General features: G+C 52.0%; 102 protein-coding genes, 1 riboswitch and 1 other annotated feature (2 of these 104 running past the window's edge). Of the genes, 42 read left to right on the forward strand and 60 right to left on the reverse strand.

Annotated elements, in window-relative coordinates:
- The 7 genes from ulaA to EI42_RS34295 all read right to left on the reverse strand — a co-directional run.
- Window positions 1-198: the beginning of a PTS ascorbate transporter subunit IIC gene (ulaA, locus tag EI42_RS10130; RefSeq protein WP_111321471.1), read on the reverse strand. Its footprint begins 1,212 nt before the window's first position; only the first 198 of its 1,410 coding nucleotides appear in the window; its start codon is at window positions 196-198; its stop codon lies beyond the left edge, outside the window.
- A gap of 50 nt (window positions 199-248) precedes the next feature.
- A complete protein-coding gene (locus EI42_RS10135) occupies window positions 249-533 on the reverse strand; it encodes a PTS sugar transporter subunit IIB (protein WP_111321473.1) in 285 nt (94 codons plus the stop codon).
- A gap of 43 nt (window positions 534-576) precedes the next feature.
- Window positions 577-1,035 (reverse strand): PTS sugar transporter subunit IIA, encoded by a 459-nt coding sequence (locus tag EI42_RS10140; RefSeq protein ID WP_111321475.1) that lies wholly within the window; start codon window positions 1,033-1,035, stop codon window positions 577-579.
- A 387-nt stretch (window positions 1,036-1,422) separates the two neighbouring features.
- On the reverse strand, window positions 1,423-2,280 hold the full coding sequence (locus EI42_RS10145; protein WP_111321477.1) for a carbohydrate ABC transporter permease: 858 nt from the start codon (window positions 2,278-2,280) through the stop codon (window positions 1,423-1,425).
- A gap of 2 nt (window positions 2,281-2,282) precedes the next feature.
- On the reverse strand, window positions 2,283-3,224 hold the full coding sequence (locus tag EI42_RS10150) for a carbohydrate ABC transporter permease (RefSeq protein WP_111321479.1): 942 nt from the start codon (window positions 3,222-3,224) through the stop codon (window positions 2,283-2,285).
- 113 nt (window positions 3,225-3,337) lie between these two features.
- Window positions 3,338-4,639, reverse strand: coding sequence for an extracellular solute-binding protein (locus EI42_RS10155; protein ID WP_111321481.1), 1,302 nt, complete (start codon window positions 4,637-4,639; stop codon window positions 3,338-3,340).
- A 709-nt stretch (window positions 4,640-5,348) separates the two neighbouring features.
- Window positions 5,349-5,978 carry a LysM peptidoglycan-binding domain-containing protein gene (locus EI42_RS34295; RefSeq protein WP_281278983.1) on the reverse strand — a complete coding sequence of 210 codons (630 nt, stop codon included), beginning with the start codon at window positions 5,976-5,978 and terminating at the stop codon, window positions 5,349-5,351.
- Between the two features lie 1,024 nt (window positions 5,979-7,002).
- Between EI42_RS34295 and EI42_RS10175 the strand changes: the two genes are divergently transcribed.
- On the forward strand, window positions 7,003-7,347 hold the full coding sequence (locus tag EI42_RS10175; RefSeq protein ID WP_111321485.1) for an HU family DNA-binding protein: 345 nt from the start codon (window positions 7,003-7,005) through the stop codon (window positions 7,345-7,347).
- An 82-nt stretch (window positions 7,348-7,429) separates the two neighbouring features.
- Here EI42_RS10175 and EI42_RS10180 read toward each other — a convergent pair whose 3' ends face one another.
- The 4 genes from EI42_RS10180 to EI42_RS10195 form a co-directional block, all read right to left on the reverse strand.
- On the reverse strand, window positions 7,430-8,155 hold the full coding sequence (locus EI42_RS10180) for a hypothetical protein (RefSeq protein ID WP_111321487.1): 726 nt from the start codon (window positions 8,153-8,155) through the stop codon (window positions 7,430-7,432).
- Window positions 8,156-8,414: 259 nt separating this feature from the next.
- Entirely contained in the window at window positions 8,415-9,362 is a 948-nt protein-coding gene (locus EI42_RS10185) for an RluA family pseudouridine synthase (RefSeq protein WP_111321688.1), read from the reverse strand.
- Between the two features lie 34 nt (window positions 9,363-9,396).
- Window positions 9,397-9,966, reverse strand: a complete 570-nt coding sequence (gene lspA, locus EI42_RS10190; RefSeq protein WP_170142520.1) for a signal peptidase II — start codon at window positions 9,964-9,966, stop codon at window positions 9,397-9,399.
- 179 nt (window positions 9,967-10,145) lie between these two features.
- Entirely contained in the window at window positions 10,146-10,550 is a 405-nt protein-coding gene (locus EI42_RS10195; RefSeq protein WP_111321491.1) for a TraR/DksA family transcriptional regulator, read from the reverse strand.
- Between the two features lie 277 nt (window positions 10,551-10,827).
- Here EI42_RS10195 and glgB point away from each other — a divergent pair, with 277 nt between their 5' ends.
- On the forward strand, window positions 10,828-12,852 hold the full coding sequence (gene glgB, locus EI42_RS10200) for a 1,4-alpha-glucan branching protein GlgB (protein WP_111321493.1): 2,025 nt from the start codon (window positions 10,828-10,830) through the stop codon (window positions 12,850-12,852).
- A 63-nt stretch (window positions 12,853-12,915) separates the two neighbouring features.
- Here glgB and EI42_RS10205 read toward each other — a convergent pair whose 3' ends face one another.
- The 6 genes from EI42_RS10205 to EI42_RS10230 all read right to left on the reverse strand — a co-directional run bounded on the left by EI42_RS10205 (window position 12,916) and on the right by EI42_RS10230 (window position 18,102).
- Complete coding sequence (locus EI42_RS10205) at window positions 12,916-13,854, reverse strand: LOG family protein (RefSeq protein WP_211326110.1); 939 nt, start codon at window positions 13,852-13,854, stop codon at window positions 12,916-12,918.
- A gap of 263 nt (window positions 13,855-14,117) precedes the next feature.
- Entirely contained in the window at window positions 14,118-15,050 is a 933-nt protein-coding gene (locus EI42_RS10210) for an EamA family transporter (protein WP_111321495.1), read from the reverse strand.
- A complete protein-coding gene (locus EI42_RS10215) occupies window positions 15,047-16,069 on the reverse strand; it encodes a M48 family metallopeptidase (RefSeq protein WP_111321497.1) in 1,023 nt (340 codons plus the stop codon). The genes EI42_RS10210 and EI42_RS10215 overlap by 4 nt, the downstream gene beginning before the upstream one ends.
- Before the next feature lie 78 nt (window positions 16,070-16,147).
- Window positions 16,148-16,486, reverse strand: coding sequence for a hypothetical protein (locus EI42_RS10220; protein ID WP_111321499.1), 339 nt, complete (start codon window positions 16,484-16,486; stop codon window positions 16,148-16,150).
- 122 nt (window positions 16,487-16,608) lie between these two features.
- On the reverse strand, window positions 16,609-17,748 hold the full coding sequence (locus EI42_RS10225) for a class II histone deacetylase (RefSeq protein WP_111321501.1): 1,140 nt from the start codon (window positions 17,746-17,748) through the stop codon (window positions 16,609-16,611).
- 129 nt (window positions 17,749-17,877) lie between these two features.
- Window positions 17,878-18,102, reverse strand: coding sequence for a hypothetical protein (locus EI42_RS10230; protein ID WP_111321503.1), 225 nt, complete (start codon window positions 18,100-18,102; stop codon window positions 17,878-17,880).
- A gap of 715 nt (window positions 18,103-18,817) precedes the next feature.
- Here EI42_RS10230 and EI42_RS10245 point away from each other — a divergent pair.
- Window positions 18,818-20,383 carry a protein kinase domain-containing protein gene (locus tag EI42_RS10245; RefSeq protein WP_111321509.1) on the forward strand — a complete coding sequence of 522 codons (1,566 nt, stop codon included), beginning with the start codon at window positions 18,818-18,820 and terminating at the stop codon, window positions 20,381-20,383.
- A gap of 84 nt (window positions 20,384-20,467) precedes the next feature.
- Here the strand turns inward: EI42_RS10245 and EI42_RS10250 are convergent, their stop codons facing one another.
- From EI42_RS10250 to EI42_RS10275, 6 genes are all read right to left on the reverse strand, one after another.
- Complete coding sequence (locus tag EI42_RS10250) at window positions 20,468-21,556, reverse strand: phosphotransferase enzyme family protein (protein ID WP_111321511.1); 1,089 nt, start codon at window positions 21,554-21,556, stop codon at window positions 20,468-20,470.
- A gap of 16 nt (window positions 21,557-21,572) precedes the next feature.
- A complete protein-coding gene (locus EI42_RS10255) occupies window positions 21,573-22,469 on the reverse strand; it encodes a sulfurtransferase (protein ID WP_111321513.1) in 897 nt (298 codons plus the stop codon).
- A gap of 11 nt (window positions 22,470-22,480) precedes the next feature.
- The gene (locus EI42_RS10260) at window positions 22,481-23,011 is read right to left on the reverse strand and encodes a DUF6391 domain-containing protein (protein ID WP_137686241.1); all 531 of its coding nucleotides are present in this window, start codon (window positions 23,009-23,011) and stop codon (window positions 22,481-22,483) included.
- Between the two features lie 56 nt (window positions 23,012-23,067).
- A complete protein-coding gene (locus EI42_RS10265) occupies window positions 23,068-24,489 on the reverse strand; it encodes a protein kinase domain-containing protein (RefSeq protein WP_170142521.1) in 1,422 nt (473 codons plus the stop codon).
- 223 nt (window positions 24,490-24,712) lie between these two features.
- The gene (gene odhB, locus EI42_RS10270) at window positions 24,713-25,951 is read right to left on the reverse strand and encodes a 2-oxoglutarate dehydrogenase complex dihydrolipoyllysine-residue succinyltransferase (RefSeq protein WP_111321519.1); all 1,239 of its coding nucleotides are present in this window, start codon (window positions 25,949-25,951) and stop codon (window positions 24,713-24,715) included.
- On the reverse strand, window positions 25,941-28,781 hold the full coding sequence (locus EI42_RS10275) for a 2-oxoglutarate dehydrogenase E1 component (RefSeq protein ID WP_111321521.1): 2,841 nt from the start codon (window positions 28,779-28,781) through the stop codon (window positions 25,941-25,943). The genes odhB and EI42_RS10275 overlap by 11 nt, the downstream gene beginning before the upstream one ends.
- A gap of 243 nt (window positions 28,782-29,024) precedes the next feature.
- Window positions 29,025-29,283: a binding site (T-box leader), on the forward strand.
- Between the two features lie 52 nt (window positions 29,284-29,335).
- Here EI42_RS10275 and EI42_RS10280 point away from each other — a divergent pair.
- Together EI42_RS10280 and ileS are read left to right on the forward strand one after the other, a co-directional pair.
- Window positions 29,336-30,061: an alanyl-tRNA editing protein gene (locus EI42_RS10280; RefSeq protein WP_111321523.1), complete on the forward strand. Its 726-nt coding sequence runs from the start codon at window positions 29,336-29,338 to the stop codon at window positions 30,059-30,061.
- Between the two features lie 84 nt (window positions 30,062-30,145).
- On the forward strand, window positions 30,146-33,442 hold the full coding sequence (gene ileS / locus EI42_RS10285) for an isoleucine--tRNA ligase (protein WP_111321525.1): 3,297 nt from the start codon (window positions 30,146-30,148) through the stop codon (window positions 33,440-33,442).
- Between the two features lie 55 nt (window positions 33,443-33,497).
- On the opposite strand, the gene EI42_RS10290 is transcribed toward ileS, so the two are convergent.
- The 4 genes from EI42_RS10290 to EI42_RS10305 all read right to left on the reverse strand — a co-directional run bounded on the left by EI42_RS10290 (window position 33,498) and on the right by EI42_RS10305 (window position 38,198).
- Window positions 33,498-34,247, reverse strand: coding sequence for an HAD family hydrolase (locus tag EI42_RS10290; protein ID WP_211326111.1), 750 nt, complete (start codon window positions 34,245-34,247; stop codon window positions 33,498-33,500).
- A gap of 161 nt (window positions 34,248-34,408) precedes the next feature.
- Complete coding sequence (gene hisI / locus EI42_RS10295) at window positions 34,409-35,335, reverse strand: phosphoribosyl-AMP cyclohydrolase (protein ID WP_111321529.1); 927 nt, start codon at window positions 35,333-35,335, stop codon at window positions 34,409-34,411.
- A gap of 200 nt (window positions 35,336-35,535) precedes the next feature.
- Window positions 35,536-36,300: a superoxide dismutase gene (locus tag EI42_RS10300; protein WP_111321531.1), complete on the reverse strand. Its 765-nt coding sequence runs from the start codon at window positions 36,298-36,300 to the stop codon at window positions 35,536-35,538.
- Between the two features lie 191 nt (window positions 36,301-36,491).
- Window positions 36,492-38,198, reverse strand: coding sequence for a recombinase family protein (locus tag EI42_RS10305; protein ID WP_111321533.1), 1,707 nt, complete (start codon window positions 38,196-38,198; stop codon window positions 36,492-36,494).
- Window positions 38,199-38,446: 248 nt separating this feature from the next.
- On the opposite strand from EI42_RS10305, the gene EI42_RS10310 reads away from it, so the two are divergent.
- The gene (locus EI42_RS10310) at window positions 38,447-38,668 is read left to right on the forward strand and encodes a helix-turn-helix domain-containing protein (protein ID WP_111321535.1); all 222 of its coding nucleotides are present in this window, start codon (window positions 38,447-38,449) and stop codon (window positions 38,666-38,668) included.
- Between the two features lie 205 nt (window positions 38,669-38,873).
- Here the strand turns inward: EI42_RS10310 and hisF are convergent, their stop codons facing one another.
- The 8 genes from hisF to argC form a co-directional block, all read right to left on the reverse strand.
- A complete protein-coding gene (gene hisF, locus EI42_RS10315) occupies window positions 38,874-39,638 on the reverse strand; it encodes an imidazole glycerol phosphate synthase subunit HisF (RefSeq protein ID WP_111321537.1) in 765 nt (254 codons plus the stop codon).
- Window positions 39,628-40,365, reverse strand: coding sequence for a 1-(5-phosphoribosyl)-5-[(5-phosphoribosylamino)methylideneamino]imidazole-4-carboxamide isomerase (gene hisA, locus EI42_RS10320; RefSeq protein WP_111321691.1), 738 nt, complete (start codon window positions 40,363-40,365; stop codon window positions 39,628-39,630). The genes hisF and hisA overlap by 11 nt, the downstream gene beginning before the upstream one ends.
- Window positions 40,362-40,970, reverse strand: a complete 609-nt coding sequence (hisH, locus tag EI42_RS10325; protein WP_111321539.1) for an imidazole glycerol phosphate synthase subunit HisH — start codon at window positions 40,968-40,970, stop codon at window positions 40,362-40,364. Before hisH ends, hisA begins: the two co-directional genes overlap by 4 nt.
- A 3-nt stretch (window positions 40,971-40,973) precedes the next feature.
- Window positions 40,974-43,304 carry an HAD family hydrolase gene (locus EI42_RS10330; protein WP_111321541.1) on the reverse strand — a complete coding sequence of 777 codons (2,331 nt, stop codon included), beginning with the start codon at window positions 43,302-43,304 and terminating at the stop codon, window positions 40,974-40,976.
- 2 nt (window positions 43,305-43,306) lie between these two features.
- Window positions 43,307-44,374 (reverse strand): ATP phosphoribosyltransferase, encoded by a 1,068-nt coding sequence (gene hisG, locus EI42_RS10335; protein ID WP_111321543.1) that lies wholly within the window; start codon window positions 44,372-44,374, stop codon window positions 43,307-43,309.
- Window positions 44,371-45,864, reverse strand: coding sequence for a histidine--tRNA ligase (locus EI42_RS10340; protein WP_111321545.1), 1,494 nt, complete (start codon window positions 45,862-45,864; stop codon window positions 44,371-44,373). The genes hisG and EI42_RS10340 overlap by 4 nt, the downstream gene beginning before the upstream one ends.
- 73 nt (window positions 45,865-45,937) lie before the next feature.
- Entirely contained in the window at window positions 45,938-46,807 is an 870-nt protein-coding gene (argB, locus tag EI42_RS10345) for an acetylglutamate kinase (RefSeq protein ID WP_111321547.1), read from the reverse strand.
- Between the two features lie 69 nt (window positions 46,808-46,876).
- Entirely contained in the window at window positions 46,877-47,950 is a 1,074-nt protein-coding gene (gene argC / locus EI42_RS10350) for an N-acetyl-gamma-glutamyl-phosphate reductase (protein ID WP_111321549.1), read from the reverse strand.
- Window positions 47,951-48,881: 931 nt separating this feature from the next.
- On the opposite strand from argC, the gene EI42_RS10355 reads away from it, so the two are divergent.
- From EI42_RS10355 to EI42_RS10365, 3 genes are all read left to right on the forward strand, one after another.
- Window positions 48,882-50,324 carry a cation diffusion facilitator family transporter gene (locus EI42_RS10355; RefSeq protein WP_111321551.1) on the forward strand — a complete coding sequence of 481 codons (1,443 nt, stop codon included), beginning with the start codon at window positions 48,882-48,884 and terminating at the stop codon, window positions 50,322-50,324.
- A gap of 117 nt (window positions 50,325-50,441) precedes the next feature.
- Window positions 50,442-52,340, forward strand: a complete 1,899-nt coding sequence (locus EI42_RS10360; RefSeq protein ID WP_111321553.1) for a serine/threonine protein kinase — start codon at window positions 50,442-50,444, stop codon at window positions 52,338-52,340.
- A 354-nt stretch (window positions 52,341-52,694) separates the two neighbouring features.
- On the forward strand, window positions 52,695-54,818 hold the full coding sequence (locus EI42_RS10365) for a serine/threonine-protein kinase (RefSeq protein ID WP_137686240.1): 2,124 nt from the start codon (window positions 52,695-52,697) through the stop codon (window positions 54,816-54,818).
- A 132-nt stretch (window positions 54,819-54,950) separates the two neighbouring features.
- Here EI42_RS10365 and EI42_RS10370 read toward each other — a convergent pair whose 3' ends face one another.
- The 6 genes from EI42_RS10370 to EI42_RS10395 all read right to left on the reverse strand — a co-directional run bounded on the left by EI42_RS10370 (window position 54,951) and on the right by EI42_RS10395 (window position 61,206).
- On the reverse strand, window positions 54,951-55,319 hold the full coding sequence (locus EI42_RS10370) for a hypothetical protein (protein WP_111321557.1): 369 nt from the start codon (window positions 55,317-55,319) through the stop codon (window positions 54,951-54,953).
- Between the two features lie 263 nt (window positions 55,320-55,582).
- Window positions 55,583-56,602 carry an ABC transporter substrate-binding protein gene (locus EI42_RS10375; RefSeq protein ID WP_111321558.1) on the reverse strand — a complete coding sequence of 340 codons (1,020 nt, stop codon included), beginning with the start codon at window positions 56,600-56,602 and terminating at the stop codon, window positions 55,583-55,585.
- Between the two features lie 55 nt (window positions 56,603-56,657).
- On the reverse strand, window positions 56,658-57,521 hold the full coding sequence (locus EI42_RS10380; protein ID WP_111321560.1) for an ABC transporter permease: 864 nt from the start codon (window positions 57,519-57,521) through the stop codon (window positions 56,658-56,660).
- Window positions 57,522-57,757: 236 nt separating this feature from the next.
- Window positions 57,758-57,892, reverse strand: a riboswitch (FMN riboswitch).
- 73 nt (window positions 57,893-57,965) lie between these two features.
- A complete protein-coding gene (locus tag EI42_RS10385; protein ID WP_371860004.1) occupies window positions 57,966-58,670 on the reverse strand; it encodes a PIG-L deacetylase family protein in 705 nt (234 codons plus the stop codon).
- 344 nt (window positions 58,671-59,014) lie between these two features.
- Window positions 59,015-60,283 carry an adenylosuccinate synthase gene (locus EI42_RS10390; protein WP_111321564.1) on the reverse strand — a complete coding sequence of 423 codons (1,269 nt, stop codon included), beginning with the start codon at window positions 60,281-60,283 and terminating at the stop codon, window positions 59,015-59,017.
- A 56-nt stretch (window positions 60,284-60,339) separates the two neighbouring features.
- On the reverse strand, window positions 60,340-61,206 hold the full coding sequence (locus EI42_RS10395; protein ID WP_170142523.1) for a TrmB family transcriptional regulator: 867 nt from the start codon (window positions 61,204-61,206) through the stop codon (window positions 60,340-60,342).
- 252 nt (window positions 61,207-61,458) lie between these two features.
- On the opposite strand from EI42_RS10395, the gene EI42_RS10400 reads away from it, so the two are divergent.
- On the forward strand, window positions 61,459-62,274 hold the full coding sequence (locus EI42_RS10400; protein ID WP_170142524.1) for a PIG-L family deacetylase: 816 nt from the start codon (window positions 61,459-61,461) through the stop codon (window positions 62,272-62,274).
- Window positions 62,275-62,354: 80 nt separating this feature from the next.
- Here the strand turns inward: EI42_RS10400 and EI42_RS10405 are convergent, their stop codons facing one another.
- A complete protein-coding gene (locus EI42_RS10405) occupies window positions 62,355-62,732 on the reverse strand; it encodes a DoxX family protein (RefSeq protein WP_111321570.1) in 378 nt (125 codons plus the stop codon).
- Between the two features lie 83 nt (window positions 62,733-62,815).
- Window positions 62,816-64,450: a peptide ABC transporter substrate-binding protein gene (locus EI42_RS10410; protein WP_111321693.1), complete on the reverse strand. Its 1,635-nt coding sequence runs from the start codon at window positions 64,448-64,450 to the stop codon at window positions 62,816-62,818.
- Window positions 64,451-64,716: 266 nt separating this feature from the next.
- On the opposite strand from EI42_RS10410, the gene cofE reads away from it, so the two are divergent.
- Genes cofE through EI42_RS10440 form a run of 6 tightly spaced genes read left to right on the forward strand, consistent with a single transcriptional unit; the run spans window position 64,717 to window position 68,604 of the window.
- Window positions 64,717-65,484: a coenzyme F420-0:L-glutamate ligase gene (gene cofE / locus EI42_RS10415; RefSeq protein WP_111321572.1), complete on the forward strand. Its 768-nt coding sequence runs from the start codon at window positions 64,717-64,719 to the stop codon at window positions 65,482-65,484.
- A 27-nt stretch (window positions 65,485-65,511) separates the two neighbouring features.
- Entirely contained in the window at window positions 65,512-66,159 is a 648-nt protein-coding gene (locus tag EI42_RS10420) for a nitroreductase family protein (protein ID WP_211326112.1), read from the forward strand.
- Between the two features lie 13 nt (window positions 66,160-66,172).
- The gene (gene cofD / locus EI42_RS10425) at window positions 66,173-67,102 is read left to right on the forward strand and encodes a 2-phospho-L-lactate transferase (protein WP_111321574.1); all 930 of its coding nucleotides are present in this window, start codon (window positions 66,173-66,175) and stop codon (window positions 67,100-67,102) included.
- A gap of 38 nt (window positions 67,103-67,140) precedes the next feature.
- Window positions 67,141-67,767: a 2-phospho-L-lactate guanylyltransferase gene (gene cofC / locus EI42_RS10430; protein WP_111321576.1), complete on the forward strand. Its 627-nt coding sequence runs from the start codon at window positions 67,141-67,143 to the stop codon at window positions 67,765-67,767.
- Window positions 67,768-67,789: 22 nt separating this feature from the next.
- The gene (locus tag EI42_RS10435) at window positions 67,790-68,191 is read left to right on the forward strand and encodes a PPOX class F420-dependent oxidoreductase (protein ID WP_111321578.1); all 402 of its coding nucleotides are present in this window, start codon (window positions 67,790-67,792) and stop codon (window positions 68,189-68,191) included.
- Window positions 68,192-68,211: 20 nt separating this feature from the next.
- On the forward strand, window positions 68,212-68,604 hold the full coding sequence (locus EI42_RS10440) for a PPOX class F420-dependent oxidoreductase (RefSeq protein WP_111321580.1): 393 nt from the start codon (window positions 68,212-68,214) through the stop codon (window positions 68,602-68,604).
- A gap of 53 nt (window positions 68,605-68,657) precedes the next feature.
- Here the strand turns inward: EI42_RS10440 and EI42_RS10445 are convergent, their stop codons facing one another.
- Window positions 68,658-69,317: a hypothetical protein gene (locus EI42_RS10445; RefSeq protein ID WP_111321582.1), complete on the reverse strand. Its 660-nt coding sequence runs from the start codon at window positions 69,315-69,317 to the stop codon at window positions 68,658-68,660.
- A gap of 511 nt (window positions 69,318-69,828) precedes the next feature.
- On the opposite strand from EI42_RS10445, the gene glnA reads away from it, so the two are divergent.
- From glnA to EI42_RS10460, 3 genes are all read left to right on the forward strand, one after another.
- Window positions 69,829-71,262, forward strand: coding sequence for a type I glutamate--ammonia ligase (gene glnA, locus EI42_RS10450; protein ID WP_111321584.1), 1,434 nt, complete (start codon window positions 69,829-69,831; stop codon window positions 71,260-71,262).
- Between the two features lie 270 nt (window positions 71,263-71,532).
- The gene (gene moaA / locus EI42_RS10455; protein ID WP_111321586.1) at window positions 71,533-72,525 is read left to right on the forward strand and encodes a GTP 3',8-cyclase MoaA; all 993 of its coding nucleotides are present in this window, start codon (window positions 71,533-71,535) and stop codon (window positions 72,523-72,525) included.
- Between the two features lie 232 nt (window positions 72,526-72,757).
- Complete coding sequence (locus EI42_RS10460) at window positions 72,758-72,964, forward strand: helix-turn-helix domain-containing protein (RefSeq protein ID WP_111321588.1); 207 nt, start codon at window positions 72,758-72,760, stop codon at window positions 72,962-72,964.
- 144 nt (window positions 72,965-73,108) lie between these two features.
- Here EI42_RS10460 and EI42_RS10465 read toward each other — a convergent pair whose 3' ends face one another.
- On the reverse strand, window positions 73,109-73,639 hold the full coding sequence (locus tag EI42_RS10465; RefSeq protein ID WP_111321590.1) for a GNAT family N-acetyltransferase: 531 nt from the start codon (window positions 73,637-73,639) through the stop codon (window positions 73,109-73,111).
- Between the two features lie 219 nt (window positions 73,640-73,858).
- Between EI42_RS10465 and EI42_RS10470 the strand changes: the two genes are divergently transcribed.
- The 5 genes from EI42_RS10470 to EI42_RS10490 all read left to right on the forward strand — a co-directional run bounded on the left by EI42_RS10470 (window position 73,859) and on the right by EI42_RS10490 (window position 80,444).
- Complete coding sequence (locus tag EI42_RS10470) at window positions 73,859-75,013, forward strand: aminotransferase class V-fold PLP-dependent enzyme (protein ID WP_111321592.1); 1,155 nt, start codon at window positions 73,859-73,861, stop codon at window positions 75,011-75,013.
- Window positions 75,014-75,439: 426 nt separating this feature from the next.
- Window positions 75,440-76,453 carry an ABC transporter permease gene (locus tag EI42_RS10475; protein ID WP_111321594.1) on the forward strand — a complete coding sequence of 338 codons (1,014 nt, stop codon included), beginning with the start codon at window positions 75,440-75,442 and terminating at the stop codon, window positions 76,451-76,453.
- Window positions 76,453-77,325 carry a carbohydrate ABC transporter permease gene (locus EI42_RS10480; protein ID WP_111321596.1) on the forward strand — a complete coding sequence of 291 codons (873 nt, stop codon included), beginning with the start codon at window positions 76,453-76,455 and terminating at the stop codon, window positions 77,323-77,325. Before EI42_RS10475 ends, EI42_RS10480 begins: the two co-directional genes overlap by 1 nt.
- Window positions 77,326-77,337: 12 nt before the next feature.
- Window positions 77,338-78,339 (forward strand): hydroxyacid dehydrogenase, encoded by a 1,002-nt coding sequence (locus tag EI42_RS10485; RefSeq protein WP_111321598.1) that lies wholly within the window; start codon window positions 77,338-77,340, stop codon window positions 78,337-78,339.
- 416 nt (window positions 78,340-78,755) lie between these two features.
- On the forward strand, window positions 78,756-80,444 hold the full coding sequence (locus tag EI42_RS10490; RefSeq protein ID WP_111321600.1) for a type 2 periplasmic-binding domain-containing protein: 1,689 nt from the start codon (window positions 78,756-78,758) through the stop codon (window positions 80,442-80,444).
- Window positions 80,445-80,524: 80 nt separating this feature from the next.
- On the opposite strand, the gene smc is transcribed toward EI42_RS10490, so the two are convergent.
- Both smc and EI42_RS10500 read right to left on the reverse strand, forming a co-directional pair.
- Window positions 80,525-84,226: a chromosome segregation protein SMC gene (smc, locus tag EI42_RS10495; RefSeq protein ID WP_170142525.1), complete on the reverse strand. Its 3,702-nt coding sequence runs from the start codon at window positions 84,224-84,226 to the stop codon at window positions 80,525-80,527.
- A 279-nt stretch (window positions 84,227-84,505) separates the two neighbouring features.
- A complete protein-coding gene (locus tag EI42_RS10500) occupies window positions 84,506-85,453 on the reverse strand; it encodes a methionyl-tRNA formyltransferase (RefSeq protein ID WP_211326113.1) in 948 nt (315 codons plus the stop codon).
- Window positions 85,454-85,571: 118 nt separating this feature from the next.
- On the opposite strand from EI42_RS10500, the gene EI42_RS34865 reads away from it, so the two are divergent.
- The 8 genes from EI42_RS34865 (at window position 85,572) to EI42_RS10540 (ending at window position 93,331) form a co-directional block, all read left to right on the forward strand.
- Entirely contained in the window at window positions 85,572-86,153 is a 582-nt protein-coding gene (locus tag EI42_RS34865; protein WP_211326114.1) for an oxidative damage protection protein, read from the forward strand.
- Window positions 86,150-87,541, forward strand: a complete 1,392-nt coding sequence (locus EI42_RS10510) for a CUAEP/CCAEP-tail radical SAM (seleno)protein (RefSeq protein WP_111321606.1) — start codon at window positions 86,150-86,152, stop codon at window positions 87,539-87,541. Before EI42_RS34865 ends, EI42_RS10510 begins: the two co-directional genes overlap by 4 nt.
- 198 nt (window positions 87,542-87,739) lie before the next feature.
- Window positions 87,740-88,213: a YbaK/EbsC family protein gene (locus EI42_RS10515; protein WP_111321608.1), complete on the forward strand. Its 474-nt coding sequence runs from the start codon at window positions 87,740-87,742 to the stop codon at window positions 88,211-88,213.
- A gap of 364 nt (window positions 88,214-88,577) precedes the next feature.
- The gene (locus tag EI42_RS10520; RefSeq protein ID WP_111321610.1) at window positions 88,578-90,425 is read left to right on the forward strand and encodes a chloride channel protein; all 1,848 of its coding nucleotides are present in this window, start codon (window positions 88,578-88,580) and stop codon (window positions 90,423-90,425) included.
- 154 nt (window positions 90,426-90,579) lie between these two features.
- Window positions 90,580-90,993: a response regulator gene (locus EI42_RS10525; RefSeq protein WP_170142526.1), complete on the forward strand. Its 414-nt coding sequence runs from the start codon at window positions 90,580-90,582 to the stop codon at window positions 90,991-90,993.
- Window positions 90,994-91,211: 218 nt separating this feature from the next.
- Window positions 91,212-91,688 carry a flavin reductase family protein gene (locus EI42_RS10530; protein WP_111321614.1) on the forward strand — a complete coding sequence of 159 codons (477 nt, stop codon included), beginning with the start codon at window positions 91,212-91,214 and terminating at the stop codon, window positions 91,686-91,688.
- Between the two features lie 10 nt (window positions 91,689-91,698).
- Window positions 91,699-92,352, forward strand: a complete 654-nt coding sequence (locus tag EI42_RS10535) for an HIT family protein (RefSeq protein WP_111321616.1) — start codon at window positions 91,699-91,701, stop codon at window positions 92,350-92,352.
- Window positions 92,353-92,458: 106 nt separating this feature from the next.
- Window positions 92,459-93,331, forward strand: coding sequence for a 3-hydroxyacyl-CoA dehydrogenase family protein (locus EI42_RS10540; protein ID WP_111321618.1), 873 nt, complete (start codon window positions 92,459-92,461; stop codon window positions 93,329-93,331).
- A gap of 69 nt (window positions 93,332-93,400) precedes the next feature.
- Here the strand turns inward: EI42_RS10540 and EI42_RS10545 are convergent, their stop codons facing one another.
- Complete coding sequence (locus EI42_RS10545) at window positions 93,401-94,183, reverse strand: hypothetical protein (RefSeq protein ID WP_111321620.1); 783 nt, start codon at window positions 94,181-94,183, stop codon at window positions 93,401-93,403.
- A 379-nt stretch (window positions 94,184-94,562) separates the two neighbouring features.
- On the opposite strand from EI42_RS10545, the gene EI42_RS10550 reads away from it, so the two are divergent.
- Window positions 94,563-95,627, forward strand: a complete 1,065-nt coding sequence (locus EI42_RS10550; RefSeq protein ID WP_111321622.1) for an ABC transporter permease — start codon at window positions 94,563-94,565, stop codon at window positions 95,625-95,627.
- Between the two features lie 45 nt (window positions 95,628-95,672).
- On the opposite strand, the gene EI42_RS10555 is transcribed toward EI42_RS10550, so the two are convergent.
- From EI42_RS10555 to EI42_RS10570, 4 genes are all read right to left on the reverse strand, one after another.
- A complete protein-coding gene (locus tag EI42_RS10555) occupies window positions 95,673-96,716 on the reverse strand; it encodes an ABC transporter ATP-binding protein (protein ID WP_111321624.1) in 1,044 nt (347 codons plus the stop codon).
- Window positions 96,717-96,739: 23 nt separating this feature from the next.
- Window positions 96,740-97,558: an ABC transporter permease gene (locus tag EI42_RS10560; protein ID WP_111321626.1), complete on the reverse strand. Its 819-nt coding sequence runs from the start codon at window positions 97,556-97,558 to the stop codon at window positions 96,740-96,742.
- Between the two features lie 9 nt (window positions 97,559-97,567).
- On the reverse strand, window positions 97,568-98,362 hold the full coding sequence (locus EI42_RS10565; protein WP_111321628.1) for an ABC transporter permease: 795 nt from the start codon (window positions 98,360-98,362) through the stop codon (window positions 97,568-97,570).
- A 220-nt stretch (window positions 98,363-98,582) separates the two neighbouring features.
- Entirely contained in the window at window positions 98,583-99,467 is an 885-nt protein-coding gene (locus EI42_RS10570) for a hypothetical protein (RefSeq protein WP_111321630.1), read from the reverse strand.
- Between the two features lie 125 nt (window positions 99,468-99,592).
- Between EI42_RS10570 and EI42_RS10575 the strand changes: the two genes are divergently transcribed.
- From EI42_RS10575 to EI42_RS10595, 5 genes are all read left to right on the forward strand, one after another.
- A complete protein-coding gene (locus tag EI42_RS10575) occupies window positions 99,593-100,486 on the forward strand; it encodes an amidohydrolase family protein (RefSeq protein WP_111321632.1) in 894 nt (297 codons plus the stop codon).
- Between the two features lie 272 nt (window positions 100,487-100,758).
- The gene (locus EI42_RS10580) at window positions 100,759-101,661 is read left to right on the forward strand and encodes a polysaccharide deacetylase family protein (RefSeq protein WP_111321634.1); all 903 of its coding nucleotides are present in this window, start codon (window positions 100,759-100,761) and stop codon (window positions 101,659-101,661) included.
- A gap of 128 nt (window positions 101,662-101,789) precedes the next feature.
- Window positions 101,790-102,662, forward strand: a complete 873-nt coding sequence (locus tag EI42_RS10585) for an SMP-30/gluconolactonase/LRE family protein (protein ID WP_111321636.1) — start codon at window positions 101,790-101,792, stop codon at window positions 102,660-102,662.
- A 155-nt stretch (window positions 102,663-102,817) separates the two neighbouring features.
- Window positions 102,818-103,873 carry a DUF4349 domain-containing protein gene (locus tag EI42_RS10590; RefSeq protein ID WP_111321638.1) on the forward strand — a complete coding sequence of 352 codons (1,056 nt, stop codon included), beginning with the start codon at window positions 102,818-102,820 and terminating at the stop codon, window positions 103,871-103,873.
- Window positions 103,874-103,955: 82 nt separating this feature from the next.
- Complete coding sequence (locus tag EI42_RS10595; protein WP_111321640.1) at window positions 103,956-104,519, forward strand: NUDIX hydrolase; 564 nt, start codon at window positions 103,956-103,958, stop codon at window positions 104,517-104,519.
- Window positions 104,520-104,522: 3 nt separating this feature from the next.
- Here EI42_RS10595 and EI42_RS10600 read toward each other — a convergent pair whose 3' ends face one another.
- Both EI42_RS10600 and EI42_RS10605 read right to left on the reverse strand, forming a co-directional pair.
- Window positions 104,523-105,059: a hypothetical protein gene (locus tag EI42_RS10600; RefSeq protein ID WP_111321642.1), complete on the reverse strand. Its 537-nt coding sequence runs from the start codon at window positions 105,057-105,059 to the stop codon at window positions 104,523-104,525.
- A gap of 21 nt (window positions 105,060-105,080) precedes the next feature.
- A complete protein-coding gene (locus EI42_RS10605) occupies window positions 105,081-105,995 on the reverse strand; it encodes an RluA family pseudouridine synthase (RefSeq protein WP_111321644.1) in 915 nt (304 codons plus the stop codon).
- A gap of 222 nt (window positions 105,996-106,217) precedes the next feature.
- Between EI42_RS10605 and EI42_RS10610 the strand changes: the two genes are divergently transcribed.
- Window positions 106,218-107,171 (forward strand): PAC2 family protein, encoded by a 954-nt coding sequence (locus EI42_RS10610; protein WP_111321646.1) that lies wholly within the window; start codon window positions 106,218-106,220, stop codon window positions 107,169-107,171.
- Window positions 107,168-108,604 (forward strand): acetate--CoA ligase family protein, encoded by a 1,437-nt coding sequence (locus EI42_RS10615; protein ID WP_111321648.1) that lies wholly within the window; start codon window positions 107,168-107,170, stop codon window positions 108,602-108,604. Before EI42_RS10610 ends, EI42_RS10615 begins: the two co-directional genes overlap by 4 nt.
- Before the next feature lie 61 nt (window positions 108,605-108,665).
- Here the strand turns inward: EI42_RS10615 and EI42_RS10620 are convergent, their stop codons facing one another.
- The 3 genes from EI42_RS10620 to EI42_RS10630 all read right to left on the reverse strand — a co-directional run bounded on the left by EI42_RS10620 (window position 108,666) and on the right by EI42_RS10630 (window position 111,201).
- A complete protein-coding gene (locus EI42_RS10620) occupies window positions 108,666-109,673 on the reverse strand; it encodes an NAD(P)H-dependent flavin oxidoreductase (protein WP_111321650.1) in 1,008 nt (335 codons plus the stop codon).
- A 99-nt stretch (window positions 109,674-109,772) separates the two neighbouring features.
- Window positions 109,773-110,174 carry a hypothetical protein gene (locus EI42_RS10625; protein WP_111321652.1) on the reverse strand — a complete coding sequence of 134 codons (402 nt, stop codon included), beginning with the start codon at window positions 110,172-110,174 and terminating at the stop codon, window positions 109,773-109,775.
- 64 nt (window positions 110,175-110,238) lie between these two features.
- A complete protein-coding gene (locus EI42_RS10630; protein WP_170142528.1) occupies window positions 110,239-111,201 on the reverse strand; it encodes a S1C family serine protease in 963 nt (320 codons plus the stop codon).
- 242 nt (window positions 111,202-111,443) lie between these two features.
- On the opposite strand from EI42_RS10630, the gene EI42_RS10635 reads away from it, so the two are divergent.
- Entirely contained in the window at window positions 111,444-112,505 is a 1,062-nt protein-coding gene (locus EI42_RS10635) for a helix-turn-helix domain-containing protein (protein ID WP_111321656.1), read from the forward strand.
- An 8-nt stretch (window positions 112,506-112,513) separates the two neighbouring features.
- Here the strand turns inward: EI42_RS10635 and EI42_RS10640 are convergent, their stop codons facing one another.
- A complete protein-coding gene (locus tag EI42_RS10640) occupies window positions 112,514-112,936 on the reverse strand; it encodes a response regulator (RefSeq protein ID WP_111321658.1) in 423 nt (140 codons plus the stop codon).
- A 178-nt stretch (window positions 112,937-113,114) separates the two neighbouring features.
- On the opposite strand from EI42_RS10640, the gene EI42_RS10645 reads away from it, so the two are divergent.
- Window positions 113,115-113,567, forward strand: coding sequence for a hypothetical protein (locus EI42_RS10645; RefSeq protein ID WP_111321660.1), 453 nt, complete (start codon window positions 113,115-113,117; stop codon window positions 113,565-113,567).
- 50 nt (window positions 113,568-113,617) lie between these two features.
- Here the strand turns inward: EI42_RS10645 and EI42_RS10650 are convergent, their stop codons facing one another.
- A complete protein-coding gene (locus tag EI42_RS10650) occupies window positions 113,618-114,835 on the reverse strand; it encodes a WD40/YVTN/BNR-like repeat-containing protein (protein ID WP_170142529.1) in 1,218 nt (405 codons plus the stop codon).
- Between the two features lie 15 nt (window positions 114,836-114,850).
- A protein-coding gene (locus EI42_RS10655) for an ornithine cyclodeaminase family protein (RefSeq protein ID WP_111321664.1) crosses the window boundary here: on the reverse strand, window positions 114,851-115,343 show its 3' portion. Its footprint extends 470 nt past the window's final position; 493 of the gene's 963 nt are visible here — the last part of the coding sequence; the start codon falls outside the window, past its right edge; its stop codon occupies window positions 114,851-114,853.

Here is a 115,343-nt window from a genome sequence, read left to right on the forward strand (position 1 = left end):
CAACGTTCCTGAAAGCAGGTCCGCACCCGCAGACATAATCAAAAAGCCAAGAATGGTCTTGAGGGTTCCTGATACCACATCGCCGGCGGAGCGCCGCATAAACAGCAGGCCGACCAGCGCAATGATACCCACCAGCAGCGCCGGTTTACTCAAGATCTCATTGACGATAAACTGAAGAACTGCTACAAGAATATCCATCTCGAATACCTCTTCCGCATGAAAGATTTGGGCTTGTGGCTACTCCGGATTCAGGAGCCCTTTTTCTCACCCTGTACGATTGGAAGAAGCTTCTCGCCGATCTCTTTCTTATCAACATAGTTCTTCACAACGACGACAGGAATGTTCTTGTTTTGCAGGAGCTTGGAGAACTCCGACGACGTAACAATTACATCAGCAGTTTCAGATTTAGCAATACCAATATCTGCCGTACGAACATCCGCTTTAATCCCGGCGCTCTTCAGCACAGACTCGATACTCATTTTCAGTACCATACTGCTGCCAAATCCCATACCGCATACTGCGAGAATCTTCATGATTTCCTCCTTCATAAAAGAAACAACAATACAAAAAGGGCTTCTACTCACCAGCCTGAGCAGCCGCAATGATCTGTAATACTTCGTCAACCGAAGTACTGTGACGAATTGTCTCCATAGCCTGCTCATCTTCGAGCAATCCGGCGAGAACAGCAATCGCCTCTACATGCTTGCTGTTGTCCTCGGCTCCCAGAGCGAAAGCGACACTGACTGGATCATTATCCGGATTGCCAAACTCAATCGGAGGATCAAGGGTAACCAGGCTCATACAGAGCTGCCTTACCCCATCCTCAGGCCGAGCATGTAAAAGCGCGACTCCCGGAACAATCACCATATAGGGGCCATGCGTCTTTAATGAGTGTTTCATGGCTTCTATATAGCGCGCATCTGCATTTCCACTTGCAACCAACAACTCGCCCGCTTTCTGCACAACATCCATTCGTCCTGTTGCACGTACCTGCAAGCGAATTGTCTCTTTCGTTAACAAATGATCCAATTGCATAGCCACAATCCATCCTTTGCGCAGTGAAAAATGGTGTATTTTGTATTACCTTATCGACAATTCCACGCGATTCTATATACCAGTTATCGGAGAACATACCCGCTTGCCCCCTGCTCTCCCATCATCATCGCCTGGTTGCGTATAAACAGTGTAGCACACAAAGCTCCTCTTTTTAAAGATCAGTTTATATGTCAGAGCATGCTCAACCGGATACCTTCAGCGATAAAAAGAAGAAAACGAATGGACAAAAAAGAGGCGAGCCCCGTGCTTGATTGATCTCCAGAACCGGCCTCTTTTTTCCTATGAACTCTACCTATTACAAAGAACACGCGAACAGGGGAAAAGCTTCCCCGGGAAGGGATGGAGCTATGCCAGCAGCGCACATCCCTAGCCCTTGAGTGCTCCCATGCGCACACCTTCCAGGAAGTAGCGCTGAAAGATCAGGAAGAAGACAATCATTGGGAGTGCAGCCAGCGCCGCACCGGCAAAGATGATACCATAATCGGTTGAAAACTCGCTCTGCAAGCTATTCACGCCAACCGGCAGGGTAAAGCTTGCCGTATCGCTCAACACAATCAACGGCCATAGGAAGTCATTCCAGTGTCGCACAAAGGTAAAGATTGCCAATGCACCAATCGCGGGCTTACAGAGAGGAAGAATCACATGCCAGAACACCTGAAGCTCGTTACAGCCATCAATGCGTGCGGCATCCAGCAACTCGGACGGAAGCGTCTGAATATACTGCCGCATCAGGAAGATGCCAAAAACATTAGCAAAACCAGGCAAAATGACGGCCCAGAGCGAGTTCAAGAGATCCAGTTCACGAGTCACAATGTACATCGGAACCAGGGTGACATAGGCAGGCACCATCAGCGTTGCAACAATAATCCAGAACAGGATATTGCGGCCCGGGAATTGCCGTTTCGCAAAGGCATATCCAGCCATCGTATCAAAAAGCAGGTGAAAGAGCGTAATGGCGATCGAGATCAGAAAGCTATTGAAGCCCCATGACCAGTAATCTGGTGCGCGGGTCAGCAGGCGTTCAAAATTGGAAAGGCTGGCATGCAACGGCACCACATCGGGCGGCGTCTTCAACGTATAGGTTGTTGGCGTCAGCGCGGTCACAAACAGCCAGTACATCGGCCAGAGCGAGATACAGCTTGTTACGATCAAGACAAGCCAGGCCAGTGCGGTACTGGGTTTGAACGGCGCTTTGCGGACGGTTGGCGTTGCCCGAAGTTCCATCGTTAATACTCCACATCCGTTTTAAACACACGAAACTGTACAACAGCCACAGCGGCAATCATCAGAAACAGGACAAAAGCCTGTGCGGAAGCCAGCCCATAGCGGAACTGCTGGAAACCATTCTCATAAATCTGTGTCACGATTACCTGAGCGCTATCGCCCACGCCCGCCGGGATCATCACAAAGACCTTCTCAAACACCTCAAAGCTGGCAATAGTATAGAGCACGACCAGATAGAGCGTCGTTGGCTTAATCAAAGGAAGCGTGATATGCCACCAGCGCCGAAATGGACCCGCACCATCGATACGCGCCGCCTCATAGAACTCGGTGGGGATACTGCCCATCGCAGCATTAAAAAGCACAACCCCGGTTGCTGGAACTGTTAAAACGGTCGACAGAGTAATGCTTCCCAGAACAAGATTCGGGTCGGAAAGCCAGCGCACCGCAGGAAGATGGACCAGACCAAGCAGATAATTCAACAGGCCATATTCACTGTTATAAATCCAGCGCCAGGTAATCGCGATAATCACCACACTGGTTACAGCCGGAAGATAATATGCTGCCAGAAAGAACGTTTTCCAGTGTTTGCTTCGTCCCTGAATCAAACTGGCAAGCGCCAGTGCAATCAGCACATTTGCGGTGACCGTGATGATGGTATAGAACAGCGTATGCTCGATTGCCCGTAAGAACACGCCATTCTCAGTTGTAAAGGCCCGTACATAATTGGAAAAGCCTGCCCATGTCCCATCCCAGGCGAAATCATAGTTCTGGAACGAAATCACCAGCGCCCAGAGCACCGGGATCAGAATGAAGACGGTGAACACCGTAAAGCTTGGGAGAACAAAGAAATAGCTCCATCCATAGGCTTTGAAGAAGCGAGCGATTTTTCCACGAACACCGGAAGGTCGCTTCAGATTTTCTTTTTCTAAAGCAATGTTCGACATTACCTACTCCTCACACGGGAAAGCAAGTGGCTTTAACGCTTTGCTGTCCATCTCTCCCAAAGAGCCTGTGAGCCAAAAACGTTAAAGCCACCAGGAACAGCCATTGCCTTTGATTAGCTACCGGACAAAATAGAATTGATCTCGCTGGCAGGCCCGTCTAGAGCCTCCTTGACCGATATCTTGCCCAGAACAGCTTTCTGAATGGAGTCATGCAGAATTTTCCGAATCTGAGGCCACTGCTTAATCATCGGGGTAATATAGGTGTACTCAACAAACGGCGTAAACATGTTGATAGGATCTTGCACAACAACGGATTTACGTGCTCCGGGTGCCAGATAGTAGCCGTCGACATCTTTCGCGACCTGAGAGCCAGTCAGATAGCGTGCCATTTCCATCGCCAGCTTGAGCTTGTTTTCGTCGCGCAGATTTGCGACTGAGATCAAACCAATACCGCCAGCGGTAATGTGTTTCCCGCTTGCACCAATAGGCATCGGCTTAACCACAAAATTCATATTCTTGTTCCGGTAGGTCTTTGAAGAACCACTTGGCTCACTGTACATGGCATAATTGCGCTTTTCGCTAAAGCCGGTAATCAGATCAGCGGGTGCCTGGGTGCCAAAATCGGGAGGAGTAACCTTGTATTTCAAGGCCAGATCAACCAGCTTTTGCAGACCGGAGTAGCCTTCAGGCGTATTAAAGGTGTATTTCTTGTTATCCTTGCTCAGCGGATAAGCGCCGTCGCCCATAATAATAGGCCAGGTGTTTACCACACCTGCGTCAATCACGCCTGAATACCCGTAGACTTTCTGCCCGTTGCTGCGGGTAAAGGTCAGACGTTTTGCTATGTCAACAAACTGCTCGTATGTCCAATCGTCAGGAGGAACTTCTACACCGCGTTCTTTAAAAATATCAAGGTTGAGGAACATACCAACCGGCGGAACCCATAACGGCCAGGAATAGTGCTTCCCGTCATCTCCCCGTACAGAGTCCAGGAGTTGCGGATAAATATCTTTCTTGTCATCCTCGGTCAGAAAATCGTCGATAGGCGCGACCGATTTTTGTGCTACCAACTGCTGTAACACATCAGAGGGAAGACGAAATACATCGACGGTACTGCCACTCTGGACAGCCTGCACCAGCTTGGTAAAACCGGCCTGATCACCGGTATATCCGGTCACATCGACAGTCAGACCAGCATGGCTTTTCTTAAAGGCAGCAACCGCTGCATCGGTCAGTTTCCCGGTATCATTTCCTCCTTTTGGTGAATATCCTAAGACCCAATACCGTAACTTGTTGTCCTGGGCAGATCCTCCAGAGCCACCACAAGCAGCAAGCGCAGCCCCGAGCATCGTTGAACCAACAATGATCTTACTCCCGTTGACAAAGAAGTGGCGACGCGTCATTGAACTAACCATACCATTTACTCCTTACCAAATTGGCAACATTGCCAGGTTGAGCCAGACCCCCTTGAGGTCATTGTTCGAGAACCAATTGAACGACCCGGCTTCAATGCCGAATCAAAAAAAAGAAAGCCAGCGGGAACTGTCATACTGACAGAACAAATGATGCCTTAATCACTCACCAGTATCTTCAATAGGTAGATGGCGCCAAAATGAAGAAGCTTTTTACCCATACCCCTTTCTTTCCATATGGGCCTTGTAACACCGTTGAAGATAATCCATTCTAGCGGTTCATTATCGGGCGTCAATAGCAATAGAAACCTCTACTGAATGCATAAATTATACATAACCTATCTCACATTTTGCAAGACATTTAAAATCTCTCATATAGAACTATCCATTGACTCACATTGACCGGTAGAAACATATATCACATGTGAACTTTTCCTCCATTACTTCCATTTCTAAAGATACTATAAAAAAGAGAATAAAAGAAATGATCACATCCCCTTCGTGGCATACCTTTCTCCTCCCACTCCTTCACGGCATTCGTGCCATTCTCGCTCTTCACCAGTCATGCCAAAAAAATCAGTAGCGGTACCTTCGCGCAAGGTACCGCTACTGATTTTCAAGAAGGATGTGAGGTTGTCAGTGACTGCTTCTTCTACTATCTATTAAATTATGGTGTGTTTTCTCGTCGCTTGCTCAAAACAATCCGGGTGTATTACGGCTGGCAGACCCATTCAACCCAGCTATTGCCGTCACGCTGGAAGATCTCATGAGCAGCATTGATGTTTGCCCAGGGATCGGTGAGCGAATTACCAGCCTGCGATGTACCAGCCCATGTGGCAGGCATGATCTGGAACAGTCCAGTTGCACCAGAAGGATTGTATGCGTTCGGATTCAGGCTCGACTCACAGGTTGCAACACGGACAGCCTGATCGCCATACGGCCCAAAGACCTGATGAATCATGTCAACGATCGAACCGCCAGCAGCGCTGGTTGTAGGCTGCGAAGGGAGTGCTTTCGACTCGGACGGAACATTCGTCGTCTGGGTAGCGCCACCGGTCGGAATTGTCAATGACTGACCAGCATAGATCACGTTGACGTCAGCGATTCCGTTGGCAGCCGCAATCGAGGAGACGTCAGTACCAAAGCGGGCAGCAATACTGCTAAGAGTATCTCCGCTAACAACCGTGTAGGCCTGCCCACCGGCTGCATGTGCGCCTGTTACGCCAGCCAGTGCCATGACACCGGCTAATGCGGCGACCATAAATCCAGGTGCAAACTTGCGGAAAATGCTGAGCTTCTTGCCATTCTGTCCTTTTGTCCACTTGTCACGTCGTACTTGCAAAGTACCCCTCTTTCTTCTCTGTAAAGACTAACTTTGACAACCTCTAACTCTAGCTTCGGCTTACCTGATCATTTTCTTTAATCTTTTTTTAAGATTCTATTTTTTATCGATCAGGCTAACCACTATACTTTGTGTTCGGCTTCCTGGTTCAGATCTTTAATCTTTTTTTAAGATTCTATTTTTTATCTAACCAGTCAACCACTACACTTTGTCTTCGGCTCTCCGGTTCAGATCTTTAATCTTTTTAAGTTTTGATCTTTCAGCGAGCCGTCGACTGTTCCATTTTGTCTTTGGCTCTCCGGCTCAGATCTTCAACCTTTTTCTCAGATTTGATCTTTTACCGAACCGTCAACCGTTACATTTTGTCTTCGGCCCTCTGGTTCAGATCTTTAATCTTTTTCTTAGATTCAATCTTTCAACGAACCAGCTAACCGACCACCCAAGCCCTGGCAACCCGCTTCTTCATCTTTCAGCTTTTTCTTAATCTGGAACCGGGCAACCTGTTCAACTCAGGATGTCAACATAATACATTGAAACGTTTTGATACGCAAAGACACAGGTCAACCATAGCCCATTGGTCCTAATAGAGACATGCCTGTCCTGCCTGAATGATATATACAGGTATTTCGGGCGCTCTTTTATGTCAATCCTTCCCCTCTCTTCTAGCTTTTTTCTCAGTAGAACTGTATCGCACAGGAAAACAAAGCCCATTTTTTCACAATGAGCGGAATAGCGACGAATAGATACATGCATAAATACAAAACCCTCACCATACACATCATCCCCTCTCTTTTTTTTTGCAAATGACCCCTCTCAAGACAGAGCCATAGGTATTCTGCAAAATCATTCTAGTATTTGGTGGGTATCTGTATAGTGGAAGTGGAAGGTAACACCATTCCAATACGCAAAGTTGATACACCGTTCGTCCTACGTAGAACAACGAAACCATACAAGCGGACTTTACTTGTTGTCCGTAAAGCAGAGCCATCTCGCTCTGCATTCACATGAAAAGGAGTAGCATCCCATGAAACAAAAGCAAGTTGTTGGTAAAGACGAGTTGATTCACCAGATCGCAGCCAGAGCCGGTCTCAACCTGAAAGAGACCAACAAGGCAATCGACGCATTTACCGAGGTCGTACGCGAGAATATCGAGCGCGGCAATGAGGTGCGCCTGATGGGCTTTGGTACCTGGGAATTACGCGATGTAGCTCCCCGTAAGGTGAAGTCGATTCGGGGTGGGCAGCAGATTACCATTCCTGCACGCAAACGCGTTGGCTTCTCAGTGGGAGCCGTGCTTGCACAGGCCGCGCAAGGCTCTGCAAAAAAAGCAACCGCCGAAAGCAAAACAGCCAAAGGTACCAAGAAATAAACAACACAAAACTCATCCCTCCATTGTGCAGCAACGAAGCTTGATTGGCTATTTGCACAATGGAGGGATCTTTTTTGTATGTTCAGATCTGTTCTAGCTCACGCTCATACTTCTGCTGTTCCGAAGGCTGTAGCAGACGGAATCCTCCGTTCTCATTGAGGTATACAAAGCGCGATTCACGAAAGAGGACAATCATATCCGGCTTCCGATCGTGGTTAACATCGACAAAACGCAGCGTCACCGGTATCAGTTCATCGTTCTCTCCATATAATTGTGGGCCCATATAGACCTTCGGTTTTGAGGAATCGCCACCGGGGAATTCAATAATCTGGATACGCCTGTTGTGGTTGATAGCAATAAAATGACTGGGGATACCATTCTGCTCGCTATGCCCGACCAGGGCATCAATCTGAAAGGTGCGCGGCCGCCCGTATTGGATATCATCAAGGGTCACGTTGATCCAGCTCACGATAGGGGCAAGCAACAGCGAGAGCGCCAGCATGACCAACATTCCCAATCCAAGATAGAGTAGCGAATGGCCCGATCCCTTTTCGCTTTTGCGGGCTATAGCACGGCGCCTCAAGTCGAATCGACGGAGAAACCGGCCTGCGATGCCTGGCGCTTCAGTGCTCTGTGCCTGTGTCCACTCTGTAACATCATCTGTAGTATCGACAGCAGGAGGACGAGACGCGCGCTGCACAGAAGGGGTCGTATCAGTCGTTGTCGGTCCACGCTTCCCAAAAATCGGGCGATGACGCACCAGGCTCCTCGGTGCAATCTCTCCGCCATCTTTCGCTAAGATCGGCATAAGCAGGCAACTCCTCTCCTCGCAAACTAAAAGGATGCCAGTCTGAAGAAGAAATAATACTTACGCCCGGAGGCTGGCTGCGTCATTCGCTTGTGTCGCATCGCAAAAGGAGATCTCGGTTGTGCGGTTTTGCATGCCGTTCCTTCAGCGGCAACATACCAACATTGTACTGCAATATGCCAGTATTCCAGACAGAATACCTTTTCTCGTGCATTGTCAGCAGATATTATAGCATAGGAACAGCAGCATTTACCAGTGCCTATAATGCCTTTTCGTTTTCCAGGATGTTCTGTAAATCGGCAGGGAGAGGTGCTTCCAGGAGCAGTTGTTCTCCAGTGCGAGGATGCTCAAATTGAAGCTGAGAGGCATGTAGGAACTGACGCCCAAGTTGTATATGATGCGAGATACGGCGCCCCGAACCATACGTAGGATCGCCCGCAATCGGGTGTCCGATCGCCTTAAAATGGACACGAATCTGATGGGTGCGTCCCGTTTCCAGTTGAGCCAGTACCAGCGTATGGCGGGCAAAGCGTTTTAAGACCCGAAAGTGGGTCACCGCGTCTCGGCTCCCCGTGGCCGTGATTGCCATCAATTGTCGATTGCGAGGGTCGCGTCCGATGGGAGCATCGATACTCCCCTTATCAAGCGCAATATTCCCTTCAACCAGAGCCAGATAGCGCTTGATGATTGCGCGCTGCTTCATCATCTCCACAAGCAATGCTTGCGTCGGTCTATTTTTCGCCACGATCAAGAGGCCAGAAGTGTCTTTATCCAGCCTGTGAACAATTCCCGGGCGCATATCCCCCTCTGCGTCTTGCAGTTGCGGATAGCGCGCAACCAATGCATTGACAAGCGTATCCTCATAATGGCCGGGAGCTGGATGCACCACCATGCCCGCAGGCTTATTAAGCACCAGCAAGTCATCATCCTCATAGAGGATATCGAGTGCCACCGGCAGCGGCAAGACCTCCTGCGGAGGTGTGGGAACTGTCGCTTGCAAGACTTCGACAGTATCATTTGCGCGTAAGGCATAGCCCGGCTTTCTGGCTCGTCCATTGACCAGAATCGCGCCCTCGTCAATCAACTGTTGTACGCCGCTGCGTGAGATCTCCGTTAATCTGGCAACAAGATAGCGATCCAACCGCTGACCGACAGCTTCCGGTTCCACCGCAAAGATCTGCTGCGCATTCGCCTTATTTCCATCCATATTGTGCATAACCTGTCCTATTCCACCTCAATTGCTACTCGTTTGAAGAAGAAGAAGGGGTCGAGCTCTGAAGCTTCTTCTCTGCGCCCTCCTCCTGTTCTGAGTGGTGAAACCCGTTCCAGAGAACCAGAATAAAGAGCAAAACGACCCCCACCGAGATACAGGCATCAGCAATATTAAAAATGGCGAAGGAAAAATTCAGCTCTGGAATACGAAACGAGAGAAAATCAACCACATATCCACCGTAGCGGGCCCTGTCGATCAGGTTCCCGACCGCACCACCGATAATCATCCCGAAGATAATTTTAGAGAAGAGTGAGCCGGTGTTCAGATTCCGAAAATAGAGGTAGCTGATGACGACTATCGCCACCATAATCAATACCGTAAGCAGCAGTGGATTTGAATCCAGCATACTAAAGGCAGCACCATTATTTTGAATATAGTAGATACTCAAATATTTCCCGATAATCGAGATCGGGGGCTTACTCTCCGGGGGACTTAAATGCGTTACGACCAGGAACTTAGTCCACTGGTCAAGCGCCAGAATCAGAAGCACTGTGAACAGCGCAATTGCGTCATAGATACGAGCACGTTTAACCGCCACGCTGGATATTTCTTCCTTTCCTCAAAAATACAGAGGGTACAACAGAGATTATGCCTGTGCTTGAATTATAGACAGGGAACTGAAGAGCGTCAAGGAAGCCCCCCCTTTCAAAAAGCGCCCGTATCTTTCTTGTTGGAAGAGCCAGAGGAGTGCGGCATGCACTCCCCGCACCCATAGCACTAGTAGAAACGCTTTTCCGTATTATCAGGTCTGGCACGACTTAAATTTTGCTGTTCCAGCCGTTCGGCATCCTTGACACAGCGAGATGCCCAGGGCATCGCTTCAAGGCGTTTTTCCGGGATCGGCTGGCCGCAGTCCACACAGCGCCCATATGTTCCCTCATCGATGCGCTTTAACGCATCCTGGACCTCGGCCAGCAAAGCCTGTTGATTGACCAGCGTTGATTGCTCTTGCTGTGTTTCCAGAAAGTCAACGGCTGTCTCTTCAGAATCCTGGGGACCCTCGCTAATCTGGATCGGATCGACCGGCGTTGGATACGCTTCTGTTAAACCGTCGATGCTGCTTTTCAGATTTTTCTCTTTCTCCTGTAAACGTTGCTTCAGCTTTTGTATATCAAGCGTCATGGCGACTGACCTTCCTTTCTCCCAAAGCGTCTCTTATCCAAAACACGTAATAGAAATGAAAGCAGTCTCATAGCCCTGTCTTTCCAGACAGAGATACGCACGCCTTCTATCAAGACCCGCGTCATACTTTCGAGGGAGGACAAAAAGGACCACATATACAGTGTGGGTTATAATCAATGTAGAAGATTGCCTTCAAGCAAGAGCATACCGTGTTTTTGCGTGATAGAAAGCGATATCTTCGGCTGTTGGCGGTTAAGAGCTACTAAGGATGTGAGCAATGACATTATCGCAACCACAATCAGGAAATACTCTCTCTTCTGAAGCAGAGCAGCGAGCAATACCATCTCTTTTCAGCGAGTTTGACTTTTATCTTTTTGGACAGGGAAAACACTATCATATCTATGAAAAAATGGGGGCACATCAGCGCACCGTGAACGGAGTCTCCGGTATCAATTTCGCGGTCTGGGCCCCAAATGCCCGCATGGTTTCCGTCATTGGCGACTTCAATCACTGGGATCGAAGCGCGAATCCTATGATTTTACGTCACGCTGAACTGGGCATCTGGGAATGTTTTGTGCCGAACCTGAAACCCGGCACGCTCTATAAATATGCCATTTACTCACGCTTCAATAACTATCATGCGGACAAAATAGACCCCTATGGCTTCGCCTTTGAACTGCGCCCCAGCACCGCCACGATTGTCGCGGATATCAGTCAGTATCAGTGGCATGACGAGCAGTGGATGCGACAGCGCGGGCTGCAACAGGACTTTCACGCACCAATCTCGATCTATGAAGTCCATCTGGGCTCCTGGCGACACGTACCAGAACGGCATCAGGAAGGTGCCGTTGAAGAGGATCGCTTTATGACTTATCGGGAGCTGGCTCATGCGCTGGCCGCCTACGTCAAGAAAATGGGCTTCACCCATATCGAACTACTTCCGGTCACGGAATATCCCTACGACGGTTCATGGGGCTATCAAACCACCGGCTACTACGCACCAACCAGCCGCTTTGGCTCCCCCGCTGACTTTCAATACTTTGTCGACTATATGCATCAGCAGGGCATCGGCGTGATTCTGGACTGGGTGCCGTCTCACTTCCCCAAAGATGGGCACGCCCTGAGCTACTATGATGGCACGCACCTCTATGAATATGCAGACCCCCGCAAAGGTGAACATAAGGGATGGGGAACCTATGTGTTCGACTACGGACGCAGCGAGGTCTGTAACTTCCTGATTGGTAGCGCCCTCTTCTGGTTGCGGGAATATCATATTGATGGGCTCAGGGTCGACGCAGTGGCTTCCATGCTCTATCTCGACTATATGCGTCCCGCGGGTGAATGGGTCGCGAACCAGTACGGCGGTCGTGAGCACCTTGAAGCAGTGAATTTCTTGCGCCAGTTCAATGAAGCCGTGTATGCAGAAATCCCGGGCGCGATCACAATCGCGGAAGAATCCACAGCGTGGCCGCTGGTCACTCGGCCTACCTACGTCGGCGGTCTGGGCTTTACCTATAAATGGAATATGGGCTGGATGCACGACATGCTTGAGTATATGCACCTTGACCCGATTCATCGCCGTTATCATCACAACAATATCACCTTCTCGCTGATGTATGCCTACTCCGAAAACTTCGTGCTCCCCTTCTCACACGATGAAGTCGTTCATCTGAAGGGCTCGCTGCTGACCAAAATGCCGGGTGATCTCTGGCAGCGATTCGCCAATCTGCGAGCGCTCTATGGGTACATGTGGGGGCATCCCGGGAAAAAGCTGCTGTTTATGGGGGGGGAGTTCGGGCAATGGCATGAGTGGAATTATAAAGAGAGCCTGGATTGGCATTTGCTCGAACCGCCCAGTGATCCTCACCATGCCCAGTTGCAAACCTATGTGCAGGAGCTCAACCGCTTCTATCAGACAGAGCCTGCTTTCAGCGAACTGGACACAAACCCGGAGGGCTTTAGCTGGATTGATTGCTACGACACCGAGAACAGCGTGATCTCCTTTATGCGCAAAGGCAAACACCCTGAAGATACCGTAGTCGTAATCTGTAACTTTACGCCAGTTCCGCGTTCGGGTTATCGAGTCGGGGTGCCGTATGCTGGCGAGTATTATGAGGTATTGAATAGCGATGATACCCGGTTTGGCGGTAGCGGCATACGCAACGAACAACATATGCCAAGCGGGCCGCTCTACTGGCAGTCCTGCCCACATTCTATTCTGCTCACGCTGCCTCCACTCAGCACCATCTTTCTCAAGTGGCACCCCCCTGGCAAGCAGGAAGAAGACAAAGCGGAGGCGTGAACCGGGCCAACAAAAAAGGAGGCGGAGTTCTTTGATAGCTCCTCCTCCTGCTTTTCTTTTCGGCTACCGGATTGACTTCTCACGGTTTCTGTCCTCTTTTTCGAGTTCATGGTTGCGCTGATACGCGTCACACACAAGCTGACAGATCTCCTCGGGATCATCCGATACCTGAATCAAGTCCAGATCCTCAGGTGACACCTTGCCTGAATCCAGCATGGTGGTCCGAATCCAGTTGACCAATCCCCCCCAGTATTTCGAGTCATAGAGGATTACCGGGAAATTGCTGACCTTCTTTGTCTGGATCAGTGTCAAAGCCTCAAACAACTCATCCATCGTGCCGAAACCGCCAGGGAAGATAATAAACGCGTTTGAGTACTTGACAAACATTGTTTTACGCACAAAGAAGTAGCGGAACTCAAGGTCAATATCCAGATATTGATTCGAGGACTGTTCAAACGGCAGCTCAATATTGCAACCAATCGAGAGATTCTCGCCTTCCTGCGCCCCTCGGTTGGCCGCCTCCATAATCCCCGGCCCTCCACCGGTAATCACGCCGAACCCGGCCTTTGCAAGCAGCCGTGCAGTCTCTATAGCGGCCTTGTAGGCTGGATCACTCGGTTTTGTTCGCGCCGAACCAAAGATCGCCACCGACGGGGGAATATGAGCCAGTTCATCAAACCCATTGATAAACTCGCTCATAATACGGAAGACTCGCCAGGGGTCCGTAATAGTAAAATCGAAGTTCAGCGCACGCTCAAAGGCATGCTCATCAGCATGTATTTTCTCCAGCGGTGTAGGTTCACTGGGGCTGACCAGAGGCTGAGTCGGGCGACGAAGCAATCTCTCGTCCTCAGTAACCGCTCGTCCTTCCCCTCGCCAATTGCGTATGTTCTCCCCACGCCGACGGCGCTTATACGGCTTATAGTGACCATGTGCGTTCGCATCTTCATTCACATGTGAATGGCCGTTCTGTGTACTGCGATGAGAATCGTCATTTTTCATAGCTTTTCGCCCCACAACACACTTTCTTTTGTGATATTCTATTTCTCTCCTGCATGGTAGAAATAGCCTGTGCGACCCAATTGAAGAGTCAATGACACCCCGCGCTCTCTCTTTCTGAATACTGGGGAGTTCCCGCAGAGCCGCGAATAGAGGAGGTTTCAGCCTTCTCACATAGAGACGAGGTATCCATTAGACATTACGTATAAAGCCGTTCTCCAGTTGCAAGTTGTACAGCTTTTCTGCTGCGATAGAGTTTCCCGTCCTCATCGGGTGAGCCCTTCCAGGGGGCTTTCTCGCTCATACTGTAAAATGATTAAACCGGCCAGCACAAGCACACAACCCACGCTCTGCCAGAGATCCAGCGTCTCTCCCAACCAGAGAAACGCGATCAGACCGCCCGCCACCATTTCCAGATTCGCCACAATACCAACGCGTGTCGGATTGACCCGTTGCAAGGCTCCGAGATGCAGAGCGAACGGAAGCGCCATCCCGAGAATGCCAACAGCCAGAATCAACAGCCCATTCATCCCGCTCCAGGTTGTCGCGGGAATTGTCCAGGGCGGCTGTACGCAGAACCAGATCAGCGCGGCAATCAACGAACCATAGGCTGTAGCCGCCAACGGAGACATATCGCGACTCACGCGCTCGCCAAGCAACAGATACGCGATAAAAAAGAGCAGCGATAGCAACGCAAAAAACAGGCCCCAGGGATCTAACGAGCGAAAATCGGCGCGCCAGATGCCCGTGAGAAGCAGCAACCCCCCAAAGGCACAGACCAGCGCCAGCAAAACATGAACGGTGGGGAGCTTGCGTCGCCAGATCGCTTCACCAACCGTCATCCAGGCGGCAGCACTGAACTGAATGGTCAGGGCAATCGCGATCGGCAAGCGACTGATCGCCATAAAATAGGTAAATGTGACCAGCGCCAGCGTCACACCAAAGGCAAGGAGCCATCCCAGGGATCGAACAGGCACCCGCAAGGAGCTCCGAAGCCCGGGAAGCAGAACGATCAGCAGGCACAGGCCCCCGATCAGCGTCCGAAACGCTGTCAGCGTAATCGCCGAGACGCCTCCCGCGAAAAGAGGCTTTGAAATATTGCCATTCAAGCCAAAAAGAAGAGAGGCGGTCACCACCATCAGGTAACCAACCAGACGGGCAGACGGTTTCCGTCTCTCTCTTCCTCTGCGCAGCATCATGAGATCTGCCCACCACACAGACTACAGTAGCGTCTATTCGTTTGCTCCCGGCCACAATGCGGGCAGCGCACCAATTCAGTTTCTTCACCAAGCGGGGAGGTTGTGCGTCGGCTCCCGCTGGTATCAGGGGGAGGCGTGACAGGACCGGTTGTATAGCCAGGGCGCCACATGCGTGGATAGCGTCCTTCAAGGATATCCCCGTATTCACGGCTGCCTGCCCAGTCAACAATCTCACGCGCCCGCACAATAATCAGCGGATGGCTCACCGGTGCGATCAGTAACAGCTTGTAGAAGCGGTCCAGCATATTTGCATCGACATCGTTATAGAGGTCGGCCTGTTTCAAGAACTCGCGAGCATTCATCTGATCACGCTGGAATAATGTGCCTCCGGCAAGCTTCATCATCAAGGACAGCATTACATCTGGATCCTGCACTACCAGCATGGCCGCACGATCGGCCGTAAACTCTGATTTGCGGTCCCATTCCAGAAAGGCCCCTTCCAGCGTGCGCCCGATAATGCGTCCGATACCGAGCGTCATATCACCGACAATGGAGAGTATCGCGCCGATGCTCCTCGCCATCGTCTTATACAGAACATGCCCCGACTTGATATGACCCAACTCATGGGCGAGAACTGCCATAATCTCATCATCGTTCATCATATCAAGCAGCCCGGTCGTTACCACGATAAAGGGGTTATCATGGCCGCTGGTATAGGCATTGGGCACCGGGTACTGTGAAACATAGAGCTCAGGTTCCTGAACATCAAGGATCTCACAGGCATCCTGCAACAGACTATGGAGCTGCGGGCACTGTCTGGGCGTTACCTGCACCATCTGGGCAACATGCTGAATATGGGAAATACGTTCCGGAACCAATTCGATAAATTTGCGTACAACAACATCCAGCCCCGGCACTTTTTGTAGAGCATTCAGGGCCGCGCGATCATATGGATGTTGAAGCGCAACCGGGTCAAGATCAGGGAAGCGACGCCGCTCCGCTGGCTGAGCAGTGGTCATAGCATCTCCTTTTCTATTGCACTATCCTGAGAGCGGATCGGGGATCTTTCCGAAGGCCCCGAAAGAGCTTTCAAGCATTTATGCAGGCTGTTTTACATCAAACTCCACCATAACAAAGGGAAGCTTGAAATGTGCAACTGTATGAGCCCACAAACGGATAGCCTGCGCTACTATTTCGTTATCTCTCGGTTGAGATAATCTATCCCGTGGTCCCAGTTGTGGAATAAGCACACGAATACACCACGTGCCATTTTTACGCTTCAGTTCCAGAGGAGTTGCAACCCGCAAGAGCGAGGCTACCCGAGGGGACTGACGGTGGACAAATGGTACTATATCCGCCCAGAATTCCAGCAGTAGCGCAACAAATTGAGAGGAAAACTCATCATAGTGATAACGGGGCTGTTTCTGATGTTCCACTGGTGGGGCCTCCTCATCGAGTATCTTTCTGAACTCCGCTCAAGTATATCACATCATCCCTCCCTTTGCGGCTTTTACCATCTTTCAACGTATTACCTCTACAAGGAGCGAGGAAAAAGCCGTTACAACTTCCACCATTGACTATGCCACTCTCGTGCCCGAGTCAAGGCCTCCTGTGTCTCCTTGAGCAGGATCGTTGCGCTCGTCTCCAGCTCATCAGCCCCATCATAGAGATCAACAATCCCAAGATCCACACCAATGAGCGGCTCGACGGCTGCCGCGGTACAGAATGGAACATAGGGAGCGCTATAGCCACCTGCCTGTAACATTACCAGACGCCCATCACATACCTCTTCCGCCAGTTGCACCATCTGCCGGGATATCTGCCGAAAGCCATTCATCGTCATCATCAACTGAGTGAGGGGGTCCAACCAGCTTGGGTCCTGACCTGCCGTAATCAGAATGAGCTGCGGACGAAACTGTCTCCCGATTGGGACGACAAGCTGTTCAAAGGCCATCTGATAGCCCTTATCTCCGGTTCCGGGAGGTAAGGGAATATTTACGGTCAAGCCCGCGCCCGCGCCCTGCCCAATCTCTTCCAGATTGCCGGAATCCTTCGGGTACCAGTTTTGCTGATGAAGCGAGACGAACAACACATTGGGGTCATCATAGAAAGCATCTTGTGTGCCATTGCCATGATGTGCATCCCAGTCGACAATCATCACACGCTCAAGCCCGTAGCGCCTCCGTGCATAGAGAGCTGCCAGCGCCGTATTGTTAAAGATGCAGTAGCCCAGTCCCTGATTACGTGTCGCATGGTGGCAAGGAGGACGCAACAGTGCGTAGCAGTTGCGAACCGTTCCCGCCATGACTGCATCAACCGCATTCAATGCGCCGCCAACTGCATAAAACGCCGCTTCCAGCGAGGTGGGTTTGATTACCGTATCCTCATCGACATATCCCCATGCGCCCTGAGAAGGGCCACCGGCTGCATATGCCTTGATCCCTTCTATATAGTCGCGTGTATGGAATAAGGCCACCTCGTCTTCGGACGCTGCACGCGCTTGTAGCGGCAGCATCATGGATGCCAGACCGGATTTTACCAGAAACTCATGTGTACGACGGGTAATAGTTACATCCGAGGGGTGAGGCTCAGGCGCAAGCTCAAAGGTGCGGTCACGCAGCCTGACCGTTGTCTCCACCCCACTATCATGAGCAAGAAAGTGCGTGTCAAAAAGAAAACCGGTACGAAACTTTTGCACAGTCAAAGCAATCCTTTCAGCGAGGGTTAGTAAAACACGCACCTAGCATATCATATTTTTTCGATAAACTCCTTCTCGCCGCACCAATCAAAAAAGACCGCTCGTTCTATGAGCTGTCTTGTCAGCGAGCTACTCCTGAACCACATAGCTTGGATCAGGGCGAGCCCCCAACCAGAGATAGGTTTGTCCATCCGACTCTTTGCGCTTCTCATGGATCTCCTGATCCAGCTCCTCGGCTGGAAGCGCCGTCAGAGCATCGCTTAAAGAGCAGCGCACACTGTTCTGAAACCCCTCGACGGTTGCCCGGCTCTCACCTTCGTCAAGGCGAGCATTGAGATAGTCGCGTAACCGCATCTGATAAAACCTCCTTTTTCTTTCTCATTCTGGCAATTCTATTCAGATTCACGCTTTCCCTGTGCCATATGTGTCTTGATTTCGATTACCATTACGAGCCCCTTATGAAAGAATAGGAAAGCGGTGTAGTGTTTGGAGGCAGACTGAGCGAGCAGGTTCTCGTCATGCTGCTGGATAGCAATAACAAAGCAGCTTCTTTTTTCTCCTGCCGCTTCTGTTATAATTGAGAGGCACACAGCTATTACCAAACCTATATGACTGTTCAAGCGTCCCAATCTCTGACGCGGGCAAAAGGCGATTTTTTATTCCAGTCTTTGAAATTCGACCAGAAGGGAGGCTTCAGTGTACTGAAAAGGAGGGGATCAAACGTTTAACTATCAGGATCGTATTTCGTACCTTTTCCCAGTAGGGGATTTCGTAGCGCACTAATCTAAGATCATCAAAGAATTTGTTCACAGTATTTGCCCTGCCAGCTTTTTTCTAGTGGGTCTGATCACCTTCCGACACGATGGAGCAACATGCTAAAAGACCAGAAAAGGAAAATCATCCCACATCGGTTTGTGAACATGTACATGTTCCGGCAAGTGGTGTATAATGCGAATGCAGGCATGCAAAGCGACCGAGACAGGGATGGTGCAGACAAAAATGTGTATCAGAGACAGCAACTGCTCCAGACCCTTACTCCGTTCGGCAGGCAAAGAGGGAGACTTCTTCAATGATAGAGACCGTTCCATCTGGTACCGTTCTTCATGGACGATATCGCATCGAACGTGTGCTGGGCAGCGGTGGGTTCGGACACGTTTATTTGGGATTAGATCTGACAACATCACTGCATTACGCAGTGAAGGAATATTTAGTTACAGGGGCAAGTGGGCAGGAACAGCTTAAACACGAAGCCAACGTGTTGAATCAGTTGCATCACCCCAACCTCCCCGCTCTCCAAGACGCATTTATGGAGCGGGGTCGTTATTATATGGTTTTGAACTATATTGAGGGGAATGACCTGACCGACCTGATTCGTATTGCACGCCAGCGTAACGATATCGTTCCTATCTCACGTATCATGGGCTGGCTACTGGCTATCTGTGACGCCGTCCATTTCCTACATAATCAACGGCCCCCTGTGATTCACCGCGACATTAAACCCGACAATATCCGTATCACCTCGGATGGGACAGCGGTACTGGTTGACCTGGGAAATGCGAAAGCAGCCGCCGATGGCGCGCGCACGCTTTTCTTTATTCGCCACCAGGGCACTCCTGGCTACGCGCCACCGGAACAATACCCCGGTGGGGCCGGTACTGATATCCGTTCAGATGTATACGCTCTCGGTGGGACTCTCTTTTTTGCTCTCACAGCTCACGAACCCCCAAGCGTCTCTATACGGAATCAGGCCATGCAGCAGGGCCGACCTGACCTGCCAACTCTGCAAGAGGTCCTCGCGAATAACCCGCCCGAGGAGACCCCGGAGCAGCAGGCAGCGCGTCAATTCAGGCTTGGTGGGCCAAAACCCGGAAAACCGGCGCCTCGTCATATTCGTCATGTTGCGCAGCTCGGGACCCTCCCTCCTCAACTGCTGCAACAACTCAACAAGGTGATTCAGCGGGCAATGGCTCTGCGACCCAAAGACCGTTATCAGTCGGTCGCTGATTTTGCCCATGATCTCAAAAAAATTCTGTCGGCCCTCCCGCATCCGCCACAGCCGCCACAGCCTACCAAGCAGGATCACAGCACACAGCCTGCACTGGATATGGTCTATGAGCAGATGATGGCCGATGGAAAGATCAAACAGGGCTCGCCCGATACGGCAACTTCGCCGATGCCCGATCATTCGACGCAGGCGGCGCATTGTCCACGATGCAATGCGCCGCTTCAGCCGCATACCCAGCGCTGCCCAAACTGTGGAACAACTCTTTCATCGCAACCAACACCAATGAACACAGCTCAGCAGGGTGCAGGCGACCAAACCTTGTTCATTAAACAAAATAACGGGATCTTCCAGCAAGCTCAGGCAGCTTATCAGGCTCAGTCAGCCGCCCCTGCCGCCACCATGCCAAAACAGGCACAGACACCGGGGTTCTCTGGCCCAATTCCGGCTCAGTCGGCCTCCGGCCCCCATTCCAACCAGATGATGTACGCCTCTGGCGGGCAAACCGGTGCACAACCGAGAAGTCACGCGCCAGCCTCTCATTCTCAACCCAGATCGAGACTTATCATCCTAGCTCTGGTTGCAGTGGTGGTTCTCATCCTGCTCATTGGTCTCTTCCTTGTGCTCAAATAGCGCAGCGTCACAACGAAATCATCCCAAAAAAGAGACAGCAGCATCCATCGCGAGAGGAAGTGATGCTGCTGTTCTTTTGGCTTGTTATGCCCACATTTCTTGAAGAGATAACCGAATGCGCTCGAACCAGGCCGGAAGCGCTGCCGCCCACTCAAGGCGTTCCAGTACATCTTCAATGATCGGCTCCTCTTGTTCAGGGCGCTCGTAAAAGAGATCTTCCAGCGGGCCATTCATGGTTGCGATTGGTGTGATAATCTGAAGGGCATCGGCCAGCAACGCCGCTTCGCCCTCTGCGGGCGGATAAATCTGCCCATAGGCATCGAGGAACACACGCAAGCGCTCCGGTTCAAAACCTCGCTTCACCAGAGGACGCGTCAGAGAGCTGCCCGGCAGCCAGGAGAGACCACTAAAGTAGAACAGAGCAAACGCCAGCTCAAAGATCCGCTTCTCCCAGCGAGACGCATCAAAGCCCGTGACAGCGGTCACATCATCCGACGAGAAGCGCAGATTCAACGGATGATAGTCCCCGTGAATATGAAACTCGGGCAGGTTGCGCGCCCCACCAATGGAGACCATCGCTGAGGGAAGCATCTTTTCCCATTGCTCTACCAGATGTTGCATCGCGGAAGAGAGCGCGTAGACCTCGGTCTGTTCGGCTCTGGTCCGGGCCATTGCCAGCCAGTTCTGTACCATCGCCCCGATATGCGCTTCGGCAGGCCAGCGGTACTGTGGTCCCTGATAGCGCCGCGAGGCCTGATGTAGATGAGCAAGCATCGCCGCGGCCTGCGCCGTCCACTGTATACCACGCAGGCTCATCGAGCTAAAGAGTTCGCCTTGTGGCACTCCCTGAAGCTCAAACGTTTCGCCATCTACCATAACATACGGCTGCTGATCGGGCGCCAGCCGAAACGGGGGAATGGGAATACCGGCATCACGCAAATAGTGCTGAAACGCATAGCGATGCCCATAGTCTTCACCCAGGGGATTCTCAGGGCGCTCACGCAGCAAATACCGCTCCCCCTTGATCTCAACCAGCAAGCCCAGGCTGGCCGCGGTCGAGCTATCAGCGGGTCCCAGGTTCTCCCAATCCCGCACGCCGAAGGCCTGCATTACCCGATTCGGGTCAAGCACTTCTTCCTGTATCTCGTTCCTATCCGTCCTCTGTTCTTCCATCTTACCTTCAAATCATCTAGACTTCGGTCGGCAAATCCTGACGTACTCCCCACTCGTTCCAGGAGCCATCATAATTGGTCAATCTGGGATAGCCAAGCATTGCAAGGCTAAAGAGGACCGTTGTTGCCGCCACACCGCCATTACAATACGCAACAACACGATTATCGGGCGCGACCCCCGCAGATTGAAATATCTGCTTGAGTTCATCATTGCTGCGAAACGTCCCGGTTACGGGATCAATCAACTCCTCGCGAGGAATATTCAACGCCCCGGGGATATGGCCCGCCCGCCCGGCTCCACGAGTGACAGAGCCGTCATATTGTCCCTGATCGCGTGCATCAATAAGCTGAATACCCTTCTGCCCGATCATCTTCAAAACGTCTTCGGCGGTAGCACGCAGTTCAGCCTGCACGCGTGGCGTAAAGGTCGCACGCGAATACGAGGGAATGACGGTATCCAGAGGCCGCCCTTCGCGCTTCCACTTGGGCAACCCTCCATTGAGCACCACTACCCGCGTATGTCCATAGTAGCGTAACGCCCACCAGAGGCGCGTAGAGAACTGGGAAGCGGGATGAGCATCATAGGCAACTACAAGCGTCTGATCGCCAATGCCCAGGCGCTCCATTACCTCTGTGAAGCGTTCTGGCGGAGCAATCTGCGCCTCTACCGGATCGTCATGGTTCACGATGTCGCTGCTCCAATCGATATAGACCGCGCCAGGGATATGCTCCTGCTCATACTCATCGCGGGCACCGACATAGAGCGCGTCCTGTACTTTCTGACCTTGCTCGTTCTCCCGCTCAACGGTACGAACATAGCCACGCATATCAACGATGCGAATCTGTGGGTCATGGAGATGCTCTTCAAGCCACGACGTTTCTACCAGAAATTGATTGCGTCCAGTCTCCAACATGAGCCCCCTTTCTATGCAAAGAGTCCAGATGCGTCTGGATTCTCAGTCCGAACGAAATGCGCATTGGCTCCGAATACCTTCATGGGTTTCACCTCAAGAATACGCATGGAGGAATTGGGCGTCTGCGTTGTCACAAAGCGCTGAATGGTCAGTCCTAACGGACGAGCAAGCACCAATGCCGCCGTTGAGGCCAGGATCACATTATTGGCGGTGCTATATGGACGTTTCAAGCGGGCAATTGTCATCGCCGCCAGACCAGACAGAATACCCGCAACCGCCAGATTCGTGCCGCAACGCTCATGAACAGCCATGTCTGGATGAGTGGTACGCAACAGGTGCAGGGCCTCCTCTGCCGCAGGCAGAATCGCCTCCGTCGGCACATTGCCAAAGACAAAAAAACCGGCAGCAAACGAAATACCGGAGAGGCGCACTTCTGGATATTGACGCGATAAGAGAACAATCGTCGCATGCTCTAGCGCATGGTTCTGCTTGACCGCTCCACCCAGAAATATCTGCTGTGTCGCTTGTGCAATCGGATTCATAAGCATCACCAGATCCTTATAGAGTATTCGGACCAGGCTCTAACAGCCTGTCCTCATCAAAGATAGGTTATAGAAAACACGACCACCTCATCACCAAAGTTGATTCGGTCTCCATCGTTCAAGACGACTGGATGCGTCAGCCGCATATTGTTCACGAAGGTGCCATTTGAGCTGCCCAGATCGGCCAGAATCCAGCGCCCATCTGCAAACCAGAGGCGAGCGTGGCGCCTCGAAACTGAAGGGCCCGCGATAATCAGATCGCATCCGTTTGTGCGCCCGATAGTTGTGATGACATCCTGATGGAACCGAAACGAGCGCCCGGCCATCGCGCCACTCTGAATCGTCAGCCGAGCCAGAGGAGCGCGTCCGGTATGGTCAGTATAACGATCATGAATCACATCGTTATCTGCCAGCTTATAGCCGCAATAGGTGCAAAAGTGTCGTGTTCGAGGGTTCAACGCCTCACAGCGGAAACAGGTGATTGGCGCATCGGGAGGCAGTTGCGGACTACTCGTCGGCGGCAAAGAGCCAGAAACCCGAGGAATGTTTCCCGCAAGATCATATTGAATCGGGGTCCCAATCCGCCAATGACGCGAAACAGAGAGATTGCTTGCAGCCAGAGCGTTTACCAACGCTTCGATCAACGCTTCTGCCGTCTGGAAGCGATCAGCAGGCTGCTTCGCGGCCATCTTCGCGACGACATGGACAATCTGTGGCGGCACACCGGTCGCCAGCAACTGCTCAACGGGTAGAGGTTCATTGACGTGCTTCAGCGTGATCGACAGGGGATTTTCAGCAACAAAAGGAACACGTCCTGTCAGGCAATGAAAGAAGACGATCCCCAGAGAGTAAATATCACTCCGACGATCCACGGCCTGCCCTGTTCCCTGCTCAGGAGACATATACTGAGGGGTACCGATCCCGGTTCCAACGCGGGTAAGATTGGTTGTGCCCTCAAGAATCTTGGCAATGCCAAAATCCGAGAGCAACAAATGTCCATCTCTACGCAAAAGCATATTTGCAGGCTTCACATCACGATGCACAATGCCATTGCGATGGGCACAATCCAGCCCCTCGGCAGCCTGAATAATGAAGTCTGCCGCTTCCTGCACGGACATAGGTTTCTTGAGACGGTCCTTGAGCGTTCCCCCATCAACATACTCCATCACGATATAGGTAATACCGTCTGTTTCCCCAAAATCATGTATCTGAACAATATTAGGATGAGCAAGCTTGGCAACAGAACGCGCCTCCTGTTCAAATCGCTTGATAAAAACAGGCTCACGCGCATGATATGCCGGTAACACCTTTACGGCAACATAACGGTCGAGGGTGGGCTGATACGCTTTAAACACGGAGGCCATACCACCGGCACCGATTCGTTCTACAATCCGAAAGGAACCGAGAGTCTTTCCAATAAGTGCACTGGCATCGTCTCCCTCAGCCGCTCGACGAGGATAAACGTTCTCTGGTTGCATACCCCTGACAACTCCCTCTGTTTCTGCCCTTTTTCTCTCACTCTCGCGACACGCTGTGTGCCCGCTCCCCGCCATAGCTGGCAGAGAGGGGCACTCGTCTCCAGTAGAAAAGACAGAATCTGCGGCAATAGGCAGAAGCAGAACTGTGATGAAAGGACAGTGTTGCTTTTTCTACTTGATTATACAGATTAGAACGTTCCCTGTCGAGGGAGATCAAACCCTTTTAGCCTTCAAGCAACAGCGTTTCAGGGTCTTCAAGCAGCTCCTTGACCTTCACCAGGAACCGCACAGCTTCACTACCGTCAACAATGCGATGATCGTATGAGAGTGCCAGATACATCATCGGGCGAATCACAATCTGGCCATCAACAACAACAGGTCGCTCTTCAATTTTGTGCATCCCTAGAATGCCAACCTGTGGACCGTTTAAAATAGGCGTTGAAAGCAGAGAGCCAAAAACGCCACCGTTTGTAATAGTAAACGTGCCACCCTGCAGTTCTTCCAGGGTCAGCTTACCAGAACGTGCCCGTTTCGCCAGATCAGCAACATCACGCTCTATCTCCGCAAAGCTCTTCCGATCTGCATCGCGCACTACCGGGACAATCAGCCCTTCCTCAGCGCCAACTGCGATCCCGATATCATAGTAGTGCTTGATAACCATTTCGTTGCCCTGGATCTCTGCGTTCAGACGAGGGAAGGCCTTCAATGCCCCAACGACGGCCTTTGTGAAGAACGACATGAAGCCCAACGAGACATTATACTTCTCCTTAAATGCCTCTTTGCGCCGCTTACGAACATCCATAATCGCGCTCATATCGACCTCATTAAAGGTCGTCAACATGGCTGCCGTATGCTGCGCTTCTACCAGCCGTTGCGCGATCGTCTGTCTCCGCCGCGACATACGCACACGCTCCTCACGCCGATATGGCGACTCGGGCGCCATCAGTGGCGGAGCAGCAGGGCGTGGCGGTGTTGGCCTCTCCGGCGGGGGCGGAGGTGCCGTCACAGGAGCAGTGGGCTGTTGCGCGTTCTGTTCAAGGTACTGAATGACATCCTCTTTGGTCACTCGACCATGCGGGCTGCTCCCCTTGATCTGGGAGATATCCACATTATGTTCAGCCGCGATACGCCGTGCCAGGGGCGAGGGCGGACGCTGATTCTCGCTGACAGTAGCAGCGGGCTGAGGTTTCTCGACTTCTCCAGGAGGAGCCGCAGCCGGTTGCGCAGCCTCACCGATCAAGCCAATCACCTCACCGATTCCGACGGTGTCGCCTTCATACTTCAGAATCTTTTGCAGCACACCATCCTGATCGGCGGAGACCTCCACGTTGACCTTATCCGTTTCCAGTTCGGCCAGGGTTTCGCCGCTCCGAACTGGATCACCTTCCTTTTTTAGCCAGGATGCAATAGTTGCATCGACAATTGATTCACCCAGTGATGGTACACGAATTTCAGTGGACATGCTTTCCTCCGGTCTGTTTTACTGGTAAGCCGGAGGCTTCCGCTACAATGCGTTCCTGTTCGGCAACATGCATATCGAGATAGCCAACAGCGGGGCTGGCATGCTCGGGACGAGAAACAACTTTTATCTCTAAAGACTGGCCTACAAGGTTTGCAAGATGCGGATACATATAACTCCAGGCTCCCATATTACGAGGTTCTTCCTGCACCCAGATAATTTCTCGAGCATTCGGGTACTGCTCCAAAACCTGCTTCAATCTGCGGGCAGGGAAGGGATAGAGCAGCTCAACTCGCACAATCGCCGTATCGTCGCTATGCGCACGGCTCTCATGCGTCAGCAGATCGATCGCGATCTTGCCGCTACAGAGTAAGATGCGGCTGATCTGTTCTCGGTGTTCCTGCGCTTTCTGGTCATCGATCACCGGCTGGAAGGAACCATGTACCAGATCCTGTAAGCGGGATGTTGAGAGCGGATGACGCAACAGACTTTTCGGCGTCATCACCACCAGCGGGCGCGGATACCGTTCTAGAAGATGCGCCTGCAAACGCAGTAAATGGAAGTACTGCGCCGCAGTCGTACAATTCGCTACACGCCAGTTGTCGTCCGCAGCCAATTGCAGAAAGCGTTCCAGACGGGCGCTGGAATGCTCAGCTCCACCTCCTTCATAACCGTGAGGAAGCAATAAAACAAGAGATGAGTCCTGCCGCCACTTGGCACGTCCGGCGGCGATAAATTGATCGATAATCACCTGAGCCACGTTAGCAAAGTCACCGTACTGGGCCTCCCAGAGCACCAGGGCATCCTGCGCACGCACGCTATAGCCATACTCGAAGCCCAATACCCCGGCCTCACTCAATGGGCTGTTAAAAATGGAGAACGACGCCCGGGCATCCGAGAGGTGCTGCAACGGGATATAGACGCTGTTATCATCCTGACTGTGCAGCACAGCGTGGCGATGCCCAAACGTGCCCCGTTCGGAGTCCTGACCGGTCAGGCGAATCGGTGTGCCATCAGCCAGAATAGATGCAAAGGCCAGCGCTTCGGCCTGCCCCCAGTCAATCCCGCCCTCCGGGCCAAGCGTATTCGCACGACGCTGCAAAATGCGGGCCAGCTTGGGATGAGGCTGAAAATCTTTTGGCCAGGTCAGCAGTTCCTCATTATATGTAATGATCTGTTTCTCGCTGAGGGGCGGCGGAACGAGGTCCTCATCATCAAGCGTCACCTCTTGCTTCGGCAGGTTGTTGGCCTCGGCCTTGATGCCATAGACACCGTGCTCGGCTTCTTTCTTCGCTCGCTCCAGCACCTCATATGCCTCACTCACCTGCGCCCGGGCCTCTTCCTCGGTCAGCACACCCTCCTTAATCAGGCGACGCGCCAGCAGCTCACGAACCGTCGGGTGCTCGCGGATCAGCTCATACATATGGGGCTGCGTAAAGGCGGGCTCATCTCCCTCGTTATGGCCCCACCGCCGATAGCCAACCAGATCAATCAACACATCCTTATGGAACTGGTCTCGATAGGCATGGGCGATACGAACAGCGGTCAAACAGGCATAGGGATCATCGGCATTAACATGAATGATAGGAATATTGAAGCCTTTCGCCAGATCGCTGGCAAACAGTGTAGAGCGTGAGTCGCTTGGTTCCGTTGTAAAGCCAAGCTGATTATTAACGATAATATGAATCGTGCCGCCAACCCAGTAACCGCGCAAATGCCAGAGGTTCAGGGTTTCTGCAACAATTCCTTCGCCCGGGAAAGCAGCATCACCGTGTATCAGGATGGGAAGCGTATCATCAACGTCCAACAGAGGAGAACCAACCACGGAACGGATCTCCTGCGATGCGCGCGCCATGCCCTCAATCACGGGATCCACAAATTCAAGGTGACTCGGGTTCGGAGCAAGGGTGACTTTCAGCCCAACAGAGGCACTTTCACCCAGGATCTGTTCAGCGCCCAGATGATACTTCACATCCCCCGACCAGCCATGCCCGAAACTATCGGTCAGCATGGAATTCTCATCCAGTTTGGTATGCGCGAATTTCGCCAGGATCTCGGCATAGGGTCGCCCCAGGATATGGGCCAGTACACTCAGACGGCCCCGGTGTGCCATCCCGATCATTACGTTTTTGGTCTCTGAGTCGATGGCAGCCGAGATAATCTCATCCAGCATAGGGACAAGAACATCCGTGCCCTCAATCGAGAAGCGCTTCTGCCCGGGGAACGTTTTATGCAGATAGCGTTCAAATGCTTCAACCTGAGTCAGGCGTTTCAGCAGGCGCTTCGCATCCTGTGGACCGGGGTCTCTATGGAAGAGCCGCAAGCCAACAGCGTCGCGGAGCCAGCTACGCTCATCAGGGCTTTTCACTTGATCAAATTCATAACTAATAGTGCCAGAATACATCGCACGAAGCGCATTGATCGCTTCCAGTGCGTTACTGGCCCCCTCAGCAGCATGACCACCGATCACCGTAGGCGGCATCTTCGCCAGAATATCGTTCGTCAGGCCATAGGTTTCCGGCAATAGAGCGGGATCGCCTAACGGTTCACTCCCAAGAGGATCAAGGTGTGCGCCAAGATGTCCACGTTCACGAATGGCATGAGCAAGGGCCGAAGCCTGCACGATGTTCTTGACATCCTCTACAGGTACATAGCCAAGCGCCGCCCGGCCTTCAGCAGCCTGCGACGTGGCCTGCGCCTCCTGTTCAGGTCGCCAGGAATCAAAAACGGCCCTGGTGGCCTCGTCAACAGATAGGGGGTCATGCTTATACCGTTCGTATAACTCCAGAACATATCCGGCATTGGGTCCATAAAAAGCTTTTAAGTTGTACATAACGTTCCTTTTTACGTTGACACAAGTACCGCTTTTAGCTCTTATCTCAAAGCAAAGCTCACCATCGAGTAGGTTGCTTGTGTCTGATTTACAGCTTGTTTTCTACCCACCCCTATGGTATCATAGCTGTGCGAGACATTGAATATTTACAAACAAATAATCCTACCAACTGTTATAACGAACACCATAGTATACCCGTTACAGAATTACTGAGGCAAGCAAAAAACAGTCTGCCCGGTAATTGAAAAGGCTAAGATGGAGCCAGTAGACTCGCTCTTTCTCTGGTGCAGAGAGTCCGGGGTTGGTGCGACCGGAACCAGAAAGCAAGTCGAATATCACTCCAGAGCCGCTCTGCTGAAAACAGAAGAGTAAGCAGCGCCGGAGCCTCCCCGTTATCAGAGAGGATGTAATCCAGATCCTGGAATACGCGAAACGAAGTGAGCCAGTGCCTCATTGCCTGGCTAAACAGGGTGGTACCGCGGGAGCTCCTCTCGTCCCTTGATAGGGAGAGGGGCTTTTTTTATTGGTTCTGTAGTCTCAGAGAGGTACACAGCATGGAGAAAACAAAGCTGATCTACCACACAAACAGCTACACCTATGAATGTACGGCCCGTGTTGTTGCGGTTGAAGGCGATGCCATCGCACTCGATGCCACTGTGTTCTATCCCGGGGGCGGCGGGCAAATGGCTGACCGTGGTTCCATTTCATGGGGTAATGGCGACTACGAGGGCAATGTCATCGCCCTGAGCAAGCGCAATGACGTGATATGGCACGTGCTTGATTGCAGCCCTCCAGCGGTTGGCACCGAAGTAGTGGGCACCATCGACTGGATGTTCCGCTACAAAATGATGCGCACACATACCGCTCTCCATATTCTCTGTGGCACAATCTGGAAAGAATTTGGCGTCCAGGTAACCGGCGGGCAAATGTATCCCGACCGCGCTCGCATGGACTTCGCAATAGATAATCTGGATAAAGAACGCATTGCCTATATCGAAACGAAAATCAATGAAGCGGTAGAAGCCGATTATCCGATACGGGTCTATACCCTGCCCCGGGAAAAGGCGTTTGCAATTCCTGATCTGGTACGCACTAAAATTAATTTGCTTCCGCCTATGATTGAGGAAGTTCGCATAGTGGAGATCGTCGGGCTCGACCTGCAAGCGGACGGCGGAACACATGTCAACCATACAAAAGAAGTCGGCCATATCTATATCACAAAGGCTGAGAACAAAGGCCGCATCAATAAACGTCTGGAAATCGTGCTCGGCGAAGGCTAATCGTTCTCACGATCACTCGCACTTATCCTTTTTCTTTATACAGTTGCACCTTTTCGCTTCCCACAAGGTGCAAAGGAGGTCACTTTGTCAGTTACATCATCCGTTTTCAAGCCTGTGCTCGGGGCTGATAAGGTAGAGTATCCCAAACTGGAACAATCAATCCAGCAATGGTGGGATCAGCACAATATCCGTCAGCAATACATCAAACGCAATGAGAACAGCGAGAAGCGCTATTCGTTCCTCGATGGTCCCATTACAGCAAATAACCCAATGGGCGTCCACCACGCCTGGGGTCGCACCTATAAGGACATCTATCAGCGCTTCAAGACCATGCAGGGCTACAAGCAGCGCTATCAGAACGGCTTCGACTGCCAGGGACTCTGGGTTGAAGTTGAGGTGGAAAAAGAGCTCGGCCTGAAGACCAAGCGGGATATCGAGGAGTTCGGAATTGCCCGCTTTGTCGAACGCTGTAAGGAGCGCGTGTTCCGTTTCGCGAAAGTGCAGATGGAGCAATCCATCCGCCTGGGCTACTGGATGGACTGGGGCAACGACTATTACACGCTCAGCGATGAAAACAACTATACTATCTGGTACTTTCTGAAGAAGTGCAAAGAGCGTGGCCTGATCTACAAAGGACGCGATGTGATGCCCTGGTGTCCTCGCTGTGCCACCGGCATCTCGAATATGGAGATGGAATCTGAGGGCTATAAGGAGACCACGCACCTGAGCCTGTATGTCCGTTTCCCGCTGGTTGACCGCCCGGGTGAATACCTGCTGGCCTGGACCACCACACCCTGGACGCTGACCTCAAACGTGGCCGCTGCCGTGCATCCTGATCTGCCCTACGTTCGCGTTGAGCAGGATGGCGAGTTCTATTACCTCGCTGAAGAGCTGCTGCCGGTTCTGAAGATGCTCAAGGGACGCGACAAGGGCGAGTATCGCGTGACCGAAACCCTCAAAGGCAGCGATATGGTTGGCTGGAAATATCGTGGCCCCTTTGATGAGCTGCCCGCCGCGCAGGGCGTCGAGCACCGGGTGATCCCCTGGAAAGATGTCAGCGCAACCGAGGGTACTGGCATTGTCCATATCGCTCCGGGCTGTGGTCGCGAGGACTTCGGCCTCGGTAAAGAGTTCAATCTGGCCGTGATCGCTCCCGTCGATGAGTCAGGCGTCTATGTGGACGGCTTTGACTGGCTGACCGGGCAGAAAGCCTCGGAGGTTGCACAGCAGATCGCCGAGAACCTGACGCAGAAAGGGATGCTCTATCGCCCGCAAAACTACCGCCACCGCTACCCGACCTGCTGGCGCTGTAAGACAGAACTCATCTTCCGGCTGGTTGATGAGTGGTTCATCTCGATGGATCAGTTGCGCTATGAGATCATGGAAGTGGTCAAAAAGATCACCTGGCTGCCCTCATGGGGCTTTGACCGAGAGATGGACTGGCTACAAAACATGGACGACTGGATGATCTCCAAGAAGCGCTACTGGGGTCTGGCACTGCCTATCTTTGACTGTCCGAAGTGCGGTACCTTCGAGGTGATCGGCAGCAAAGAGGAGCTTAAAGAGCGCGCCGTCTCCGGGTGGGAGGAATTCGACGGCCATAGCCCACATCGCCCCTGGATCGATGCCGTGAAGATCAAGTGTCAGAACTGTGGCACGGAAGTCTCACGCATTAAAGACGTCGGCAACCCGTGGCTCGATGCCGGTATCGTTCCCTTCTCGACACTTGGCTACCGCACCAATCCCGAATACTGGAAGCAGTGGTTCCCGGCAAACTTTGTCACCGAGTCCTTCCCTGGCCAGTTCAGGAACTGGTTCTACTCGATGCTGGTCATGAGCACCGTGCTTGAGCAGACCAATCCCTTTGAAACGCTCTTTGGCTATGCGCTGGTCTATGGTGAGGATGGCACCCCGATGCACAAATCGAAGGGCAATCTGGTGATCTTCGATGATGCTGCGGAACGTGTCGGTTCCGATGCCATGCGCTGGCTCTATACAAACCATGTGCCCGAGCAGAATCTGAACTTCCCCAACATCCCCACCAGGGAGGATATGGAGAAGGCCGAGCAGATGGGCGTTCCCGTGCGTCTGAGCGAGAAATGGATGCAGGTGCGCAAGACCATTGATAAGATCTGGAACGTGTACTGGTTCTTTGTGACCTATGCCAACATCGACCAGTTCGATCCGACAGCCTATCAGCTTGCACCTGAGAAGCGCAGCGAGCTGGATCGCTGGATTCTCTCTGAGCTACAGGAAGTGATCCGCACCGTCACACATGGGCTGGAACACTATGACACAATCAAGCCAGGCGCAGCCATTCAAGAGTTTGTGGACGATCTGTCAAACTGGTACCTGCGCCGAAGCCGAGAGCGCATCTGGAAATCGACGCTCGATGACGATAAGCTCTCAGCCTATCTGACACTCTATGAGTGCCTGACAACCCTTGTCACACTGCTTGCGCCATTTATGCCGTTCGTCACCGAGGAACTGTACCAGAATCTCGTGCGCAGCGTCAACAAAGCGGCTCCGCTCAGCGTTCATCTTTGTGATTGGCCCGTTGCCCGCGAAGAACTGGTCGATGAGCAGCTTGAAAAAGAAACCCATCTTGTAATGCGAGTGGTCGGACTGGGTCGCGCGGCCCGTGAAAAGGCACAGATCCGCGTACGTCAGCCGCTGCATGCACTACACGTTCGTGTGACCAGCCCCGAGGAAGAGGAAGCCATTCTCCGCCTGAAAGAGCAGGTGCTTGAAGAGCTGAACATCAAGGAACTGAAGCTGATGAGCGGCGATAGCGATATGCTGGCATATACACTGAAGCCGCAGGCAAAGGTACTCGGTCCCAGATATGGCGCTCTGGTGCAGAAGATCATTGTTCATTTTAAGAACCTTGATACGCTCGATACGCAGAAAGCCGCCCAGCAGCTTAACGCCAGCGGAGAGCTGACCATCACCGTTAGCGATCAGAGCGTAACCCTCACTCCGGAAGAGGTACAGGTCATCTCGACCGCTCGCCCCGGCTATGTCACGGCTGAAGAGCGCGGCTATATTGTGGCGCTGGAAACGACGATCACACCGGAGTTGCGTGAGGAAGGTATTGTGCGCGACCTGACCCACTTTATTCAGGACATGCGCAAGAAAGCCGGGCTCAATATCGAAGACCATATCGGGTTAGCACTGTATACTGATGCAGAGCTGGCGAACATGCTGATCCACTATGGCGAGGAGATCCAGAGCGAGACGCTCGCTCGGAACCTGCTCATCTCCGTCAGCCAGAAGGATAAGCCATCCTTCGAAGAGCTCTACCGCGAGACCATCGCCCCCAATGAGCTCAAGAAGCTGGATCATTATACTGTCGAAGTCGTCATCGGCAAGCTGTCATAGCAGAAACAAGCGAAGGGCTCTGGCACCCACAGGGGTGACCAGAGCTCCCTTCTTTTTAGCCCCACTGCTCAAGAATCGAGGGAAGATCTGACAGAGTCGTAATCACGGCAGACGGTGTGATGTGCTCAGGTTTGGGCCAGGGATAATCATTCTGACGCCAGACACCACGCATCCCGACGGAAAGCGCTCCTCCTACATCGTCTACCATGCGATCACCTACCATCACACATGCTGTTGTTTCGACTTGCAAACGTTTCGCGACTTCGTGAAACACATAGGGATGCGGCTTGGAGTAGGGCAGATCAGAAGTATAGGCAACCACATCCAGCAACTCGGTCACACCGTGCGCCGCCAGATCCGCATCATGCCAGGCCCCGGCCCACCATGTATTTGAGAGCAGCCCCAGGCGATACCCCCGCTTGCGAAGTAGCAACAGCGTCTCAACGGTATCAGGGAAAATCTCCGCCCAGCCAATAACCGCCTGTGAGTAACCATCCAGCACCAGTTGCATCGCCCGCTTGTTCTCAGGGAGCCCCAGATAGTGGAAACCATCACGGATCAGGCGTTCGGGCTGGTCGCTGGTATGCACTGTCACCACTCTGTCCCAGTGTTCTTTTTCCGCACGCCGCATAGCCCGCACATATTCCTCACGCAAGGGCCAATTGTTCTCGGGATACCTCGCCACCAGATAATCATAGGAGAGGGCCCAACGACGCTCTATATCCTCATCCCAGTCCGGCCAATCCAGCAATGTGCCGCCAAGATCAAAAATAACAGCTCGAAGAGAGGTCAAGTAGTACTCCATTTCTAGATCAAGCGCTGCCGGCACCTGATACTTTCATTATTGCAGGAAAGAAAATATGTCCGCTTGCTTCTCTCCAGGGAGCTTTATTATACACTCTCTTCTCACTTTTTCCCAGAAATAAAAAACCCTGCTGTGTCTCCAGCAGGGCTCTCACAGCATCCTCAGGGCACAAGCCCTTTCCGCCGCATCTGTTCCAGATCATATTCAGCGGGAGCAAGCGGCTCCACACCGGCAGCCGCACAGGCCCAACCAATCAGCGAGAAACCAATATGCAAGCCTCGGGCAATTGCGTTCGGCTCTTCTTCAGAAATAGAGCGCAGGCATTCCTCACGCAACTCGATGACCTTGGTCTCGGAGTAGCGCCCATGATAGCCCTCCAGAAGCGCTTCATGTGGTGCGAAGCTCTGGAAAGGAATATCACTTCCCGCCGCCAGCAAGAACAGCCAGTAGCCGACCTGACTTCCCTCAAGAATTGTATCTGGTTGCCGCCCCGAATGGACATGCTCACCGCTCTGCACTTCCGCCAGCTCATCAAGCTCATCTCCTAAGCGAGACAGCAAATAGGAGTGACTGCGCTCCTGAAGCAGGCGCGATGTATTTGACTCTTCGCTCATATCATGATCGCGCAGATAGATATAGACGCCATAGAGTTGGCGCATGGCCGCCTCCAACTTCTGGCGTATTTGCGGAGAAGCCACATCTGGCGCCTGCTGATGATACACCTGTGCGGGATCAAAGACACGTTCGGCCACGATCTTATACGAATTGTCTGGCTGAATCTGGCGATAATAACAACTGCGGTAGCCATCATGACAGGCAGCTCCTCCGTGCTGAACCACGCGAACAAGCAGGCTGTTCTCCTCACAGTTGACATAAAGCCCGCGCACTTCCTGTACGTTTCCCGACTGCTCGCCTTTCTTCCAGATTTTCTGGCGTGAGCGACTGAAGAAATGGGTGTAACCGGTTGTTCGCGTCAATTCAAGCGCCTCTTCATTCATAAAGGCAACCATCAAGACCTCGTTCGTCCTGTCATCTTGCACGACAACGGGTATATATCCCTGACTATCAAACTTGAGGGATAGATCCATCTCAAATACCTCCCGGCAAAAAGCAACGGCGAAGACGCGCCGCTTCTACTTGCATATTGCTTGGTATATAGTACCACATCACTCCGTCTTTCTCGGCTCGCTGCAAAGAGCCCTGCCTACAAGAAAGAAGAAAGTATGCTGAACCAGTAGAACAACATACTTTCTCCTCATTCAACAGAAAGGTCACACGAAGAATGATTCTATGCTTGCTTTTTTGCCTGCTGGTATCGTTTTTCAACCTCATCCCAGTTCACGACGTGCCACCAGGCGTTCAAATAATCGGCACGCTTGTTCTGATACTTCAGATAGTAGGCATGCTCCCATACATCATTGCCCATGATCGGGTACTCATTTTCGAGAATCGGGCTGTCCTGATTGGGTGTCGACTTGAGATGCAACTTGCCGTCTTTCCTCATGACAAGCCAGACCCAACCAGACCCAAAGCGCCCGGCTCCCACCTTATTGAACTTCTGCTTAAACTCGTCTATCGAGCCAAACGTTGACTTGAGCGCCTCGGCAAGCTCTCCCTGAGGCTCCTTCTTTCCGCCCGGACGCATAATCTGCCAGAACATAGTATGGTTGACATGTCCTCCAGCATTATTACGCACCGTCTCGCGCTTCGCTTCCGGTATATCGTTCAGCTTGCGCAACACATCTTCCGCAGAGGAGGCCTGTAAAGCGACCTCTTTCAACGCCGCGTTCAGATTTTTGACATAGGTAGCATGATGCTTGTCGTGATGCAGTTCCATCGTTCGCGCATCAATATATGGCTCCAATGCATTGAAGGCATATCCCAGAGGAGGAAGGGTAAATTCCTGTACGGTTTTGGCTGCATTGGTCTGATCTACCTTTGCTTCAGGAGCAAGATTACTACAGGAGACAAGCACACCGCTTCCAACTGCCAACGATGTAAGCTGTAAAAATGCTCTTCTATTTATGTGGTCCTCTCTATCCACAGACTCCATACCTTTCTATCCACAAAAATTTCTTCGCACTTCATCAGGAAACTCTTTACAAGCTGACAAAAATGCAGAAACAGCTTCTGTAAAGAGGATATACATATAGTATATTCGTCTGACAAAACCAAACCGTGCAGCAAAGGACCACAACAAATAAAGAGCTGCAAATACTATCATGAAGAGGGTAACGCAATCTTCTACAAATTCGACCTTATCTCGAATCGAGGATCATGATTTTTCTCCCATACTACAACCTCTATTTCCAGAAATTCTAACAGGTTCCGCTTCTCTTTGTAGGTGAATTCATAGTCAGGATCGTTAATCTTTTCTTGTATACGTTCACACGTTCTATATACAGTGTTCAACTTTTCCTGCGCCTTCGCCCATTCCCTGCGCATTTTTTCCTCGTCTCTTAGCTCTGCTTCACACTCTTTTTCCTCTTTGGCTAGCTCATGCAATCGATTGGTAAGATATGCTTCTGTCCCGGGATCGAGTATCTTTCCCTCATAAAGCCTTGCAAGGTTAGCTCGTAAGGAGTTCTGCATCTCTCTGATCTCTGCCAACTTCGCTTTAACATGTTTACGTCGGCCCTGAGTCGGGTCTTTTGACCGCCTTTCTTCAATTTGCTTGTCAATGATGGAAGGATTGAGCACGATCTTCTTTGCAAAATTCCATGCTGCTTGATCAAGGATAGGTACAAGGATATAGCAGCCGGGGCATTGATATAGGCCATTGTACTTCCTGCTACAGTTATAGCCTATCTGATCACGCTGTCCTTCAGGTCTGTTCTTGTAATGGTTAACTCGCCTGTTTACTGTTAGATTGGCCCCACAATGACCACATTTCGCAATGCCTGCCCTGAGCAATGCATCTTCTGGTCTGCGATTATTAGGAGCTGCTATTTTTTTGTTGCGCGCAAGATGCTGCTGCACAACCTCAAACATATCTTTGCTAATAATTGCTGGTATGGGGACTTTAATTTGCTCGTTGTCTGGCCTTATCTCAAATTTAGGCCATTTCCTCCCGGGAACCTTTACAGTCCGTTTTTTAAATATGGGATATTCTCCGCAATAACCGGTATGTCTGAGCATTCTACTAATCACAGCAGGTTGCCACAGAATAGGTCCATCTACAGCCTTTGATTTAACTTTTTCTCCCTTGGATACGCTAGGTGCTGGTATCTCAAGCTTGTTAAGCCTCTGCGCGATGCGACGAATAGGAATACCTTTATATGCACAGCGGAAAATAAACTTGACTACTCTTACTTCGGTCCATGTTACTTCCCGATTATCTTTGATGGTTTCGAGATTTGGAGTAAGACCTGATCTTTTGCCCTTCTTATCCAGCGTAAAATGATAGCCATAAGGTCGTGAAGAACTTCCAACGACTTGCGGTGGTATATTGTCCTCTGGGCTTCCTAGCGCTTTCTGTATCTTCCCATTAGTAGTTCTTCTGACTAAATCATTAATTTCTTCCTCCGCTTTATGTCCTTTAAACAGTCGTATTATTTCCCCCACTAGACTATCATCGTCTGCGTGTTCCTCTGGATCTGTTGTCAGAATTCTGACCCCCAATTCTTTGAGCTGCATCCTATAGAATTCGCGTTGTAGCCCTTTGCGTCCTAGCCCTCTATCCAGCACTTCCATACATAGCACATCGAATTCCTTTTGCTCTGCCAGTTCTAGTATGCGATTCAAGGCTTCTCTGTAACGAAAATCTAGACCTGTATATGTATCTCTGATAATATGGTTGGGATCTAAAATTAGCCCTAACGGTTCTATCAACTTTTCGCGAACGAGTCTCTCCTGATACTGATGGCTGAGGGTAGTATCTCTCTGTTTAAGAGTGGACACCCGTGTGAGTATCAATGCCCGCAAACCTCTATACTTCTCTGGATCGTACATCAAAACGACTCCTTTCGTTGTGTTGCGCTTCTTTCAATAGCAAAAACATGTATAAATTAACTGAAAAAGGTATCGCTTTCGCTGTTGCGACAGTAACTACACCTTCCCAATTCTAACACTTTTGCCTATAAAAGTAAATACGCTAACGCTATATCATAAACGCTAATCCCCCAGACATATAAACTTGACAGGACTATGCAAAGGGAGTAGTCTTGATGTGAGAACGGAAACGCTTAAGAAGAGGGGTTATGATGGCAAGATTAATAATTAAAGAGCTGGCAGAACGACAAAATATAAGCCAGTCTCGTCTACAGCGTGAAGCTGGTGTTACTATGTCTCAGCTTAGAAGATATTGGTATAACCAGAGTGAAAGCGTTGTCCTAGATGCATTGGAGCGTATTGCAAAAGTGCTCGGTGTTAAAACTGGTGATCTGATCGCCGATAACGACGAAGCACAACCTGCAAAGTAGCAATTGCAGTGAGCGGGGCTATTCCAGCCTCCGCGTTTTTTCAGCTAAGTGGGTGACGTTGGCATTGGAGCGGGCTGAAATAAAATGCGGAGGATCACGGACGTTGCCGCAGGTAAGGAATGGGCCGTGTGGGAGTGCTGCTACCTGCGGCAATTCTGAACGCTCCTTTGTCACCCTTTCTTCAGGGATGCACAGCAGACATCACTCAAAGCCGCACAGTGACACCTTTATCATGGAGATACTGTTTTACATCCTTTATACGATATTCGCCAAAGTGGAAAATAGACGCCGCAAGCACGGCGTCCGCTCCGCCCAGTGTCACTCCCTCATAGAAGTGCTCAAGCATCCCAACACCACCCGAGGCAATCACCGGGACCGAAACAGCCTGCGCAATTTTTGCGGTCAGTTCAATATCATAGCCCTGTTTTGTGCCGTCCCGGTCCATACTTGTCAGCAGGATTTCACCAGCGCCCAACTCAACACCACGTTGAGCCCACTCAAGCGCATCCATTCCTGTCGGCGTGCGTCCACCATGAATAAAGACCTCATAGCCACTTGGTAATGCAGGATTGGACCGGGCATCAATAGCCAGCACGATACACTGCGCCCCAAATTGCTCAGCACCTGCACGCAGCACCTCCGGATGCTGCACAGCGGCGGTATTGAGAGAGGTTTTATCGGCACCCGCATTCAGAGTTGCGCGAATGTCCTCAATTGTGCGAATACCGCCACCAACTGTGACCGGGATAAACACACGCTCAGCGGTGCGCCTGACTACATCAAGCATCGTCCCGCGCTGCTCATAGGAAGCGGTAATATCCAGAAACACAACCTCATCCGCTCCCTCATCATTGTAGAGCGCAGCCAGTTCAACCGGATCACCGGCATCACGCAGATTCACAAAGTTGATCCCCTTGACCACCCGTCCAGCAGCCACATCAAGACAGGGAATAATCCGTTTAGTCAACATTGGGCCGCTCCTCTTTCTCAATCACGCGTACAGCGGTCGCAAGATCAACCGCGCCTGTATAAAGGGCCTTGCCAATAATCGCGCCTTCCACTCCCAGTGCAGCCAGTGCTTGCAAATCCTCCAGAGAGCTCACGCCACCAGAAGCGATCAACGCGGCAGGAGAGGCCTGTTGCATCTCGCTCAGAGCCGCAAGATTTGGGCCAACAAGTGCCCCATCTCGGGCGATGTCTGTATAGATGAAACGGCGCACCCCGAGCAGCGCAAGCTCCTGAGCCAGATGCGTCGCCTTTACCTGGGAATCCTCCATCCATCCAGCAATAGCAACATAGCCATTGCGAGCATCGATTCCGACAGCGATCCGTTCATCCCAACGCGCGAGCGCCTGCTTCAACAACTCGCGATCGGTAATCGCAACAGTGCCGAGAATCACGCGCTCGATTCCAGTGCTCAAGAGGTGTTCGATATGACCTGGAGAGCGCAAGCCGCCGCCGACCTCAATCTTCAACGAGGTCGCCTGACGAATGCGTGCAATCAGCTCTACATGAACGGGATGCCCCTGAGCAGCCCCATCCAGATCAACCACGTGGAGCCAGCGCGCTCCGGCCTCCTGCCAGCGCATCGCAACCTCAACGGGGTCTTCCGCATACGTCGTCATGCGGTTATAATCCCCCTGAAATAGACGCACACAGCGCCCATCCTTGATATCAATAGCAGGAAAGAGAATCATTGCTGCACCCATCTGGCAAAATTTTTCAGAAGCTGTAAACCAACAGCGCCACTTTTTTCGGGATGAAACTGCGTGCCCCAGACCTGTTCCGTCACAATTACCGAGCAATAGGGCGAACCATAATCCGTGACAGCAGCAACACCACTCTGCTCATGTGGCTCCACATAATAAGAATGGGCATAATAGAAGTAGGAGTCTGGGGCAATCCCGGCAAAAATGGGAAGGTTCTCACGCAAAGGCCGCACCTGATTCCAGCCCATATGTGGGATCTTGGGCCCATGCGGAATACGTCGCACCTCTCCGGGAAACAGCCCCAAGCCAACCGTCTCACCTTCTGCATGGTGATCGGCCAACAACTGCATACCAAGACAGATCCCCAGGAACGGCTTTCCCTGCTGTGTCGCCTCCCGAATGGCATCATCCAACCCATGCTGCTGCATATGCGCCATCGCCGCGCCAGCAGCACCCACACCGGGCAGGACAACCGCGCTTGCCTGTTTCACCACAGCAGGATCATCTGTTACCTGTACCGCCGCACCCACATATTCAAGCGCTTTCGCGATACTGTGAATGTTCCCGGCTCGATAATCAATAATGGCTATCATTGCTTAATCCTTCCAGGAGAACACACCATTATTCCCCATATAGACAGCATACGTCAGGCCAACCCACCCGATCAGCGGAGGCATCCGCTTCGGATCAAACAGGTTAATGGTCAGCAAAGGACAGCAGAGCAATGCAGATTGGATGATCATTTCCCAATCGTCAGGCAGTGAATCAATCGAGCGCAACCAATCAAGCAGTGGATAGATCAAATGCTTGAGCTTGGTCTGAAGAAGCGCCAACCGCACCGGCGCAAGCGTAAAGTCATACTCAACGACAACCTCCCGCTCCTCTTGATCCAGACGCGCCTGAAGCGTGCACGTTGGCTCGACCTCAAAGGGAAAGTACATCCAGGTCGCAAACACGTTGTGAAACAGCGGCTTAATTATATCGAGCAGCGGTGAATGGCGTCCCGCAAACGCTGGATCAAAGTAGAGATAGTCCCGTTGCTGCTCTAAAAAGACATTGCCAAAGTGAGCATCACCATGTCCGACCACCGTTGCCGCCTCACGCGAGGGGAGCAAAGCCACCTCAGCACGCTTGATAAGCTTCCCAAGCGTATATGGCTGAACAACCCCATTGATTCGCCAGCGATAGGTCAGAAGCTCCTCAAAAGGAATCCCGCTCTCAGGATGCCGGGGCAAGGGAATACGCTTTCCCGTGTAAAAGGTCTTAAGCCGCTCACCGGTGAGCCGATGCCAGAACAATTGATGAACAGGTGCTGACGCATGCTCGGCAGGCGAGACGAACTGCAAGCTATCGCGATAAATGGAGAGAAGCCGCTCACATTCACGTTTTTCCGCTTCCACCAGTATCTCTTCAGTTGCCCGATGCGTATCGCCGGTCTCTACCTCGCGCATAAGATCGAACATCACAGGCCAGCGCACCACCGGATAGATGACCATCTGGCGATCTTTCTCGTGCAGCGTTCGTACCGGTCGCACAATGTGATACCCGGCCTTCGTCAACAGCTTCGCATTATAATATTCGGCCAGGATCCCCTGATCCTCGATATGGGTCTTGAAAAAGAACTCCCCGGTATTGCTCCGATAGATACCGTTAAACGAATTGAGCGAGGTCGCTTTCGGCGTCAGAGAAACGCTGGCAGTCGCAAGTTGCATATGCAGATAGAACCAGCGTTGTAAAAGCAGCTCCGCCTTTGCCTTCTCGGTAAATTGAAGCCGCTGAATCGTCCCAAGATCGTCAAATTGCGCCACCAGCTCTGGAACCCGGGTAATATCCTTCAGCAGAAAATCTGGCTGGCTCTGTTCAAGCAGCGCTCGTGCTTCCTCTGTGCGCACGCCGGAATAGACCGCGATCGAGATGGCGTTTGCAGCCTCGGCACCACGGACGTCGCTTGGCGTATCGCCCACCACAATAAAGCTTCCTCGTGGCGGAAGCGGCGCATCAGGTCGATGCTCTGGACGAAACGCCTTCAAGAATGGGAAAGGATGCGGCTTGGAAAGAGAGAGTGTATAGCCCTGCTCGCGATAGCTCTGCTCCGCCTCGACCACCTGTGTATCAGTCACGATATGGAGCTTATCGAAATACTGATACAGATCATACTTTTTCAGCGGCGTTGTGGCCTCCTGCCAGTCACGCCCGGTACACACCGCCAGGGTATATCCCTGAGCCCTCAACGCCTTCAACGCCGTCGTAATCTGGTCAAGCGGGAGCTGTGGCTTCTCATCATGAATACAGCCAGGCTTTCCAGGCTGTAGCGGCTTCCGTCTGTAAGACTGCTGGTAGAGCGTATCGCCAAGGTACCACTCCTGAAAGATGTTCTGAACAAACTTCCAGGAGTCGCTGTACCGGGAAAAGATCTTCACATCTTTGAGGCCAGCTCGCTGCTCGGCGACCGTGTTAAAGCGATCCAGCAGGGCAAAGCCTGTATACCCGCTAAAAATGGGATCACTGAGCGAACAGAGGCGCTGCGGTCCGATCTCGGGCAGTGTCACCTGAGCAAGGGCTGCGCGGAAAGCAGTGTTCCAGTCTTCCTCCCAGGGACGCAGGGGCTGTAACGCCTCTCGGGCTGACGCAGGTAACAGCGAAAGCAGATCTATCAGGTACAGACTGAAGCCAGCATAGCACGTGTCCCAGTTGGAGTTCACAGCACGCGCTTTGAGACCCTGAATCAGTGCTACCGGAAAGACGGACTCTGCCAGCGCCTTCGCCTCCTCGGCATGCTGTGGAGCATGATACTCCTTGCGTCCATCGATATTCCAGTAGCGAGGACTATAGAGCAGCTCATGCAGTACCAGGCCTGCCGCTACCCAGTAGCACTCTTCATTCGTAATGACACCGTCAAGATCAAAAACAATAACTTTCTCTGCCATGCCTACCTCAACCTTTTCAGTCGTTCACGCAGAGCACGCACACTTACCGAGCTCTCGGTAAAACGATAGGTAATCGGCGTTACGTGAACATGGGTCGCCCCGGCAGCACGAAGCACCGCGATAATCTCCAGCAGTTCTGGAGCCGAATCGCCGACCCGCGCCACACCTGAAATGGTATAGGAGCCCGGCGCCGCACCATCATCCGGCGTCATCAGACGAAACTCGGTCGAAATACCCATCGCCTTGAGACGCTGATTGATCCTGGCACAGGTTTGCTGCACAAGCTCCTGATCATTGCAGCTCACATAGGCTGTCAGCAGCGAGCGATTACGCGCCTGAACCCGGGCATCAATCATTTCCAGAATAATCTCGGTCATCTTCAGCGCATGAGCATCCTGGCCAAGCAGGCGAGCATTGCCGATCAGACACGATTGAGAGCGCAGCACAACACCATCTTCAAGCAACTTCAGATGATTCTCGCGCAGCGTTGTACCTGTCTCGGTCAGATCGACGATCAGATCAGCGGTATCAGTTAACGGAGCCGCTTCAAGTGCGCCATGAGGCGAGAAGATCTTACAATGAGTAATATTATGACGCCGTAAGAACTGCCCCGTCAATACCGGGTATTTCGTCGCGATCCGCAGGCCACGCCCTTTATGCTGCCTGTAATAGCCGACCAGATGCCAGAGATCCGCGCAGGTACTCACATCGATCCAGGTTTCAGGCACCGCTACCACCAGACGGCAGCTTCCATAGCCCAGATCTTTGACCAGCACCAGCACCTCTTCATCCTCTTCTACCTCATCCGTCACATCATCGCCATAGCCCCGGTGTTCGGCAAGAATGTCATAGCCCGTGATTCCAAGCGCCGCATCCCCACTCTGCACCAGTGCCGGGATATCAGCCGCCCGCTGAAAGACGACCTCTACATCAGGCAGGCTCTTCATGCTGGCAAGATACTGGCGCGGATTGCTGCGGCGAACCTTGAGCCCACATTCCGCCAGAAAATTCATGGTTGCTGCTTCCAGAGCGCCCTTTCCAGGAAGCGCCAGACGAATGCGCTCACTCATAGATACTGCTCCTTTACCGCCACATAATCGCCGAGAGTCGCGAGAGGAACAACTTGCTCGGTCCCTGTCGCCAGGTGTCGAACTGTCACCGCTTCCTGAGCTCTTTCATCTTCTCCCACTATCAGCGCCAGCGACAATTCTTTGCGTGAAGCCTGCCGCAAACCAGAACCAACGCCATGCCCGCTCACGTCAACTTCCGCCCCCACCTCCATTGAGCGCAGCAGCTGTGCAACATGCAGCGCATAGGGCACGTCCTGCCCGCTGACCGGTATCACCATCGCCTGTACCTGCTTCTGGGTCGGAATGCTCGTTTTGGGCACATAGTTCAGCAGGCGCTCGACGCCAAAGGCAAAGCCGCACGCATTGACATCACGCGATCCCCCAACCGCTCGCACCAGGCGATCATAACGACCGCCACCGCATAACTGCGAGTCGAAGCCTGCCACATCCTGTGCATGTATCTCAAATACCAGTCCGGTATAGTAGTTGACCCCGCGTCCAAGCGAGAGATTGAGAATAATCTGCTCGGCAGGCACGCCGCACTGACTCACGACCTGCACCAGTTGCTGAAGCTCGGCCAGCGGGGCGGGATCAAGGTCATAGCGATCCAGTAATTCACGCAGCCTGCCAAAGACCTCGGGAGGCGGTCCCGAGACGGCATGCAGCGCCTTGAGAAACTCCAGCGCACCCATAATCTGGCGTCGCTGCTGGCTTCGTCCCATCTTCCAGAGGAAACGTTCAATTACCTCGCGTCGCGCATCATCGTCACCAAAAGAGATGCTGATACCACTCAACAACGAGGAAATATAACGCTCTTCAATCTCGCCATTTGTGCTCGAGGGCGTTGCGCCTCCCGAGGAAGCAGGGTAAAGCTCTTCCAGTCGCGCCTGAACATTTCGCTCTCCCTGGGGAGAACGGTTTATCTGTTCCATTAAACTGAGAAGTAAATGGGCCGCATGACTATCCAGATGGAGTCGATGAATGAAGCCGCTGGCAACTGCAATATGTCCCAATTCCAGGCGATACTGTCTGATATCCAGAGCATGGAGAATCTCACAGGCCAACTGAAGGATCTCCGCATCTGCTACTGGAGCGCTTCCGCCAAAGAGCTCAACGCCCAGTTGTGTATGCTGACGATAGCGACTGCGACCGGGTGCCTCATAGCGGAACACAGGCCCGACATACTGAAAGCGTAACGGCAGGGCCTGCTGCTGATAATGGTCTAGATACAGTCGACAGATCGAGGCCGTAAACTCCGGGCGCAGACAAAGATCGCGTTGATGCAAACGAAACGCATAGAGGTTCTGCCACAGTTCCTGTCCAAAGCTGACATGAAAGAGATCGCTTCGTTCGAGGAGAGGAGAGTCAACATGTGCATAACCGGCCTGTGCCAGCAAAGAACCGAGTTTTCCAATCACCCATTGCTGTTGCTGATACACGTCCGGCAAGAGATCATACATACCACGCAATCGCTCAACGCGCTTCCTCATACCAATCCTTTCAAAATAGCATAGCTGCACCGACAAAGCCTCAGAGAGGGGCTTTCCCCGCTCTCTGAAGCGCTTAACGGATAATCATGGTACCGGCACCCTGATTCGTGAACAGTTCGCGGAGCAACACATGCTGCTCACGGCCATCAACAATATGGACTCGCGGCACGGCAGCCAGCGCATCCAGGCAGGCCGATACCTTCGGGATCATGCCACCACTGATAATCCCCTCTTCAATGAGCTTGCGGGCCTCTGCCTCGCTCAATTCTGAAATCAGGGTCCCATCGGCTCCACAGATCCCGACAACATTACTCAAGAAAATGAGCTTTTCCGCATTCAAAGCGCCCGCGATATGGGCAGCAGCCAGATCGGCGTTAATATTCAGACAAGAGGCTCCAGCACCCTGAGCAAGCGGGGCAATGATCGGGATAAAGCCCTGTTCAATCATTGCCTGGATCGGTGCGGGGTCTACCTCATCAATTTCGCCCACATATCCCAGTCGCTCATCAGCGATATGAGCACGCAGCATACCGCCATCGGTTCCGGTCAGCCCGACCGCATTTCCCCCCAGTTGAGCTGTCATCAACACCAGACGCTGGTTAATCTGGCCGGAGAGAACCATTCGCACCACTTCTAATGTCTGCTCATCAGTGACACGTAGCCCGTTGATGAAGCGGGTCGGGATCTGTAAACGGGTCAGCCACTCATTAATATAGGGTCCGCCCCCATGTACAAGGACAGGGTGAGCGCCCAACTGGTGGAGCCATACAACATCCTGCAAGACTTCTTGCTGATGCTCAAGCATGCTCCCACCTAATTTTATCACCAGAATCTTGCCTTTGAGAAAGTTAATATACGAAATGGCCTCACTGAGTACCTGTGCAATAAGATGTTGATCGCTGATGATATTGCCCTCCGCATCCAGCGAATAGGTAATCGCCATGAAAGAAATGTACCTCCTTCACTCTTACCGCGCGCTTCACCGGGAAGCGCCGATTTCAGGAATGAAAACTCAGGGATAAACGCCGATTCCCGCCAGTCCAGTTGTTTCCGACAACCCGAAGAGACGGTTTGCATTCTGCACAGCCTGACTGGATGCCCCTTTCATCAAATTATCCAGGCAGGAGACCACAATCAGGCGCTGCGCTTGTTTGTCAACAACGGGATAGATAAAGCAGTGATTGCTTCCGTAGCTCCATTTGGTATGAGGTGGTGTATCAACGACGTGCACAAAGGGCTCATCAGCATAATATTCAGTATAGAGTTCTCGCAATGCCTCCTTTGAAGCGTAGCGCTCAAAAGCCTCCGGCTTCAATGAGGCGTAACAGGTCGCCAGGATGCCCCGGGTCATCGGTACAAGGTGAGGAATAAATGTAAGGCGAAGCCCATTCGCAAGCGGATGCCCACCTGCTTCAGCACCGGCGATCAACTCTTGAACAATCTCAGGCTGATGACGATGCCCATCCAGGCCATATGCACTGATATCTTCATTGGCCTCCGAATAGTGTGTGTTCTGCTTCGGGCTGCGGCCAGCACCACTGATCCCAGATTTTCCGTCAACCACCACATCAGGCTCAACAATGCCAGCGGCAAAGGCGGGCAACAATGCCAGAATCGCTGTTGTCGCGTAACAACCGGGGTTCGCCACGATTGATGCCTGTGCTATCTGCTCACGATAGCGCTCGCAAAGCCCAAAGACAGCGGTTTCCAGCATCTGTGGAGCAGGGTGAACATGTTTGTACCACTGCTCATAAACGGCGACATCATGCAAACGGAAGTCAGCCGAGAGATCAACAACTTTTGTTCCCTGTTGCACCAGTTCAAGCACCGCTTCCGCCGCTGCGGCATGGGGCAGACAGACAAAAGCGAGGTCCGTTCGTGCAGGCTTCTCGGTAATCACCATTTCAGGATGCACCGATGAGGAAGCAGTGAGGGCACGAAGCTGAGGGAAAACATCGCACAACCGTTGCCCGACGGCGCTCCGCGCGGTCACTGAAACGACTTCAAATTGTGGATGACAGGCCAACAAGCGCAATAGTTCCAGGCCTGTATAGCTTGTCACATTCACAATAGAGACACTGATCATAGCAACCACCTATCATGACAGATTAAAAAATGGCAATAAAAAAACCCTCATCCCTATCTGTTACACAGGGACGAGAGCCGAAACAATGCTCCCGCGGTACCACCCGGATTGCCTTTCCCTCAGGTAGACTCTCTCATCACAGTCTCCATCATTACCACACCATCGTGAGGGCGGAAAGACCACTCTCTGGCTCAGATCTCTCTGCATGGGAGCCTCTACCATCCGACCTACTTACTCTCAGACAAACGAGAATTTTCTTCGGTCAGCCGCTCACGAACGCGTTCTGAAGCTGGCTCTCCAGCCGGCCTCTCACCATATCCCGGTTCGCTGTTGGTTCCATGCCTCATACTGGTTTCGATCACAGCGGGACAGATTCCTGATATTCGCTTGTGTAGACCGACATACCCCAACCGGTCTCTTCTCTCTCAATAAGAGGGCTCTATCAATTGAGGTTTCTTCCTTCATCCAGCCAACGCTTGCCATTACAGGAAAACGGGCTGTCCAGAAGCGTTTGCGGTTGTTCAGACCCGCTCGTTCCCGACTGCCGATCGGTACGATATAGCGCTTGCCCGGGCTTCTCAAGACCCTTCGTCAGCAAGCCGCTCTATACCTGCAATGCTCTTCTATAGAGAAACGAGTATTCACAGCCAGAAGTCACATCTTTTTCCTTCTGTTCAGAATCGCGTTTCCTCATCCTGTCCGAAAAAACAGGACTTCTCATCCTCTCAAAGTAAAGCATAACAGCAGCAGTACCAGATGTCAACAGAGCGAAAAAATCTAGATACTTTGGATATTGACGATTGCCCGGATGGGGGAGGTCTCATCCCCCAAAAATAGGAGTAGCAAAAAGTATGCTTGCCCAATACAGCAACATCACGTACAATATGGCCTGCACCAAACCATCATTTATACAACACAGAGGCAGAAATTCATGACAGCGCGACGTGAAAAGACGATCGTTGCCCTCTCATCAGTAGGAGCCGCGATCGGACTGACAGCCTTGAAAATCATCGTTGCCCTGCTCACCGGAAGCCTGGGTATTCTCGCCGAAGCGGTTCACTCTGCTCTAGACCTTGTTACAGCGCTGATGACCTTCTTTGCCGTGCGTGTTGCCGACAAGCCAGCCGATGCCGAACACCACTACGGGCACGAGAAAATAGAGAACCTCTCGGCTTTTATTGAAGTCGTCCTGTTGATCCTCACCGCCCTCTGGGTTGTCTATGAGGCTGTCCAGCGGCTCTTTTTCCACGGTGAACAGCTTGACCTGAGCATCTGGGCCTTTCTCGTGATGGGTATCTCAATCATCGTCGATTACAGCCGCTCCCGTGCCCTGCTCAAAGTTGCACGCAAACTGGGCAGTCAGGCCTTAGAAGCGGACGCACTGCACTTCAGCTCGGATATCTGGAGTTCCAGTGTTGTAATTGTGGGTCTGCTAGTCGTCTTCCTGAGTAAACAATTCTCCCTCCCAGAGTGGCTGAGGAATGCCGATGCCCTCGCGGCGCTTGGCGTCTCGATAATCGTCCTGCGGGTCAGTCTGCGCCTCGCACGGGAAACCATCGACGCCCTGATTGATCGCGCACCCGAGAAGCTTCGCGAACAACTGGGCACTGAAATAGGCAGCATCAAGGATGTGATCGAGATCAGGCGCGTGCGCAGCCGCCGCGCTGGCAATAAAACCTTCACCGATCTGATCATCGCCGCCCCCCGTACCTTCAGCTTTGAACAAACCCATGAACTCAGCGAGCGCGTCGAAAAAGCGGCAATGGACGTTGTGCGCCGCATCTCTCCACAGGGAGAAATAGATATCGTTGTACACGTTGAGCCAGTAGCAGCACCAGATGAGACCCTCAGTGAGCAGATCCACTATCTGGCAAAGAAACAAGGCATCCATGTTCATGATATCCACATTCAGGAGATTGAAGGCAAGCTTGAGGCCTCCTTTGATGTCGAGGTACAGTCCGATATGGATCTACGACAGGCACACGAAGAAGCCACACGTCTTGAGCAAGCCCTGCTGCAACAGAATAAGCTCCTTCGCCGCGTGACTACCCATATTGAAGCCCCCAATCACACTATTCTGCCCCGTCAGGATGTCACCAGACACTACACCGAAATGGCTCAACGGATTATGCATATTGCCGATATGATCGCGGGCAAAGGGAGCGCACACGATATTCGCCTGTATCGCCCGGCTCCACAGCCTGAGGGACGCCATCCGGTAGAACTGGACCTTGTGCTGCATACTGTGTTTGACGCCCACGCCCCGGTCAGTCAGGTGCATATTGAGGCCGAAGAGATCAAACGAGCGCTCAGGCGCAGCTATCCCAATCTGGGCAGCATTATTATTCATACCGAACCTCCCGAAGCGCAATAGTTGAAGATACTCCCCATTGCGGCAATTATCGCGTATAATTTGAGCATATCTCGTTCAGGCACTTTCACGTCTCCTTACAGCCGCAGTAAGTCATATGAAAGGATAGAAGTAACATACGTGAGCGATAATATTGATGCACTGATCGGAAAAACCCTGGGTACGTGTACCCTTGAAACGCTCCTGGGACGCGGCGGTATGGGCGTTGTGTATCTGGCGCAACAGACGCGACCTCACAGAAAGGTTGCAGTCAAAGTACTCCATTCACCTGTTACCCTGGACCCGCAGGTCTATCAGGAATTCCTGGCTCGCTTCAGGCGCGAAGCAAATGTGATCGCTAGCCTGGAACACCCGCATATTCTTCCCATTTATGAGTACAATGAACAAGACCATCTGGCCTATCTCATCACCCCCTATTTAACAGGAGGCAATCTGCGCCATCTCCTGAAAAAGCGCGGGGCTCTTTCCCTGATAGATGCATCACGGTATATCGATCAGGCAGCCTCAGCCCTTGATTATGCCCATGCACGCAACATCATTCATCGGGATCTCAAGCCCTCCAATTTTCTGCTCCATGAAGATGGGCGCCTTGTTCTCGCTGATTTCGGTCTGGCCCGCATTCTACAGGAGACACCCCGAGGGCAAACGCTGACACAGACCGGGGTCCTGCTTGGCACCCCCGAATATATGGCCCCGGAAATGGTTCAGGGAACAACTATTGATCATCACGCCGACATTTACGAGCTCGGCGTGATGCTCTACGAAATGTTGAGCGGTCAAACACCATTTCAAGCAGAGACTCCTTTTGCTCTGGCAGTCAAACAGCTACACGACTCCTTGCCCCGGCTTCATGAACAGAGAAGCTCCATTCCTGAGGCCGTCGACGCCGTGATGCAAAAGGCAACGGCCAAACAGCCAGCAGAGCGCTATAACTCTGCCGGAGAGATGGCAGCCGCCCTCCGTCAAGCCATCCAAACAGCGGGGCATCCACAGGCAGCCGACGATATACAGGAATATATCCCTACAGTGCTGACGCCGAGCCCCTCGAGACAAATACCAACCCGGGTCCCCGGAGTAACCACGCAGCCACGAGAGCCAAGCACACCACCACCCTGGCAATCAGCTCCGACACTGGTGCCACCATCACACGGCGGCCAGACACAACCACCAGTCAGTTCGCCCTCCAAAGAGCAGCGCTTCTGGCAAATCATTACCGTTGGGTTACTCGTCGTCCTACTACTAACAGTCGGCACTTTTGGCTTTTTTCTGCTGCGTGGCCCCAATGCGAGCCCCCAACCAACCGCCACCGCGCCAGCGACAACCCAACAGCATACAGAAACCGTGGCAACAACGATGACGCCGAGGGAGACGGCAACAGCTACGTCTGCACCATCCCCTCCCCCTTCACCGACACCGTCGCCGACGCCAACCAGCAAGCCGATCAATACGCTCCAAACGGGCCCATTGCTCTATGCAACCGGGATGGTTGGTGAAGAATGCGACCGCCAGGGGGGAATCTGGGACAATTTCAACGGAATACAGATTACCTGCTTGAACAGCGGAGGCACACAGCTTACCCATACTACAGCCACACAACAGCTACAAGGAACCTTCCTTAAAGCGCTGGCAAGCGGTCAGGCCTATGCCTCAGACTATGTTGTACAGGCCACCTTCCGCATGCAGGAAAATAGCGGGACCTTCGGGCTGTATTTCCGCAACCAGCCCGGACAACAACAAGGGACCTACACAGTTCTTGTAGCGCCAAAGCACACCTGGACAGCAACAGTGTATAATAATGAAACAGGAGCGCCGACCCTCCTGACGGAAGGGACATTCAACGCAGGAGGAACCATCACCCTGTCAGTTAAGGTCAGCGGCGCAGAGTTCAGTTTCTATGTCAACAAACAGTTGATAGAATCCTTTTCCGATTCTACATACACTCTTGGAACAGCAGGTATTGCTCTTGATGCAAATGCAAGCGTGGTATGCACCAAATTCGAGCTATATGCTATCGGCTGATTCCGCTTGTGAAGCGCGATTAACACGTACAGTCAGGAGAAAGTACTAGCCACTACCATCCTGAAAGACTGTATATTATAGTAAAGGGGTAGAAGAACGCCACAGGCCCGGGCCTCATAGTTACCCTTCTGGTTTGCCTTCATGACACGTTTGAATATGCAGATGTGCACAGTGATAGGAACAGAAGGGTATACAATGTACAGGGCCTCGCTTTGAGAAGGGAGCACCCGTTCTTGCAAGCAGTTCAGTCTCGTGGCGTCATCCCGGTCAACGAAATCAGGAGAGTCCTGCACAACCTGCGAAGATATAAAGAATAACAATGAAGATATATTTCATGTGAGAGGATTGACGAGCGTGATAATAGATTACAATGAGCTCATAGGTAAAACGCTCGGAACATGCACAATCCGGCGTCTCCTCGGACGAGGTGGAATGGGTGCGGTCTATCTAGCGCAACAGGCGCGGCCACGGCGTACGGTCGCAGTCAAAGTCCTGCTTCCAGCAACAGTCATGGAAAAACGACCGCGAGCAGAGTTCCTGGCGCGCTTCCGACGCGAAGCGGATGCGATCGCCGCCCTTGACCATATCAACATCATGCCAGTCTATGAGTATGGTGAGGACGAGGATATTGCATATCTGGTCATGCCTTATGTGACCGGCGGCACACTCAAGGACCGCCTGGAACAAAAAGGCATACTACCTATTGAAGAAGTAATCCCGATCATAGAACAGGCTGCTGATGGCTTAGACAGCGCTCATGCTCAGGGCATCGTCCACCGGGACCTCAAACCGGCAAATATCCTCTTTCATGCAGATGGCAGAGTCTTGCTGGCTGATTTTGGGCTGGCAAAAGTGCTACGCGATATCAAGGAAAGTGATTTCAGAACACATGGCACACCCGCGGGCCTGACCAGCGCCGGGACTATCGTTGGTACACCTGAATATCTTTCTCCAGAACAGGGCACAGGAAAGCCAGTCGACCACCGCACTGATATCTATTCGCTTGGGATCACCCTTTTTCAGATGCTCGGAGGCACTGTTCCTTTCACCGGAACCTCTCCTGTAGCAATCGCGATCAAACATACGCTTGAGCAGCCGCCCTCACTTCGCAAGCTGAACCCTAAAGTGACCCCTGAAATGGAGGCCGTTGTCTTTAAGGCAATCGCCAAAGAGCCGGAACAGCGCTATAACAGCATCGGTGAGCTTGCACGTGCCCTGAAAATAGCAGCAGAGAACGCAAAGCGACCACCGGAGACAAATCTATCCAAATTTGTCGATATGCAGACCATCACACCGCCACCGGAACCCAAACCCTACACCCCCGACACTGCCGGTATCGATGATGCAGAGACGCGGCTGGAACTGGAAACAACCGGGCCAATGGCAACACCTCCATATCCTGCCGGTGGACAGCCGCTTCGCACCTCGTCACAACCGGCAGAAATCGGGATGGGAGGAAGCCCCTATAGCGCGCGAACTGTTGCCCATACGCCGACCAGAATACCGCCACAGATCGCACCACAAACGCCATCACGCCCATTAGAACAGGGACAGCCGCAACCTGGCCCTCAGCTCTATAGTTCGCAGAAAGTGCCCTCTGCTCCTTCTTATAAGAACGGCCTGGTCTATCCTCCGCCACAAACGCCACCGGTTCCGCCAGCGACACCTGTTCAGCCGAATACCATACAACAACAGACAGGCGCCAGACGTCAGCCACGCTTGATGGTAATGCTTGGTGTCCTTCTGGCGCTCCTGGTAATCGTTGGCGGACTGGCATCCTATTTCTATATCCTCAATGGGAATAACAAGGCCAGTAGCACACCTCCAGGGGGAGCACAGACCTCGCTCAACGCTACCGCCACAGCAACAGCACAGGATAAGAAGCCGCTCAAAGAGCTTCATCTACCCTCACCCATCGTCAATGCAGGCGAACGTCTTTACGGAACAGAACAACCGGGCCCTGATTGCGATCAGCGCGGAGGGAAATGGAAGACAGTTGCAGGCCTCACCGTCACCTGCAATGACACTGATGTTACCTTGCATGCCGGAGGAAACGCCGGAGGACTCTTGCTTCAGAGCTGGCCCAATCAACCACAGGGATTAACAAACTATGTTATCCAGCTTCAGATCAAGGCCACAAGCGGCTCGTTCGGGGTGATCTACACCAATGAGGACACCAATAAGCTCTATGATGCCTTTGTCTTCAATGAGGCTGGGGCATGGGTCGCGGAGGCTCATGACGAGAATATGCAGGTGAAGAATAGCATGACATCTTCCCCGATAGCGTCGGGTATCTCAAATCTGCATGATGAAATCACCATCGCCATTCAGGTGCAGGGCGGCAATGCCACAATGCAGATTAAAGATGCCTATAATGGTAATGCGATGAATCAGGTCTCCTCCTCTTATGCCTGTGGTATTCTTGTTCAGCCAGGCTCAAGCGTGGTCGTCAAAAACGTCGCCATTTATGCATACTAAAAGCTCCAAGAAGGAAGCGTCCGGGAACAAGACCCCGGACGCTTCCTTCTTTCTGTCATTGATCATATTACAAAACGTAGCACCATCAATACTACGGGGAATGGCTTAGTGAAAAAGGATAAGAACAATCATTTATTCGAGCACGTCTACGATACTTTCGAACTCATCATCGCGATCCCGCTGTTCTGAATCGGGAAACCAGTTACGAACGCGCTGAGCTGAGATAACTCCTTTCGCTTGACGTACCAGTGATGATGGATCGTGTTCCGACGAAGCAGCAACTACTTCAGCTTGCACCTGATCGGGAGGACATTTTTGAAGCTCTCTTGTGATCGTATGCAGTGCAGATTGCAAGCTTTTGATCGTATTGAGAGACTCCGCAGAGGTACTGATGCCAGCCTGTTGCGCCTTCTCAAGATTTTCACGCAAGGTCTTGACCTGACTCGTGAGCTGTTCTTGCAAACGGCGTAGCTGCTGGCACCTTTCAGGTTTATGCGTCATTACACCCTCGCTCTAATGCATTTGCTCATTTGAGACATTTCCCCCTCTGCAAAGGGGTTCACAGTACAATGCCTTTATACACTATCAGACACACATTGTGCAATGCAAATTCGTCCACACAGCCCTTTTATCTTATCACAGCCATGAGACCACTTTCAAAAAGAAAGGAAAACCAGGGTTTCAGCCTGTACCATTGGGAGCGAAACTCTGGTTTTCCTTTTCAATCAAGGGCAAAAGTGCGCTACTCTGCCTCCTGCTGCTTGCTAGAGCACAGTACTATTTGTATAGGCCTTCTGCAAATCCTTCACCGGCGAAATCATCTTCTGATCTACCATAAAGCGAGCCGTCGCTTCCCAGACCGCCGGGTCATTATAGCCAAGTTTGCCCTTGCCCTGCCATGTCGGGATAGTCGCCTTCAGCACTTCCAGGGCGCCAGCTGTATCAGTCAGGCCAGGCACATAGCTCTTGCTGATCGTGACCGCCTCTTCGGGATTCTTGATGACATCCTGCAACCCCTTCAGCGTCGCCTGTACAAATGCCCGCACTGTCTTCTCATCTGTACGCAGCATCTCCTCGGTCGCGACAATACCATTCGAGACCAGCGGATAATTCTCCGAGACCGCGAAGGTACGCACCTTGACCCCGCGCTTCTGCAACTGAAGCGGCTCATTGTTGGAGTAGCCCATAATAGCATCAACACGGTGCGCCAACAAGGCCGGAACCTGCGTAAAGCCGATTGACTGAATCTTGACATCGGCCTTTGTCAAATGTGCCTTATACAACAGCGCCAGTAGCCCCACATAAGAGGCCCCGTATTCTCCCGGAACCCCGATAGTGTGTCCCTTGAGATCCTCAAGCGACTTGATCGACGAGTCCTCGGGCACAATCAGGCTCACCGGATACTTTTGAAAGATTGTCCCGACATTCACGGCATTGACCTTTTTCTCCCGGGCAGTCAGGAGTTCATCCCCACTGACAAACACAAAGGTGTTCTTCCCGGCAACCATCGAGCCCACCAGATCAGGCACAATCCCATGATTGAAGGTGACATCCAGACCAACTTCATTATAATACCCCTTACTCTTGGCAACATAGAAAGGGGAAAACTGCACATCAGGAACATACCCCAGACCGATAGAGACCTTCTTCGCGCCGGGGGCAGGAGTTGCAGGGCTTCCTGCTCCGGTAGAGGTGGCTCCTCCACACGCAGCAAGCAGCAAGCCCAGGGCGAGCACCAACATAAGCGCTGATGACAGCGCAGAGATTCGACGACGTACAAACATCTGCTTTATTGACTCCGTTCAATCCAGTAATCATGCAACCGGAAAATACCGGCTATCAGTAGATGATCTTCGCCAGCTTTCCCAGTAGCCACGTACTGCCATAATATGCCACAGCCAGAACCACTAAGACAAGTAAAGTAGCGAACATAAATGCGGTATTATATTGATTCTTGGCAACCAGCAGTAAGGAGCCAAGCCCCTGATCGCCGCCCTGCACAAACTCGCCTACCAGAGCGCCTACAACCGAAAGCGTTAACCCGGTGCGAATCCCTGCCACGATTGAAGGCAATGCCAGCGGGAACTCGATATGCGCGAACATTGTCCAGCCTGATGCCCCCTCAACTCGCGCAGCATCAATTAACGGCTTTTCAATTGTTTGAATACCAAGCACGGTATTCACAACCATTGGGAACAGCACAGTGAGTGCGCAGACATACATGTTGGGAATCCAACCATACCCCAACCAGAGTACCAGCAAGGGGGCTATCACGATCGCCGGGATCGCCTGTCCCGCCGCCAGATAAGGGTGAATAGCCGCAGCCAACAGCCGCGACTTCGCCAGACCATAGCCAAGCGGGATCGCAATAACCAGCGCCAGCACAAAGCCTAACAGGCTCTCTTTCACCGTCACCAGCACGTTATTCAGATAGAGACCAGAAGCGATACCATCATTGAGAGCGGTAAACACATCCTGTGGTGCGGGCAAGAAGAGCGCATTTATCTGTCCCTGATTGGTGCCCAGATACCAGCCAAGAAACAACAGGAGCGCCAGTACCAGAGGAGGCACAACGGAAAGCAAGATGTTCGCGGTACGAGCATGCTGACGGGCTCTTTGATGCCGCATACGTGCGGCAGAAGTCATTCCATGTGGTTGCTGCTCAAGCAACGCCTCATCCTTGATTGGTGAAATCACACTCATTTACATCCCTCTCGGTAGTTTTACAGACGGAAAAACACGACAAGACACAGCTTGTCCGTCGAAAGCCACCGACCCAGGGGGAAATGTTGCGAGGGGAGATACATGGCGATCGCGCATAGCACACACAAGATATGCATGTTTCATGCGATACAGCACGCACACCTTATGCACATATATACATATATAGAAACGCTATGCCTCTCCCTGCTCGAAAGTGCAGGAAGATACGATCTCTTTTCAACCTTCTCCCATCCGGACTGTAACCGTCGGCTCTGGAACTTCCCCAGATCCACTGCATACTGCAGGTCGCGGGCTTTACCGCCGGTCGGGAATTGGAAATTCGCTTTCCTCACCCTGCCCCGAAGGTCTTTTCTTCAGCCATAGTATGCCACAAAAGGTCATAGGCATGCAAGGAGAGATCCATCCCCTTGCATATACCCGAGCTTAGCGATTTTCGACGCGATGGAACGATTCCCCATACAGAGAACCAATTTTCTTCCCTACCGAAGCAGCCCAGTAGCGCAGCATTGGCACAATAGCTTCAAAATCAGCAGAAACCTGGCTGGTATGTGCTCGCAGCGCCTCTAGTTTCGTTTCAAAAGTCTCGGTAATATCGACATAGTGGTTCTCCACGGGAGCGCCCACAATGTAAATCTCCGACACCTTATGCGGCTTCAAGCCTTCTGCCAGCAGTTCAGGGAAATCCCAGGGATTCTGCGAGGCCGGGTAGAGAGCCGCCAGCGTCGCTTCACCGGCAGCCAGATGATCTGGATGATGGCGCGGAATGCTCAATTCTGGAACCCAGGTCCGCTCAGGAGACTGGCAGATCACACGCGCAGGCCGATATTGTCGCAGCAGCCGCACAATATCTTTGCGCAACTCCAGCGTTGGCCGCAACATGCCATCTGGATACCCCATAAAGATGACATCTTTCACACCGAGGATACGGCAGGCGTTCCGCTGTTCTTGCATTCGGGTCTCGGTGATCTGGCGTCGAGCTTCCGGGCTCACATCAGTGGCATCATCAGAACCACCACTTCCACCATCTGTACAAACGACATAGTACACATCCCATCCCTCGCGCACCCAACGCGCAACGGTCCCAGAGCATCCGAACTCGGCATCATCAGGATGGGCCATAATAACCATAGCGACTTTATTCTGTTCTTCCTGTACGCTCACTTGTTTCTTCCTCACACTCTTTTCATACAGAAGGCCTGAAAAAGAAGGGCGCATCAACACCCTTCTTGCTGACATCCAGAACCCTTTATTCTCAAGCATATTATATGCAAGCAGTTCAATTCTGCACACCGTCCAAAAGGACAAAAACGGGCTCTAAGATTTTCCATCAACATTGAAGCAAAATAGTGTCCCTGGACAGGATCTCTTTTGACCTCCTGGTATTTCTGTATAGCTATAGAAACAATCGAGCAACGAAAAATATGCCGCCCTCAGCAACAAAGGCGGCATATTTCTGAGCGATCGCAGAAAGATCAGGCAAGCAATGTCTGTTCGCGATGTGGACCAACGCCCACACTATGCAGCGGGACCTCGGTCAGCTCGGTCAGGCGATCCAGATAGGCCCGAGCATTGCGCGGCAGATCCTGTAGCGATTTCACCTGACTGAGATCCTGCTTCCATCCCGGCAGATACTCATAGACCGGCTCGCACTGCTCATGAATAAACGGGTCAGGCAGATCCTGCAAGATCTCTCCCTGATAGCGATAGGCTACACACACCGGGATCTCATCAAAGGTATCCAGCACATCCAGCTTGGTGATTGCCAGGCCAGTACAGCCATTGAGTCCGGTGACAAAGCGCGTCACGACCGCATCAAACCAACCAACGCGCCGTGGACGGCCCGTTGTCGCCCCATACTCGCCCCCAAGCTGGCGCAGATGTTCGGCCTCTGAACCTTGCAGTTCGGTTGGCATTGGCCCTGTGCCTACCTGCGAGCTATAGGCCTTTGCGACGCCGATCACCCGATCAATCCGATACGGAGGAATACCAGCGCCAACAGCGGCCCCCGCCGACGACGGATTTGAGCTGGTTACAAAAGGATATGAGCCCCAGTCGATGTCCTTCATCGCGCTTAGCTGACCTTCCAGCAAGATATTTTTCCCTTCGCGCAATGCTGTACGCACCAGAGGCACTGTATCAACAATACGCGGACGAAGCTGCTCTCCCCATTCCAGACAGGCAGAAATAAGCTGCTCTGCATCAAATGGCTGCTGCCCATACACATGCGTCAGGATTGTGTTATGACGACGCAAGATAATCGCCAGTTTGTCGCGCAAAACATTTTCATAGAACAGATCACCTATCCGAATGCCGATGCGAGCCACTTTATCCGTATAGGCCGGACCAATCCCACGGCCAGTAGTCCCGACGCGATACGCACCACGTGCCTCGTCTTCCACCTTATCCAGCAACTTATGATAGGGCATCACCACATGAGCGCGATCAGAGATCAGCACATGGTCGATGGGAACACCTTGCGCTGCAATCTCCTGAAGCTCCTCTAGCAGGGCCGGAGGATCAATCACGGTTCCGGTGCCCAGAATGCAGGAACAGGTAGAATTAAAGACACCCGAGGGGACGAGATGAAGCTTGAACTCCCCAAAGCGATTGACCACGGTATGGCCTGCATTGCCCCCGCCCTGAAAGCGCATACAGAGCTGAGCATCCGCACTCAACAGATCGACAAGTTTCCCCTTGCCTTCATCGCCCCATTGTGTGCCAACGACAACTGTAACAGTCATAAGATATGCTCCTCAAAACGTAGTCAGGCCAAACATGCCTGAAAATAATACAGCAACTAGCGCAACGACTCATCCAAAGCAGCCGGAAGGTGAATCGAGCGTGAGCCCAATGTAGTGATCGCCACCAGGCGCTCAGCATCCGCCTCGGGCAACAAGCGCCGCCGCAGCTCGACCAGATGTGCCCCGAATGCTTCTTCCAGGTCATCCGAGAACCGCTCATAAATCGCGGCAACATATGCCTCATCACGTATCAATTTTTCCACGAGCCGTACCAGAGTACGGTTTTGCGTCACCACACCAGTTGCGGGCGCGTCAAGCGATGCCACCAACGCCTCTTCAAAATCAACCGCCAGCGCCACCAGATGGCCACTGACCACCTTCTCCGGTCCCTCGTGCTGATAAATCGTTGCGAAGTCGGCCTTAGCTTCACCAAAGAGATTCAGGATAATAGTGCAGCCACGGTCTCGCGCATCACGTAGTGCGTCGGCCAGCGCTTCCAGATCTTCCGCCCAGAGGCTGGCCGCAATGCGATGTTGTGCCGCGTTCACCAGTTCAAGCAAACGTGCCTCAATACGACCTCGCTCGTTCAGCTCCCAGTAATGCCCAACGGCATCGGGCTGCTCAAGCGCAGAGAGCTGCTGTTCCAGCGCCCGGCACCGTTCCTCCGTTTCGGCCTGAATTCGCTTCAACAAACGCGCAGGAGGAACAGGCGCATACCGTACCGGTTCCGCACTGACCGCAGTTACCCGTTCTTTCGCCGCCAGCGTCTCCAACGCCTGATAGGTATTTGCCCGGGGCAAACCTGTCCCTTTACTGATCTCATAGCCGGTAGAGAGGGGATGCTGAAGAAGATAGACATACACCTGCGCTTCGGCCCCGGTGAAGCCGAGATGCTTCATTTCCTCGATGGGTGTGCCGGTCATGAGATTCTGTCCTTTCTGCATAGGGTATAGTAGTAGCAAACACTACTACTATACCGAACTAACAGGAGCGCTGTCAAGGGAGAAGCCAATATCATTTTTTGCCGGGAAGTCTTTTGCTCATCTTTTTGGGGCGCGAGAGAAGCTGTCTCGTGCTCCAGCTCCCGATCATTGCCGATTGCTCATGCATGATATACTAGTGTTTAAATTAACGTCTCTCTATTTCAGCAGGACAATGCATGGAGGAAAAAGCAGTTGCGCCTGACAACCTACGATAACATCAGCGGTCATCATCAACACATCTTCGTCTCATCTCACTTTGATGACGTTGTGTACTCCTGTGGAGGAACACTGGAGGCTCTGGCGCGCACAGGAGCGCGTCCACTCGTTGTCACCGTTTATGCGTCTGCCCCCGGTCCAGAAATGCCTCTCAGAGAAGAGGCCCTTTCTATTCACAAAATCATGTCGCTCCCTGAGACAACGCCAGCACAGGAGGTTGTTGAAATCCGTCGCCTCGAAGACGCCGCCGCCTGCGAGCATCTGCACAGTGACTATCTCTGGCTCCACTACTATGACAAGATCTACCGCGATACGCCCTTCGCCAGCGATGAGAGGAAAATTCCCCAGATTCACCCGGATGATCGCTGGATCGAAACGCAGCTTGCGCAAGAGCTTCTTACGGTTCAGCAGCGCCATCCAGATGCAATATGGTACTTCCCGCTTGCAACTGGACATCATGTCGATCATCTCAGCGTTTATGAGGCTGGAGCACTGCTTGAGCAAAGCGGAGCCACTGTCTATTACTACGAAGACTTCCCGTATGCACTCCGCGCCGCGCCGCTCTCACTTGAGGACCGTATGAGCGAGCTCAAACGCTCCTTTACGCCGATGCTTGTTGACATTACCGAGACCCTGACCTGCAAGGTCGAAGCCTCGAGCATGTATAGTTCACAGACATTGATGAACTTCGGCAGTCAGGAACAGCTCGTCGAGCAAACGACTACCTATCCGCGCACGATCAAGCCGGAAAGCGGTCGCTGTTACGAGCGCTACTGGCAACCAGCAAAGTGATCTATCTCCACCCATAGCCATTTTCAACACAATAAAAGAGCAGGCTCTATCACAAGCGAACCTGCTCTTTCTTTGCACCTTCAGCCTTGATCTTCGTCCCGCTCAAACAGGACCAGGATCAGGCCACCAATCATCGCCAGATTCTTCATGAAATGAATGCGCTGGCCGGTACGATTGGCGGGATCATCTTCCTTCCAGAAAGGGTGTCCCAGCAACGTTGTCGGGATCATCGTTCCAATCAGCGTCAATGACGCGAGCTTCGGCAGCACATCGACCGCAAGAGCGGTACCGCCAAGCAACATCAACGCTCCATTCAGAATCGTTGCCTGGCGAGCCTGAGGAATACCACTTGCCTCAACAGCTTGCGCGATTCCCTCGGGATGCATCACCGTGTTTGCGCCACTGGTAATAAAGATCGCTGAAAGCAACCCCCGCCCAACCGTTTTCAGTAGAGACATAGCTTCCCCCTTTCGATATATACCTTGTCATGCAGGTAACTGATCGAAAGCAAGGAAGCAGCCTCTGCTGAAAGATGAGCCTGCTACTGCGTCAGATACACCTCCGACCAGTCACCGAAGTAGAGACCATTACTGTTTAAGGTCACGCCATGAAGCTTAGAAGAGAAGACAGCCGTCATTGATTTGTGCGTCAATGGTAGCCAGCCCACATCTTCAATAGCGATACGCTCAGCTTTAGAGTACAGATTCAGGCGATCCTGCCCGGAAGCGTTCTCGGCCTGCGCAACCGTCTTATCAAACTCTGGATTGTTCCACAGGCCGTTATTGTTGGCGGATGTTGAAAGCAGGCTCAGATCCAGCCACTCATACGGGTCCGGGAAGTACACACCCCACTGAGTAAAGCCAAACTGGACAGTTCGTTTTGATGTCTCCTGGTTATAGGTTGTCAGCTCCATCGGGTTCAGCTTCACCTGAACACCGAGAGCATCTTTCCACATCTGCTGCAAAGCGGAAGCCTCATCCTGTGGCACCTGCGACCCCGGATAGGTAAAGGTCACAGGCGGCATCTTACTCACATCAGGATAAACTGATTCCAGTAACTGCCGGGCCTTCTGTTTGTTGAAGGGAATGCCTTTGTAATCAGTCTGCGCGCCAGGTTGACCGGGCGGGATAATTGTATCGGCGACCGTCACCGTATCCTTAAAGATATTTTTTGCCAGCGCCTCTTTATCGATGGCTGCGGCAAAAGCCTGACGGACAGCAGACTTATCAAACGGCGGCATCTTATTGTGAAAGAACAGCAGATCTGTCTGTAAGATAGGCTTGCGCACAAAGCCCGGCAGCTTCTTTGCAGTCTCCTGATCGGCAGGAATCAGGTTCCAGATTAAATCATACTGGTTTGCCTGATAGGAGCGAAAAGCGGTTGCAGGATCTTTGATAAAGAACATATCCACTTCGCTCAATTTCGTCTTTGTTCTATAGTAATGAGGGTTCGGCACCAGAACCATCTTCACGCCCTTCTCCCAGGATTTCACCATAAAGGGTCCGGTTCCCGCGCCGGTGTTGGCGATGTTCTGGGACCAGCGATCCTGTCCATATTTCTCGATGACCTGCTGATTCAAGGGATAGAAGAGGGAGACGGTAAGCAATTGCAAGAAGTAGGCCGTGGGACGGACAAGCGAGACCTGTAATGTATGCTCATCCAGCGCCTTTACACCGCTGAGCGTTTTCGACTTGCCGGAAATGACATCCTGCGCTCCGACAATGGATTCCATCAACACCGAGGCTACAGGTGACTTCACTTCAGGCAGAAGAGCACGCGTCCAGGTCCAGACATATGACTGAGCCGTCACAGGAGTTCCATCCGAGAACTTGACGTCTGGTCGGAGCTTAAAGGTATAGACTTTGTTGTCCTGCGAAATCTTCCACGACTCCGCCTGATCGGCGACGACGTTCAAATCTTTATCCGAGCGCACCAATCCACTAAAAATCATATTAATGGCAAGATTTGAATTCGAGTCGGGACCGCTTGCCGGATCAAGTTTCCCGATATCAGCCGTGCCGACATTCGGGAAACGCAGTACCTGCTTTTGTGCAGGTGTCTCACTGTTACTCGTAGCACCTGTACTACCACCTCCACAGGCTGAGAGTAGAAGAAGCAGCAAGCAGGCGAGCGAAATAAAAGTGAAGCGTGTGTCCTTTTTCCGCACTAAAGGCATAATTATCTGTTCCTCTTTCTTCTCGAAAGTCCACACAAACTTGTAAACAAACAATGCATTATTATACATCCTCAGAAGGGGATCGCGCATCGGCGCAACAGCGACGATACGAAAAAGAAAACAAGACAAAGGGTGTCTTTTCTTCCAGATAGAATGGCATCGGAAAGTATACCCCCCCTTCCTTGCAGGAGAGTATCACCATAAAGCAACACTTTATTATTTGCAGCATTGCATCCAAGCGTATATAATACAACACGAGGAAAAACATGAATACAGAAATTCGCATTATTCCAATAACCGGCATAGGTGAAGTGGCCCCAGGAACTGACCTGGGTCTTCTCATCTTTGAAGCATTACAGCACCAGAACTGCGCCCTTCAGTCTGGAGATATTCTGGTCATCACCCAGAAAATCGTCTCGAAAGCCGAAGGGCGTATTGTCCATCTGGAAGATATCGAGCCATCGCCTTTCGCGGTGCGATTTGCCGCTGAACATAACAAAGACGCGCGACATGTCGAAGTGGTGCTTCGCGAGAGTAAACGCATCGTGCGCATGGATCGAGGGATTATTATCAGTGAAACACACCACGGCTTCATCTGCGCCAACGCTGGCGTTGACGAATCCAATGTGGAGGGCGGAGACATTCTGACCCTGCTTCCCGAGGATTCGGATGCGTCGGCAAGCCATATTCGCCAGCGTCTTCAGGAGCTCCACGGCGAGACCGAGAAACTAGAAATAGCCGTCATTATTTCTGATACCTGGGGTCGCCCCTGGCGCAGCGGTCAGGTCAATATGGCAATCGGAGTCGCAGGAATGAATGCGCTGACCGATTATCGAGGGCAGAACGACCCCTATGGCTTCGAGCTTCGCGCCAGCATTATCGCTGTTGCAGATGAACTTGCCGCCGCTTCAGAACTGGTCATGGGGAAAGTGAACGCAGTTCCCGTTGCCTTGATCCGGGGCTATGAGTATCATCCTGGCACCGGCAATGCAAAGACACTGCTTCGCGAAAGCAGTCAGGACATGTTCCGCTAAGCAACAACCGATATACAGGGAGCAACCGTGGCTATCGATTCCAACACCAAAACAACAACAGGCAGGCAGCTCAACTCACTCGATGAGATCATCAGTGGCCGCCGCAGCGTTCGGCAGTTTCAGCAACGAGCCGTACCGCGCGAGTACCTTGAACGCATGCTGGAAGCCGCTCGCTGGGCACCATCACCACACGGGCGCCAGCCGTGGCGTTTCGCTGTCGTCACGCGCCCCGAGCTCAAGCAGGAGCTTGCCACTCAGATGGGTGACGAATGGAGACGTAATCTGGAAATGGACGGGCAACCCGACGAGATCGTCACGCTGCGGCTGGAAAAATCACGACAGCGCATTCTCAACGCGCCCGCCATCATCATTCCCTGCCTCTACCTGGAAGAGCTGGACACCTACGCCGATGAGCAGCGACAGGCACATGAAACAACCATGGCCATTCAGAGTATCGGCGCTGCCATTCAGAATATGTTGCTCATGGCCTACTCACTTGGGCTGGACACCGGCTGGATGTGCGCCCCACTCTTTTGCCCGGGAATAGCCCGCGAGGCGCTGGAGCTGGATCATGCCTTCATTCCCCAGGCCATGATTATTGTGGGCTATGCGGCAGCCGATCCCAAGCGCAAGCCTCATCGCCCCATTGAAGAACTGATAGTACGTTTCGATTGAGGATAAAGTCACCATGATAGTAGTGCTTGCAGGCGGGGTCGGCGCTGCTCGCTTCCTTCAGGGAGTGGTGCAGGTTGTCCCCCAGGAAAATGTGACCGTTATCGCCAATACCGGAGATGATCGCGAGTTTTATGGGCTCCACGTCTCCCCCGATGTTGATATTGTGCTCTACACCCTGGCGCATCTGGTTGACGAAAAGCAGGGATGGGGCATTCAAGGCGACACGTACCATACTATGAAGCAGCTTACCGCCTACGGTTATGAAGATTGGTTCGCCCTGGGAGATCGAGACCTTGCCACCCATATTCATCGGACCAACCTGCTCCGTCAGGGAAAAACGCTGTCCGAGATCACCGAGCAGATGCGCGAAAAGCTGGGACTTTCACTGCGCGTGATACCGATGACCAACGATCAAGTCGCTACCCACGTGCAAACGCCGGACGGCCTTATTCACTTTGAGGAATATTTTGTCAAGCGGCGTTGTAATGATGAAGTACAGGGTATTACCTTTGTAGGCGCTGAAACTGCCAGCCCTGCCCCGGGCGTACTTGAAGCGATTCGCGAAGCCGAGGCAGTGCTACTCGCACCAAGCAATCCCATTGTCAGTATTGGCAGCATCCTTTCCATTCCGGGTATTCGTGAAGCCGTACGCCAGACAAAGGGAAAGGTTGTCGCGGTCAGCCCGATTGTCGGAGGCGCAACGATTAAAGGGCCAGCAGATAAAATGATGCGCGGTCTGGGTATGGAGGTCTCAGCAGCAGGGGTCGCCCAAAGCTATCAAGATTTTCTCGATACAATGGTCATTGATACACAGGATGAAGGGCTCGCCCCGGCAATCGAGCAAGCGGGTATACAATGCATCGTGACCAATACCATTATGCGTGATCTGGATGCGAAAACCGAGCTTGCCAGAACGGTACTGCGTGCAGCGGGGGTGCTCTAAGTCAGTACACATAAAGAACAGGCAGTGGTAGAAACATAATGACATATAAAGCGCTTATTCCCGTCAAACGTCTTACAGAAGTGAAAAGTAGATTGGCTCCCCACCTCTCGCAAAAACAGCGGGCAGACCTGGTCCTTGAGATGCTCCGGCACGTTATTGATGCCTTACAGACCAGTAATGCGCTGGATGCCATTCTTGTTGTCAGCGCGGATCCCCATGTGCTGGCTCAGGCCAGTGCCTGGGGGGCACAGCCCTCACCCGAAGAGGTACCAGGCCACAACGAGGCACTCCATGCGGCAGCGATCCGAGAGCGCAATGCAGGAACCGGGGCACTTCTGACTATTTCTGCCGATCTGCCGTTGCTCCATCCTGACGACATCCGTCAGATGCGCAATCTCGCCGAAGAGCACGCCGTTGTTCTGGCTCCCTCCCGCGACGGGACCGGTACCAACGCCCTGCTCACTCGCCCCCCTCTCGCGATTCCATACCGTTTCGGACCTGGCAGTTTCCAGCTTCACCGCGAGGCAGCACAGGATCTCGGCTTACAGCATACGCTGTATACCAGCATCGGGAGCGCCCTGGATATTGATGTGATTGACGATCTAACCGCGCTCAAATACCTGAAAGCCGAGGCCGTACGAAATCGCAATTCGCTAGTAAGCTAAACAAAATCGGAGCACTTATCACATGACAAAGAGCCTCTCAGCAAAAGCACGTACTTTCCTTCAGGAGCGCCGCTTTGCGGTCCTGGCCACCATTAATCCGGATGGGAGCCCGCAGCTTTCCGCAATGTGGTATCTGCTTGAAGACGAGCATACCATCCTGATGAACACAGAAGCAAACCGCATCAAAGCACGCAACATACGTCGAGATCCACGTGTCTCTGTTTGCTTCGAGGATGGGGGCTATCTTACCATCTCAGGGACCGTTGAGCTGATCGACGACCCGGATATCGCGCAGCGTGACATCTATCGTCTGGCCGCACGATACGACGGCGAAGAACAAGCCCGGAAGCAGATGGAAGTGTATTCCAAAGAGCAACGGGTTTCTCTCCGTATCAGGATTACCAACATTGTTGAAAACATATGAAAGATAAGGAGCAAGCTACAATGGCAAAACAGATTCCTGAAGCTTATCAGAAGCTTTTTAAGGCGAAAAGCTTTGCGCACCTCGCAACCATAATGGCCGATGGTACCCCACAGATCACCCCGGTCTGGATCGATTTTGACGGCCAGCACATCCTGTTCAATACGGTGAAAGGGCGCACCAAAGACGTCAACATCCGCAAGCGCCCTCATGTTGCGCTCTCCATTATCGACCCGGAGAACCCCTACCGCTATGTCTCCATACGCGGGAAAGTGGTTGAGATTACTGAAGAGGGGGCAGAAGAACACATCGATCACCTGGCCAAGCGCTATCTGAATCAGGATAAACATCCCTTCCGTCGCCCCGGTGAGGTACGCGAGATCTGCAAGATTGAAGTCGAGCACATTGTTGGCTAGCCAGCGAACAAAGGGGCCAGGTTGTAATCTATGCCTGGCCCTGTATCCGCTCCTTACGAGAGCGATTTTGCTGAATAACTGACTTTGATACCGTTCTCATCAGCGCTTGCTCCAGTTGCACAGTAGGTAAAACCGGGAAGCAGCCGGGCCGGATCTACCTGTAAATAGGTATTCACCTTCCCCTCAAAATCGGCAGCGAAATTGGTTGCTGGAATCCCTCCCATATCGGCATGAATCATCCGGACCTGCACCTTACAATCCTGCACATAGGGCTGCATCACAAGCGTGAAATGCTTGGTAGTCTGAAAGCCGAAAATCGTTATCTGATCATCTCCGGTAATCGCGAACTGATTGTTCTGCTGATAGGAGACCTGTGCATTACTGACCTGCCCGGGAAGCTCAGAGGCCGCCGCATCAATGTTCTTTGTCAAAATCTGCGAAAGAAATGGATAATTGAACTGAACAACAATTGCGTCTTTCCGATTGGCAGGCGTCTGTGTGACCGGTGGGCGATCACCGCCAAGAAACCATACGGCAAAGACAGCAAGACCAACTGCACCCACCAGGACGCCAAGTAAGAAGGTCAATAGCAAGCATCCAAGAGGCCGTCGTGCCTTTGGCGATCGCGGAGCTGAGACTTTCGGGCTGGAGGATGCAGGAGATGGGGCAGCGGGCCTCTGTATTGGCTGCGTTGTATCATCATAAGAACTCATCAGTCTCTCCTTTAAACACAGTACTCATCATCATTTCAGGCCAGGGTACAGCGTCATTTTTGCCAGAGTATCACGTTAAATCAGTAATCTCCTATTGTACAATATGCCTATGCTCTCTTTTCATTGTGCCGAGATACTGATACTATATATATCTATTTCTATCAGATCTTCGAGACAAAACACATCATCGTATCTCATCGGGCTCTATCCAGTGTGCATCATACCTTTCTGTGCAGGATGACGCAAGTTTCCAGCACAGTCTTTTCCTCTTTTTTGTGCACATTGCACAAACCCAACTATAAAACTTTCGGACAAAGTAACTGTAGTATCCCTTTCCTCGGAGCGATACTATATCTACAGAGAAAAGCACTCAGCGACTTGCTGAGCCAACAAGCACAGTATCTTATGCAAAATAACTAATAGAAATACGTGAGCAATGTGTGCTGCAAGAACCGGCAAAGGTGCAGGTATTTACGCGAAAGTCTGAGAAAACAAGAGGAGAGGTAAGCAGATGACTCCAGAGGAAGTCTTACGATTTGCCGAAGAGAACGGCGCAAAGATGGTAGACCTGAAATTTTCCGACCTGCCCGGAAGGTGGCAGCATTTCAGCATGCCCATCCGTCAACTCTCTGAAGATATGTTTCTCGAAGGTTTGCCATTCGACGGATCAAGCGTCAAAGGCTTCCAGGCGATTCACGAAAGTGATATGCTGGTCTTGCCAGATCCTGACACAGCATTCATGGACCCATTTACCGCAGCACCAACATTGAGCCTCATCTGTAATATCGCCCATCCTGGCTCTCGAAAGCCATACAGCCGTGATCCCCGTTACGTTGCTCAAAAGGCTGAAAATTACCTGCGTACGAGTGGCATTGCAGATACAGCATACTTTGGCCCGGAAGCGGAGTTCTTCGTCTTCGACAGCGTCCACTACACCTCAACCGATAACAAGCAGTGCGTCGAGGTTGATTCGGATGAGGCAGCATGGAACAGTGGCCGCGATACAATGGCTGATGGCAGTCGCAACAAGGGCAGCTTTATGGCGGTCAAGGGCGGCTACTTCCCTGTTGCCCCCAATGATACCTTGCAGGATCTGCGTACAGCGATGGCACTTCAGCTTGAAGAACTGGGCATTGAAGTCGAAACGCAGCACCACGAGGTCGGCGCGGCAGGACAGTGTGAGATTGATATCAAGTTCGGTACCCTGCTGAGAACAGCCGATAACATCCTGCTTTATAAGTATGTTATCCGCAATATGGCCCGTCGTTTCGGCAAGACAGCAACCTTTATGCCCAAGCCGGTCTTCGGTGATAACGGCTCTGGAATGCATACCCATCAGAGCCTCTGGAAAGATGAAAAGCCCCTCTTCTACGATCCTGATGGCTATGCCGGCCTTTCTGAGACAGCTCGCCACTACATCGGCGGTGTGCTGATGCATGCACCTGCCCTGATGGCGATTGCCGCACCGACCACCAACAGCTATAAGCGTCTGGTGCCCGGCTTCGAGGCTCCGGTCAATCTGGTCTTCTCCCAGGGCAACCGCAGTGCTGCTATTCGTATCCCGAAATGCACCAGCCCGAAGGGAACACGCATCGAGTTCCGCCCGCCAGATCCAACGGCAAACCCCTACCTGCTGTTCTCGGCTCTGTTAATGGCAGGTCTGGACGGTGTTCGCCGCCAGATCGATCCAACCGATTTCGGTTATGGCCCGATCGATAAAGACCTGTACCATCTCCCGAAGGAAGAGCTGCGTGACATCTGCTCGGTTCCCGCCTCGCTGGAAGAGTCGCTGAAGGCTCTGGAAACCGATCATGCCTTCCTGCTCGAAGGTGATGTGTTCACAACTGATCTGATCGAAAAGTATATTGATCTTCTGCGCGAGGAGTCGACAGCAGTACGGTTGCGCCCGGTGCCCATCGAATTCGCACTGTACTATGATGCATAAACAATTTCGCCTCCTTTGAAATGAGAAGAGCCACCCTGACCACAGCATGGTCTTGAAAAATGGGTGGCTCTTCTCATTTACATGTAGTAGCCGCCATACAGGACATAAGCCCATACATACGTCATCTGAACGGGCTCTTTCCTCAACGAAAGTGTTAACAATGTCCGCAAAATGTGATACTATATGAATCTACAGGGCGTTTTAAAAGCAGAACGCGCTGTAGAAAGCACCCTCTGAAAGGGCACCAGCAGAAAGGGAGCAACTGACGTCATGGAACCACTTGTTGATAGCTATGGCAGACGTATCAAAAGCATGCGTATTTCAATTACTGATAAATGTAATTTCCGCTGCACCTATTGTATGCCTGCAGAAGGGCTCCCCTGGCTGAAAAAAGCCGAGATTCTCAGCTATGAGGAAATTGTGCGCATCAGCCGAGTCGCCGTTAACATGGGCATTGAACAAATTCGTCTGACCGGTGGCGAACCGCTTGTCCGGCGGGATGTTCCTGATCTGATCCGTCAACTCCATACGCTGGAAGGCCTGCGTAGCCTGAGCCTGACCACCAACGGCGTGCTCTTGAAGCAGCAGGCGCAAGCACTGGCAGAAGCAGGGCTCACCCGCATTAATGTCAGTCTCGATTCCCTGGTACGCGAGAAATTTGCCCAACTCACCCGGCGTGATCAAATTGAACGTGTCCTGGAGGGTCTGGAAGAAATCAAAAAATATCCCTCGATTCATCCCATCAAAATCAATGCCGTGGCAATGCGCGACTTCACCGAAGAAGAGGTACTCGATTTTGTGCGCTTCGCTCGCGACAACGCCTTTGTTGTCCGCTGGATTGAGTTCATGCCCCTCGACGCCGACCAGATCTGGCGGAAAGAAGACATCCTGACCGGCGCGGAGATCAAGGCCATTATCGAAGCAGCCTATGGACCGCTAGTACAAATTAAAGGCGATCCCTCAGAAACCGCCCGCCGCTACACCTTTAGCGATGGTGTGGGCGAGATCGGCTTTATTAATCCGGTCAGTGAGCCTTTCTGCTCCTCCTGCGACCGCATTCGCCTGACAGCCGATGGGCAATTACGCACCTGCCTCTTCGCTACTGAAGAAACAGACCTGCGCTCAGTGGTCCGCTCCGATGCCAGTGATGCACAACTCGCAGATGTGATTCGTCAGGCAGTCTGGCATAAGGAGCTCAAGCATTATATTGGAGATAAGCGCTTCAAGCGTGCAAGTCGTACTATGTCCAGAATAGGGGGATGAGGCCGCAGCGTCAAAACTCGGTTTCTTCACCCCTTACCACAGTACCATACTCCGACGTTAGTTTCTATTCAACAAGCATATAACTTCATGTAGATACACTGTTACCTCAAAGCGTTATATTCGTTTCTATAGTCAAATGGACATCTAATGGAAGTCCTGAAGTATTAAGTTTAGCACGTATTATAGAAGATATTCCATTGGTCGGGAGTTTAGGACCAGAAAGAGGGGCTCTGTGGAATACCATGACAGTGATCTACTGACAGTTCGAGAAGTCGCAAAACGATTGCGTGTTGATGATACTACCGTCAGACGGTGGATCAAAAATGGAGTTCTAGACGCAATCACCTTACCCCATCGTGGCACACGGCAGGCCTATCGCATCCGCCGTTCCACGCTAGAGCGGCTTCTGGCTCCATCACAACAACCGCCTCTTCAGTAAGAACTGAGGGCCTGTTTGTGCTGTCCATCGACTTCGGTAGTATTTCCTCTACTACCGAAGTCTAACCTTGTAGCACTGCAAGATAGGATCTCCGCAAAGAGAACAATCAGGCTCCCCGACAAGGAGAAAGACCAGAAAAGAGGCCTAGAGTTCCCGCCGATACAGGCGCATACCGGAAGGCACCACAGCTTCAGTCGGACGCATTTCACACTTTGCCGCCAGACGCTCGGCACCGGGATGACTGCTCGGAAGGAGCGCCTCAAAATAGACCGGAATTCCCTCTTGTTCCGCCTCAAAAGCGAATTCAAACGCCAGTACCTGTGCATGATTGAGCGCCCCACGCAAGAGAAGATGCCCCCCATGTTGTCCGCGTAGACGGGGCAAGACAGCCCCCTGACAGAGAAAATGGTATCCCTCCTCATCGCGCAAAAGCTGCACGACGGTAAACCCTGCTTTTTCTCCCTCAAAACCTTCCAGTGTCCCGGCCTGACTCCATGTCGCCAGTTCGTCCTCGTCATCGGTCACAACAAAAGCATTTGTGGAAGGCTGAAGTGCATCCAACCACATAACGAATTCACTCTCACTCATCTCCTCCGTTCCATCAATACGCGCAGCCTCTTGATGAATACGAAATAGAGCCACTTCATCCCCTTCTCGAAAATTCCGAATACGCATATTCTAGTAACTTTCTGCTCGTATACAACAAAAAATTCAGTCTGTCCAGGCTACCAATTATATAACATATCTAACAGCTTCAACAGAGTGGCAGTTCTCCTGGAGGCTTTACTGACTACAGCAGTGCTTTTGAGATATACTTTTGATATGAGAAAACTCATACTTTTCTCCCTGCTCTGACACCCATTCGCACTAACATGTTAGAAGGAGTAACACAGCTTGACAGATCAGCATCTTGAACGCATCCGCCAGACCACACCCGCCACATCGACACACATCTATCTGAATACTGGCACATTCGGCCCACTGCCGATTTGTGTGGCCCAGGCCATGCAGCAGCAAACGGAAGACGAGCTTCGGGGTGGACGTATTGGAGGCAAGCCCTTTGAGAAGCTTAGTGCTATCTATGCAGCCGCTCGCAGCAATGTAGCACAGTTATTACATGCCAGCATCGATGAAATTGCGCTTACCGATAATACCGGTGAGGGTCTGAACATTGTCTGCTATGGCTTCAACTGGCAGGCAGGAGATGAAGTTATCACCACCGATCACGAACATGTCAGTGCTCTGGCTCCCCTGTATCAGATCCGCGAGCGATTCGGCATCTCTATCAAGGTGGCTGAACTAGGCCCTCGCGCTGACGCACCACTTGCAGAGACGATAGAACGCCTGATTACAGAGCGAACCCGCCTGATCGTGCTCTCACACGTCACCTGGACGACCGGAACCGTGCTGGACATCGCTTCGGTCAATCGCATGGCCCACGCGCATCATATTCCAGTGCTTATTGATGGCGCTCAATCGGCAGGTGCTATTCCCATCGATGTCAAGGAGCTGGACGTCGATTTCTATGCGCTTCCTATGCAGAAGTGGCTCTGTGGTCCCGATGGAACCGGAGCGCTGTTCGTCAGCCAGGAGGCACGTGAGTATATTCAACCAACCTACGTCGGCTACTGGTCAGCAAAGTCGTTCCACGGAGACGACTGGCAGCTTAACGAGAGCGCACAGCGTTTTGAGTTAGGCGGCCGCCAGACCGCAGCCATTGCCGGGCAGAATGCCGCACTGGAATGGCTTGAAAAGACGGTTGGCTATGACTGGCTCTTCGCCCGTATTTCCCAGCTCCATGCTTATGCTTATGAACGCCTGCAAACGGTGCCGGGTTTAACACTGCTTACACCGGTTCCCGGAGCTAGCGGTCTGCTCGCATTCACCCTTGATGGCAAAGCTTCCGATGAGATATCAAAGCAACTCGCGGAACACCATAATATCCTCATTCGTGATATTCCGGAAACAAAGGCTCTGCGCGTTTCCACCGGTTTCTACAATACAGAGGCCGAGATAGATGCATTGGTTGCCGCGCTCTGCTCCCTCTAAGTTCATAAGAATGCTGAAGTGTCCGCTCCATTGGCGGCCTTCAGCATTCTTATCGAGCTTCCACCCGCCTTTATTCCCCCTATACTGGCTTGTCCTGGCCTCACCATAACCTTGACTTTTACCAGAAGTGCATGCTATGCTATCCTGCAAAGTAAACGTTTTCTTCTTTTATTCAAAAGGAGCAAGGGGATTACATCCTCCTTTTTGAAACGCCAGAGGAGACGACCAGAGAAGATGAGATGATGCCCACATACAGCATAGTACGCCCGGGTGAAGGGAGGGACAGACGGCACCCGCTTTGAGTTGAGACCCTGTTTAGCGATCTCGATCCGGCCGCTTCCACCAAGCAGCTCACATCCGACCCACTCATACAGAACACGAAAATACCTAACAGGCAACAAGGATTGTTGCGCAAGGAGAAAACATATGGCAGAGAATCTGTCGGTTCACTCGCCAACGCAGGCAGGCAATACAATTCAATCTCCTGCACCTGACACACAACTCTCTCCACAGAAAGCGCTCCCAAAGAAGAGAAAACAAAGTCGCTTGCTTCAACAAATGTGGCGAGAACGCTGGATTTACGTGCTGGCCCTGCCCGGCATTGTGTATTTTCTACTCTTTCATTACTGGCCTCTGCTCGGCAATATTATTGCGTTCCAGGACTACTCACCTTTCCTCGGCTATTTTCGCAGTACCTGGGTAGGCTTTGCCAACTTTGCGCGTCTATTTACCGACCCCGATATTCTCATCGTGCTGAAGAACACGCTGGTCATCAGCCTGCTTCAGCTTATCTTTGTCTTTCCATCTGGCATCATACTTGCGCTCCTGCTGAACGCGGTCGTCAGCGAGCGGCTCAAACGCCTGATGCAAAGCGTTGTCTATCTCCCTCACTTCCTGAGCTGGGTTATCATCGTCAGTATCTGGCAGCAAATCTTTGGCGGAGATGGCTTTATCAACCATCTGATCACCGGCACAGGCGGCCAGCCGATTGATTTTCTGGGCAACCCGAACCTGTTCCAGCCAATGATTATCCTGCAAATTATCTGGAAAGAAAGCGGCTGGAGTACCATTATTTTTCTGGCAGCCCTCTCCGGCATCAACCTTCAACTCTACGAGGCAGCCGTTGTTGACGGTGCAAGCAAGTGGCGTCGTCTCTGGCATATCACCCTTCCGGGTATCCGAAACATTATAGCCCTGCTGCTTATCCTGCGGATTGGAAGCGTGTTGAGCACAGGCTTTGAACAGATCTTCCTGCAACAAAAAGGCATGCCAATGGAGGTTGCAGAGGTCATTGATACCTTCGTATACTCGCGTGGTATTTTGAATGGCGAGTGGGGGTACACAGCAGCCGTGGCCTTAACCAAAGCGCTTATCGGCCTCATCCTGATCTACACCTCAAATAAAATCGCCAGGAAATTCGGAGAGGAGGGCTTACTTTAATGGCACCCTGGATGACAAAACGAACGTTTCTAGAACGCTGGTCACTGCGGCTCGTGATGCTTCTGATCGCGATTGTGATGATCCTTCCTTTCCTCTATGTCGTCTCGGTCAGCTTCTCCAGCTACAAAGACGTGGTTAGCGCGAATCTGGTGATCTTTCCGCTGCATCCAACTCTTGAAGCTTATCAATGGGTGCTCTCGGGAGGCAGTATTCTACAGAGCTTCTTTAACAGTGTCATTATCACCGCCGGCGGCACCGCCATTAACATGTTTATGACAACCACAATGGCCTATGCGTTGAGCCGCAAAAATGTTCCAGGCCTGAAACTCATTCTGTGGATGGTGTTGCTCACTTTCCTGATCTCTCCGACCATGATTACCAGCTATCTGGTAGTACGAGATATGCACCTGCTTGGCACATGGTGGGCGCTGCTGCTACCGGGCGCGATCAGCACCTTTAACCTGATCGTGATGCGCCAGTTCTTCATGGGACTGCCTGAGGAGCTGATAGATAGCGCTCGCATTGATGGAGCCAGTCATCTGCGTATCCTGTGGAGCATCGTGCTTCCGCTCTCAAAAGCCTCACTGGCCGCGATCGCACTTTTCTACGCCGTGGCTCACTGGAACAGCTTCTTTAATGCCGTCATGTATATTAATGATCCGCAGCTTTACCCGTTAACGCTGATCTTGCGTCAGATCGTGCTTCAGGGAACCATGCCACCCGATGCAGCCACCCTTTCCTCAACACCGCCGCCCAATCTGACCATCCAGATGGCCGTGGTCGTTATCACAATGGTGCCTATTCTGCTTGTCTATCCGTTCTTGCAGAAACACTTCACAAAGGGTGTGCTTACCGGCTCGATCAAGGGATAGGAGATTGTATCAATGTCAGTTTCAAAGAAAGTAGCCCTGCTGGTTATCCCGTCGCTTCGGCCTCAGATTTTCACCGCTGGGGCCCTGCAACAGCTTTACGCCGTGGCCGATGTCGCCACACTGCAAAGCGAGAATCCGCAGGAACAGGAGCTACTTGAACTTTTAGAGGGGGCAGTGGCCTGTATCACTGGCTGGTCAACCCCGACACTGACCGACACCATGCTTGATCAGTGCCCCCATCTGCGCCTCGTCGCTCATACAGCAGGCACAATTCATCACCTGATTCCAGACTCCTTCTTTGAGCGCGGCTTGCGCATCACGCACTCAAACTCGGCGCTCGCTGAAGGGGTAGCCGAGTTTACCGTGCTTCAGGCGCTGCTCTGCTCGACCAGACTGCATGAGTTTGATCGTGCAATCCATGCAGCGCACCCGCAATGGCATCCCATTCCACCGGGACGCCTGCTCAGCGCGCAGGTCTTTGGTATCGTGAGCGCCAGTACCATTGGACGTGAGGTGATCAAGCGACTGCGCCCGTTTGGCTGTCGCATTCAGGTCTATGATCCGTTTCTAAGTGACACGGCAGCGCAGGAACTGGGAGTCAGCAAGGTCGACCTTGAGACGCTCTTTGCCACCTCGGATATCGTCTCTCTGCACACGCCACTGCTTCCCACGACACGAGGAATGATCAAGGCCACGCACTTCGCCCGCATGCGCGACGGCGCTATTTTCCTGAACACAGCACGCGCAGGCCTGGTTGAAGAAGAGGCCTTGATTGCTGAGCTGAAGAAGGGACGTATCTATGCCGCGCTTGATGTCTATCATCAGGAGCCACTGCCATTAGAGAGCCCGCTACGCAACCTGCCAAATGTGGTTCTCTCGCCTCATATTGCAGCTCTTACCAGAGACACGCTCTTTAAACAGGGACAGATGATGGTAGATGAGGTTCAACGCTTCCTTCAGGGCGAAAACCTCTGCTACGAAATCAGTCCCTCACAGCTTGCAACAATGGCATGACGCCTCTCCAGAACGGTCTTTCCGCTCCCACCAGCTACTCTGCCAGGAGCGGATTTTTCTTTTTTGACTGCATAAACCCTTTTTTCCGTTTGTATTATTACAACGCTTCTCCCCCTTTTATATCTATTTCTGACAATATAACTCTGGCGTCGAGAGGAGATCCAACCTTTCATAACAGGCAGACAACGTTTTCTATCTCTCTCTTGACGAATAGGCTTCTCTCATGCTATTCTACGGCTAGAAAAGGGTAAACGTTTTCTATCCCCTTGCCCCTGCTGTCGGAGAAAGTTGCCTCTGTGTTGTTGGGGCTATTTAGACATATGGGCCAATGGGCAACGATGCTCCCGATCGCTTCACAAATTATCTGTAAACAGTGACGTTTGCATCGACTTCTATTTGCTTTGAGGAGGACCCTTATGAGCGACGTTTCACAGCCCAATGAGAAAAAACAAGGTATTTATAATCGTCGCCGCTTCTTTCAAGTCGCAGCTCTTTCAACCGGCAGCGCTCTGCTCGTCGCCTGTGGAGGCTCTGACCCTGCGCCGCTCACGAAAGTGACACCGGTCGCAACCATTCCAGCGGCACAAGCGACTGCCACGGCCACGGCCTCTATCGGAAAAACCTTCTTTCCTTCAGGTGATCCCAATATTCCGGACGCCTACACAGTCCCCCCACCTCTGACACAGTCGGTCGAATATGTCCCGGGACGCGGCAACAAAGTGAAATTCTTCTGTCTGAGCTACAAGACGCCGCCTACTCCCCTCAATCAGAACAAGTACTGGCAGGAGCTGAACAAACGCCTCAATATCCAGTGGGAAGCTAACCTTGTCAATTTCGATACCTATAATGAGAAAGCCACAGCCATTCTGGCAAGCGGGGATGTTCCCGATCTCTTCTATCTCAGTGTTACTGACAATCCTGCACTGCTGACCCCGGTCCAACAAGGAGCCTTCACCGATCTGACCCCATTTCTGACCGGCGACGAGTTGAAAAAGTATCCCAATCTGGCGAAATTCGGCGAAATCACCTGGAAGAACTCACGCCTGAATGGGAAGATCTACGGCGTGCCGCGCCCGCGCCCGATTCCCGGGAGCGTCCTGCACATTCGACGAGACTGGATGAAGAAGCTTGGTATCAAGGACCCAACCAATAAAGATGAGTTCCTGACAATGCTCAAGGAGTTTATGAAGGCGAAGCCGGATGGAGCGCAGTGCTGGGGCATTGGAGGCCTGGCAGGTACAACGAATTTCATTTTGCAACTCTTTGGCACCCCCAATATCTGGCGGCTGGAGAGCAGCGGCAAGTTGACCTACTACTATGAAACCGATGAGTTCAAAGCGGGCATCGACTATCTCAGAACCCTCTACAAAGAAGGAGTCATCCATCCTGATGAAATCCCTGGTAGAGGCAATAGCGCCACTATTGATAAACTCAACGGTGGTAAAATCGCGGCCTATCAGGATGGTTGGGGCGGCTTCTGGAACAAACGCCTTGCGCTCAAGCGCATCAAGCCAGAATCGGATCTCAGCATGCTCATCCCGTTCAATGCGGATGGCAGCCATAAAGCCAACCATTGGACCGGCCCCGGCTTCTATGGAATGGCCGCCATTCCTGCTCAGGTAGGTGGCGATGCTGAGCGCGTGCATGAACTGCTGCGTATCCTTGACTATTTCTGTGCTCCCACCTTTAGCATTGAGGGTGACTTCATCGCAAAGGGGCTTGACGGTTGGGACAATCAGAAAGACCCCAAAACTGGCGTCAAGAAACTGACGCCAACCGGTGACAAGGAGATCGCAGAACTCAACTACATCGCGAACCCGCCCTATGTCTACTACTTTGCGGAAGATCCGGAGTTTGGTCCTGCCTTCCAGAAATTCGATCGGGAGTTGCAAAAGATCGGCATAGCAGATCCGACTACAGGAAAGGTCTCACAGGCACAGACCAAAAACAACGCGAAGTTGAACCAGATCTATAACGACCGCTTCTATCGTATTGTCAAGGGTGCTCTTCCCCTCAGCGCAGTTGATGATCTGGCCAATGAATGGCGCAAAAATGGCGGTGAAGATATCCGCAAAGAGTTCATGGACCAGCTTCAGAAACAATAGAACAACTCTTCTCCTTTGGGCAGGTACAGGGGTCATCTCTTGAGCAAGGATGGCCCCTGTCTTTCTTTTATAGAGCAGATCTAACGCTCGCCTGCTGCGACAGCCTCTTCCAGCCTCAGGGAAAGAATACTTGAAGCGCTATTGCGCATAGAGACTCCATAAATAACCTGCGCTGTCGTCATCGTAACGCGGTTATGCGTGATCACGATAAACTGTGTCTTCTGGGACATGCGTCTCAGGATATCACAGAAGCGGGTCACATTCGATTCGTCAAGTGCAGCATCCACCTCATCCAACAGACAGAATGGCGGTGGGTTAATTTCCAGCAACGAGAATAATAGTGCAGCCGCTACTAAAGCGCGTTCCCCACCTGAGAGCAACGAAAGATCCTGCACTTTCTTTCCGGGAGGCTGTACAATCACTTCTACCCCGGTCGGCATCCCCGCGGGCGCATCTTCATTGCGTGAGGTGACCAATTCCAGTCGAGCCATCCCCCCATTAAACAAGGTAGTAAAATGCTCTTTAAAGCGCTCATTGACGGCGCGGAAGGTTGCCTCAAATTGCCGGGCCATCGTTGCATCAAGCTGCTCAATAATGGAGTGCAACTGTTGTGAGGCCTGTTCCAGATCAGCTATCTGGGTAGTCAGGAACTCGTGACGAATTCGTGTTTCCTCATAGAGCTGTGGAGCGTTCTCGTCACAGCCGCCCATTGCCTTCAAGCGAGAACGCAAAGAGTCCACCCGCCTGCGCAGCTTACGCAAACGCGTTTCCTCCTCCTCTGTAAGCTGTCCGTCTCCTGTCTCATCCTCCCGGTTCGCGTAGCGCGAGAGCTCTTGCGGGTCTTCAATCCCCATCTCCTCCTGCAATTGAGTAAGCAATGTCTCTACGGCATCTCGTGCCCGCTGGCATTCGAGCAAGGAGCGCCGATAGATATTCTCCTGCTCATTCTTGCGTTGTTGAAGCTGCATTCGCTCTCGGTCAATCGCTGCAATATGTTGCTCTACATCGGCAAGCTGTGCCTCAACGGTTTGCAGATTCGTAGCAAGCATGTTCGCTTTTTCCCGGGCCTGTCCCAGTTCGTCGCGCAGGCGCTCAAGAGTGGTCAGAAGCTCCTGTTTGCTCTGTTCTACTTCCTTTGCACGTGTCACCTGCTGATCGACCTGGGAGCGCAAATCCCGGGCAAGGGCCTGCTGTTGTACCAGTTGTTGTTGTAACGATTTCGCCTCCTGCCGCTTGACGGCCAGGGCGGTGCGCTCACGGTTCAACTCATCCTGACGGCGCCGATAGGCGGTCGCTCGCTCTTCCATCTCATACTGTAACTCTTCGACAATCCCCTGCAATTCACGTTGTGACTTCTCATGTTGCTGCACCCGCTCCTGAACGGCGACAAGCTCCTGCTCAAGACCAGCGACTTCCGCCGCGAGCTGCTGTTCAACCGAAGCAGACAATTGAATCTCGGTCTGGAGACGTTCAAGCTCACGCTGAGAACCCTGCACCCCCCTATTCAAATCATGAATCCGCGCTCCCAATTTCTGGATCAGCTTATCCAGAGCGTTCTGTTCAGCTCGTCGGCCCTCCTGTGCCCGCTGAATCTCGCTCATTAAGGTGTTTAGCTGATCAAGCGCCTCCTTCTGCTCCTCAAGCTGAGCGGGCAGCGCTCGCAGCTCACGTTCATATGCAAGCAAGCCCTGCTGACCACCATCTTTCCCATCACCACCCGAAAGCCAACCATCCACATGCAGCGCATCTCCTTGAAGAGTAACAACAGAAGTAAAGGGCAGATCGCTATCAGAGGAGATACTGAGTTGTAGCACCCATTCCATGAGTTCTCGGGCTATCGCAAGATCTTGAACGACGACAGCTCCACGCAGCAGGCGCCGAAAAAGCGGGCGAAAACGTGGCTCACATTGCACCAGTTGCCAGGCAAAACCACACACGCCTTCACATACCTGTGGCTTCTCGGCCAGAAAGCGCTGCAAGATGGCCTCTTCTACCTCCCCTTGAATCTGACTCACAACCTCATCCTCCCCTTCACGTTCCAACCAGAGCAGCATTGCCTTGCCAGCACGCGACGTTTTCAGATATTCCCGGCAGTTCAAAGCATCTTCGAGCGTCTGAACGACGACAGCCTGCATATAGGAACCAAGCGCCGCCTCTATCGCCTGCTCCATCCCTTCCGACACAACTCCCAGTTGTGGTACAGGCCCGATCAGCCCTCTCAATTTCTCGGTGGGAGCCCGCAGCAGCGCCCGTACTCCATCACTATAGCCACTCAGGCTTTGTCGCCACTGCTTCAGCATATTCAAGCGATCCGAAAGGGTACGCCGACGGCGCTCCGCCTCGGCAAGCAGGTTTTTCAGCCGCTCATATTCCTGTTGCGCCTCAGCAATGCTACGCTGAACAGCCTGTCTCCTCTGTGTTGCCTTTTGTTCCTCGCTCCGCTCCTCTTCCAATCTTTGACGTTCGGTCTGAAGACGCGCTTCAATGGTCTGAAGATTGTGCTGCGCTCTGGCAATCGTTTCACGGCGTGCCGCCAGCGTACGGTTTCGCTCACCCAGTTGCTTCTGCAATCGTCCCAATTCCGTCTGGCTGGAACCAAGCCGGGCCTGCAACTGGATCAGATCATTCTGAGCTCCTCGCAAGCGGCGTTCATCCATCTCATATTCTTTTTGCGCTTTCGCCACTTCTGCCTCAAGGGTTGCCAGACGTGCTGAGCCATTATCAACTGCTTCTTCAGCCAGATCACATTGTTCTTCCAGGTCAATCGTCTGTTTCTGCACCGCGATCAGGCGTTCGCGTAAACGACGTTCCTCTTGCTGAAACGCGGCTCGCTGGCGATCGAGACCGCCCAGGCGTTCTTCGTTGACTGCAAGCTCACGCTCGATCTTTTGAACCTGATTATACGCTTCATTCCAGAGGCGACGCACCTCCGCAATACGTCCCTGTGTTTGCTGACGCGCAGAGCGCAGAAGTTCACTTCGTTCATTTGCTTCCTGCAAGGCTCCTTCAAGCTGCTGCATCTTCCGGGCCTGCTCTTGCTCTCTCTGCTCGGTAAGCTCTTTCGTTGTCAGCAGTCTCCGCCACTGCAACGCATACCAGGAAAGCAACACATCCTGTAACTCGGTCGTGAGCTGTTTATATTCGAGCGCCTTGCGGGCTTGCTCTTTGAGAGGAGCGAGCCGTGGCTCGATTTCGCTTACGATATCACGAACCCGTTCTAGATTCTGTTCTGTTTGCCGGAGACGATTTTCAGCATCGGTACGCTGGACCTGATAGGGACGAATACCAGCTGCATCCTCAAAAAGCCCGCGTCGTTCTTCGGCACGCAGGCTGAGTGTCGCGTCAATCATCCCCTGCCCGATCACGGTATAGGAATCGTGACCGATACGCGCCTGTGCCAGAAGCAACAACACATCCTTCAGGCGGACCTTTCGCTTGTTAATCAGATACTCATTCTCCCCTGAGCGGTAGCTTCTCCGGGTGACGGTGATCTCGCTATACTCTGAGGGAATCCAACCAGTACTATTATCAATGGTCAGTGACACCTCGGCCATGCCAAGAGCCGCACGACCGTGCCCACCCGCAAAAATAATATCATCGCTCTTCTTGCCGCGTAGCTGCCGCATACTCTGTTCACCCAGAACCCAGCGCATGGAATCCGCAACATTGGACTTCCCGGCCCCATTCGGGCCAACAACGGCAGTGATTCCCGGGCTAAACTCAAGCACGGTACGTGCGGCAAAGCTCTTAAAGCCAAGCATCTCCAAGCGCTTTAAATACACAGCCTGGTCCAAGCCTCCATCTAGATATTGCCAGATGTAGCGAATAATAGCATAGAGCATGGTTGCTGGTCGAGAGGGAAGGAGCAAGCAGCCATGCTCTCGAAAACAGCCATATATTTCTTGGCTATATGAAACACACGTAAAAAAGATATGTTCGTTGGTTCTCCTTCCTTTCTTAATCAACGAACACGGCCTCCAGAGAAAGGACAGCTATTCGCGTGGTAGAACATCCCAAAGCAACCAGACAAAAATGGTAATAGAAAACCCACACAGATGTTTTTAACCGCCCTGATAACTCCCCTTACCATATACCACCAAATCACGCCTTTCAAGATATCGAACTGTTACCGTTCCACGCAAACAGGGAACCACTGCTTCATGCGCAACCTCATCTACCAGAACGCCATCAGCCTCCCCTTCATGGCTATAGGAAATGCACTCGCGCAGCAAAAACACCTCCTGTCCGCTTATCAACTGCACCGGAAGCTCACCCCATGCACCCACACCACACACAAAACGATAGACATGACGCGCCTCCCATTGCGCAGCCGGAACCACAAAATCTTGCTCAGCCGGGAACGAATAATAGCTGCTTTGAGCCTCATCCTGTTCCTGTACCTGCGCCTCTCCCCGAACAAGCGCCTGAACAGCCCGCACGAGCAAGACACCGCCCAGTTCTGCACAGCGTATTTCCAGTTGCTCATAATCAATTCCCTCTGGCACAGAAAGTGCTCCCTGAGCCAAAATCGCGCCACTGTCCATCTTCTCTTCAAGCAGATGAACACTCACCCCGGTACGCTCGCATCCAAACCGAAACGTCCAGAACAACGGCACGGGACCACGGTTCGCAGGCAGCAGCGATGGATGGACATTCAGACTTCCCAGACGAGGTATCCGCAATACCGACCGCGGAATACGCGTGGAAAAACAGGCAACACAGATCAGATCAGGCCGATAGGCCGCCAGCATCTTCCGAGTCTCAGGGGCAGAAAGCGAAAAAACATCCCAGACCGGGATGGAATGCTTCCAGGCTATTTGTACAATAGAGGTATGGAGCGATGAGCGAACGATGGGGAGAAGCACACGTTTCCCCGCAGGCGGCTCGCGCCGCCGATAACCCTGCAAAGTTCTCCCCGGCAACGCCTGAGCGGGAAGAATCACAGCACAAACCTCAATCCCGCTTTTCAAGAGAGCCGAGAGGACCGGCGCGGAAAAACTCCCTTCCATACCAAAAAACAGAACGCGAGGTCGCTCTGGTTCAGAATGTTGATTTGACATGCTACTTCACATCTTGTAGTATCACTTTAAGGCGGATTCGCTTATCCAACGTATCAGGAGTTCCATCATGCCACGAACGGTCTATTGTGTCAAACTAAAACAAGAGCTCCCTGGCCTGGAAAAGCCACCTTTTCCCGGCGAGCTAGGGCAGCGCATTTATGAACATATCTCTCAACAAGCCTGGCGTATGTGGCCAGCACAGAGCATGCAGATTATTAATGAGCGGGGCCTGAATATGGCTGACCCTGAAGCCCGCAAGATCCTGCGCCAGGAAATGGAAAAATTCTTTTTTGGTGATGAAGCCAGATCAACGCAGCAACAAGAGCCGGGTCAAAGGCTGGTCTACTGTGCGAAATTGCAGCGTGAGCTTCCCGGCTTAGAGAAGCCGCCATTCCCGGGACCGCTTGGACAACGGATCTATGAAAGTATCTCCAAGCAGGCCTGGGAGATGTGGCCAGCCCAAAGCGTCCTTATTATCAACCATTATGGACTGAATATGGCCGACCCCGAAGCCCGCAAGATCCTGCGCGAACAGATGGAAGAGTTCTTCTTTGGTCAGGATGCTCGCATGCCAGAAGGTTGGACACCCGAAGCGGCAGGAGCTGGACCACAGCGCAAGGGCGGGGGTGGCGTCGCAAGGAAGAAATGAAACAACAAGGCAATATCCTACTTCTCTCGTGCTATGAACTGGGCCATCAACCATTTCACCTCGCCTCACTCTCAGCGATCTTACGGCAGGCAGGCTACGCCCCTGTAGCCGTCGATACTGCCGTAGAATCGCTCACAGATGAGGCAATCAAGCGTGCTCGTTTCATCGCCATCTCTGTACCGATGCATACAGCTTTGCGTCTGGGGGAACAACTGGCCCGACGCATCAGAGCGGTGAATCCACAGGCATTTATCTGCCTCTATGGGCTCTACGCGCTTCTCAATGCCGAGCATCTACTGCAAGGAACTATCGATGCGGCAATTGGAGGCGAATATGAAACGCCACTACTCAACCTGATTCAGGCACAGGAACAGGGCTCAACGCTTGAGATTCCTGGAGTCTACAGCAGGGAAGCAAGCAGCGGCCCGTGGATAGCACGAACACCCTTTATTATACCCGAGCGACAACAGCTCCCCCCACTTACGAGCTATGCTCGGCTACAATGGGGCGATGAGATCAGGCTAGCAGGCTACACCGAGACGACACGTGGCTGTAAGCACACCTGCACCCACTGCCCACTAACGCCTGTCTATAACGGTCGCTTCTTTGCCGTTCCGGTCCCAATCGTGTTAAATGACATCCGTGCTCAGGTTGAGCAAGGAGCACAGCACATCACGTTCGGCGATCCCGATTTCTGGAACGGCCCGACTCACGCAATGCGTATCTTACGCTCCATGCACCGGGAATTCCCGGAGCTGACTTTTGATGCTACCATTAAAATTGAGCATCTACTAAAACATCAGCACCTGCTCCCGGAGATGCGTGAGCTAGGCTGCGCCTTCGTCGTTTCAGCGGTCGAGTCGCTCAATGATCTTGTACTCCAACGGCTGAAGAAGGGACACACCGCCGAAGATGTCGCAACCATCTGCGATATTATGGATCAGGTGGGCGTGGCACTCCGACCCTCTCTGCTTCCCTTCTCTCCCTGGGAGACACTGGAGAGCTATCTTGCTCTACTCCAGTTTTTTGAGGATCGAGGCTACATTGAACATCTTGACCCTGTCCATCTCTCCATTCGCCTGCTTATTCCACCGGGTTCCGCCATTTTGGATGCCCCTGACCGCAACGAATGGCTAGGGAAGCTGGATGCAGCCGACTATACCTATCGCTGGCAACATCCAGACCCACGTATGGATCTGCTTCAAAAGCAGGTTGCACACCTGGTAGAAGAGGGTGAACAGTGCAAAGCAGACCCGGTTGAGACGTTCTTCCAGGTCAAAGCACTGGCACTGGCAATGCAGGATCAGCCATTCTCGGTTGCAGACGCGGTACAGCACTATCAGAAACGCGAAGTCTTGCCGCATCTGACCGAATCGTGGTTCTGTTGAGCAGAGCCGACGCGGGACCAGTTGGGTTCCACACGCTAAATCTCATTGTTACCCTTTTCTATCTTTCTCGTTTCCCTGATAGTAGAGATGTTCTCTCTGTTATCAGGGAACCGGGAACATCCCGGGATTCCCGCATACATACCTCCTTTCTTGATACTCGCTCAATGTTTGCACAATGTACCACAAGGAGCCTTATTCATGACAACAAGCCCCACTGCCAGAAGAGTACAGGAAGAGCTTCACAGGCGCGGCTTTGATTGCACTGTCATCGAGCTCTCGACACCTACACGCACCGCGAAAGAGGCTGCTCAGGCTGTTGGCTGTGGCGTAGAGCAGATTGTCAAATCGCTGATCTTTCGGGCAACCGACAGCAATAGCCCCATTCTTGTCGTTGCTAGCGGGTCCAACCGCGTCAACGAGGCCAGAATCAGTCAGCTTGTAGGCGAGCCAATCGCGAAAGCGGACGCAACCTTTGTGCGCGAACGCACCGGGTTTGTGATTGGTGGCGTTGCTCCCATCGGTCATAAAGAGCCTATTCGCACATTTATTGACGAAGATCTCCTTCAATATAGCGAGATCTGGGCCGCCGCTGGAACACCCACCTCTATTTTCAAACTCACCCCACATGATCTACAGACGATGACAGATGGCCAGGTCGTCACAATCAAATAGCACGCCACATCGGCCCTCCGGGGCCGATTTTTGGGTCCGCTACCGCTGAAAAACCTCCAGAAACGCTCTATTTATGATGAGACGAGAAAACATGTTTCTCCCTCTCAGAACACAGAAGGAGATTTTACCTCTGGACTTCACATTGAGCTCATAAAAAATGAGGATACGATTTTACCTCTTTATGAATAATAAATCATAATTCCCTCTTCAGTTTTGAATTGCCTCTCTAAGTAATATTGTTCCCAACAAAAACCGTTATAAATATGCTATTCTTAATATATAAATATACCGCTACTTACCTCAGGGTATTTTGTTCTCCACATTATGCCAAGTGGAATGTGAAGTTGAAAAGGAGGAAATTAATTTGTTAGCCACTGTTTGGCAAACGTTTCGGAAGGCTCCCAATACCCTCAAGAATGAGGAGAAACTGGGAGATTTTACTGCTACGCCCAGGGTGATCTGGCTTTCAATCCTTGCTATCGTTATTGGCATCTTCAGCACTTTTATTGCCCTTGTTCTATTAACCTTGATTCGCTTCTTTACCAATCTCTTCTTCTTTCAGCGCTTCAGTATTGAGGATGTTTCCCCTGCTACCAATCATCTGGGTATCTTTGTGGTGATTGTTCCTGTAGTAGGTGCATTGCTGATCGGTCTGATGGCCCGGTATGGTTCGGAGCGCATTCGTGGGCATGGCATCCCCGAAGCGATCGAAGCTATTCTCGTAAATGGAAGCAAAGTCGATCCCAAAGTAGCACTGCTGAAACCTGTGTCAGCAGCCATTTCTATCGGCTCCGGTGGCCCCTTTGGCGCGGAAGGGCCAATCATCATGACAGGTGGAGCATTCGGCTCAATGATCGCCCAATTCTTCCATTTTTCGAGTGCCGAAAGAAAAATCATGCTGGTTGCCGGGGCCGCCGCTGGAATGTCGGCAACCTTCGACGCACCCGTTGCCGCAGTACTGCTCGCCGTGGAATTATTGCTGTTTGAATGGAAACCACGCAGCCTGATTCCTGTCGCGCTGGCAAGCGTGACTGCGGGCTTTCTACGCTACTACTTCCTGGGCGCTGGCCCGCTCTTCCCGGTCCCGGCTCATCCTGCGGCCCTCGATTTCTGGGCACTACTGGCCTGCATTGCGACAGGAGTTCTGGCAGGGCTGCTTTCCTGCCTTGCAACCATCCTTGTCTATGCCTTCGAGGACCTGTTCCACCGCTTACCGCTTCATTGGATGTGGTGGCCAGCCATAGGAGCGATCGCGGTCGGCGTCGGCGGCCTGATTTTCCCGCCAGCCCTGGGCGTTGGATATGACAATATCGGAACCATACTTCAGGGAAACACGACTCTGACGCTGCTCTTCGGTATCCTGATTGTGAAACTGTTGATCTGGGCGATCGCGCTTGGCTCGGGAACCTCGGGCGGCGTGCTGGCACCGCTGCTGATGGTCGGGTGTGCCCTGGGAGGTCTCGAAAGCTTCATCTTCCCTCATCAAGGCGGCGGCTTCTGGGCCCTCCTTGCCATGGGGGCGATGCTGAGTGGTACAATGCGCGCCCCCTTGACGGGAGTCATCTTTGCGCTTGAGCTGACCCATGATCTCAACGCGCTGGTTCCGTTGCTGATCACCTGCATGCTCTCGTATGGCTGCACCGTTCTCCTGATGCGCCGCTCGATTCTAACCGAAAAGATCAGCCGCCGGGGCTACCACCTCAGCAACGAATACGCGATCGATCCCCTGGAAATCCTGTTTGTACGAGAGGTCATGCGCACCAACATTATCGCGCTGCCAACACAGGTGACACGAGATAACCTGATACAGCTACTCAACAGCAAGCAACTCAAGCAGGGGAAACAACTGCTCTTCCCGGTCATTGATGAGCAGAAGCATATTCAGGGCGTTCTCACACGCAACGATCTTACCCGGCTGATCGATGAGGTGCCTGCCATAGGCACGCATCCCCTTTCGACCTATCTGAAGACGAACCCCATTGTCGCCTATACTGATGAAAACCTGCGCACAGTAGCCTATCGTATGGCCCAGACCGGACATACCCGCTTCCCTGTGGTGGAACGAGCCCACCCTGATATATTGGTAGGCATCGTTGCGCTGAGCGATCTGTTGAAAGCGCGTTCACGCAACCTGCATGAAGAGCGACAACGTGAGCGTATCTTCCAGATTCATACTCTGTTTTCCTCTCGAACCAGAGTACCGGTTAAATAAGAGGATAAGGGAGGGTCTGAAATGTCCCTCCCTTTCTCCTGATTTTGTGAGATAATGAAACCATGAAACTCATAAACCCATGAATACGTACTAGGTAGGGGAAAACTTCTTCTCAATCAAACTATCTCCGAAAAGTAAGGAGAGAAAGAGTATCGTGATTGAACAGTCAATACACTCCTCGGAAGGGGACAAGGTCGCAACGAAGACGATCTTAGTGGTCGATGATGATCTAGACATTGGCTCCTGGTTAGTTCAAGCCATCGCGGAAGAAACGCCATACGAAGCCTTCTACGCACAAGACGCCTTCGAGGCGTTGCGCATATTACAGGATCAACCCTGCGATCTTTTCCTTTTAGACTATCAGCTCCCGGGCATTAATGGCCTGGAACTTTATGATATGCTCTGTTCGTCTATGGGCATCGACGTGTTGCCCGCTATTTTTATCAGCGCAAGCACCAGACTCCCACAACAGGATATTCAAAGGCGCAATTTACGCAGCCTCAATAAACCTTTTGAACTCGACGAACTTTTGCACACCCTGCATGAACTTCTAGAAGAGCCAGTCTAAATGCAACATCCCGCTCGGGAGTTCTTTATCAGAGAGGGCGTGGAAGTGGAATATCACTATATAGTATAACAGAGACGGTATAATAAAAGAGAAGCGTTTCTAGAGTTGTTTCCAATGCGCTCAAACGTTTTCAAACAGAGTTTTGATGGCATACCCGTGGCTGCAATCGCGGGAATGCTTTCATTGCAGTTGTTCAAAGGAAGAAGGTAGAGAATTTTATGGACACATCCACTAAGAAACAGGTTCTACGCATGTTTACCTACGGCTTGTACGCCGTTGGCTGCGTGGATGGAAACGACGTAAACGCGTTTACCGCGAACTGGCTGACACAGGTCTCTTTTGAACCACCTCTTATCGCTGTCTCCGTCGAGAATGATGCCAAATCACTCCCGATGATCCAGCGAAGCCGCAAATTCACCGTGAATGTGCTTCGTTCGGGACAGCGTGAACTGGCTGGCAACCTCGGGAAATCCGCACTGAAATACCCCGACAAGCTGAAAGATATCCCTTATGAACTGATCGAAGAACAGTATCTGGTGCTCAAGGATGCGCTGGCCTGGGTTGCCTGTGAAGTCCGGCATACCGCACCGGCTGGCGACTCAACCCTGATTATCGCCGAAGTTGTAGGCACCGGTATCCTTGCTGAGGGACAGCCACTGACAATGACAGAAACTGGCTTCCGCCACGCAGGCTAAAGGAGTTTATATGCAACAACAGAGCAGCATTTCTGCTGCATCGGCATATCAATGTCCATTCTGTCAAAAGGAGCACCTGAGCGGATATATTCTCCGGGAAAGTGCCTCGTTCTACATAGTGGTTGACCACGCCCCTCTACTCAAAGGGCATCTCTTGATTATCCCGAAAAAGCACTATAGCTGCTATGGAGCGGTCCCTGCCGAGCTGGATAACGAACTCCAGGAGCTCAAGCAAGAGGTTGCACACTTCTTTTCATGCTTCTATCAACAAATCGCATACTGGGAGCATGGTGTCTTCCACCAATCCGTCTTTCATGCACACCTCCACTGCTTCCCGCTCGGACCAGCCCGCTATGATCTGAGCGAGCAACTTCATGTTCACATAGTGAAATCTCAGGATGATGTCAGACAGTGGTACCAGCAACACGGCCACTATTTCTACTTTCAGAGCCCCTCGCAGCCCGAACAGCAGGGGCTCATCTTTCCGCCAGATCGCGGCATCTATGATCGCATTGCACGGCAGGTCATCTGGCCCTCGGTTGCCGCTCAAACCGGACAGACGCGCTGGCATACGGCAGCGGAACGGCTTGCCGTCGGACAGCCCGCTATAGCCGAAACCCGGCTGTATTGGAAGCAGTTCCAGACAGGTTGTCAGATCAGCTAACAACGTACAAAGATGCATCAGAATGCGATATAATACTTGAGAGCTCTTGCGGATGCAGAGCACAGGATGCAATCGTTCAATAGTGCTTAGAAAGGCAAAAAGATCAATGGCGATCCGTAAAGCAGGTTTTAAAGTAGGTGTCATTGGCTGCGGCCTTATGGGAAGCGGCATCGCACAAACATGTGCGCAATCAGGTTATGAAACAGTGGTGCGTGAGGTCAATCAGGAGCTGCTTGATAAAGGACTCGCGCGCATCTATTCCGCCTGGGAAATGATGGTCAACAAGGGGAAAATCACCCAGGGCCAGGCCGACGAACATAAAGCACGTTTGCATGGTACGGTGCGACTGGAAGACCTCGCGGACTGCGATATTGTGATAGAAGCAATCATCGAGAACATGGAGGAGAAGCTGCGGCTCTTCCCTGCGCTTGATGCGATCTTGAAACCCGAAGCCCTTATCCTGAGCAACACCTCTTCGCTCAATATCACTCAAATGGGCGCTGTGACCAAAAGACCAGAACAGGTATGCGGACTTCACTTCTTCAATCCAGCACCTGTTATGAAACTGGTCGAGATCGTCAAAACACTCTCCACCTCCGAGCAGACCATTGAAACGGTCCGTGAATTCGCTATTTCGCTCGGGAAAACGCCGGTGCTGGCGAAAGATACAGCCGGGTTTATTGTCAATTTCCTGCTCATTCCCTATCTGTTGGCCGCGATTCGGATGCTTGAAAATGGAATGGCAAGCAGGGAAGACATTGACACTGCGATGAAGTATGGATGTGGCTACCCAATGGGCCCCCTGACGCTGCTCGACTATGTAGGGCTGGACACCACCCTGTGGGCAGCAGAAGCTATTTACGAGGAGTATAAAGAGCCACTTTATGCGCCGCCACCCCTGCTGAGGCGTATGGTGAATGCCGGAATGCTCGGTCGGAAAAGCGGTAAAGGCTTCTACGATTACAGCGAGACCAAATAGCACAAAAAAGAGGGATGAGAGCATACGCTTTCATCCCTTTTGTTCTTTCTGCTTTGCTCTATGCCAACCCTAGCGACTCACAGCAGATGCGGCAACCCGACCCGGGTTCTTCGGCATAATCTTACGCCGCTCGCCAACAAACTTCTGAGGCTTCGGCGCTACTTCCTCCGGGTGGAAGGAACCGCTTGCATCAGTATTGATACCAGGATAGTTCGGACCGTAGTTATAATGGCCTGTCTGTGCCGGGGATAGCGGAGAACGACCAAAGAGAGGTACGCCGTTCAACGCCGGTAGCGTTCTATCCTCAACATCATCGTACAGGTCATCCGGTACGGTGTTCAAACCACGCTTGAGCAAATCATCTTCGCTCACAGTCAGGCGCAGAGCGTTACCCTGGCTTGTCTCCTCAATCACATCATGAGGGACATAGAGCACCTTCGCAACAATATCACCGCGTTCAGCTAGAATATAATGACTAAAACGCGCCTCCACCCTACCGAGCCAGTTTCCATCTTTATCGACAACTTCCTGTCCAATCTGGAAACGAGAAGCAGTCTCTACCACTTTATAGCGCTCTTTTGGCTTTTTCATCGGATCTTCCAGTGCCCACCCCATAATACCGACAATGATAAAGGGGGCTCCGACATACGTCAGAATGGCACTATCAGGAAAACCAAGCATGCCAGCGACGGTGATAAAGATGGCCACCGTTAAAATCAGAGGCCACAGGCTCGGATTGGGAAGATGGATATGATGCTCTTCTTCTGCGCTCGTCGCCTCCGCCTGTTCAACTACGGGGGATTGTTTTGCCTCGTCTGCTGCGAGACTAGCACTTCGAAGAGTACTGTCCATAAGCTCCGCTTTCCTCTAAGAAAATGTGTACTATCCGCGAGGACTGCTTCTTCCCTTGCATTGTCCTTGATCTAAGCATAGCACAATCCTCGCGGTTTGACCAGTAGCAGCCCTTGCTTGCTTTCTACTGGCGAGGTCAAGGATAGTGTTTCTCATATTATAAGAGGGTTGATCAACCCCTTTCAGCATCAATACGCATTCATTCCTCTAAAGCCGATTTGAGAGCAGATATTCTTTCATTTCCTTCTAAAAGGGTGATATTTTCTGTTTTTCTATCGTATTATAAAGTACACAAAATATTTTCTGTGCGCCTGTTTTATGATCCTGTAATCTGTATTTCGTTCTATTATATTGTTGAATGTGATTAGGAGATCACAGGATGGATACAAAAGATACGCTCTCCTCCCCCGATGAAAGCGCCAGGCCAGCTCTTCCTGAGGACGTTGAACAGCCAGAACAACACGCCGAAGCAGTTCCAGAGCCGAAGAAGTCCCCGACGCCGATGCAAGAATCACTGCGTCGCTTCAGGCGTGATACTCGTTCCATGATCTGTTTGGCAATCATGATTCTCTTTCTCCTGATCCCTCTGATTGGCCCGCCGATCTACCGCAATATCGGGCCAGTCATGACCACCTCGACCGGCACACAGATACATCCGCAAGAATATCGTGACCCTTATCATCAGGAGCTTGATAATCAGGATCAGGGACCATCGGCCTATTATTGGCTGGGGACTGATAGCATTGGTCGCGACTTACTGGCACGTCTGATGCAGGGCCTGCTTATCTCCTTTGCCGTCGCTATTGTCGTTGAAATTGTCACCGATGTTCTGGGCCTGATAGTAGGCACTTTAGCAGGCTACTTCGGTGGCTGGATGGACCAGATTCTCGCCAGATTTACTGATATCATGTTCGCGTTTCCCGGACTGCTGTTTGCCATTCTTCTGACAGGGATTTTCGGCTCATCGGCGGATACCTTTTTTGACAAGGTTCCGCTTGTTGGCGGCAACGGCTATGCGCGTCTGATTCTGGTCTCCTGTGCGCTCTCACTGGTATCATGGCCATTGGTTGCACGGCTAGTTCGAGGACAAACGCTTCAAATTAAAGAACAGCCCTTTATCGAAGCCGCCCGCGCCTCGGGAGCATCCAGCAGCAAGACCATTATTCACCATATCATCCCGAACCTCTTCTCTCTCATTCTGGTTCAGATATCATTGAGCATTGGAGGGACCATTATTGGTGAGGCCGGACTGAGTTTCCTCGGTCTGGGTGTCCAGCCTCCCGGTTCCAGCATTGGTCTGATGATTAATGATGCCGCCAATCTGGTAGACACGTATCCCTGGGAAGTCCTCTTCCCGTCCATCGTCCTGACCATTATTGTGCTCTGTCTCTCATTTATCGGTGATGGCATGCGTGATGCCTTTGACCCCCGCTCGAAAGATTAAGCCAGCAATGGTCCCCGGCGCGTCTTGTTCCGGGGACCATTGCTGCTAGGCAGTTACCTGGTGCAACAAAAGATCTTCCTCATAGATCCGTCGAATAATCGACTCAATCTCTGGCTCTTGAAAGGTCACATCACGCAACGTCACCCGCTGTCCAAGCCAGGCCACCAGCTCATGAGCAGGCATCGCATCTCGATGGAACTGCAACCAGATCTGCGGTCCATCAGTGCGGACCAGCTGCACCTGCGCTGGCAGATCAGGTAGCAGAACCTCACCCGCCTCATCGCGAGGAAGCTGTTGCAAAGCCGACTGCTCCAACACCGCAATCAACATGCGATCCTTACCAAAGGTATTGCGGATCTCGGTAACCGTGCCATCATACAGCTTATGCCCATGATCGATAATCACCATACGCTGACAGAGCGCCTCGATATCGTCCATATCGTGCGTTGTCAATAGAATCGTCGTACGGCGTTCGGTATTGAGCCGCTGCAAGAACTCCCGGATGCGCGCTTTCGCAACCACATCCAGGCCAATCGTTGGTTCATCCAGATAGAGAAGTTCCGGTTCATGTAATAGCGCTGCCGCGATATCGCCACGCATACGCTGCCCTAGAGAAAGCTGACGCACCGGCGTATCAAGAAATGCCTTCAGATCTAGCAACTCACAGAGTTGTGCCAGATTGGTCCTAAATCGTGTCTCGGGCACCCGATAGAGATGCCGCAGCAATCGAAGCGAGTCAATAAGTGGGAGATCCCACCACAACTGTGAGCGCTGCCCGAACACAACCCCGATCTTCGCGGCCAGTTCACGCCTTCGTTCAATCGGCACCAGCCCCGCAACGCGAATCGAGCCACCTGACGGCTGCAAAATACCGGTCATCATCTTGATGGAGGTACTCTTTCCAGCACCGTTCGGCCCAATCAGCCCTATCATTTCGCCACGCTCCACACGCAACGAAAGCCCCTGCACCGCATGCACAAGTTGCAACTCCGGATTCACAATACTTCTCAACCCACCCAGAAAGCCCGGGCGGCGCTTTGCCAACCGAAATACTTTGCTGAGATGCTCTATCTCGATAATTGCGGACATAGCACAGTTCCTTCCTTATCTTCCTAACTTCCTGTCCCCTGATAATGGCGAATCCCGATACGCCAGAGCAGCGAGGAGAGGAAGGCAAAGACAACAGCACAGATTGGAGAAAGAAATGCAACAAACGCAGGAAAGCCAAAAGGCAATGGCCTCCCTAGAACATAGCAAGTCGGAAAGTACGCACCAAAAGCGATAGGCACGATAAACGTAAAGAAATGCTGTAACAGATCATTATATATAGTGAGAGGATATTGCATCATCTCACGTCCACCGTGCGTCACCATATTGATAAGTTCGGTTGTTTCCACCGTCCAGAAGCAAATCACCGCACCAATAAGAAAAAGCGCTAGAAAAATCGTTGCTGTGCTTAGAATGCCCAGAAACAGCACAAGCACTTTATCCAGCGTCCAGAGACTACGCGGAAGCAGCACCAGGGCCAGACAAAACACCAGAATGCCCTGTGTCACACGCCCGAACTTGCGCAACGCGAACTCGCTTCCAAGCACCTGAAGGAAAACGCTATTCGGACGCAACAGGAAGCGGTCAAAAGACCCCTGCCGAATGATCAGCGAGAAATGATCAATGCCCTCCCCAAACACATCAGCCAGCCCGAAACTGGTATAGGTAAGAGAACAGAGCAAAAGGACCTCACCTACTTTCCAATCCAGCAAGGAAGGGAATGGGATAAAGTAGAGCAACAGAGCCACAAACTCCAGACCTGTCATCAACAGGTAGGCACCAATATCAGCAAGTAGGTTGAGCTTATACTGAAACTGTGACCGCACCTGAAGCTCCAGAAAATGCCCATATAGACGCAGATCATCAAGCACATTTTGAAGCATGTTCTTCTCCTATCCTCCCTGCGCAATGACACGACGCGTAGCACGCACTGTCAGAAAGCGCATGACAAGGATCATTCCGACACTCCAGCACAGCAAACAGACAAAAGCCCATCCCATTTGTGCGGGGCTCACCTTGCCCAGTAATACCTGGATTGGAAAGTTCATCAGACCATTAAAGGGAAGGACTTGTGCCAGCCCATAGAGCCACCCCGGCAGGAAATACAACGGGATATAGGAGCCGGCAAAGAATAACGCCACCGTGACCGCCAACCAGACCATTGCCCGCGCCTCCACTATCCAGAACGCAATGATGTTGTAGAGGTAGCGATAGGCTATCCCCAGGACAATCGCCAGCAGAAATGCCAGCACGAAGATCAGTAGCTGCAAAGACCCGGCAGGGAAACCGAGATTGAACAACAATGTTCCAGCAATATAAATTGGTACTCCCCGAAAGAGCGTGTAATACAGGCTGCGTCCCAGTTCACGGCTGAACCAGTACCAGCAGAAATCACACGGCTTACTCAGATCTGAGACAACTTCACCTGTACGAATGGTGTTCATGAGGTCATACCAGGCGAACGGCATAACGACCATCAGGAGCGCTTGTGCCAGCCAGGTATAGCGCAATGTATCCGTCACTGTATACCCGTCAACAGATTGCCTGGCATGATGCAGTGCGATGATTACAAAGCTAAACAGAGAGCCAAAAAACGTATTTGTTATCAGACCCGCAATATTTGCCCAACGATATGCCAGTTGCCTCCGAAACGAGGCAAGAGCAACATGGAAATAAAAAGGGAACATAATCTCTTACCTTGCCTTTTTTGTTCGATGCGCAAACAGAAGCCACTGTCGCACTCCTGGAAGAGGGCAACATGCTCCAGATGCGTATTTCAGGACAACACTTAAGTGGATGGATCTTTTGAGGGCATGCGGAAACACAGGATAGTGAGGAACCATCCTGTTCAATTGCACAACAAAGGTAAGGACCTGAGATTATAGCATACTACTCATGGGCTGTCAATTATTTTGCCTCATGCATTTGCTGGTCAGAGCCTTTTTGCGGTTCTTCCTGCAGCGAGTTTAGTAAAGGAACTGATGGCGGCTGCTCACGAGGAGTCTGTTCGTGAAGAGGGGTCGTCATTCTCTTACTCGGGTGCGCCCGCTCTGCCGGGAGCTGCTGATGATAATACAGGCGATTAGAGAGTAACGCATGATTGGCATTCATCGCTACCTGCATCGACTCAACTATCTGTCCAAGTTGCTCTATACTTTGAAACAGCTCATGGATCTGGGCGTTGCTGGAAAAGGGAGAAGCCTGTTCGCGCTGTAGATCTTCACGGATACTGTGGAATTGCATGGTCAGATAATTCTCTACATCTCTGAACCATCCCTCAAATGTCTGATGCAGCGTTGAAAGTCGTCGCTCCAGCACTTTATCAACAACCTCGGCAATATCATCCCAGGGTATCTCGGTCTGCACCTCAATCGTGTCATAATCGGCGGCATGGTGTTCATGATGCTCACCTTCGCCATCATAGTGAGAGGAGAGATGCTGATTAAAAAGCTCCTCGATTGCAAGGAGCTGTGCCGCGAGCGCGTTTTCCGTTGTTCCTTGAAACTGCTGTCGTTGTTGTTCTAGTTGTCGCTCCATACTCTGCGTCATATCTCGCCGCCAGGATGTGTGCTGCTGCTTCATTTGCTCGTTCCATTGATGCTGTTGCGTGTTCAAACGCTGCGTCAGAGTGCGATACATGTCTTGTTGAAAAGAGGATAAGCGCTGCTCTAGCTCGCGTCGAAGCCCATTGAGGCGCTGATCAAATGTATGTTCCAGCTCTCGGCGATGAACAGACAATCGTTGCTCAAGTATTGTGTTAAACGCCTGTAACTCATCTTGCGTAAACGCCATGATCCCCCTCCTCTTGCATTCTGGCAGCTTACTAACGTATGATGCCAGTATAAGTTTACCTGAACGTGATGTCAATGAGCGCCTGTTAGAACGCCAGAGATGGCTATTTTCCAGGAGGAATATATATGCCTCGGGCTATAGACTTTCATGTACATCTTCCAACGACGGAATTTATGCAGGTCACGCTTGGCCCCTATGCAAAGGCCGCCGAACGCTATTTTCGCACCGAAGTTCGGCTCAAGGACATCGAACAGATCGCGGCTGATTATGCCGAACAGGATATCATTGGCGTACTCCTTGCCTGGGATGCGGAAACTGCGACCGGGCTTCCGCCACTGGGCAATGACTATATCGCCACCATCGTTAATCGGTACCCGGACCAGTTCATCGGCTTTGCCAGCGTCGATCCCCACAAAGGCAGAGCAGCCATCAAAGAAATAGAGCGGGCCGTCAAAGAGCTTGGCCTGGCAGGCGCGAAATTTCACCCGGGCGTACAGGCCTTCTATCCCAATGATCCACAGTTCTACCCCCTGATGGAGAAGATTCAAGAGTTGCGCATACCTGCCCTCTTCCATACAGGGACGAACGGTCTGGGCGCAGGAACCCCCGGCGGCATGGGCATTAAGCTTGACTACACCCGCCCGATTTATCTCGATACACTTGCCGCCGATTTCCCTGACCTTATTATTATAGGCGCACACCCATCCTGGCCCTGGCACGAAGAGATGATCGCCATTATGCAACATAAGACCAATGTGTATAATGACCTTTCTGGATGGGTACCCAAACGCATCCCACAAGAGCTGCTTAAAGTAGCCGCCACGCGCCTTCAGGACCGCTTTCTCTTTGGCTCTGACTATCCATTTATTACGCCGCAACGCTGGTTTAAAGACTTCGATACACTGAACTACTTCACGCCTGAAGTACGAGATAAACTACTCTGGAAAAATGCCCAGAAGCTCTTAGCACATACGCGCGTCGCGCAAATGGAATTTAGCAGTGCCGTTCAAGCTTCGTAGACAGTTACCCGAGAGCAGAGAGCACGATTTCACTCTGCTCTCCCTATGGAATCCTCCTCCTACAACTTTTCGCCCTCCAAAAATAGCCTCTTCTCACGTCTAGCCCAAAAAGATCATTCTGTTGCGGGATTGCAGAAGATCAGCTTATCCTACAAAGGGGAGACCACGCGAAATCGTCGCGACAAAACGGCTCAGTTTTTCATCAATATATTCAAACAAGTATACATTTTACCAATAACTCCAAAAGACTATGTCAGAAGGAAGATCAATTTATGTCAGCACATGGACGCGACAACAACCACAAGCCTTCTTTCCGCTTTAACAAAAAGCTCCATCTTCCAATCATTCTCTTGGCTATACTCAGTGTCTCGCTCTGGGCTGTTGGCTCCTTTGCCGCAGGTATTGCCGCTGCTGAAGACGAAAAGAACAGAGCGCTGACCATTACACCAACGCCTGGCCCATCACCAACAATAGTATTTACACCCACTCCAACACCAACCATTGAGCCGACACCCAGCCCGACAATTACCGGCGATTCAACGCCGATTGGCAATCCGGGCAACATTCCCAATGTGATTACCAATGGCAGTCGCAACCGGCTTGAAATCGCCCTGACATTCGATGATGGCCCCCATCCCCAGTACACGCCTCAGGTCCTTCAGATTCTCAAGCGCTATAACATTAAAGCGACTTTTTTCTGTCTGGGCCAAATGATCCAGGAGAATCCTGACCTTGTCAGACAGGAACACCAAGCGGGCCATGTGGTCGCCAGCCATAGCTGGAGCCACCCCGATCTCACTACACTTTCAATGGACCAGCTACAAAAAGAACTGAAAAATACATCTGATTTAATCTATAACACTATCGGTGAGCGTCCAACTCTGGTACGACCTCCCTACGGAAGCTACAACAATAACGTCGTACAGGTAGCAAACAGCCTTTCCGAAAAAATCATCATCTGGGATGTTGATACCAACGATTGGCAGCGCAAAGGCGTTGACTCGATCGTAAACACCGCTTTTCAGGAAGCAGGAAAAGGTTCTATCATTCTGATGCATGACGCTGGCGGAGAGCGCTCGCAAACAATAGCCGCCCTGCCACGCATTATTGAGGGCTTAAAGGCGCGTGGCTATAGCTTCGTCACTGTCCCTGAGCTGCTCTCACATATGGGATAAGATCATCCTGAGAGACTATCATTTCACAGATAGTCTCTCTTCTTTCAGCACTTATTCCCCTTCTTGTAAAATGATAAGATACAAGGATAAAAAGGCATCTACTACATGCTTCAAGGAGGGCAAACCACATGAGCGAGCTGGAACACCTTCTTCCCCTTCAGAATACCCTTGGTGAGGGCCCTCGCTGGAATGAGGTCACACAGCGCCTGTACTGGGTCGATATCGTCAACAAATGTTACTACCACTACACACCCGCTACCGGCCACTATGAGCAGATCCATGTCGGCACCCAGATCGGGACACTGGCATTTCGAGAGCAAGGCAATCTGATTCTGGCGACGCAGGAGGGCTTCGCTTTCTGGGATGAACAAACCCGACAGCTTCACCACCTGATAAACCCCGAGGCGGAGAAACCCCATATGCGCTTCAATGATGGAGCTGTTGACTGCCAGGGACGCTTCTGGGCTGGCAGCATGGATGAATATGAACAAGAGGATACTGGCTCCCTCTACCGGCTTGATCCTGATGGTTCACTTCATAGAATCCTTACTAATCTGGGAATCTCCAACGGGATTGGCTGGAATCCCGACAACACCATCATGTATTTTATCGACTCCCCACGCCGTACTATTTCCGCATTCGATTTCAATGCCACCACCGGCACCATCTCCAACGAGCGTCCCCTTGTAACTATCACTGATGCAGGCACCATCCCCGACGGGTTAACCGTTGACAGCGAAGGGGGCATCTGGTGTGCTCACTGGGGAGGAGCAAAGATCGTGCGCTATACACCAGATGGCGAGGTTGAACGCATCATCCCGATCCCTGCGCCCCATGTTACAAGCTGCACCTTCGGCGGCCCACGTATGGATGAGCTCTATATTACAACTGCCCGCAAAGCTCTCTCCACCGAGCAACTGGCTCGTTCCCCCTTCTCCGGTGACCTGTTCCGTCTGAAGGTTGGCATTCAGGGACTTCCCGTCTACCGTTTTAAAGGATAATGCACACACAACAGGGCCTTTCTCTCAAGGTCCTGTTCTCTGGATATATCGGCACAGACGGGAACTATTGACCAGCTTTCATCGTCTCCTCAAATAGGTATATCTCTATCTGCTTTATCAACATTCAAGACTACACATTTGGGAGTTTCTATACGATGAAAAAAATCAGGTTGCCGAAAACGAGAAAAGCTCGTGTTCTCTACGGGATAGGAGGAAGTCTTCTCATCCTGATTCTTCTAGTTATTGCCATCAACACGATCAATCATCTCTCAAGAGGACGGACGATCCAGTCTACTGTTCTTCCGTCCAGTATCCAGACCGATTCAAGTACTGGCAAACCCACACTGACAAACACCAACGGCAAAAACGCTATGCCGCCCTCAAAAGAGCAGACAGACACCTCATCCACTACCACCCCGCAACAGCTCATCAAAAGCCTGAACGTCTCAATGGAGTTTCAGGACCCAACGAAGACAGCAAAAGAGCTGGAGCACTGGATTATGCAGACCGATCCTAAAGCCAGCAGCGAAGGCATTCAATATCAACGCTCATATACATCTGCATACGTCATCACAATGACCTTTTCGGTGCAGGCAAACATCTACCCACAAGTACGAGCCTATTTAACCGACTATGCCAAACAACATCAGGGACAACTGCTGTCTCTGCAGGAGGCCATTCAAGATGTGACAGATAGCACAATTGATCTGAAATCCCGGATCAAGAATCTGGAAGTTGAGCGGGACCGCCTGAACACACTAATGAAGCAGGCAACCGAGATGGCTGATATTCTTGCCATAGAGGAAAAGCTATCAACGGTTGAAACCGATATCGAGCGCTATCAAACGCAACTCGATTCCCTATCCAAACAAACGACAATGTATCCGGTGACGATCACCCTGTCACCCCTAAACACAACAGTTCCCACAACGCCCGATACTCCTTCCTGGAATATTGGCGAGGTGTTCGCGGAGGCATGGAGTGCGTCTCTGGAATTTGCTCAGACATTAATCAGTATTGTCATCTGGCTCCTGGCCTTCAGCATCTACCTGATTCCGCTCGCGCTCATTGTCTGGTTGATTCGGATGTTCCAGAAAAAACGTGTTCAGACCATCGCTCCCAAGATAGCGACAACCGCACCGGTGGAACCCCATACCTTCGAGCCAGCAGAGCCCGATAACGAGAAACAGCCTGCCGAACTCACTAAATAATATCGAAAAACAAGGGAGTAGAGCGTGCAGCCTCCACTCCCTGCCCTCTTCTCTTGCTATAATACGGCAAAACAAAGAAGAGATGGAGAACACCGTTTTGCAACAAGAGCAACTCACAGTCTACCTTCAGCGACAGCAGCATATCAGTGAAGAAGAGGCATTATGGCACCTGCTACGCATGCAGCTAAACTGCTATCTGATCCAGGAGCTTCCCCCGCTTGAGTTGGTAACCTCGGTTCGGTGCATCGTCTTTCAAGAGGAACAGGTTCTTGTCGTCAAAAATCCTTTCAACGTGCATATTCAGCCAGGCGGAAGGCGCGAGCAAGGAGAAAGTCTGGAAGAGTCATTGCGGCGCGAACTCCTTGAAGAGACCGGTTGGGAGATCCAACAACCCTCGCTTCTGGGAGTCAAGCATTTTCACCATATAACCCCCAGACCGGAAAACTACCAGCACCCTTATCCTGACTTCCTGCAACTCGTCTATTGTGCCCGGGCAACGCTCTATAGACCAGAAGCAAAAGAGGTTGACGGCTTTGAACTCGGGGCGGATTTCCTCCCTGTTGCTGAGGTGAAACAGCTTACCCTGACTGCCAACGAGCGCATTTTCCTGGAAACCGCGCTACAAACACTCGGCATTTGCGACTAGTCTCTAAGCAAGCGCGTCAAGCATCGCCCGAATAAAGCCGACAGCAACCGCAACCCAGTCGAATTCCCGGGTCCAGGCCACCCATTCCTGCTGGGTTGGCCATCCGGGTCGATAGCGGCTCACCATCTCGCGTGGCATCATAATCGCCCACTTACTCCCCTCACCCAGACCACCCGGGGTCAGACGAACACAGATATTAAAGACATTCTCCTGTGGCAAGCGCTTTTTCCAATCAGGCATTGTCTTCAGCAGCGCCTCCTGTCTCCACTGTGTAAACAGGACTGGCTTCTCTTCCCCGGCCTCCTGACGCACCGTCGTCACCTGCCCGAGTACAACCGAGCGCTCCCACTCAGGAAATCGTAGCCAGACCGAATAGCGATACTCATTCAGCCCCATCCCCACCAGAAACGCCTCGCGTCCTTCGCGGGTTAAACGTCGTTCAGTATCATTCTGCCAGAACTGCACCATTGCATCGAGTCGTTTTCGTTTCTCTGCTTCACTGGCCTTTGCCAGCGGCCCCGTAGCCGATGGATATTCCATATTCGCTCTTCCTTTCAGCTTCTATTCCAGTGCTCTAGAACCAGCGGGCATCTCCCGTTGTAACCAGTCCTGCAAATCGAGAGATAAAGGTGCAACAAAGGTTCGTTCTTGCTTTTCAGGATAATGTCTCACAGTGATACTTCTTGCATGTAAGAACTGACGTGTCAGGCCAAGCTGTTTAGCCTGCTCCGTCGCATAGAGCTGATCGCCGACAATCGCCCATCCAATTGCCGCGAGATGAGCGCGTATCTGATGCGTTCTCCCAGTGATTGGATGCACGTTCAGCAACGCAAAGCCACGCTCAACAGCCAGTACCGTACAGGCTGTCAGCGCGTCCTGCCCACCCTCAATGACAACGCAGCGCCGATAATCCTCGGGATCACGCCCCAGAGGGCCCTGAATCACAAATTCGCAGCCCTGGCATATCACCTGATCTGGCGATCCTTCTAACGGCACAAGCTCTCTATTCTGGCTGATTGAGACCGTACAGGTCGTTCGAGGGCGCGTCCACTCGGGTGCCCCCTGAGACACAACCGCAAGATAGCTCTTCTGAATCGAGCGCTCCTCAAACTGTTTGACCAGAAAACGGCGCGAACGCTCTGTACGAGCCAGTAATACCACGCCCGAGGTATCCTTATCCAGACGATGTAACAAACAAGGACGAGGCAGCAGCCCTTCTTCTCGGTCGATCCTCTCATACATCTTTTGCCGCAGCATAGCCTGCACCTCAAGCGGCGCTTGTGCCCACTCCGGTTTATCTGGCGGTCGAGGAGGCGTCCAGCTCTCTTGCTCCTGACAGGCTAGCAGTGCTAAGATAGCATCCCACATCGTGCCATCTGCATGCTTATATGTCGGATGAATAACCAGCCCTGCCGGTTTATTCACAGCAAGGAGATAGTGATCTTGATAAATTACCGGGATATGAACCATTTCCATGAGCTGAGTATAGATTTCCAGAAAAAGAGCGTCAATAGGGAGAGTGAACCAATAGTCCTGGTATACCAAACAGGGCAGGGAAGCGGGGTCAGAAATCAGGTGCGTGCCCCTGGTTCTGGCATATCTCTACTACCGTATTTTCCTCCATGTACAAGCATGATAGAATGGTAACAAACATTTGCTAAGAAACACTATTGCAAGCAAATAAAGAGGTCATAATACATGTCATCAATTCGCTATTTTGAAGAGCCGACATTGCGAAATCCCATTGCTATTGTGGCGTTCAGCGGCTGGAATGATGCTGCCGAATCAGCCACAACAGTAATGAATCATCTCATCAACCTCTGGGCACCAACAAAAATAGCCGAGATAGAGAACGAGGACTTTTTTGTCTATACGGAGACCAGACCAACCCTCAAGTACGTCGAGAGAGGACGACGTGAGGTGATCTGGCCTACACATCGCTTTCTCGTTCATCGTGATCCAGAGCGCGACCGGGATATCATCCTCTTTCTTGGCCCCGAACCACAGTTGAAGTGGAAGACGTTCAGTAAAGCATTCCTGGAGGTCTGCCATCACTTCCACGTGTCGGAAATCGTGTTTCTTGGCGCTCTTCTTGCAGACATTCCCCATTCTATCAATGTTCCTGTTACCGGCTCTTCAGAAGATGCAGCCATTCAGCAGCGACTTCGCTCGTTTGATCTGCCAGCTTCCGATTATGAAGGCCCTACAGGTATTGTTGGGGTCCTGCATGAAGCCTGTCAGCAGGAAAATATCGATGCTGTGAGCTTCTGGGCTGCCGCTCCGAACTACCTTGACACCGCGCCCAACATCAAAGTCGCCGCGGCCTTGCTCACCTACCTGAACAGGTATCTGGAACTTGATCTGAACCTGAGTGTTGTCTATGCAGAGGCCGAGCGCTTTGAACAGCAGGTTACCGAAATGGTTGAAAGCGATCCCGAAGCCAGCGAATACGTTCGCCAGCTAGAGGAACAGATGGATGAGGATGAGGATGAGGATACCATATCCATATCTTTCAAACCAGATTTCCTTGAGGAAAGTAGCCCCCTGCCACAGGCAGACCTGATTATTCGCGAGATCGAAGAACTACTTCGGAAAGAACGCGAAAAGAAACCGCAAAAACACTACGATGATGATGAAAAGGATTGCGAATGAATAAAGAGCTCTACAATCTGAAAGAGATTCTTCATCCGCGTTCTGTCGCCATTCTGGGAGCCTCCCGCGCTCCCCAGAAATGGGGGCATGTTGCCGCCAAACAACTGATTCAGGGCGGCTTTCAAGGCGACATTTATCTGATAAACCCGACCAGCAAGGAGATCCTCGGGCGTCCAGTCTATCCTTCACTGCTCGACGTTCCAGGACCTGTTGATCTGGCCGTCATCGCGACCGCATTTCCCCATGTTCCTCAAGCCGTTGACGATTGTATTGCACATGGCGTCAAAGGTATCGTCATTATTACAGCAGGCTTTAGCGAAACCGGCCCCGAAGGGCGTGAGCTTGAACAGAAGCTGGTCGCTCGCTGCCGTGAGCACGGCATTCGGATTATCGGCAGCAATTGCATGGGGTTGTACGTTCATCAGTCAAAGGTCAACGCACTCGGCATGGTCTTTCCGCTACCTGAAGGCCCCATTGGCCTCGTCTCACAGAGCGGAAACCTGGGAATGTATTTCTACGCACAGGCCCATCTCGACGGTCTGGGCTTTACCACCTTCCTGAGCCTGGGCAACGCAGTTGATGTCAATTTCCCTGAGTGCATGCAGTATCTGGCCGACGACCCGAACACAACCGTAATCGCGGGCTATGTTGAAGCCATTGAGGAAGAGACGTTGCGCCAGGTTACGAAAGAGATGTACGACCGAGGACACTACAAACCAGTCGTGATCCTGCTCAGCGGCGCAACAGAAGTCGGTGTACGCGCTGCTCTGGCACATACCGGTTCACATGCCACTGTGCGTCCGGATCATGATACCAGTCTGCTTGGCAGCGGCGTTGTGCGCGTGATTCGCTCAGACGAGCTTTTCCCGGTCGCTCAGGCGCTAGCAACACAGCCCCCCACGCCACATGGCGGACGACGCATCGCGATTATCGGTGATGGGGGCGGCAGCTCGGTCGCGACCGGCGATGCAGTCATCCGCGCAGGACTGGAAGTGCCCATTCTCAGCGAGGAAACGCAGCAAAAACTCCGAGCCCTGATGCCCGCCCGCGCTACCTCTACCAATCCGGTCGATGTCGCAGGTGCCGCTGATGAGGATCCGCTTTCTTTCGCGCATCTGGCCGAGGTCTGTGTCAAAGATCCTGATATCGATGGCGTTATTATTACGGGCCTCTTCGGAGGCTATCGCTGGCTCCTTTCCGAAGAGTTTGGACCACGCGAGGAGGCCGCAGCGCGGGCAATTGGTGAGTTGGTTCGCCAGTATCAGAAACCAATCCTGATCCAGACCATCTACGCACGCCACGATATCCCGGCGCTCCGTATTCTGCGCGAAGAACGCGTGCCCTATTACGAGTCCGTTGAGATTACCTGCCGGGCTATGGCCGCGCTCTCCGAAGTCGGACAATTTCTGGAAAAGCAACAACAAGAAGCATAAAAAAGCATACAGCGTTCAGAGGGAGGCGTGAACACGCTCATGCCTTCCTCTGTTTTCTGCTTTATATCTCAAAGGTCGCTTGTATGCGCCGCGTAATAGCATACGCCTCACTGACCATGCGCTCTATCAGCTCTCGCGTTGTTGGTATATCATGGATCAGGCCCGTCACCTGTCCCGCCCAGACAAACCCTTCATCTAACGCTCCCGCAAGCGCCGCCCGAACATTGACCGAGCCACGAATATAGGGCAACAGACGCTGGACACGCTCTTCAGCAGGCAGAGCGTCCTGCTCCATCTCCTTTTCAACCTGAAGAATCTGCTCGACCCGGGTACCCTTGAGTGCTCGTGCTGGCCGTCCGATCGCTCGTTCAATGATCAGTGTATCGGTTTCCTGCGCCTCGATCAGCGCTTGCTGATAGTGTGGATGTGCGTTGCTCTCCTGTACCGCCACAAAGCGTGTTCCAAGCTCGACCCCATCAGCTCCCAAAGCCAGCGCAGCAGCCAACCCACGTCCATCAGCGATACCACCACTTGCCAGCACCGGAATCCTGACAGACTCGATCACGCGTGGCGTCAAAACCATTGTACCGATATCGTCACGTCCGAGATGACCTCCCCCTTCAAAGCCGACTGCAATCACAGCATCCGCTCCAAGCGCTTCGGCCTTCTTCGCAGCACGTACACCCGCAACCAGCACCATTGTCTTCACCATCACCCCACTTTGCTGTATCCGCTTCAGGAGTTTCTCAGGGTTTCCGCCTGTAATGCTGATGACAGCAGGTTTCTCTTCCAGAGCGGCATCAAGAAAGGGTTCCAGAGGAATGTGGCCGATCGGAAAATTAACACCGAAGGGCTTATTGGTCAAACGGCGAGCTTTCTGAATATTCTCCTGCAACTCCTGTGGCGTTTGAAAACAGGCACAGCCAATCTGCCCCAGGCCTCCGGCATTGGAGACTGCGGCCGCCAGTTCAGCAAAGGAAAGATGCGCCAGACCACCCTGCACAATGGGATAGCGAACTCCCACCAGTTCCGTAAAGCGCGTCTGCATTCGTTCGGGCAATTGTACCATTCTTCTCTATACCTCTTTCTGAAATAAAAACGTGCCTGAAACGTTCTATCACATTTCAGGCACACCAATCAATTGTGGTTCAAATCGCATTATCTTTTCCTACATCAGAAGAGCGAGCCCGAGTACAAAAAGCAATACAATCACTATCAGCAGAGCGAAAAGCAGTACGGTAATCCTGCGGACATAGACCTTCGCCATGCTCCCCTCTGAACCGAGCATGTCATAGTATTCCTCTTCTGCAACCACCTCCTGGCTTAATGCAATCAACTCGCGAGTATGTTCAACTGGTTTTAAAGCCCCTTTTGCATGCAAGTACATATTAAATCGCACACCAGCAACGATTAATAACACGGGCATTACCAGTCCTAATAAGCCAAGCCAGTTCATGATTTCACCGTCCCTCTGGCACGCAGCCAGCACTACAGGGGCTCGTATTTCAGCATATCTATTCACTTTGACGCTGAAGCGATGCAAAAATAAAAAAAAAAGGTCGTCTTTCAAAGATCTTTTTCGAGATGACGACCTTCTTACTTGCTCTTTTACAGGATAAATCGCTTCTTACTGCTTACAACACAGCGGTTACTTTGCGCGAGGTCCCCTCACGCAAGAAGCCAAGCACGATCCGGTCTCCCGCTCCATGACTGCGAACGACCTGCTGTAGATCTTTTGGCTCAGTCACTACATGTTCATCAGCCGAAACAATCACATCCCGTCGCCTCAATTGTGCCCGCTCAGCAGGACTCTCACGCCGCACCTCTACAATCTCCATACCATAACGAGAGCGCAATCGATACTTTTGTCTCAGTGCCTCATCAATCAGCACTCGCATACCGCCAACTCCAAGCGAGACCCCAGATAGCGACGCCGCCTCCTGCTTCTGCATAATCCGCACAATCGCATCTTTGACTGTCTCTAACGGCACCGAGAAGCCAAGCCCCTGCGCCATCGGCATCATTGCCGTCGTAATGCCAACGACGCGCCCCAGACTATCAACCAGCGGGCCGCCGGAATTGCCGGGATTGATAGAGGTATCCGTTTGAATAAGATGTTCCATCTTATACTTGCCGGGTACATCCAGTGTGCGATCAAGGGCACTGACCACACCAGCCGTAACTGTCCAGTTCAATCCATAGGGATTCCCAACCGCAACCACCAATTGCCCTACCCGCAAAGGAGCTTTCCCAAGTTCAGCAACGGGAAGCCGATCGGCCCCAATACGCAGAATCGCAACATCTACTGAAGGATCACTTCCTACAAGACCTGCATCAAAGGTGCGCCCGTCGGCCAGCGTCACCCGAATTCGGCGAGCATATTCGACCACGTGCGCATTCGTGAGGATCTGTCCATCTGAGGAATAGATGAAGCCGGAACCAATGCCGCCCCCATACTCAGGGCGAGCCGTAAACCGCCCGTACCGCTCATGCTCAACGTCTATCCGTACCACGGCAGGGCCCACACGCTCCGCCGCAGTGATAACCGCGTGAGAATAAGCGTCAAGCGCTTCCGTATCTTTCTCGAAGATTGCCATAGCTGGTACCATACCTTCTTTGTGGAACCATCATCAGTACCGATATGTGCGAGGCTATGACTCTCCTATTTCTCTCAAGTGATCTCTATTGTATCACAATAGCAGCATGCGCAAGCCCGAAAAACAAGCTACTACCACAAATCGGAAATACCTTATAATATGTATTTAAACGGAACACAACCAATTCTATCCACTCTTCTATTGTAAGAGAAGAGCCAATCAGAGAAGGAGTCTTACACTCAATGTCCCGGCAACAATTTTCTCAACAGCTTCGCCGTGAACGGGAACTCCGTGGCTGGTCACAGGCAAGACTGGCCGCAGAACTGGGAACAACCCCAAATACAGTGAGTGCATGGGAACGAGGTATTTCCCTTCCCTCTCCCTTTTTCCGGGAAAAGCTCTGTGCGCTCCTGGAAAGGAACGCGCAAGAAATGGGACTTATTCAAGCTGAAGCCAAAGAAGAAGCCTTGCAAGACATATCATATACAACTATTGAGATCCCTTCTAATGAGCAAAAACCAATTGAGCAAACAATCTTCTCTCACAAGACAGCACCAACAAATGTAGCACCCCAAATTATCAATCGGCCGCTGGATATACCCGAAGAGACACGTCCTCCAGCCAACAAAAAAGCCCGAAAGCTTCTGCTCCTCACCGCTATTCTGCTTATTCTCTCACTCCTCATCGGGGCAGGGAGTATCTACCTGACAGCGCAACAGCCGAATCCCTATACGCAAAAAGGCACCCTCGTTCTGGAAGATACACTCGCAGCCCAAAACCTGCATCTCAACTGGCAGGAAGGGTGGAATGAAAACCATGCAAGCTGCCAGTTTCGTAGAGAGGCTTATTTCTCTTATCAGCCGCTAGAGGGCTTTTTCCATGCCTGCATAGCTCAGGCAACCAATTATCAGAATTTCGCCTATGAGGTCGAGATGACACTGCTCTCGGGCGATTATGGCGGTCTCATCTTTCGCTCAATGAACAGTATTGACTCAAAGTACTATCTCTTCCGCATCCATACAGATGGCCGTTATGCACTCAAACTCTATATTGATAAAGTAGACGACCATGCGCCGATGCTGGCAGAGGGAACCTCGGCAGCGATTCGTACAGGTATAGCCCAGACGAACCTGCTTGCCGTCGTCGCCGACAAGGAGACGATTTCCCTGTATGCCAATCATCAGAAACTCGCCACCATTCAGAACAACACATATACACATGGACAAATAGGACTTTTTGCAGGCAACGAAATGCAGGCACCTGCTGAAGGCTTTTTCCGCAATCTCAAAGTCTGGACATGGTAGAGGCCACTTTATTTTGTAGAGGAAGGAGTTAGGACACTACTGATTGCAGATGTGAGCGCTTGAATCGTGAACGGCTTTTCAATTACCCCGGCATGAGGCGCGACCCGCAAGGCAAGCGCCACTTCTGAAGGAGCGGCAGCCGTACAGAAAATCAGGGGAAGAGAGCGCGTCTCAGGATGTGCTTGCAAGGAACGCAAAACGTCCAATCCATCAATCTCGGGAAGGTGGAGGTCCAGAATCAGGACATCAATCGGCAATATTGGTCGAGCCACACTCACGCTCTTTTCCCGCCTGCCAATGGGAGAGGTGAGAGCAGCCAGGCACTCCCGTGGATGCTCATAGATTGTGACCTGATGCCCTGCATATTGCAGCATCGTTGCACAGAGACGAGCAATACGCACATTATCTTCGAGTAAACCGACCTGCGCCATGATTCCAGAACTTCTATACTGCTGTTGTCTTCACAGTGAAGATTGTAATGTTTCAATGCATATTCTGTCAAGCGGAGCCCCTTTCGGTGTAAGAAGGCTCGACGCCACCCCATCTATGCAGTACAATCTTACGTAGCGCTTACTATTTCAACAGAGAAACCAGGCGGAATAACGATCTATGAGTGAACAGAATCCAGCATCCCCAATCAGTGTCGTACGCTATGGAATGGGCAAAGAGATTCGGCTGTACAAAGATGAACTGGTAATTACCGGGCAAGAGGTTGAGACGGAGACACGGGTATATCTTCAGGACCTCAAACGGCTGATCCTCATGCCCGGAGACCCCAATCCATCAAAGCTCATCCTCATGGCTGATCTGGTGGATGACACAACAGTGATGCTCGCTGAAGGAATGACCAACGCAAAGGACTTTCGGGCTATGTTACCGCAACTACTGGAACTGCATCCAGACTTGCAGCTTGATCCACCTGATATGATTGAGCAGCTTCGGCAGGCACTTAACACGCGCCGTGCATGGACACTGACTTGCTATGGAGCCATTGTTCTTGTATGCATCTTTCTTTACGTTCTCTACCTTGTAGTCGCATATTTAGGCGCTCATCGTCCATAATCCGACCTTGAGAGGTGCAGCCTGTCTACTCCTCTCAAGGTCAGCAACACTTACTCTTCAGCTTTCTCTTTCGTCTCGGCAAGACGCACAGCCCCTCGGCGCCGCCGACTCCTTGTCAGCACCCAGTAGAGCGCCACGAAGAGGACAAGTATGAGCACCCAGAACAGAATACGGCTGAATGGCCAGCCACCATTCATCCCGGGGAACAGATAAACGTCATTTGCAGTTGCAGCAAAAAGTTGTGAGTAGTTCTCAGCACCCAGAGCAAAGGCATAGACGATCGTTCCCTTAGGCAAACCTCCAGCGATCAAATTCCAGCTCTGACCTCCATCATTGCTCCGAAAGGCGCCCTTGTTCGTGCCGATATAGAGCGGCGTCTTATCGTTTCGGAAATCAACCAGCAGGGCCAACACTCTGGCCCCGGTTAAAGGAATTTTACCAGTCTTCCAGGTTTCTCCCTGATCCTGGGAGATATACAGCCCCTTATCGGTACCTGCATAGACCAACCGCTCCTGTCCTCCTCCTGCCGCTGCGGGAAGCACCACATTGACCGCGGTGTTAGCAGGCAGGTTATGCTGAAAAGAGCGCCACAAGCCCCCTTGGTCGTCCGAACGGAATACACCGGCAGTAGTAGTAGCCCATATCTGCCGGGCGGAGGGGTCATATGCAAGATACTTGATCGCAGCATTTGTGGGAAGCCCCTGGCTGACGGCCTTCCAGGATGTCCCTTTATCCGCGCTCACAAAAATACCATGCCCCGCAGTTCCAACATAGACACGGTGAGAACGTCGGTCATCAAACAAGATAGAAGTATATCGATCAGCAGGTAAGCCCATCTGTTGCGTCGAAATAAGCGTCCACTTCTGCCCCTCATCCGTGCTCACAAACAAGCCCTTCTCGGTGGCCGCGTACAGCTTCTCTCCAGGGATATCAAAGGCGAGAGCCAATACCGGATTTGGCTTTGACCAGCCCTGTCCCCGTTCTGTCCATTGTTGCCCACCATCGGTGCTGACAAAAAGCGTACCCTGCTCATCAGCAGCATAGATTGAGGCTGGTTTGGCGGGATTCACAGCCAGGACACGCACCGCATGTTTCTGCAAATTGCTGAGTTGCCATGCTCCACCACCAAGTGCACCACCATCAGTGCAGGCAGAAAGCAGCAGTATCAATAGCAGGGCCGGCAAAAGGACATAAACGTGCATTATTGGTTGCCTGTGCGCTTTCATGTCCCTGTAGAGCGCCTGTAACATCTGAATTTGAACCTTCACTCCGCTCTCCTTCATTCAGAGAATGAGCTGTATTTCTTCGCCTCTATTGTGTTGACGAGCGCAATAGTAGACGTGTGCAGCAGTTATAATGTCTTCCAGAGCAATTCCTATCCCCTTATAAAGGGTAATCGCATCGGGCGTTTCACGCCAGGGTATATCAATGCTTACAATCTCAGAAAGCTCATGCACCTCGCTCAAGTCAAAAAGCCCCTCATTCGCTGGAATAATCAAATCCCCGGCCTCAACACAGGCCTGCTCCAACGAATCAGTGACGACCAACGAGCAATGTTGGATCGTCGCGCTATCCAGCTCGCGCCTCTGGGCCCAATTGGAACCAATAGCGTTTATATGGCATCCGGGCTTGAGCCATGCTCCTTCAAATACCGGATAGCGTGACGTCGTCGCTGTGATAAGAATATCGGCATATTCTACTGCCTCTTTCGCAGTAAGGACAGGCCTGACATCAAGATTGAGCAGGTGAGACATTTCCTGGCAAAAGAGCTCACGA

The organism is Thermosporothrix hazakensis, from assembly GCF_003253565.1.
In the GTDB taxonomy this organism is placed as follows: Bacteria; Chloroflexota; Ktedonobacteria; order Ktedonobacterales; family Ktedonobacteraceae; genus Thermosporothrix; species Thermosporothrix hazakensis.

Excerpts from the sequence above, each read along its gene's own strand:
- EI42_RS10135 (WP_111321473.1), bottom strand. The coding sequence starts at position 533 with ATGAAGATTCTCGCAGTATGCGGTATGGGATTTGGCAGCAGTATGGTA.
- EI42_RS10140 (WP_111321475.1), bottom strand. The coding sequence starts at position 1,035 with ATGCAATTGGATCATTTGTTAACGAAAGAGACAATTCGCTTGCAGGTA.
- EI42_RS10145 (WP_111321477.1), bottom strand. The coding sequence starts at position 2,280 with ATGGAACTTCGGGCAACGCCAACCGTCCGCAAAGCGCCGTTCAAACCC.
- EI42_RS10150 (WP_111321479.1), bottom strand. The coding sequence starts at position 3,224 with ATGTCGAACATTGCTTTAGAAAAAGAAAATCTGAAGCGACCTTCCGGT.
- EI42_RS10155 (WP_111321481.1), bottom strand. The coding sequence starts at position 4,639 with ATGGTTAGTTCAATGACGCGTCGCCACTTCTTTGTCAACGGGAGTAAG.
- EI42_RS10175 (WP_111321485.1), top strand. The coding sequence starts at position 7,003 with ATGAAACAAAAGCAAGTTGTTGGTAAAGACGAGTTGATTCACCAGATC.
- EI42_RS10180 (WP_111321487.1), bottom strand. The coding sequence starts at position 8,155 with ATGCCGATCTTAGCGAAAGATGGCGGAGAGATTGCACCGAGGAGCCTG.
- EI42_RS10185 (WP_111321688.1), bottom strand. The coding sequence starts at position 9,362 with ATGGATGGAAATAAGGCGAATGCGCAGCAGATCTTTGCGGTGGAACCG.
- EI42_RS10195 (WP_111321491.1), bottom strand. The coding sequence starts at position 10,550 with ATGACGCTTGATATACAAAAGCTGAAGCAACGTTTACAGGAGAAAGAG.
- glgB (WP_111321493.1), top strand. The coding sequence starts at position 10,828 with ATGACATTATCGCAACCACAATCAGGAAATACTCTCTCTTCTGAAGCA.
- EI42_RS10205 (WP_211326110.1), bottom strand. The coding sequence starts at position 13,854 with ATGAAAAATGACGATTCTCATCGCAGTACACAGAACGGCCATTCACAT.
- EI42_RS10210 (WP_111321495.1), bottom strand. The coding sequence starts at position 15,050 with ATGATGCTGCGCAGAGGAAGAGAGAGACGGAAACCGTCTGCCCGTCTG.
- EI42_RS10215 (WP_111321497.1), bottom strand. The coding sequence starts at position 16,069 with ATGACCACTGCTCAGCCAGCGGAGCGGCGTCGCTTCCCTGATCTTGAC.
- EI42_RS10230 (WP_111321503.1), bottom strand. The coding sequence starts at position 18,102 with ATGCGGTTACGCGACTATCTCAATGCTCGCCTTGACGAAGGTGAGAGC.
- EI42_RS10245 (WP_111321509.1), top strand. The coding sequence starts at position 18,818 with ATGATAGAGACCGTTCCATCTGGTACCGTTCTTCATGGACGATATCGC.
- EI42_RS10250 (WP_111321511.1), bottom strand. The coding sequence starts at position 21,556 with ATGGAAGAACAGAGGACGGATAGGAACGAGATACAGGAAGAAGTGCTT.
- EI42_RS10255 (WP_111321513.1), bottom strand. The coding sequence starts at position 22,469 with ATGTTGGAGACTGGACGCAATCAATTTCTGGTAGAAACGTCGTGGCTT.
- EI42_RS10260 (WP_137686241.1), bottom strand. The coding sequence starts at position 23,011 with ATGAATCCGATTGCACAAGCGACACAGCAGATATTTCTGGGTGGAGCG.
- EI42_RS10265 (WP_170142521.1), bottom strand. The coding sequence starts at position 24,489 with ATGCAACCAGAGAACGTTTATCCTCGTCGAGCGGCTGAGGGAGACGAT.
- odhB (WP_111321519.1), bottom strand. The coding sequence starts at position 25,951 with ATGTCCACTGAAATTCGTGTACCATCACTGGGTGAATCAATTGTCGAT.
- EI42_RS10275 (WP_111321521.1), bottom strand. The coding sequence starts at position 28,781 with ATGTACAACTTAAAAGCTTTTTATGGACCCAATGCCGGATATGTTCTG.
- EI42_RS10280 (WP_111321523.1), top strand. The coding sequence starts at position 29,336 with ATGGAGAAAACAAAGCTGATCTACCACACAAACAGCTACACCTATGAA.
- EI42_RS10290 (WP_211326111.1), bottom strand. The coding sequence starts at position 34,247 with ATGGAGTACTACTTGACCTCTCTTCGAGCTGTTATTTTTGATCTTGGC.
- hisI (WP_111321529.1), bottom strand. The coding sequence starts at position 35,335 with ATGGATCTATCCCTCAAGTTTGATAGTCAGGGATATATACCCGTTGTC.
- EI42_RS10300 (WP_111321531.1), bottom strand. The coding sequence starts at position 36,300 with ATGGAGTCTGTGGATAGAGAGGACCACATAAATAGAAGAGCATTTTTA.
- EI42_RS10305 (WP_111321533.1), bottom strand. The coding sequence starts at position 38,198 with ATGTACGATCCAGAGAAGTATAGAGGTTTGCGGGCATTGATACTCACA.
- EI42_RS10310 (WP_111321535.1), top strand. The coding sequence starts at position 38,447 with ATGATGGCAAGATTAATAATTAAAGAGCTGGCAGAACGACAAAATATA.
- hisF (WP_111321537.1), bottom strand. The coding sequence starts at position 39,638 with ATGTTGACTAAACGGATTATTCCCTGTCTTGATGTGGCTGCTGGACGG.
- hisA (WP_111321691.1), bottom strand. The coding sequence starts at position 40,365 with ATGATTCTCTTTCCTGCTATTGATATCAAGGATGGGCGCTGTGTGCGT.
- hisH (WP_111321539.1), bottom strand. The coding sequence starts at position 40,970 with ATGATAGCCATTATTGATTATCGAGCCGGGAACATTCACAGTATCGCG.
- EI42_RS10330 (WP_111321541.1), bottom strand. The coding sequence starts at position 43,304 with ATGGCAGAGAAAGTTATTGTTTTTGATCTTGACGGTGTCATTACGAAT.
- hisG (WP_111321543.1), bottom strand. The coding sequence starts at position 44,374 with ATGAGTGAGCGCATTCGTCTGGCGCTTCCTGGAAAGGGCGCTCTGGAA.
- EI42_RS10340 (WP_111321545.1), bottom strand. The coding sequence starts at position 45,864 with ATGAGGAAGCGCGTTGAGCGATTGCGTGGTATGTATGATCTCTTGCCG.
- argB (WP_111321547.1), bottom strand. The coding sequence starts at position 46,807 with ATGGCGATTACCTATTCGCTGGATGCGGAGGGCAATATCATCAGCGAT.
- argC (WP_111321549.1), bottom strand. The coding sequence starts at position 47,950 with ATGATCAGTGTCTCTATTGTGAATGTGACAAGCTATACAGGCCTGGAA.
- EI42_RS10355 (WP_111321551.1), top strand. The coding sequence starts at position 48,882 with ATGACAGCGCGACGTGAAAAGACGATCGTTGCCCTCTCATCAGTAGGA.
- EI42_RS10370 (WP_111321557.1), bottom strand. The coding sequence starts at position 55,319 with ATGACGCATAAACCTGAAAGGTGCCAGCAGCTACGCCGTTTGCAAGAA.
- EI42_RS10375 (WP_111321558.1), bottom strand. The coding sequence starts at position 56,602 with ATGTTTGTACGTCGTCGAATCTCTGCGCTGTCATCAGCGCTTATGTTG.
- EI42_RS10380 (WP_111321560.1), bottom strand. The coding sequence starts at position 57,521 with ATGAGTGTGATTTCACCAATCAAGGATGAGGCGTTGCTTGAGCAGCAA.
- EI42_RS10385 (WP_371860004.1), bottom strand. The coding sequence starts at position 58,670 with ATGGTTATTATGGCCCATCCTGATGATGCCGAGTTCGGATGCTCTGGG.
- EI42_RS10390 (WP_111321564.1), bottom strand. The coding sequence starts at position 60,283 with ATGACTGTTACAGTTGTCGTTGGCACACAATGGGGCGATGAAGGCAAG.
- EI42_RS10395 (WP_170142523.1), bottom strand. The coding sequence starts at position 61,206 with ATGACCGGCACACCCATCGAGGAAATGAAGCATCTCGGCTTCACCGGG.
- EI42_RS10405 (WP_111321570.1), bottom strand. The coding sequence starts at position 62,732 with ATGTCTCTACTGAAAACGGTTGGGCGGGGGTTGCTTTCAGCGATCTTT.
- EI42_RS10410 (WP_111321693.1), bottom strand. The coding sequence starts at position 64,450 with ATGCCTTTAGTGCGGAAAAAGGACACACGCTTCACTTTTATTTCGCTC.
- cofE (WP_111321572.1), top strand. The coding sequence starts at position 64,717 with ATGAATACAGAAATTCGCATTATTCCAATAACCGGCATAGGTGAAGTG.
- cofD (WP_111321574.1), top strand. The coding sequence starts at position 66,173 with ATGATAGTAGTGCTTGCAGGCGGGGTCGGCGCTGCTCGCTTCCTTCAG.
- cofC (WP_111321576.1), top strand. The coding sequence starts at position 67,141 with ATGACATATAAAGCGCTTATTCCCGTCAAACGTCTTACAGAAGTGAAA.
- EI42_RS10435 (WP_111321578.1), top strand. The coding sequence starts at position 67,790 with ATGACAAAGAGCCTCTCAGCAAAAGCACGTACTTTCCTTCAGGAGCGC.
- EI42_RS10440 (WP_111321580.1), top strand. The coding sequence starts at position 68,212 with ATGGCAAAACAGATTCCTGAAGCTTATCAGAAGCTTTTTAAGGCGAAA.
- EI42_RS10445 (WP_111321582.1), bottom strand. The coding sequence starts at position 69,317 with ATGAGTTCTTATGATGATACAACGCAGCCAATACAGAGGCCCGCTGCC.
- glnA (WP_111321584.1), top strand. The coding sequence starts at position 69,829 with ATGACTCCAGAGGAAGTCTTACGATTTGCCGAAGAGAACGGCGCAAAG.
- moaA (WP_111321586.1), top strand. The coding sequence starts at position 71,533 with ATGGAACCACTTGTTGATAGCTATGGCAGACGTATCAAAAGCATGCGT.
- EI42_RS10465 (WP_111321590.1), bottom strand. The coding sequence starts at position 73,639 with ATGCGTATTCGGAATTTTCGAGAAGGGGATGAAGTGGCTCTATTTCGT.
- EI42_RS10475 (WP_111321594.1), top strand. The coding sequence starts at position 75,440 with ATGGCAGAGAATCTGTCGGTTCACTCGCCAACGCAGGCAGGCAATACA.
- EI42_RS10480 (WP_111321596.1), top strand. The coding sequence starts at position 76,453 with ATGGCACCCTGGATGACAAAACGAACGTTTCTAGAACGCTGGTCACTG.
- EI42_RS10485 (WP_111321598.1), top strand. The coding sequence starts at position 77,338 with ATGTCAGTTTCAAAGAAAGTAGCCCTGCTGGTTATCCCGTCGCTTCGG.
- EI42_RS10490 (WP_111321600.1), top strand. The coding sequence starts at position 78,756 with ATGAGCGACGTTTCACAGCCCAATGAGAAAAAACAAGGTATTTATAAT.
- EI42_RS10500 (WP_211326113.1), bottom strand. The coding sequence starts at position 85,453 with ATGGAAGGGAGTTTTTCCGCGCCGGTCCTCTCGGCTCTCTTGAAAAGC.
- EI42_RS34865 (WP_211326114.1), top strand. The coding sequence starts at position 85,572 with ATGCCACGAACGGTCTATTGTGTCAAACTAAAACAAGAGCTCCCTGGC.
- EI42_RS10510 (WP_111321606.1), top strand. The coding sequence starts at position 86,150 with ATGAAACAACAAGGCAATATCCTACTTCTCTCGTGCTATGAACTGGGC.
- EI42_RS10515 (WP_111321608.1), top strand. The coding sequence starts at position 87,740 with ATGACAACAAGCCCCACTGCCAGAAGAGTACAGGAAGAGCTTCACAGG.
- EI42_RS10530 (WP_111321614.1), top strand. The coding sequence starts at position 91,212 with ATGGACACATCCACTAAGAAACAGGTTCTACGCATGTTTACCTACGGC.
- EI42_RS10535 (WP_111321616.1), top strand. The coding sequence starts at position 91,699 with ATGCAACAACAGAGCAGCATTTCTGCTGCATCGGCATATCAATGTCCA.
- EI42_RS10540 (WP_111321618.1), top strand. The coding sequence starts at position 92,459 with ATGGCGATCCGTAAAGCAGGTTTTAAAGTAGGTGTCATTGGCTGCGGC.
- EI42_RS10545 (WP_111321620.1), bottom strand. The coding sequence starts at position 94,183 with ATGGACAGTACTCTTCGAAGTGCTAGTCTCGCAGCAGACGAGGCAAAA.
- EI42_RS10550 (WP_111321622.1), top strand. The coding sequence starts at position 94,563 with ATGGATACAAAAGATACGCTCTCCTCCCCCGATGAAAGCGCCAGGCCA.
- EI42_RS10555 (WP_111321624.1), bottom strand. The coding sequence starts at position 96,716 with ATGTCCGCAATTATCGAGATAGAGCATCTCAGCAAAGTATTTCGGTTG.
- EI42_RS10560 (WP_111321626.1), bottom strand. The coding sequence starts at position 97,558 with ATGCTTCAAAATGTGCTTGATGATCTGCGTCTATATGGGCATTTTCTG.
- EI42_RS10565 (WP_111321628.1), bottom strand. The coding sequence starts at position 98,362 with ATGTTCCCTTTTTATTTCCATGTTGCTCTTGCCTCGTTTCGGAGGCAA.
- EI42_RS10570 (WP_111321630.1), bottom strand. The coding sequence starts at position 99,467 with ATGGCGTTTACGCAAGATGAGTTACAGGCGTTTAACACAATACTTGAG.
- EI42_RS10575 (WP_111321632.1), top strand. The coding sequence starts at position 99,593 with ATGCCTCGGGCTATAGACTTTCATGTACATCTTCCAACGACGGAATTT.
- EI42_RS10580 (WP_111321634.1), top strand. The coding sequence starts at position 100,759 with ATGTCAGCACATGGACGCGACAACAACCACAAGCCTTCTTTCCGCTTT.
- EI42_RS10585 (WP_111321636.1), top strand. The coding sequence starts at position 101,790 with ATGAGCGAGCTGGAACACCTTCTTCCCCTTCAGAATACCCTTGGTGAG.
- EI42_RS10590 (WP_111321638.1), top strand. The coding sequence starts at position 102,818 with ATGAAAAAAATCAGGTTGCCGAAAACGAGAAAAGCTCGTGTTCTCTAC.
- EI42_RS10595 (WP_111321640.1), top strand. The coding sequence starts at position 103,956 with ATGGAGAACACCGTTTTGCAACAAGAGCAACTCACAGTCTACCTTCAG.
- EI42_RS10600 (WP_111321642.1), bottom strand. The coding sequence starts at position 105,059 with ATGGAATATCCATCGGCTACGGGGCCGCTGGCAAAGGCCAGTGAAGCA.
- EI42_RS10605 (WP_111321644.1), bottom strand. The coding sequence starts at position 105,995 with ATGGAAATGGTTCATATCCCGGTAATTTATCAAGATCACTATCTCCTT.
- EI42_RS10610 (WP_111321646.1), top strand. The coding sequence starts at position 106,218 with ATGTCATCAATTCGCTATTTTGAAGAGCCGACATTGCGAAATCCCATT.
- EI42_RS10615 (WP_111321648.1), top strand. The coding sequence starts at position 107,168 with ATGAATAAAGAGCTCTACAATCTGAAAGAGATTCTTCATCCGCGTTCT.
- EI42_RS10620 (WP_111321650.1), bottom strand. The coding sequence starts at position 109,673 with ATGGTACAATTGCCCGAACGAATGCAGACGCGCTTTACGGAACTGGTG.
- EI42_RS10630 (WP_170142528.1), bottom strand. The coding sequence starts at position 111,201 with ATGGCAATCTTCGAGAAAGATACGGAAGCGCTTGACGCTTATTCTCAC.
- EI42_RS10635 (WP_111321656.1), top strand. The coding sequence starts at position 111,444 with ATGTCCCGGCAACAATTTTCTCAACAGCTTCGCCGTGAACGGGAACTC.
- EI42_RS10640 (WP_111321658.1), bottom strand. The coding sequence starts at position 112,936 with ATGGCGCAGGTCGGTTTACTCGAAGATAATGTGCGTATTGCTCGTCTC.
- EI42_RS10645 (WP_111321660.1), top strand. The coding sequence starts at position 113,115 with ATGAGTGAACAGAATCCAGCATCCCCAATCAGTGTCGTACGCTATGGA.